Below are 115,343 nucleotides of genomic sequence, written 5' to 3' on the forward strand. Positions count from 1 at the left end.
GCGGCGCCGTCGCCGAAGCGCACCGTCTCGCGCAGCTGGCGGGCCCAGTAGGCGGGATCCGTCGCCTGCGCCTCGGTCAGGTGCGCGCCGGTGAGGTTGGACCAGACCGGCAGCCGGGGCGCGCGCAACGCGACCTGCGCAAGGTGGCGGGCGAAGCCCTCGGCCGCCGGCGCCATGGCCTGCGAGTGGAACGCGTGCGAGGTCTTCAGCCGGCGATGCCCGACGCCGGCGGCGTCGAGCCGCGCCTCCAGTTCGGCGATCGCCTCGACGGGGCCGGAGAGCGCGGTCAGACCGGGGCCGTTGCGCGCGGCGATCTCGACCTCCGCCGGCAGCAGGTCCTCGAGCGCCCGGTCGGGGTGGATCGCCGCGACCATCGCCCCGGGCGCGCAGGCCTGCATCAGGCGGCCGCGCTCGGCGACCAGGTCCAGCCCGGTCTCGAAGTCGAAGACCCCGGCGAGGCAGGCGGCGCTCAGCTCGCCCAGCGAGTGGCCGAGCAGCCCCGCGGGCGCGACGCCCAGCGCCGTCCAGACCTGCGCCAGCGCCACCTCCATGGCGAAGAGCGCAGGCTGGGCCTGGGCGGTGTCTTGCACCGACGCGTCGTCCTCGAACAGGATGCGGCGCAGCTCGGGGCCGGCATGGGCGACGGCGCGGTCGATCCAGGCGGCGAAGGTGGGGTCCGCGGCGTGCAGCGCGCGGGCCATGGCCGGGCGCTGGGCGCCCTGGCCGGGGAACAAAAACACCGCCTGCGGAGGGGCGCCGGGGGTGCGGGCGGCCTCCGGGTCCGCGGCGCGCAGGCGGGCGGCGGCCTCGGCCGGGGTCCGGGCGACCACCGTGCGCCGCCAGCGGAAGGCCGTGCGGCCGGCGGCGAGCGTGTGGGCCGCGTCCGCCAGCGGCGGGGGATCGCGCTCCAGCCGCTCGGCGAGCGCCCGGGCGCTTGCCTCCAGCGCGGCCCGGGTCTTCGTGGAGAGGGTCAGCAGGCGGGGGGCGTCGGCGGGCTCGGCCCGGGGCGGGAGAGCCGGCGCCTCCTCCAGCACCACATGGGCGTTGGAGCCGCCGATCCCGAAGGAGCTGACGCCCGCCCGCCGCGGCCCGGCGCAGGTCCAGTCGCGCCGCGCCGCGACGACCTCGAACAGCCCGGCCGGGGCGTCGATGCGCGGGTTCAGCCGCTGGAAATGCAGGGTGGGGACCAGGGTGCGGTGGCGCAGCATCAGCGCGGCCTTGATCAGCCCCGCCACCCCGGCCGCCACGTCGAGATGGCCGATCCCGGTCTTGACCGAGCCCAGCGCGCAGGGCGCCTCGCGCGCGTCGCTCCCGAAGGCGCGGGCCAGGGCCGCGATCTCCACCGGGTCGCCCAGCGCGGTGCCGGTGCCATGGGCCTCGATGCAGGAGATCGAGGTCGAGGCGACGCCGGCCGCGGCCTGGGCGGCGGCGATCACCGCGGCCTGGGCGGCGACGTCGGGGGCGGTGAAGCTGGCCTTGCCGGCGCCGTCGTTGTTGACCGCCGACCCCAGGATCACCGCCGCGATGTCGTCCCCGTCGGCCAGCGCATCCTCGAGCCGCTTCAGCACCACCACGCCGACGCCGTTCCCCGCCACGGTCCCGTCGGCGTCCGCGTCGAAGGCCCGGCAGCGGCCGGTGGGGGACAGGATCCCCCCCGCCAGCGCCCGGTAGCCGTCCTGGCGCGACAGCGCGGCGCCGCCCGCCAGCGCCCGGTCGCACTCCCCCGCCAGCAGCGCCTGCACCGCCATGTGCACCGCCACCAGCGAGGACGAGCACGCCGTCTGCACGCTCATCGCCGGCCCCCGCAGGTCCAGCTTGAAGGCCGCGCGGGTGGCGAGGAAGTCCTTGTCGTTGGCCGTGAACACCTCGTAGGGCGTGACCGAGCGGCGGACCTCGGCGTTCCCGTGCAGGTTCGCCAGATAGCCGTTCATCCCGGCCGAGCCGTAGACGCCCGTCGCCTGCCCGGGCCCGTCGCCGGGGGCGTGGCCGGCGTTCTCCAGCGCGTGCCAGGCGCATTCCAGGAACAGGCGCTGCTGGGGGTCGAGGATCTCGGCCTCGGCCGGCGAATAGCCGAAGAAGCTCGCGTCGAAGCGGTCGTGGCCCTCGACCTGGGCGGCGACGGGCACGAAGTCGGGGGCGGCGAGGGTCGCCTCGTCCACCCCGCGGGCGCGCAGTTCGGCGGGGTCGAGGGCCTGGAGGCCGTCGACCCCCTCCACCAGGTTGCGCCAGAAGGTGTCGAGGTCCGGGGCGCCGGGAAAGCGGCAGGCCATGCCGACGACGGCGATCTCGAAACCGGTGCGCTCGGCTTGGGTGAGCTCGGGGGGGAGGTCAGGCATGTCGGGCTCCGTTCGGGGCGGTCTGCGCGCGGCGGCGGCGGAGGCGCGCGGCCCCCTGCAGGCGGGCCTGTGCGCGGCCGTCGGGGCGGTCGGGCGTCTCGGCGGCGACCCGCAGGGCGGCGAGATGGCGGCTCTGCGCGGCGAGGGTGGCGAAGCGGAACAGGTCGGGGACCGCGACCTCGATCCCGAGGTCCGCGCGGATCCGCTCCTGCAGCCGCAGGGTCAGCAGGGAGTGGCCGCCGAGCGCGAAGAAATTGTCCTCGGCCTCCGGCGTCTCCCCCTCCAGCAGCTCGGCCCAGAGGGCGGCGAGCCGGGGGAGAAGGCGCGCGACGGCGGCCTGCGGCGCCTCGCCCAAGGGCTTGGAAAGCGGCGGCGCGGGGGCCCGCGGGGCGGCGAGGGGGGCGGCCTCGAGCGCGATCTCGCCCAGCCGCGTGCGCGGCGCCTCGGCCAGGGTCGCCAGCACGCGGGCGGCGTCGGAGAGGGCGAGGCGCGCGACGGCCTCGTCCACAAGGGCGGCGTCGAAGAGGAGCCGCAGGCGCAGCCGCTGGCCGTCGGCGGAGGCGTGGGGGGCGGCGAAGAGGGTCAGGGGCAGGCTGGTCTGCTCGCGCACCTCCGCCGCCTCGATGGCGAAACCCTCGACCTCGCCCAGCAGGGCGGGGTCGGTGGGGTAGTTCTCGAACACCACCGCCGAGGTCAGCAGCGGCCCGCCGTCGGGGCGCCCGACCGCGGCCTGGACCTCGCCCAGCGGCAGATGCTCGTGCGGGCCCTGGGCGGAGAGGCGGGCCTGGATCTCGCCCAGCCAGTCGGCCAGCGGGCGGTCCGGATCGGCCTGCGCACGCATCGGCAGGGTGGTGAGGAACATGCCCGCCCGGCTCTCGACCCCCGCCAGCGCGGCGCTGCGGCCGGAGCGGGCGAGCCCCCAGACCACGTCGCGCGACCCCGAGAGCCGCGAGAGCGTCAGCGCCCAGGCCCCCTGCGCCGCGACCGCGAGCGTCACGCCGGCCCGCCGCGCCGCCGCCCTCAGCGCCTGCGTCTGGGCGGCGTCGAGATCGAGCGACAGGTCCCCGCGGCGCGCTGCGGGCGGTGCGGCAGGCGGCGGCGGGGTCCAGACGGCGGCGGGCGCGCGGTCGGCGAGCTCCGCCCGCCAGAAGGCCAGCGCCGCCGCGCGGTCCTGCGACAGGGCCCAGGCGACGTGCTCGCGGAACGGTCGCGCGGGAGGGAGGGGGCGGCCGGCGTAGAGGGCCAGCCACTCGCGCAGCAGCACCGGCGCCGACCAGCCGTCGAGGACCGCATGGTGGAAGCTCGCCACCAGCCGCCCCTCGCCCCCGCCGAGGCGGAACCGCGCGAGGCGCAGCAGCGGCGCGCGGCTGAGGTCGAAGCCGCGGGCGCGGTCCTCGGCGAGGAAGGCGGCGACGCGGGGGGCGCGCTCGGCCTGCGGCAGGTCGGTCAGGTCGTGAAGGGCGAAGGGCGCCCGGGCGCGGCGGCCGACCACCTGCAGGGGCCGAGCGCGGCCGCGCCAGACCAGCGCGGTGCGCAGGGCGTCGTGGCGGGCGACCAGCGCGTCCCAGGCGGCGCGCTCGCGCACGCGGTCGGGCTCGCCGCGCAGGTGCAGGACCACCTGCACCACATAGGCGCCGGAGCCCTCTGCGCCCTCGCCGAGGCTCTGGAACAGGATCCCGCCCTGGCCGGGGGCCAGCGGATAGACGTCCTGGATCGCGTCGCTCATCGCGCGGGCTCCCCGGTGGAGGCGTCCGCGGAGGCGTCGTCAGCGGCGGGGCGGGCGGTCCCTGCGGGGTCGATCAGGGACAGGCGGCCGGCGGCGAAACGGCGCAGGGTGGGGATGGCGGCGCGGTCGTCGTAGCGCAGGCTCTGCGCCTCCTCGCCCACGAAACGGGCGCAGACCTGGACATGGCCCTCGGCCATGCGGCCGTAGGCGGCGACGAAGCGGGCGTGGGCGGGGGCCAGCGCCTCGGGCAGGGCGGCGAAGCGGGGGCGCAGGCCGCGCCACAGGTTGATCAGCGCCCCATGCTCCCACGACATCAGCCCGCTGAACCCGTCCGAGCGCACGTGGGGCGGCGCCATCGAGGGGCGGACCTCGGCCTCGTAATCCGCGCGCGGGAAGGCCCCGGCGAGGCGCATGGCGGCGGCGGAGGCGTCCATCAGCTCGGCGGCGGCGTCCAGTTCGACCTCGGCCGCGGCGATCTCGCCCCGATCGAGCGTCAGGGCGAAGCGGCGCAACGCCAGGATCAGGCCCTGAACGTCGATGAAGAAGGCCCAGTGGAACTCGCGCCAGATCTCGCGCGGGGCGGGGGGCGTGCGGGTCATGGCAGGGTCTCCAGCCCGCAGACCCGGCCCAGCGCGCGGGCATGGGCGGCGAAGCCCGCGACCTGCGCCGCCAGCGCCTCGGGGGGCAGGTCGGGGCCGCGCAGGGCCAGCGACGAGACGGCGGCGGCGACGTGGACGAGGCCGCGCAGCATCTCCTCGGCCGGGGCCTCGCTCTCGATCCGGCGGACGCGGAAGTAGCGGTCGAAGTCCTCGACGTCCTCGGGGCCGGCGGGGATCGCGGTGCGGCGGGCGGGGGCGGTGGGGGCGCCGCCCTCGCCCAGCTCGGCGCGCAAGGCCGTCAGGCGGTCGAGGCGCGCCGCGGGGTCGGGATCGGCCAAGGCCGCGAGCGCCTCGCCCAGCCGCGCGCGCATCCGCGCGGCGGCGTCGGGGGGCAGCGCGATCTCCGCCGGCAGGTCGAGCGGCGAGGGCAGCTCCAGCGGCGCCGGGAGGGCGGCGGCCTCGGCCGTGGCGGGGGTCCAGGGGCGGGTCATGCGTCGGGCGCGCGCGATACGGGGCGCATGTCGGTCCAGACCCGGTCGATATGGGCGAGGCACGCCTCGCGCCCGCCGCGGAACCCCTCGGGCGCCCAGCCCCAGGGCAGGGGGCGCCAGGCGGGCCAGATCGAGTGGCGGCCGTCCTCGCTGATCGCCACGGCGTAGTCGTCCTCGTCGTCGGTCATCGGGGATCCTTCGGTCAGGCGCGGGGGAGGAGGCCGGCCTCGGCCATCGTCTCGAGGGCTTCGAGGAAGCGCTCGGCGACGACGGCGCGCTCGGCCTCGCCATGGGCGGTGGAGAGGAACCCGCCGCGGTCCCCCGGGCGCAGGTGCACGCCGCGGGCCAGCAGCAGCAGCGACAGCACCGGCGAGGCCGCCGCCGGCATCCGGCTGCGCGCGCCGTCGACGGCGAAGAACGAGCCGAAGCGGGCGAAGCGCACCGGGATCCCGCGCGCCTCCAGCCCCGTATCCAGTTGCGAGACCAGCTCGGCGGTGGCGGCGTTCAGCCCCTCCTGCAGGGCGGGGCCCCGGTCGAGCAGGATCTTCGCGGTCGCGTGGGCGGCGGTCAGGGACAGCGGGTGGCGGGCGAAGGTGCCGGCGAAGAAGCTCTGCGGAACCTGCGGGGCGGAGGCGTCGCCGAAGCGCCAGGCGCCGCCGTCGACCCGGTCCATGAACCGCCGCTCGCCCGCGATCAGCGCCAGCGGCAGGCCGCCGCCGGCGATCTTGCCGTAGGTGGCGAGGTCGGCGCGGATCCCGAAATGCGCCTGCGCCCCGCCCTGCGCCACGCGGAAGCCGGAGATCATCTCGTCGAAGATCAGCGCCGCGCCGGTCGCGGCGGTCGCCTCGCGCAGGCCATGGAGGAAATCTCGCGGCTGCAGCTCGGGGACCCGGCTCTGCACCGGCTCGACCAGCACCGCGGCGAGGGACCCGCCCAGCCTGCGCACCACCTCCAGCGACCGGGGATCGCCGTAATCCAGCACCACCAGGTCGCGCCCCAGCCGCCGCTGCACGCCCGGGAAACCGGGGGCGGCGGAGGTCAGCATGATCCGCTCCAGCAGCGGCTTCAGCGCGCGCAGCGGCCCCGAGCCGGCCCGCGCCAGCGCCCCGCGGCGCAGGTATTCCAGCCGGTGCGCCTTGAACAGCGCGAGGTCGGCGTGGCCGTGGTAGGCGTTGGTGAACACCGCCACCCTGCGCCGGCCGGTGGCGGCGCGGGCGAGGCGGAGGGCGGTCATCACCGCCTCGGTGCCGGTGTTGGTGAAGGTGACCCGCTCGTGGCCGGTGAGGCGGGCGAACATCTCCGCCGTCTCGCCGGCCAGCGGGGATTGCGGGCCGATGGGAAACCCCTGCGCCAGCCGCGCCTCCAGCGCCTGCCGGATCGGTTCGGGGTTGTGGCCCAGCAGGTTGCAGCCCAGCCCCATCAGGATGTCGACGTAGCGGTTGCCGTCGACGTCCCACAGATGTGCGCCCTCGGCCCGCTCGGCGACGACGGGGTAGAAGGCTTCCTTCAGCGCAGGCGTGAAGGGCATGGCGAGCGGGGTCTTGTCGGCGAGCCGGTCCCGGCTCGCCTCCGCCATCGCCTTCGAGCCCGGGGTGCGCGCGGCGAAGGCCGCGGCGGCGGCGGCGGGGAGGTCCTCGGCGGTCGAGGCTTTCGGGATCACGGGGGCGTGGCGGTTCATTCGGCGGCCATCCGGCGCGGGAGGGCGGGGCGAGCGCGGCACACGAAGCAAGCGGCGTCGTCGGCGCCGACCTCGCCGCGGCCTGCGAGCGTCTCGAGCGACACGTCGAAGCCCACCGCCTCGAGCCGGGCTGCGACGCCGTCGAGCGGGTGGCCGTGCACCGGGAAATCCATCGCGCGGTGCGCCCAGTCGGGATGGCGGGCGGCGAACGCCTCCAGCCGGCGCAGGCGGAGGCGGCGGGCGAGGGGGCGGCGCAGCAGGGCGCGGGTCAGCCCCCCGGCTGGGGCGGGCGCGCCCTGGGGCCGGCGGAACAGGTCGACGCGGAAGGCGCCCTCGGCCCGCTCGGGGGCGTAGCGGGGCGTGATGCTCCAGGCATGGTCGGCGGCGATCTCGCCGGCGGCCGTGCGGCCTTGCCAGTGCTTCGCCATCTGCGCGGGGTGGTTGATGTCGAAGACGAAGAGCCCGCCGTCCTCCAGCGCGGCATGGACCGCGCGGAACACCCGCTCCAGTTCGTCGAGATCGCGGATGTGGTTGAGGGAGGCGCTGGCGCAGACGGCCCCGGCGAAGGGGCTTTCATAATGAAAGTCGCGGGCGTCTCCGTGGCGCAGCTCCGCCCCCGGCGCGTTGCGGGCCGCCAGCCGCAGCATGTCGGCCGAGAGGTCCAGGCCCGAGACCGCGAACCCCCGCGCCAGCATCGGCGCCATCATCCGCCCGCTGCCGCAGCACAGGTCCAGCACCCGCGCCCCCGCCGGCAGGCGGTCGAGCAGCCGACGCTCCAGGAACCCCATCTTGAGGGCGCTGTAGGCGGGCCCCAGCGTGCGGTCGTAGAGCTCCGCCCAGGCGTCGTAGTCGCTAAGCGCTCGGGTCATCGCGCGGCCTCCTGAAGGTCGGGGACGCCGTTCGCCGCGAGGCAGGCGCGCACGTAGCGGCGCAGCAGGGCCTGGTCCAGGGGCGGCTCGGGCAGGTGGGGATCGAGGGCGGCGCGGGTCCGCGCGCAGGCCGGCGAGGGGCCGTTCCCGAAGCCCTCGCCGGGGCCCAGGGCCGCCAGCCGGTGCAGCGGGTGGTCCGGCTCGGCCCGCGCGATGCGGGCCATGTGGGCGCGCCACTCGGCCGGCGCGAGGCGGCGGATCGGGCGGCCCTCGGCGGCGCAGGCCTCGAACAGGCGCTCGGTGGAGACGGGGGTGGAATGGGCCAGGTGGAAGACCCGGCCCCGGTTCTCCGGATCGGCCGCCAGATGCAGGATGGCGCGGGCCGCGTGGTCCACCGGCAGCAGGCTCATCCGCGCCTCCCCCGCAGGGGCCAGGCCCGAGGCGAGGTAGCCCCGCAGCCGCAGCCCCAGGATGTCGGCCGGGTTGAAGGCGCCGGTGCGCGAGTGGCCCGAGATCGCCCCCAGCCGGTAAATGGCGACCGCGAGCCCCCGCGCGCCCGCCTCCGCCGCCAGCCGCTCGGCGACCCATTTCGTCAGGTTGTAGCCGCCGCCCGGCGGGGGCCGGCCGGCGGCCGCCTCGATCTCCGCCGCCGCGCCGACGGCGCTGAGCGTGGAGACGTGGTGGAAGGCGGCCCCCGTCTCCGCCGCCAGGCGCAGGAGGGCGCGGGTGCCCTCGACATTGGGGCCCCGCAGGGCGCGGTAGGGGCGGATGTGGTGGACCTCCGCCCCGCAATGCAGGATCGCGGCGCAGGCGGCGGCGCGGGCGAGATCCGGGGTCGAAAGGCCCAGGCTCGGCGCCCCGAGATCGCCCGTGACCGTGGCGACCCGCGCCTCCATCCCGGGGCGCAGCAGCCCGTGAGCCTGAAGCGCTGCGAGGATCGGCCCGGCCCCGCCGCGGCGCGTGAGGCACAGGACCTCGCGCACAGGGTCCTCCAGCAGCTCCGCCAGCAGGTGCACGCCCACGAAGCCGGTGGCGCCGGTCAGCAGCACCGGGCCCGGCAGGCCGGCGCGCAGCGGCGCCCCGGCGGCAGGGCGGATAGCAGGGTCGAGGGCGAGATCCTCGCGCCAGGGCTCGGCGCCGGGGCCTGGGGCGGTCTCGCCTTCGATGCGGCGGGCGATGGCGGCGACGGTGGAACTCTCGAACAGGTCGCGCAGCCGGGGGGCGGCGCCGCCGGAGGCCTCGATCGCCGCGACCAGGCGGGTGGCGAGCAGCGAGTCGCCGCCCAGGTCGAAGAAGTCGTCCTCCGCCCCCGGGTCCGCCACGCCGAGCAGGTCGGAGAAGAGCGCGGCCACCGTCCGTTCCGCCTCGCCCCGGGGCGGGCGGCCGCGGCGGGCGCGGGGCTCGGGCGCGGGCAGGGCGCGCAGGTCCAGCTTGCCGGTCGGCGACAGCGGCAGGCGGTCGAGGCGCACCAGCGCGTCGGGGATCATGTGGCGCGGCAGGCGGGCGAGGAGGTGGGCGCGCAGCGACTCCTCCGGCCTGCCCTCTGCGACCAGGTAGGCGACCAGCCGGGTGCGCCCGTCGACCTCGCGCGGGACCACGGCGGCGGCCTCGACGGCGGGGTGGCTTTCGCAGGCGCGGGCGATCTCCGCGGGCTCGATGCGGTGGCCGCGCAGCTTGATCTGGTCGTCGAGCCGCCCCAGCAGCCGGATCGAGCCGTCGCGCAGCCGCACCGCCCGGTCGCCGGTGCGATAGAGCCGCGCCCCCGGGGCCCCCCAGGGATCGGGCACGAACACCGCCGCCGTGGCCCCCGGCCGCCCGCGGTAGCCGCGCGCGAGGCCCAGCCCCGCCACGCACAGCTCCCCCGGCGCGCCCGGCGGCAGCAGCCCCTGCTGCGCGTCCAGCACATGCAGCCGCTTGTTCGCCGGCGCCTGCAGCACCGGGTCAGGCGCCTCGGCCGTCAGCGGGACCATCGAGGCGTTCACCGTGCACTCGGTCGGGCCGTAGGCGTTGATGAAGCGCCGCCCGGCGCTCCAGCGTTCGACCAGCTCGCGCGAGGGCGCCTCGCCGCCGACCAGCACCAGGCGAAGGTCGGGCAGGTCCGTCTCCGGCAGGCTGGCCAGCGCCGAGGGGGTGATGGTCAGATGCGTCGCCCGCCGCTCGCGCAGGGTGCGGGCGAAGGCGGGGCCCGCGGGCAGGTCGCGCGCCGGCGCCAGCAGCAACGTGGCGCCCGCGCCGAGGCTCATCACCAGGTCGGGGATCGAGGCGTCGAAGGAGAAGCTGAAGAAGCTCATCACCCGGTCGCCCGGCCCCGTCCCGCACATCGCGATCTTGTCGCGCGCGAGGTTCACCAGCCCCGCATGCGGAACCTCGACCCCCTTCGGCCGCCCGGTCGAGCCGGAGGTGTAGATCAGGTAGGCGAGGTCCTGCGGGTCGGCCCCCGCGGCGGGCGGCGTCTCCGCCCCCTCCGGCCAGCCGAGATCGAGGTCGATGCGCTCGGCCGCCCCCGGCAGGGCGATGTCGGAGGCGGTCAGCACCAGGCGCGCGCCGGAATCCGACAGCATCCACGCCAGCCGCTCCGCCGGATAGGCGGGGTCGAGCGGCAGGTAGGCCGCCCCCGCCTTCAGCACCGCGAGCCACGCCGCGACCATGTCCGCGCCGCGATCCAGCGCGATGCCCACCACCGCGTCCGGCCCGATCCCCAGCGCCCGCAGCCGATGCGCCAGGCGGTTGGCGCGGGCGTCGAGGGCGGCGTAGCTCTCGGCGCGCGTCTCGCCCCCGGCCTGCACCTCCACGGCGGGGGCGTCGGGGGTCTTCGCGGCCCAGGCCTCGAACAGGGCGGGGAAGCGCTCGGCGGGGTCGATCTCGCGCGCGGCGTCGTTCCACTCCACCAGCTCGCGGTGGATCTCCTCTGGCGAGAGCATGTCGAGCAGCGCCACAGGGCGGTCGGGCGCCTCGGCGGCGGAGGTCAGCAGGCGCTGGAGGTGGTCGGCGAAGGCGGCCACGGTCTCGGGCCGGAACAGGTCGCGGCAATAGTCGATATGGCCGGTCACGCCCCCGGGCCCGTCCACGAGGTCGAGCGAGAGGTCGTGGCGCGCGGGCCCCGGCGGCAGGGGCCGGCGGCGCAGGGTCAGACCGGGCAGGGTCCAGGCCTCGCGCGGGGCGCGGTCGAGCTGGAATTTCAGCTGGAACAGGGGGCTGGCGCCGGGATCGCGGGGGCGCTGGAAGGCCTCGGCCAGGCGCTCGAAGGGGACGTGGCGATGCTCGGTCGCGTCGAGCAGGTCGTCGCGCACCCGGGCGAGATTGGCGGCGAAGCCCTGCGCCGGAGAGACCTGGCTGCGCAGCGGCAGCGGGTTGACGAAGAGGCCGATCAGCCGCTCCAGCTCCGGCCGGCCGCGGGTCGAGGCGGGGGCGCCCACGATCAGGTCCCGCTCCCCGGTCCAGCGATGGGTCAGCGCCAGCACCCCCGTCAGCAGCACGGCGAACAGCGAGGCGCCCTGCGCCGCCCCCAGCGCGCGCAGCCGCTCGACCAGCGGCGCGGGCAGGGCCAGCGGCAGGCGCGCGGCCGCGAGGCTCTGCACCGGCGGGCGCGGCAAGTCGGCGGGCAGGCGGGTGACGGGGAGATCGGCGAGCCGCTCTTGCCAGAACGCCATGTCCGCGGCCTCGGCGGCCCGGCGCGCCTGCGACAGGGACCAGGCGGCGTGATCGCCGTATTGCACCGGCAGGGGGGGCAGGTCCGGGGCCTCGGCCGCCCCGATCTCGGCGGCGTAGAAGCGCGAGACCTCGTCCATCAGGATCTCGATCGAGCCGCCGTCGGCGGCGATGTGGTGCAGCGTGACCAGGATCAGCGTGCGACCCTCGCCCAGGGGGGCGAGGCAGAGGCGGATCGGGGGATCGGCTGCCAGGTCGAAGGGGCGCGCGGCCTCCTCGCGGATCAGCGCCTCGGGGTCGGCGGGCGTGGCTCGGCGCAGGGGGATGCGCGGCTCGGGGTCGATGCGCTGGCGGGGGACGCCGCCGGCGTCCTCGATGCGCAGGCGCAGGGTCTCGTGGCGGGCGGCGACGCGGGACAGGGCGGCCAGCAGCGCGGCCTCGTCCAGCGCGCCCTCGGCCTCGATGGCGAAGGGGATGTGGTGGGCGGCCTCGGGCTGCATCCGCTCCAGCGCCCACAGCCTCGCCTGCGCCGCGGTCAGGGGCGGGGCGGCGGCGCCGAGCGCGGGGATCGGCGAATCGGGCCGCGGCGCGGAGGCGGCGCGGTCGAGAAAGGCCAGGATCTCGGGCTTGCGGGCCCGGATCTCGGCGCCCAGGGGGCCGGCCAGCAGCTCCGACGGGCCGGTGCAGCGCAGGCGGCCGTCGACGACCGCAACGCGGATGCCGTGCTGGAAAAGGCGGGCGAGGAAGCCCTCCGCATCGGGCGCTCCGCGGAAGGCGGATTCGGCCTGCGAAGGGGCGAATGACGTCCAGGGGCTCGGCATGGATCTCGACGCGACGAAGGGGGGACGAGAGCGCCTGGGAAGCCGGGGCCTGGGTCAAGCTCGAATACCCGACTAAAACAGTTTGGATCTGCGGGCAAGCCGTGTAGAGGTGAAACCATCGAGGAGCGAGCCTCGCCGCCGCCCGCCAGCCCCTCCGCGAAATCCACCGATCCGAGGAGTGCCGCGCGCGATGCCTGCGTCCGCCGTCCCCGCTGTTGCGTCCAACCCAAGTCCCTGCGCCGCCGACCCTTTCCGGAGCATCCTGGCGCATCTCGACGACCGCGCCGCGGGCATGGGCGCGGTGGAGGCCTTCCGCTTCCACGGCGACGAATCGCGCGACGAGCCCGAGGCGTTCACGAGCTGGACCTGGGCCGGGCTGCACGCCCGCGTCGCCGGCGTGGCGGCGGAGCTGCGCGCCTGCGGCGCCATCGCGCGGGGCGACCGGGTGCTGGTGGCCTTCCCGGCGGGGCTCGCCTTCATCGCGGCCTTCCTGGGCTGCCTCGCCGCCGGCGCCGTGCCCACCCCCGTGCCCCCGCCGCGCCGGCGCGAGCGCCTCAGCCGCTGGGCCCATATCGCCCGCGATTCGGGCGCCGCGGCCCTGCTCTGCGCGCCGGAGCTGCGCGACCGTCTCGGCGAGGCGGTGGCCGAGGCGGGCGTCGCGCACATCCTGCTGTCGGAAGCGGCCGATCCCGCCCGGCCGGCCCCTGAGCCGGGCGCGGCCTGGGACCAGCCGGGGCCCGGGGACCTCGCCTTCCTGCAATACACCTCCGGCTCCACCGGGGCGCCGAAGGGGGTGATGATCACCCACGGGATGCTCTCGGCGAACCTCGAGCAGATCCGCCACGCCTTCCGCTTCCGTCCCTCGGACCGGATCGCGGGCTGGCTGCCGCATTACCACGACATGGGCCTGATCGGCGGCATCCTCACGCCGGTGCGCCTGGGCGTGCCCAACGCGATGATGAGCCCGGCGGCCTTCCTGCGCGACCCGATCCGCTACCTGGAGCTCGCCTCCCGCTCCGGCGCCACCCTGATCGGCGGCCCGAACTTCGGCTACGAGCACTGCCTGCGCCATGCCTCGCCCGAGGCGCTGGCGCGGGTGGACCTATCGGGCCTGCGCCTCGCCTTCTCCGGCGCCGAGGCGATCCGCGCCGAGACCCTGCGCCGGTTCGCGCAGACCTTCGCCCCGCGGGGCTTCAGGCCCGAGCTGTGGGTCGGCTGCTACGGGCTGGCCGAGGCGACGCTCTGCGTCTCCGTCACCCCGCCCGACGGCGCGGGCGCGCGGGCGCTGGCGCTGGACGCCGAGGCGCTCGCCGCCCACCGCATCGCCCCCGGCCACGGCGCCGAACTGGTCGAGAGCGGGGCGGTCGCGCCGGGCATCGAGCTCGCCATCGTCGACCCTGCGTCGCGGACCCGCCTCCCCCCCGATGCGGTCGGCGAAATCTGGCTGCGGGGCGCTTCGGTGGCGCGGGGCTGCTGGGGGCGCGAGGATGCCGAGGGGACCTTCGACCAGCGCCTCGACGGACAGGGCGGCTGGCTGCGCACCGGGGACCTGGGCGCGCGGGTCGACGGCCGGCTCTATGTCGCCGGGCGGCTGAAGGAGCTGATCGTGGTCCGCGGCCGCAACCTCCACCCCCAGGACCTGGAGGCGACGGCGACCGCCGCCCACCCCGACCTGCTGCCCGGCCGCGCCGCCGCCTTCGCGCTGGACGCCGGCGGCGACGGCGACTTCGCGCTGGCCTGCGAGCTGCACCGCAGCGCCTGCCGCGCGCCCCGCTCGGCCGAGATCTTCGCCGCCCTGCGCCGGGCGCTGGCCGATCGCCACGGGGTGCTGCCCGCGCGGCTCGTGCTGCTGCGCCCAGGCGCGCTGCCGGCGACCCCCAGCGGCAAGATCCAGCGCTTCGCGGTGCGCGACGGCCTCGCCCCCGGCGGCTGGCTGACCCCGCTCGCCGAGCACGCCCGCGCGGCGCCGCAGGACCCGCAGGCGGCCCCTCCGGGCGCCCTCGCCCAGGCCCTGCGCGCGGCCCCGCCCGCGGTGCGCCGGGCCCGCCTGCTGGCGCATCTGCGCGCCGCGCTGGCCCGGGCGACGGGCGACGACGCGGCGATCGCCGAGGACGTGGGCCTGTTCGATCTCGGCCTCGATTCCGCCGGCGGCGTGGCGCTGGTGGCGGGGCTGGAGCGGGACCTCGACCTTGCGCTCGACGCGACCCTGATCTACGAGCACGCCACGCTCGCCACGCTGGGCGACCACCTGTTGGGCCGCCTGTTTCCGCCCGACGCGCCCCCCTCCGGCGCCGGTCCCGGCCAGTCAGCCCACGCCCCCCTTGCCAGCGAAAACCGGGCCCCCCAGGGCGCCCGAGACGTTCCCGCCAGCGATGACGACGACGAGGCCATGCGCGCGCTCGAGGCGCTGCTGGCTTCCGATCCCTGACCGGGAGAGGGTTCCGATGACCTCCACCAGCCAGCCCCACGGGGAGGGCGAGGCGCGGATGCGCGATCTGCTCGATCGCGCCGCCGCCCGCCTCGCCCGCCACCAGGCCGACCGCCACGAGGGGATCGCCGTCGTCGGCCTCGCCGCCCGCTTCCCCGGCGCCCCGGACCTCGACGCGTTCTGGGACCTGCTGGACCGCGGCGAGAGCGGGCTGCAGCGCGTGGACGCCGCCGATCTCGCCGCCGCGGGGCTTCCGGCCGCGCTGCTCGACGATCCCGACTACGTGCCCGTCTGGGGCGGCCCGCCCGAGGCGGACGGCTTCGACGCCGATCTCTTCGGCTACGCCCCGCGCGAGGCGGAGCTGCTGGACCCCCAGCAGCGGATGGTCCTGGAATGCGCCTGGCACGCGCTGGAGGACGCCGGCCGCGATCCGGCCCGCGAGCCCGGCCGCGTCGGCGTCTGGGCCGGCGCGTCGCTGTCGAGCCACCTGCTGCGCGCCGCCGGCCGGGCCGGCCGGATGGAGGCGGGGCTCGCCAACATCGCCGGCATGGTCGCGGCCCGCGTCTCCTGGCGCTTCGGCCTGACGGGGCCGAGCGTGGGGGTGCAGACCACCTGCTCGACCGCGCTCACCGCGATCCACATGGCCGTGCAGGCCCTTCGCCGGCGCGAGTGCGACCTGGCGCTGGCCGCCGCCGCCGCCGTCGACGCCCCCCGCCCCGAGGGCTACGCCCACCAGGCCGGGGGCGTCGCCGCCCCCGACGGCGTCTGCCGGCCCTTCGACGCCGCCGCCGCCGGCACGGTCTTCGCCAACGGCTGCGGCGTGGTGGTGCTGCGCCGGCTGAGCGACGCGCTCGCTGACGGGGACCCGATCCGCGGCGTGATCCTGGGCTCGGCCATCGGCAGCGACGGGGCCGACAAGGTGGGGCTGACGGCGCCCAGCGTCTCGGGCCAGGCGGCGGTGCTGTCGGCGGCGCTGGCCGACGCGCGGCTGGGGGCCGAGGCCCTCGACTGCATCGAGGCCCACGGCGCCGGCACCGCCCTGGGCGACCCGATCGAGGTCGCCGCCCTCACCCGCGCCCATGGCGAGGCGCTGGAGACGGCCGGGCGCCGCTGCACCCTGGGCTCGGTGAAGGGCAACGTCGGCCATCTCGACGCCGCCGCCGGCATGGCGGGGCTCGCGAAACTGCTGCTGGCTTTCAGCCACGACCGCTTCCCCAGCACGGCGAACTACGCGCAGCCCAACCCGAAATGCGCCTTCGGCCCCTTCGAGGTCTCGGCCGAGGCCCGCCCCTGGCCCCGCGACCCCCACCGCCCGCGGCGCGCCGGCCTGTCGTCGTTCGGCATGGGCGGCGCCAACGCCCACCTGGTGATCGAGGAGCCGCCGCGCCTCCCCGCCGCCCCGCAGACGGAGGGCGCCCAGCTCCTCCCCCTCTCCGCCCGCACGCCCGAGGCGCTGGCGCGGCTGGGCGAGGATCTGGCCGCGGCGCTGGAGGCGGGCGAGGCCCCGCTCGCCGACGTGGCCTTCACCCTCCAGGTCGGCCGCCGCCCGCTGCCCGAGCGGCGCGCCGTCGTCGCCGCCACCCGCGAGGCCGCCATCGCCGCCCTGCGCGCGCCGGCCGAGCCGCTGCGCCCCCTCTCCGGCGCCCCCGAGCCAGTCTTCGTCTTCGCCGGCCAGGGCGCCCAGCGCGCCGGCATGGCCCGCGACCTGCGCGCCGCCGAGCCGGCGTTCCGCGAGACGCTGGACGCCTGCCTCGACCTCGCCCCCGCCGAGCTGGTCCTCCCGGCCCTCATGCTGGACCCCGCCGAGCCCCGGCGGATCCACGAGACCCGGGCCGCCCAGCCCGCGCTCTTCGCCCTCGAGCTGGCGCTGGCGCGGATGTGGATCGCCCGCGGCGTCGTCCCCACGGCGCTGATCGGGCACAGCGTGGGCGAGCTCGCCGCCGCCTGCCTTGCGGGCGTGATGGACCTGGAAGGCGGGATGCGCCTCGCCGTCGCCCGGGGCGCGCTGATGCAGGCCTGCCCGCGGGGCGCGATGCTGTCGGCGATGATCTCGGAGGCGGAGGCGGAGGGCGCCTTGCCCGAGGGCGTGGAGCTCGCCGCCGTCAACGGCCCGCGCAGCGTGACCCTCGCCGGGCCCGAGGCGGCCATCGCCGAGCTCGCCGCGCGGCTCGAGCGCAGCGGAGTCGGTTGTCGGCCCCTGCAGACCTCCCACGCCTTCCACAGCGCCGCGATGGAGCCAGCCATGGCGCCCTTCCGCGAGGCGGTGGCGGGCGTGGCGCTGCGCCCTCCCGAAATCCCCATCGTCTCGACCCTCACCGGCGACTGGCTGACGGCGGCCGAGGCGACGGACCCCGACCGCTGGTCCCGCCAGCTCCGCCGCCCGGTGCGCTACGGCGAGGCCGTGGCCCGCCTGCGCGAATATTCGCGCCCTCTGCTGCTGGAGATCGGGCCGGGCGCGGGGCTGATCCGCCTCGCCCGCCAGGCGCTGGCCGGCGACGACGGGCCCGAGAGCCGCGGCGTCGCCTCGCTGCCCGAGGCCGGCGCCCGCGACGGCGCGGCCGAGGTCCTGCGCGCGACCGGCGAGCTCTGGGCCGCAGGGGCGCCCATCGACTGGCCCGCCCTGCACCCCGCCCCCCGCCGCCGCGTGCCGCTGCCCGGCTACCCGTTCCAGCGGCGCCCCTTCTGGCTGCCCCCCGCCTCCGCCGCGCCCGAGGATCCGCGGGCCGCGACCGACCCCGCCCGCTGGACCCACCAGCCCAGCTGGCGGCGCCTGCCCGCCGCCGCCCCCGCCGCCCCGCCCCGCCGTCTGCTGCTGGGCGCCGCGGCGCTGGACCCGCGCCTCGACCGACCGCTGGCGGCCGAGCGGCTGGACCTCCCCCCCGAGGCCGACTCCACAACCCTGCGCGAGGCGCTGGAGGCGGCCGCCCCCGAAGAAATCCTCTGCGCCTGGGGCCTGGACGAGACCGCGGGCGAGGCGCCGGGCGCGCTGCTCCGCGGGGCCGTGGCGCTGGGCCGGGCGCTGGCGGGCTCGACCCTGCGCCCGCGCCTGACCCTGGTCGGCGCCGGCATGCAGGACGTCGCCGGGCGCGAGCCGCTGGACCCCGGCGCGGCCATGGCCGCGGGCCTGGTGCCGGCGCTGGCGCAGGAGCTGCCGGGCCTCGTCTGCCGCAGCCTCGACCTGGACCTCTCCGAGCCGGCGGGCCCGATCCGCGGCCTCGCCGACGCGCTGAACGCCCCCTTCGCGCCCGCCGACGCGCTGGCCCTGCGCGGCGGCCGGCTGTGGCGGCGGGAGTGGGAGGCCGCGCCCTCGCCCGAGCCCGAGACGCTGCCCGCCCTTCATGGCCGCGCCGCGGTGATCGTGGGCGACCTCGCCTCCGGCCTGACCCTGGCCTTCGCCCGCGCGGCCCGCGAGGCCGGGGCCTGCGGCGTCGCGCTGCTGGGCGCGGGCGCGCAGACCGGGCAGGGGGAGGGCCGCCTCGCCGACGGTCTGCGCGCCCTGGCCGCGCCCGGCTTCACGCTCCATGCCGAGGCGGGCGACCCGACCGACGCCGCCTGGCTGGGCCGGGCGCTGGATGCGGCCGAGGCGCGGCTGGGCCCGCTCGCCGGCGTCTTCCACACCGGCGCCATGGGCGACGCCAGCCTCATGGCGCTGGCCGAGGCCGAGCCCGCGGCGCTGACCCGCCTGGTCGAGCCGCGCCTGCGCGGCGTGGCGGCCCTGCGCCGGGCTCTGGCGGGCCGCGACCTCGCCTTCTGCCTGGTGCAGTCGTCGCTGTCGGTGCTGGCGGGGGGCGCCGGCCTCGGCCCCTACGCCGCCGCCAACGCGGGGATCGAGGCGATCGCCGCGCTGGCGGGGCGCGAGGGCCCGACCGCCTGGCAGGCCGTGCAATGGGACGCGGCCGAGACCGGCTCGCTGGCCGGCCACGCCGGCCTCTCGACCCTGCGGATCCTCTCCGAGGCCGAGGTCGCACGGCTGACCCGCGCCATCCTCGCCCGGCCGGGCGCGAGCCTGGTCGCGGTCACCCCCGGCCCCCTCGCGCGCCGGCTCTCCGAAGCCGACCGCCCGCCGGCCGAGCCCCCGGCGCCCCGCCGCCGGACCCGCCCCCTCGTCCCCCCGCGCGACGATACGGAGCGGGCGGTGGTGGCGGTGATGTCGCAGATGCTCGGCGTGCCGGAGATCGGGGTCGAGGACGATTTCTTCGAGCTCGGCGGCCACTCGCTCCTCGCCATCCAGATCGTCGACCGTCTGCGCCGCGACTTCGGCGTCGAGCTGCCGGTGCGCGCCCTGCTGCAGGAGCAGCCCTCCGCCGCCGGCATCGCCGCCGCCCTGCGCGAGGCTCGCGCCAAGGCCGACGAGGACGGCCGCGCGCTGGCGCGGATGCTCGACGAGATCGAGACCAGCCCCGCCGACGGCGCGGCCTGACCAACCCCCCGGGAGGATCCATGCAGTTCAGCCTGTTCTACTTCGACGGCGACGGCTCTCGCCGGAACCCCGACGCCTATCGCCTGCTGCTCGACAGCGCCCGCTTCGCCGACGAGAACGGCTTCCAGGCGCTGTGGGTGCCCGAGCGGCATTTCCACGCCTTCGGCGGCCTCTACCCCAACCCTGCGGTGATCCACGCCGCCCTGGCGATGGCGACGAAGAACGTCCAGCTCCGCTCCGGCAGCGTGGTCGCGCCGCTGCATCACCCGGTCAGGGTGGCCGAGGACTGGGCGGTGGTCGACAACCTCTCCGGCGGGCGCGCCGGCGTCGCCATCGCCTCGGGCTGGACGATGGAGGAGTTCGTCCTCTCGCGCGAGCCGCACGGCTTCCGCCGCACCCTGATGTGGCGCAGCTACGACGAGATCACCCGCCTGCTCGCCGGCGAGGCGGTGGTCTTCGAGGACGCCGACGGCAACGAGGTCGAGGCGAAGACCCTGCCGCGCCCCCTGCAGCCGCGCATCCCCTTCTGGGTCGCCGGCCAGTCCACCGAGACCTTCGTCGAGGCCGGCCGGCGCGGGATCAACGTGCTGTGCTCGCTGCTGGGCGAGACGCTCGACGACGTGGCCCCCAAGATCCGCGCCTACCGCGAGGCGCTGGACCGCGCCGGCCACGATCCCGACGCCGGGCGCGTGGCGATGATGGTGCACACGTTCCTCGCCGAGGACCCCGAGACCGCGCGGGCCAGGGTGATCGGGCCGTTCTCCGACTACCTGCGCACCCACTACCACCTGCTCGAGAGCCTGGCGAAGAGCATGAAGCTGGACGTGCGGCTGTCGGATTTCTCGCAGGACGACCTCGACAGCCTGCTCCGCTTCGGGGTCGAGGGCTTCATGAACGGCCGCGCCCTGATCGGCTCCCCCGAGAGCTGCCGCCCGATGGTCGAGGCGCTGGCCGAGGCGGGCGTGGACGAGATCGCCAGCCTGATCGACTTCGTGCAGGACCGCGAGCTGGTGATGGGGGGCCTGCCGCATCTCGCGGAACTGGCGAAGGCCACCGCCGGCGTGCGGCGGCTGGAGGCGGTCTGAGCATGGAGGCTCCAGGCAGGGCCGGGCCCGACCTCGCCGCGCTGCGCGCCCGGGTGGCGGGGCTGTCGGCGGCGCAGCGCGAGGCGTTGCGCGCGAAGGTGGAGGCGGCGGGCATCGCCTGGTCGCAGGTGGCCCCCGAGCCGCCCGCGCGGCCTGCGCGCCTGCCGCTCTCGCCCGCGCAGATGCAGTTCTGGCTGATGCAGACGCTGCGCCCGCACGACGCCTCCTTCGCCATCGCCTTCGCCTGGGAGATCGAGGGGCCGCTGGATGCGCCGGCCTTGCGCGGCGCGCTGACCCGCCTCGTCGCCCGGCACGAGGCCCTGCGCACCCTCCACCCCCAGGACGACGACGGCCCGCGGCAGGAGATCCCGCCCCCCGCCCCCTTCGCGCCGGAGGAGGCCGCGCCCGCCGACCCCGACGCCGCCGAGCGCGCCTTCGTCGCCCGCCCCTTCGACCTCGCCAACGATCTCCCGATCCGGGCGACCCTGCTGCGGCTGGGCGAGGGGCGCGCGCGCCTGATGGTCTCGATCCACCACATCGCCGCCGACGGCTGGTCGCGCGGCATCCTCCTGCGGGAGCTGGCCGCGGACTACGCCGCCCTGCGCGACGGCGAGCCCGGGGCGGCGGCCCCTCCGGCGCAATTCGCCGACCTCGCCCTCGCCCAGGCCGACTGGCTGCAGGGGCCCGAGGCCCGCGCCCAGGAGGCGTTCTGGCGCGAGCAGCTGGCCGGCCTCTCCCCCCCGCGCCTGCCCGAGGCGCCGGGGGCCGAGGGCTCTGCGGACCGTCGCGCGGAGACCTCCTTCCACCGCCTGCCGCCCGACCTCGCCGCCCGCGTGGCGCCGGCGGCGGCGGCGCTGGGGGCGACGCCCTTCACGCTGCTGCTGGCGGTGTTCCAGCTGCTGCAGCACCGGCTGACGGGGGCGGACGACCTTTCGGTCGGCGTGCCCTCCGCCGGCCGGGACGGGGCGGCGGCCGGGACGGTGGGGCTTTTCGTCAACACGCTGGTGCATCGCGCCCGGCCCCGCGCGGGGCTGAGCTTCCGCGACTGGACGGCCGCGGTCCATGCCGGCTTCCTGCGCGCCTTCGACCGCCAGGCGCTGCCCTTCGCCCGGGTGGTCGAGGCGACCGGCGCCCCTCGCCGCCCCGACCGCACGCCGCTGTTCCAGACCCTGTTCCAGGTGCAGTGGGACGGCTACGCCCGCCAGAACGCCGACGCCGTGGACCTCGGCGACCCCCGCCTGCGCATCCGCCAGCGCCCGATCCCGCTGGCCGAGACCAAGTTCGACCTGACCTGGACGATGATGTCGCGCGAAGACGGCCTCGTCCTGATCGTGGAGCGTCGCGCCGCCCTCTACGACGCCGGCTTCGTCGCCCGCATGGCCGCCCAGTTCGAGACCCTGCTCGCCGCCGCCCTCGACCGCCCCGAGGCGGCGATCGAGACGCTGGAATGGCGCCCCCCCGCCCAACGCGCCGCAGCCGTCCTGACCGGGCCGAGCCGCCCCATCCCCGACCTCGCCGACCTGCTCGCGCCGCCAGCCGGCGCCGAGCCGGCCCTGATCGACGCCGGCGCCGCGCCGGCCCTGATCGACCTCTCGACCGGCGAGACGCTGGACGCCGCCGCCCTTCATGCGGCCGCCGACCATCTCGCCCGCGCCCTCCGCGCCCGGCCGGAGCTGGCGGGCCCCGGCGCCTGCCTCGGCCTGTGCCTGCCGCGGCGCCCCTCGCTGGTGGTGGCGATGCTGGCGGCGCTGAAGGCGGGCATCCCCTACGTGCCGCTCGACCCCGCCCACCCGGCTGCGCGGCGCGACGCGGCACTGATCGACGCCGGCGTCGGCCTGCTGCTGGCGGAGGAGGAGATGTCGGCCCCCTGTCCGGTGGTCGACCCCACGACGCTGGAGGCCCCCGAGGCCCCGCCGCTCCCGCGCCCCTCTCCGGACGCCCTCGCCTACCTGATCTTCACCTCCGGCTCGACCGGGCGGCCCAAGGGCGTGCCGATCTCCCGCCGGGCGCTGGCGAACCTGCTGGCCGCCACGCTGGAGGGCCCCGGCCCGCGCGCCGGAGACCGGATGCTGGCGCTGACCACCGTCGCCTTCGACATCGCGGCGCTGGAGATCCTGGCCCCGCTCGCCGCCGGCGCCACGGTGGCGCTGGCCGACCGCGACCATGCGCTGGATCCCGACCGGCTTTCGGCTGCGCTCGACCGCCACGCGGTCACCCACATGCAGGCCACCCCCGCCGCCTGGCGGCTGTTGGTCGAGGCCGGCTGGCCCGGCCGCCCCGGCCTGACCGCGCTCTGCGGGGGCGAGGCGCTGCCCGCCGATCTCGCCCGCGCCCTGGCCCCCCGCGTCGGCGCCCTGTGGAACATGTACGGCCCGACCGAGACCACGATCTGGTCCGCCGCCCTGAAGCTGGAGGCGGTCGAGGGCGACGCCCCCGTCCCCATCGGGGGCCCGCTCGCCAACACCACGCTGCGGATCCTCGACCGCCACGGCCAGGCCCTGCCGGAGGGCGTGCCCGGAGAACTCGTCATCGGCGGCGCCGGCCTCAGCGCCGGCTATCACCGCCGGCCCGACCTGACCGCCGAGCGCTTCGTCGAGATCGGGGGCGAGCGGGTCTACCGCACCGGCGACCTCGCGCGGCTGGAGGCGGGGGGGCGGATCGCCTTCCTCGGGCGGCTCGACCACCAGATCAAGCTCGACGGCCACCGCATCGAGCCCGGCGAGATCGAGGCCGCCCTGACCGCCCGCGCCGACGTGGCCGAGGCGCTGGTCATGGTCCGCGACGGCCGGCTGACCGCCTGGCTGCGCCCCCAGGGCGCGCGCGCGCCGTCGCCCGCCGAGCTGCGCGCCGACCTCGCCGCCCGGCTGCCCGCCTACATGGTCCCCGGGGCCTTCGTGGCGCTCGAGGCCTTCCCTCTGAACGCCAACGGCAAGATCGACCGCGCCCGGCTGCCCGACCCCGAGGCCGCCGCCCCCCGCGACCCCGGCCGCCCCCCCGCCACGCCCGAGGAGACCGCCCTGCAGGCGATCTGGGCCGAGGTGCTGGGCCGCGAGACCGTGGGGGTCGAAGAGAACTTCTTCGACCTCGGCGGCGCCTCGATCAGCGCCATGCGCATCGCCGCGCGGGCCCGGGCGCAGGGGCTGATGCTGGCCCCGGCCCAGATGTTCGCCCACCAGACCGTCGCCGCCCAGGCCGCCGCCGCCCGCGCCGCGGCCTCCGAGCGCCTCCCCTTCACCCCCGCGCAACACGCCCAGCCCCCCGAGCCCCGCCGCCGCCTGCGCGTCCCCACCCCCGGCGCGACGCCCTCGGCGCTCGCCGCCGCCGTCGCGGCCCTGCGCGAGGCCCATGCCGTCCTGCGCCTGACCGCCGAGGACGACGCCTGGCGCCCCGATCCGGCGGCGGAGGCGCCGGCCTGGCAGGCGCATCTCGACGACGAGAGGCTGGAGCTGACCGTCGACCCGCGCCTGCTCGACGCCCCCTCGACCGAACGGCTGGCCCTGGCGCTCGCCGCCCATCTGCGGGGCGAGGCGCTGGACCTGCCGGCGGAGGCGCCCGCCGCGCGCCCTGCGCAGGCCGCGCCCCGGCTGGACCCGCTGCCCCATCGCGGCGGGGCAGGGACCTCGGCGCCGGTTTTCCAGACGCTGGCGGAGGCCGATCTCGCCGCCTTCCGGGCGGAGGTCCGCCGGTCCGGCGCCCCCGAAAGCCGGCTTGCGGCCGCGGCGCTGGCCCGCACGCTCTCGGCCTGGCAGGGCGGCGGGGCGGTGTCGCTGGCGCTGCTGGCGACGGCGCCCCTCTCCGGCCTCGGCCATGCCCTCCGCCTGCTGCCCCTGCGCCTGACCGAGGTTCCCACCGACCCCGCCGCCGCCCTGCGCGCCGTGCAGGCCGCCGCGGAGACCGGGGACGTGGACCCGCGCGCGCTGCCCGAGGGCCTGGCGGTTCTCGAATGGACGCAGGCCCCCGCCGCTGGCGTGGAGTGGATCGAGGCCCCCGCCCCCCCGCTCCCGCCCTCGCCCGCCCTGCACCTGGCCGTCGAGGCCGGGCCCGCCGCTTTGCGCCTGACCTGGCGGGGGGCGGGTTTCGAGCCGGCGGGGCTGGCGCGGCTCGCCGCCCGCGGGCGGGCCGAGCTCCTCGCCCGTCCCGCCCCGACGGCCCCGCCCGCACGGGGGCCCGCGAAACTCGACCGCCTGCGCGCGCGGCTCGTCCAACCCGGAGGATAAGGCCCATGGACCCGATCCTGGACGTCTACGAGATGACCCCGATGCAGGCGGGGATGCTGTTCCAGTCGCTGCTCGACCCGCAGACGGGCGCCTATGTGCAGCAATACTGGGGCCGGCTCTCGGGCCCGCTGGACGAGGCCGCCTTCCGCGACGCCTGGGCCGCGGTGATCGCCCGCCACGACCTGCTGCGCGCCGCCTGCCACTGGGAGGATCTCGACCGCCCCGCCTTCGCCATCCACGCCGAGGCGGAACCGGAGTGGACCTCGATCGACCAACTCGACATGCCGCTCGAGGACTGGCTGGCGCAGGACCGGGCGCGGGGCTTCGACCTCTCGGCCGCGCCGCTGATGCGCTTCGCCCTGATCCGCACGGGCGAGGCCGAGCGGACCTTCGTGTGGACCTTCCACCACCTGCTGCTCGACGGCTGGTCGGGGGCGCTGCTGGTGCGCGAGATGCTGGCGATCCTCGCCGGAGAGGACCCCGGCCCCGCCCCCACCCCGTTCCGCGCCTTCGCCGACTGGCGCGCGGCCCAGGACCCGAACGCCGCCCGCGAGACCTGGACCGAGGCCCTGGCGGGGGCCGAACTGCCCACGCCGCTCGGCCTCGACCGATCCGGCGGCGCGCCGGGGCTTGCCGAGCATCGTTTCCGCCTGGGCCGCGAAACCACCGCCGCGCTGGCTCGGACGGCGCGGGCGCAGCGACTGACGCTCGCCACGCTGATGCAGGGGGCCTGGGCGCTGCTGCTCTCGCGCCAGGCGGGGCAGGGGGACGTGACCTTCGGCTGCGTGCTCGGCGGCCGCCCGCCGGAGCTGCCGGGGGCCGAGCGCATGGTGGGCCTGTTCCTCGAGACCCTGCCGCTGCGTGTGCAGGTGGAGGACGAGCGCCCGCTCGCCGACTGGCTACGCGCCCTGCAGGAGACCCAGCGCGCGCAGGAGGTCGCCCCCCGCGCGGCCCCGGGCGAGATCCAGGGCTGGCTCGGCCTCGGCGCCACGCCGCTGTTCGAAAGCCTGCTGATCGTCGAGACCTATCCCGAGAGCATCGAGGCCGTCGCCCGCCGCGACGGCGCCGAGATCCGCCTCTCCGACACCGGCCTGCATGAGCGCACGGGCCTGCCCCTGACCCTCAAGGTCCTGCCGGGAGAGGACCTGGAGATCGTGCTCTGCGCCGAGACCTCGCGGATCCCCGCCGCCGTCCTGCCGGCGCTGGAGGCGCGCCTGCGCCGCACGCTGGAGGCTTTCGCCGAAGCTCCCTCCCGCCCCCTGGGCGAGATCGACGTGATCCCCCCCGCGGAGCACGCCCGCCTGGCCGCGCTGGGCCGGGGCCCGACGCCCCCCGCCCCGCCGCTGGCGCCCGAGGCCATCGCCGCCTCCGCCCGCGCCCGCGGCGCCGCGCCGGCGGTGGAGACGGCGGAGGGCGAGGTCCTGAGCCACGAAGCCCTCGACTCCCGCGCCGCCGTCCTCGCCGGCGGCCTTCGCGCCCGCGGCGTCGGGCCGGGCGACGTGGTGGCGGTCTGCATGGACCGAACCCCGGACCTGGTCGCCACGCTGCTCGCCGTCTGGCGTTGCGGGGCGGCCTACCTGCCGCTGGACCCGGTCTACCCGGCCGAGCGCATCGCCTGGGCGCTGGAGGACGCCGGCGCCCGCCTCGTGGTGGTCGACGCGACCGGCGAGGCGGCGCTGGGCCCGGCGACCGCCGCGCGTGCCGCGCGGATCGAGACGCTGGACGGCCCCGCCGCCCCTCCGGTCCCGGTCGGACCCGGGGACCTCGCCTACATCCTCTTCACCTCCGGAAGCACCGGGCGGCCCAAGGGCGTGCCGATCCCGCACGGGGCGCTGGCGAACTTCCTGGCCTCGATGCAGGTCGCGCCGGGTCTCGCGGCCTCCGACCGGCTGCTGGCGCTGACCACGGTCGCCTTCGACATCGCGGCGCTGGAGATCTTCGGCCCGCTCTGCGCCGGGGGGACGGCGGTGCTGGCGCCGGCGGGCGCGGGCATGGACGGGCGCCTGGTCGCCCGGCTGATCGAGGAGCGCGCCATAACCGCCGTTCAGGCCACCCCCGCCGGCTGGCGGGTGTTGCGCGACTCCGGCTGGCGGGGCTGCGCGGGGCTCAGGATCTTCTCGGGCGGCGAGGCGCTGGACGCGGGCCTCGCCCGCGACCTGCTGGGTCTGGGGGCGGAGCTCTGGAATCTCTACGGCCCCACCGAGACCACGATCTGGTCCGCCGCCCTGCGGCTGACCCCCGCCTTCCTCGCCGGCCCCAGGGCGCCCATCGGCGGCCCGCTGGCGCACACCACGCTCAGCGTGCGCGACAACGCCGGCCGGCCGGTTCCCGAGGGCGCGACCGGAGAGCTGTGGATCGGCGGCGCCGGCCTCAGCCCCGGCTACCTCGGCCGGCCCGAGCTGACCGCCGAGCGCTTCGTGACGATCGACGGCGCCCGCCTCTACCGCACCGGCGACCGCGCCCGGACCACCCCCGAGGGGACGATCGAGCTCTCCGGCCGGCTCGACGACCAGGTGAAGCTGCGCGGCTTCCGCATCGAGCTCGGCGAGATCGAGGCGGCGCTGGAGGCGCGCCCGGAGATTCTTCAGGCGGTGGCGATGGTCCAGGGCGAGGGCGCCGCGGCCCGCCTCGTCGCCTGGATCAGGACCGAGGGTCCTGCGCCCGCCCCCCGCACCCTGCGCGCGGCGCTCGCCGAACGCCTGCCGGCCTACATGATCCCCGCCGCCTTCGTGACGGTGGAGCGCTTCCCCCTGACCCCCAACGGCAAGGTCGACCGCAAGGCCCTGCCGGCGCCCGGGACGCAGCCGAAGGCGCCCGGGGCGACCGAGCCCCGCTCCCCCCGCGACGAGATCGTCGCCGGCATCTGGGCCGAGGCGCTGGAGGTCGCCCACGTCGCCCCCGAGGACGACTTCTTCGCGCTGGGCGGCCATTCGCTGCCGGCCCTGCGGGTGATCGGGGAGGTGCGGGCGCGCCTCGGCCTAGAGGTCTCGCTGCGCGACCTGTTCGAGGCGCCCGGCCTCGCCCGCTTCTGCGCCCGGCTCGACGCGCTCGACGGCGCGCAGGCCCTGCCGCCGATCCGCTCCGGGGCCGCGCCGGTCCTCTCGGCCGCGCAGCATCGCCTGTGGCTTCTGGCGCAGCTCGATCCCGGCCGGGCGGACTATCACCTGCCGCTCGCCGCGCGCCTGTCGGGGCCGCTGGACCCGGAGGCCGTCCGCAACGCCCTGGCGGCGCTCGCCGCCCGCCACGAGGTCCTGCGCGCCCGCTTCCCCGCGCGGCGCGGCGAGGCGACGGTCGAGATCCTGCCCACGGCCGAGCCGGTCTTCGCCTTCGACGACCTCTCCCCCCTCCCGACCCCGGAGCGGGAGGCGGCGCTGGACCGCCTTCGCGCCGCGGACGCGACCGCCCCCTTCGACCTGCAGGCCGCGCCCCCGTGGCGGACGCGCCTGGTGCGGATGGGGGCGCAGGATCACGTGCTGCTGCTTTGCCTGCACCACATCCTCGCCGACGAAGCCTCCTTCGCGGTGATCCTCGCCGACCTGCGCGCGGCGCTGTCGGGGCCGCAATCGGGGCCGCAGTCGGGGCCGCTCCCGGACCTGCCGCTGCGCTACGCCGACTTCGCCGCCTGGCAGCGGGGACTGGAGCTGGAGGGGCAGCGGGACTTCTGGCGCCGCCGGCTCGACGGCGCGCCGGCCGAGACCCCGCTCCCCGCCGACCTCCCCCGGCCCGCGCGGCGCAGCGGCGAGGCGGGGCGCGTGGACCTGCGCCTCGACCCGCCGACCGCGCAGGCGCTGGAGGCCCGCGCACGCGCCGCGGGAGCCACGCCCTTCATGCTGCTGCTGACCGCCTGGGCCGTGCTGCTCCACCGCCACGGCGGCGCCCGCGACCTGCTGATCGCAACCCCCGTCAGCCACCGTCGCCAGCCGGAGCTGCAGGGGCTGGTCGGCCTTTTCGTCAACACCCTGGCGATCCGGGCCGAGCCGTCGCCGGACGAGCCCTTCGACGCGACGCTGGAGCGGATCCGCGACGCCGTGCTCGCCGCCCACGCCCACCAGGACCTGCCGTTCGAGGAGGTGATCGACCTCCTCTCCCCACCGCGGCGCGACGACCTCGCGGCCCTGGTGCAGACCCTGTTCTCGATGCGCGCCCTGCCGGCGGAGGGGGAGCTGGCGCCGGGCCTGAGCTGGCGGGCGCTGCCCTCCGCCCGCCCGCGCGCGCGCTTCGACCTGTCGCTGGAGTTCGCCCGCACCGGGCAGGGGCTGGAGGGCTGGATCGACTACGCCGCCGACCTCTTCTCCCCCGAGATCGCCGAGCGGCTGGCCCGGCGGCTGGAGACGCTGCTCCGGGCGCTCGCCGAGGGCGCGGCCGCCCCGCTGCGCGACCTGCCGATGCTGACGGCGGAGGACCTGGCGTTCCCTCCCCCGCCCCCGGCGGCGGAGGGAACGCCCACGGCCTGGCTCGCAGAGGCGCCCGGGCTCCCGGACCTCCTGGCCCGGGTCCACGCCGGCGCCGCCGCGCTGCGCGCGGCCGGTCTGCGGCGCGGCGAGGTCGTGGCGACGCCTGCGCACGGAGACGCGGCGGCGGCGGCCCTGCTGGCCGTGCTCGGCGCCGGCGGCGCCCCCGCTCCGATCCCTGACGCGGGCCCGGCCCGCCGCCGGCTGGCGACGCAGGCCGGCGCCCGCCTCTGCCTTGGCCTTCCCGGCGGCGAGGGCCTGGCCGAGGCGCCGGCCGCGACCGGACCCCACGCCCCGCTGGAAACCGGCGGCGGCCTGGTCCTGCCCGATGCCGAGGGGGCGCCGGTGCTGCACGACGTCGCCCTCCTCGCCCATCTCGCTTGCTGCCTCGGCCCGATCGCGCCCGGCGCCCGGATCGCGAGCGGCGCGGGGCTCGACGCGCCCGCCGGTCTGGCGGCGCTGGCCGCGGCCCTGCGCGGCGGCGGGCTGCCGGAGACCGACGGCCCGCCCGACGCGGTGCGGATCGCGGAGGGCGCAGCCCCCCGCCTGATCCGCTTCGCCGGCCTGCAGGACGCGGCCGAGGCCCGCGGCCCGGCCGAGCTTCCCGGCGCCCTGCTGGCCGAGGGCGGCGCGCTGCGCCCCGCCCCTGGCGTCCGGGTCCGCCTGCTGGACGCGGACGGCGGGCTGGCGCCGCCGGGCACGGTCGGAGAGCTTGCGCTCTCCGGCGCCGCCCTGGCGCGCGGGCGGCTGGGCGATCCTGCGGGGACGGCGGCGCGCTTCCTGCCCGACCCGCACGCTCCGCCCGGCGCGCCGGTCGCCGAGACCTGCCTGCTGCGCACCGGCCTTCATGCCCGCCTCGACCTCGCCGGCCGACTGCGCCCGGCCGAGCCGCCGGCAGAGCCGCAGCGCCTCGGCGGCCCGCCCTTCGATCCGCAGGCCATCGAGGCCGCCTTCGCCGCCCAGCCCGGCGTCGCCGCGGCGACCCTGGCGCTGCCCGCCGGCCGAGGGGCGCCCGAACGGCTGGAGCTGTTCCTGGAGCCCGACCCCGCAGCGACGCGCCCGGCGGAGGCCGCGCTCCTCGACGCCGCCCGCGCGCTGCTGCCGCCCGGCCGCCTGCCGGACCGGCTGCGCTGGATCGAGACCACTCCCCGCCGCCCCGACGGCGCCCCCGACCGCGCCGCGCTCGCCGCCCGCCTGCGGGACCCCGACGCGGCGCCGCAGGGCGCGCGGGAACGCCTCCTCGCCGCGATCTGGGCCGAGGTGCTGGAGATCCCCACCCCCGGCCGCCACGACGACTTCTTCGAACTGGGCGGCGACTCGGTGCGCGCCCTGCAGGTGGCGGCGCGGGCGGCGGAGGCGGGGCTGGCGCTGGATCCGCGGGAGGCGTTCCGCGCCCGCAGCCTCGCCGCCCTCGCGGCGCTGGCGACCGAGGCCGCCCCGAGCGCGACGGCGTCCGCGCCCCCCGCCCGGATCGAGGCGCTGAGCGCCGACGAGTTCGACCCCGGCGCGCTGGCCGACCTCGTCTCCTTCGAGCAGGACTGAGCTTGCGCCCCTTGCCCGAGCCGCGCGAGCGCACGCTGTTCCAGCTCAGCTATCCGCTGTTCCTGCAGTCGCTGGTGATGTTCGCGGTGATGGCGCTGGACATGATGATCTGGAGCCGCCACGGCCCCGGAACCGCGGCGGCGCTGAGCGTGGCGGGGCAGGTGATGCGCATCGCGGTCGAGGTCTCGGCGCTGATGGGGATCGGGGCGGTGATCCTGATCTCCCAGCAGCTCGGAGCCGGCGCCCGCCGGGCGGCGGAGCGCACGGCCGAGGTCGCCTGCCTGGCCAACGGCGCCCTGGGCCTGGCGCTCGGCGCCGCGCTGGCGCTGGTCGGACCGCTGGTGCTGCGGCTGATGACGCTGGAGGCGGGGATCGAGGCCGACGCCGGGCTGTTCCTGCGCTGGGCGGGCGGGGCGATCGTGTTCCTGTGCTTCGGCAACGCCGCGGTGGCGGTGCTGCGCGCCTTCGGGCGCAGCCGGCTGGTGATGGCGCTGGGGGTGATCGGGGCGGCGGCCTATCTCGGTCTCGAAGTCCTGCTGGTGCTGGGCGCGGGGCCGGTTCCCGCGCTGGGGTCCGAGGGCGCGGGCATCGCCAATCTCGTCCTGCGGGCCGGAGTGGCCATGGCGCTGGCGGCGATCCTCGTGCGCGGCATGGGGCTGCGCCTGCGCCCGCGCGTCCTGCTGCGCCGGGCGGCGCTGGCGCGGCGGATGGCGGGGCTGGCGGCGCCCAGCGTCTCGGACTTCATCGCCTACGGGGTCTACCAGATGGTCCTGCTGGCGGTGATCGCGACCCAGGGCGAGGTCGCGGTGCTGGCGCGCGCCTACGTGATGATCGCGATGTCCTTCCTGACGCTGGTCATCATGGCCATCGTCCAGGGCTGCGAGGTGCTGATCGGCTATCGCCTCGGCGCGGGGGACCGCGAGGCCGCGCAGCGCCAGGCGCTTCGCGCGGCCGGCATCGCCGCGGGCCTGTCGATGGGCTGCGCCATCGCGATCCGGCTCGCGGCCGAGCCGTTCCTGGGCCTGTTCTCCGACGACCCGCAGGTGCACGCGCTGGGCCGCAGCCTGCTGACGCTGACGATCCTCCTGCAGCCCTGCTTTGCGGTGAACATGGTGCTGTTCCACGCCCTGCGCGCGGTCGAGGACGTGCGCTGGCCGGTGATCGTCAGCCAGTCGCTGAGCTGGGGCTTCGGCCTGCCGCTAGCCTGGGCCTTGTGCATCCCGGCGGGCTGGGGCGTCGAGGGCGTCTGGCTCGCCTTCCTCGCCGAGGAGCTCGCCAAGGCGCTGGCCATGCTGCGCCGCTGGACCGTCCGGACGCGGGGGCCGGCATGACGGCGATCTCGATCGCCGACGTCGGCGACCGCCCCCTGATCCCCGCCCCCGGCGTGGTCTGGCGGGCCTGCCGCTTCCGCGCCGCCCCCGCCACGGGGCTCGTCCACGACGGGCCGCAGGGCGCCGTCTCCCTGACGCTCCCCCCGGACCTCTTGCGCGCGGTCGACCGGCGGCGGAGCGAGTTCCTCGCCGGCCGCCTCTGCGCCGCGCTGGCCCTGCGGGCGCTGGGCGCGCCGGAGGCGGTGGGCCGCGACGGCCGCGCCCCGGTCTGGCCCGAGGGCGTCCGCGGCTCGATCAGCCATGCCGGCGACCTCGCCCTCGCCGTCGCGGCGCGGGGCGCGGCGGGGCTCGGCGTGGATTGCGAGGCGCGCTTCTCCCCCGATCTCGCGGCCGAGGTGGGGCCCGGCGTCCTGACCGCCGCCGACCGCGCCGCCCGCCCGCCCGACTGGGACGAGGCGTGGCTCTGCACGCTGGCCTTCTCGGCGAAGGAGGCGCTCTACAAGGCGCTGTCGCCGCGGCTCGACGACGTGCCCGACTTCGCCGAGGCGCGGATCGAGCGCATCGACGCCGCCGCCCTGACGCTGGTCTTCCGGGGCGCCCGCACGCGGGTCGCCTACCGGCTGGACGCGGCGCATTGCGTGACGCTGGCGCATCTCCCCTGACCCTGCGAGGGGCCGCGCGGGGCCGGCGGGCATTCCCCCCTCCGTGCGGTCATGGACCGTCCCGCCGGCGATCGGACGCCCCGTTGGGCCAGACATCCGTCGCGCCTGCAATCCCTTGCGAGGGGGGGACGAACGGCGAAAGCGTACGGTCGTCCCGTAGAGCACGCCGTCGCCCTTGCGGAGGACAGGGAGCGCCTGGGCGACGGCATCCTCGACGGCGTGGCGGAGCCCGTCGGTTCGACCCGTCCGCTCTCGGCAGGCGGGCGGCGGCGCCCCGTCGGCTAGGCCCCCGCGCCGGTGGGGATCGCCATCGGGGCGCCGTCGACCGGGCTGGGCGCGACGATCACCGGCAGGTCGAACACCTCGGCGATGCGCGCGGGCGTGACCACCTCCTGCGCGGAGCCCTCGGCGACCACGGCGCCGGCCTTCATCATCACCATGCGGTCGGCGAAGCGCGCGGCCTGGTTGAGGTCGTGGAGCACCGCGACCACCGTCGCGCCCCGCTCGTCGACGAGCCGGCGCAGCAGGGCCATCACCTCCTCCTGGTGGGCGATGTCGAGATAGGTCGTCGGCTCGTCCAGCAGCAGCGCCTCTCCGCCCTGGGCGAGCGTCATCGCGATCCAGGCGCGCTGCCGCTGCCCGCCGGAAAGGGCGTCGAGCGGACGCTCGGCCAGGTCCTCGAGCTTCGTCAGCCGCAGCGCCTCGGCCACGGCGTCCGCGTCCTGCGTCGACCAGCCGCCCAGCAGCGGGCGGTGCGGATAGCGGCCCTGGCGGACGAGGTCGCGCACGCTCAGGCCCTCGGGCGCGATGGGGCCCTGGGGCAGCATCGCCACCCGGCGGGCGAGGCGTTTGGGCGCGATCCGGGCGATGTCGGCTCCGTCCAGCAGCACCTGCCCGGCGCGCGGCGCGGCCAGCCCCGCCAGCGCGCGCAGCAGGGTGGACTTGCCGCAGCCGTTCGGCCCGACCAGCGCGGTCAGCGAGCGGGCGGGCAGGGCGAGGTCCAGCCCCTCGATCACCGCGCGGCCGGGATAGGCGACATGCAGGCCGCGGGCCTCGATCAAGGGCTTGGGCATGGGCTTGGGCATCGGCTCAGGCATGGCGCCCCCTCCACAGCAGCCAGGCGAAGAAGGGCGCGCCGATCAGCGTGGTCAGCAGGCCCGCGGGGATCTGGGTGGGGGCGATGGCGGTGCGCCCCACCAGGTCCGCGGCCATCAGCAGCAGCGCCCCCGACGCCGCCGCCGCCGGCAGCCGCGCGAGATGCGAGGGCCCCGCCAGCCGCCGCGCCAGATGCGGCGCGATCAGCCCCACGAAGGCGACCGGCCCCACCGCCGCCACCGCCGCCGCCGCCAGCAGCGCGCAGAGCGCCACCGCCAGCCCCGCCGCCAGCTGCGCCCGCTGCCCCAGCGCCCGCGCGGTCTGCGCGCCGAAGGCCAGCAGGTCGAGCTCCCGGCTCGCCGCCAGCGCCAGCGCCAGCCCCGGCAGGGTCCAGGCGGCCAGCGGCCAGACCGTCTCCCACCGCGCCTGCGCGACGGAGCCGGCGAGCCAGGCCTGCATCCGCTGCAGCGCGGTGATCTCGGCGAAGAGCGAGATGAAGGCCGCCGCCGCCCCGGCCATGGCGTTCAGCCCGATCCCCACCAGGATGATCCGGATCGAGGAGGTCCCGCCCCGCCACGACAGCCCCCAGATCGCCGCCGCCATGCCCAGCGCGCCGGCGAAGGCGAACCAGGGCGTCAGGGTCGCGGGCAGACCGTGCAGCCACAGGCCCCCGGCGAGCGCCGCGACGGCGGCGCCGGCGTTGATGCCCAGCAGCCCCGGCTCGGCCAGCGGATTGCGCATCACCGTCTGCGCCACCGCCCCCGCCGCCCCCAGCGCCGCGCCCGCCAGCGCCGCCAGCGCCACCCGCGGCAGCCGCAGGTCCAGCACGATCATCGCCGAGGCGGGGGCCGAGGCGCGGTCGCCGGCCAGCGCCCCCAGCAGCTCCGCCGCCGGGATCGCCCGGTCGCCGATCGCCAGGGACGCCAGCGCGAGCCCGACCAGCGCCAGCGCCAGAGCGGGGCCGAGGGCCGCGCGGCTCATGCCCGCGCCTCGGCCCGCCCGACCGCGCGGCCGCGGGCGAGCGCGATGAAGACGGGCGCGCCGAGCATCGCCAGCCCCACGCCCACCGGCACGTCCCGCCCCGGCAGGCCCGCGCGCAGGGCCGCGTCGGCCGCGACCACCAGAGCCGCGCCGCCGAGCGCCGAGACCGGCAGGATCCGCCCATAGTCGACCCCCACGCTCAGCCGGGCGGCATGCGGGACCATCAGCCCCACGAAGGCCACCGGCCCCGCCAGCGCCACCGCCGAGCCCGCCAGCGCCACCACGCAGACCGCGCAGAGCGCCCGCCACAGCCCGACCCGCTGACCGACCTGGCGGGCGACCTCCGGCCCGAGGCTCAGCGTGGTGACCTGGCGCGAGAACGCCAGCGCCGCCGCCAGTCCCAGCCCCGCGTAAGGCGCGACCGCCGCGACCGAGGCCATCGTCCGCCCCTCGACCGAGCCCACCGTCCAGGCGCGCACCGCGTCCAGCGAGCCGGTGTCGAAGATCAGCGCCGCGGCGGTCAAGGAGCCGATGAAGGCCGACAGGATCGCGCCGGCCAGCGCCAGCTTCACCGGCGTCGCCCCGCCGCGCCCGGCCGAGGCCGCGCCGTAGACCGCGACCGCCGCAATCCCCGCGCCCGCGAAGGCCCACCAGACCAGCGTCCCCATCGCCGCCCCCGGCGCGACCAGCGTCGCCGTCACCACCGCGAAGGCCGCGCCCGCGTTCACGCCCAGGATGCCGGGAGACGCCAGCGGGTTGTTCGTCGCCGCCTGCATGATCGCCCCGGCCGCGGCCAGCGCCGCCCCGGCGATCAGCCCGGTCAGCAGCCGTGGCAGACGCACCGAGCGGACCACCACGTCGGCATGGCTCCCCTCGGGCGCGAAGATCGCGCCGACGAGCTCCCCCGGCGGGATCGGCATCGCGCCCGTGCGCAGCGACCAGAGGCAGGCGAGCGCCAGCCCCAGGCCCAGCGCGGCCAGCAGGGCCGCGAACCGCGCCGCGGAGGCGGAGGGTCCGATCATGCGGCGGGGCCGATCATGCGCAGGGTCCGGTCATGCGCGGGCTCACGGGGCCTCGAGCAGGTATCGCTCGACGTCGTCCAGCACCCGGTGGGCGGAGGCGGCGCCCGAGAACTCCATCCAGGTGGCGGCGTCCACCCGGTGCACCCGGCCGGCCTGCACCGCGGGCAGGGCCTGCCAGAGGGGGTGGGCCAGCACTTCCTCATGGCGGCCGTTCTGGTCGGACTCGTTGGCGCCGCCGACGATGTAGAGCAGGACCTCGCCGCTCAGTCCCGCCAGCTCCTCCCAGTCGGGGCGGCGCATCGTCTCCTCGCCCTGCGCCGTCTCGAAGGCCGGCCGGCGCACGCCGAGGTCGCGCAGCACCAGGAACGGGCCGTAGGCGCGCGGCGAATCCAGATAGACCTGGAAGTCCCAGGAGGTGATCCGCAGGATTGACACCGGATCCTCCGTCACCCGCGGGCGCAGCTCGGCCACGCGGGTCTCGTAGTCGGCCAGGATCGCCTCGGCCCGCGCCTCCCGTCCCGTGGCGGCGGCGAGGACGCGAAAGTAGTCCTTCCAGTTCTCGGCCCCGATCAGCACCGTCGGCGCGATCTGCGAGGCCATGGCCAGCACGCTCTCGCCCAGCATCCCGGCGCCGAGGATCAGGTCGGGCTGCAGCGCCACGACGGTCTCGAGGCTCGGCTCGACGAAATTCCCGATGCTCTCGACTCCGGCGGCATCGGCCTTCGCCTTCAGGCTCGCGTCGGACATGCCGAAGAGAGGCGCGCCGACCACCGGCAGCCCCAGCTCCAGCGCCATGCCGAGCGAGAAGGTCGGGTCCAGCGCCAGGATCCGCTGCGGATCGGCCGGCGCGCAGACCGGACCGCCGAGGATCGTCGGCCCCTCGACCAGCCTCCCCTCGCAGGACTGCGCGAGGGCGGGCGCTGCGGCGAGGGACAGCGTCAGGGCGAGGGCGGTGCGGAGGGGGCGGCGCATGGCGGCGCTCCTGTGCGTGATGGGGATCATGGGGCGGGGTCCGGGGCGGGCAGGCCCAGGCGGCGGCGCAGGCCGGCCTCGACCCGGGCGCGCATCTCGGCCTCGGGGCGCAGCACGCAGGTGGTGCAGAGCGAGGCGCCGGGCAGGTCCTTCCACAGGCAGCAGCCGCCGCGGGCGCGGAAGCTGCGGCGCAGGAGGGGGCGATCGGGGCGCTGCGGGTCGGGGATCTCGACCTCCAGATAGCGCAGCTGCGGGTTGGTCATCGGGGCGCCGGGCACCTTGAGGATCGCCAGAGCGTCGTCCCGGGCCAGGTCCTCGCGCCCCAGGAAGCGGCCGACGTCGAGGAACTCCCCCGCCACCGCGTCCCCGGCGAGCCGCCACAGGGCCGCGCGCGACAGCCGCGTCTCCCGGTGGAGGGCGGCGACCAGGGGGGCGAGGAAGCCCTCCAGCTCCTCGCGCATCCGCGTGCGCAGGGCGTCGCGGTCCGGCAGGGGGCGGGCCTGGGGATGGGCCGCGAAGGGGCCGGGCGCGGCGTCGAAGCCGGGGTCGAGCAGGTCGAGGTGGATCGGGTCCCGCTCCTGCGCCGACGCCGCCGTCCCCACGGCGAAGGCCACCCGCTCCGCCCCCAGGCGGGGGACGATGCCGGCGCCCAGCAGGCAGGCCGCCGCCAGCGTCGAGACCGGGCCCGAGGCCAGGATGATCAGCGAGGCGGCGAGGATCTTGTCGGTCAGCCGCGGATCGTGGCGACGCGGCCGCTCGAGCAGCGCGCGCAGGGCCGGGGCGTCGGCGCAGAGCGCGGCCAGCGCCGGGCGGCCTTCGGGCGCCGCCCCGCCGGGCGCGTCGGCGCGCCCAGGGCGCAGATGGGGGCGCGGCCGGGCGAGGGCCGCGAAGACCGCGTCCAGCGGATGGCCGGAGGCCCCGCCGCCCCCGCCGTCCGGCCCGCCCGCGGCGGGGCCCGCCGCCGCGGCGGCGGCGGCGGCTTCGCTTTCGGTGGGGGGCGCCGTCGCGCCGTTCCTGCCCTGGCCGCTCATGCCCCTGCCTTCAGAAGGTCGCGCGCAGGCGCAGGCCGACGCTGCGGCCCTCGCCGACGGTGGCGTTGGCGCCGGTGGAGTCGATCGAGGTCACGTACTGCTGGTCGAAGAGGTTGCGCACATAGAGCGCCACCGTCGCCGGCCCCAGGTCGTAGCCGACCTGGGCGTTGACCACCGTGTAGGCCCCGACCTCGCGGGCGCGGGAGTTGGCGACGTCGCCGAAGCTGTAGTAGCTGCCGGTGTAGGTCGCGTCCGCCGCCGCGAAGGCGCCGCTGGCATGCCGCCAGGCGCCGCCGATGCTGATCGTGGCCGCCGGGCTCTCGGGGAAGGACTTGCCCCTGAGGTCGCCTGCGGTGGTCTGGCCCTCGTCGAACTCGGTCTTCAGCAGGCCCACGGCGCCGAAGATCTCCAGCCCCTCCTGCACCTGCCAGCGGGCGTCGACCTCGAGGCCGTAGGCATGGGACTCGGCGCTGTTCTGGGTGACGGTCTGGCCGGGGAAGGCGGGGTTGAAGGTCAGGATCTGCTGGTTCTCGTAGTCGTACCAGAAGGTGTTGGCGTTGACCTCCAGCCGGTCCCCCATCCAGCGCGAGCGCCAGGCGAGCTCGTAGGACCACAGGAACTCCGGCTCCACCTCGTTGATCGCCGTGGACCCCGCCACCGCCTCCGAGAAGCCGGCCCGGTAGCCGCGCGCCGCGGTCAGCGCCAGGGTGTGGTCCGGGGTCACGTCATAGGCCACGCCCACCTTGGGCAGGAACACGGTGTTGGTGGTGGAGCTCTTCTCGTCCAGCGAGCCGTAGACCGCCTGCGGGACGCAGCCGGCGACGGCGCATTCCGCGATCGCGGCCTGGGTCGCCCCAACGTCCAGCGCCCGGCCGCGGAAGTCCGACGACACCTCCTCCTGCAGCAGACGCCCGCCGGCCATCAGCGTCCACCTGCTGGTCAGCGCATAGCGCGCGTCGGCGTAGATCGCGAAGGTCTCGGTCTCGTTGGTGGCGTCGAGCTGCTGGAAGAAGGCCGTCGGGATGCCGAAGGGGGCGAGCTGGTTCGTGGCGATGGTCGAATCCAGATCCGTCTGGAAATGCCCGTAGAACAGGCCCACCAGGCCCGACAGCGCCGAGTCGTCGGACTCGAAGGTCAGCTGCAGGTCCTGGGAGATGTCGCGCGCATCCCGCGTGTCGGCGCGGTCGAAGGCCGAGCCCGCCGGCGACCAGATCTCCACGTCCGTGTCCGACATCGCGGTGATCGACTTCAGCGCGAACCCGCCCGAGAGGTCGTAGTCCAGATCCGCCACGTAGCGGTTCACGTAGGTGTCGCGGAACTCGGCCGCCGTGCCGGTGGGGTCGTCGAACACCCGGTCGAAGAAGTCGGGCCCCGAGACCACGTTCCACCCCGGCTTGTCGTGGGTGTGGCTGACGGTGAACAGCGCCCGCAGGTCGGGGATCGCGTTCGGCTCGATCAGCAGCTTGCCGCGGATCTCCTCGAACTCGTCCTCCTTCAGCGAGGCGGCGGCGGGGTTGGTGTAGCGGATGTCCTTCTCCTCGCGCGCCACCTGGCCGGCGATGCGGAAGGCGACCTGGTCCTCGATCAGGGGGGCCGAGAGCGCGAGCGCGCCGGACTTGCGCTCCTCGGTTCCCAGCTCGCCCTCGACGATCATCTCGGGCTCCCAGGTGGGGTCCTTGGTCTCGACGATCACCGCGCCGCCCAGCGCGTTGCGGCCCTGCAGGGTGGACTGGGGGCCGCGCAGCACCTCCACCTGCTCGACGTCGAACAGGCCGCGGCTGCCGCGGCGGGTGGCCTCGACCCCCTGCTGGGCGCCGTCGACGATCACCGAGATGATCGGCGCCGCCCGGCTGGGCTGGGTCACGCCCTCGGCGTTCAGGCCGCGGATCACGATGTTGGCGTCGCCGCTGCCGTCGGGCTTGGAGGTGACGTTGGGCATCCGCTGCAACGCCTGGTCGAGCGACTCGAGGGCGTAGGTCTCGATGTCGTCCGCGGTCGCGACCCCGACGCTCGTGTAAGTGCGGAACCGCTCGCGCGAGAGCTTCTCGCCCTCCACCACCACCGGCGCCAGCATCACCGGCTCGGCCGGGTCGGCGACCGTGGCCTGGGCGAGCTGCGCCGCCGTCGCCTGCGCCGGCATCAGCACCGCCGTGCCGTCCGCGGCGATGCGCGAGGTCAGCCCCGAGCCCGCCAGCAGCGCCTCCAGCGCCGCCGCCGGCGTCCAGGGTCCGCTGAGCGCCGGGGAGACCCGCCCCTCGGCCAGGCCGCCCCGGTCGCGGATGGTCAGCCCGGTCTGGCGGGCGAGCCGGGCCAGCGCGAGGTCCAGCGCCCCGGCCGGCAGGTCGACCTGCACGGCCGCCTGCGCGCCCCCCGGGCCCGCCGCGTCGGCGGTCGCGGCGAGGGGGAGGGCGGCGAACATCACGGCGGCGGTGGCGACGGGCAGGGCGCGGCGCCGCTCGGCGGTCGCCGCGCCGCGCGCGGTCTTGCAGTCGGTGGGGGCCATATCAAGGCGTCCTTCTCGCAACAATCGATTGGGAGCGTCTTGCGTGCGATGGAGCTGGCCCCGGCGGACGGGATGGCGAGCGGCTGGACGCGGCCCGCCCTGTATCTGAGCAAAATGATCGGAAATCAATGGCGCCTGTCGTCCGATCGGACGCGCCGTCGCCCGAAGCGGCCGCGCCGGGCGATAAACCCCCCGCGAAACGCCTCTCGGGAAGCGGGGCGGCGCCGCCCGGACCGGACGGCGTCCGGAACCGCCGGGACGACCCGGCCCGTCGATGGGCCGCCGCGTCGCGAAGCCGGCGCGCGCGGCGGGCGACGGGGCGCGCCGCTTGGCCCGCCCCGTCCCGGTCGCGACGGCGGAGGATCAGTCCCTCGCGGCGCAGCTCGGCTGGCCGGCGGCGAAGAACTCGTGCGGGATCTTGCGCGCCTCGGTCACGATCACGTTGCGCTCGGCGTCCCACATCGCCTCCTGCTCCCAGATCAGCGAGGCGTCGGCGGCCGTCTCGAAGATGCGGCCGTGCTCGGCCTCCGCCACCAGCACGCCGCCGCCGGGCAGCATCTGATGCTTGCCGCGCTGGAAGCTGTAGAAGGGCGCGCCCTCGTCGCCCTGGTAGACGGTGGAGACCGCGTCGGTCGCCGGATCCACCCGCAGGATGCGCGAGGCGCCCGAGCCGGTGGCGTTGTCGAAGAGCGTGATGGTCCCGTCCGGCTGGAAGTCCGGGTCGTGCTGCTTGTGCCAGGGGCCGTGCTTCGCCCAGCGCAGGGCGCCGTCGTCGGGGTCGATCACCGCCACCAGGTTGATCTCGCGCAGCGAGATCAGCAGGTCCCCCGCCTCGAACATCGGGAAGGCCGAGGCCATCGCCGAGGACAGCGGCTCCACGTCGTTGGGGTGGAGCGGATCGTTGTCGTAGGCCCGGCCCTCCCGCAGCGCATGGGCGCGGATCGAGAAGACGCCGTGCTGGCCGTGCACCGGGTCGCCGGCCGCGGCCACCTGGGTCATCAGGTCGAGGCTGTGCAGGGTCTCGCCCGTCTCCGGGTCGATCTTCTCGATGGCGAGCTCGCGCCAGGTCCACAGCGCGCCGTCCTCGCCCTTCGCGATCGAATGATGGTAGGCCCCGCGGCGCACCCACATCGGATCGCCGCAGGCGTCGATCCGCGCGAGCGCGTCGCCCCCGTCGAAGGCGACGACGAGGGAGCCGTCGGCGAACGCCTCCATCCCGTGCAGCATGGTGTTCTGCGGGCGCGTCCCGTCGGGAACCAGACGCTCGTAGCGCACCGGCCAGACATGGCGGGGGACGCCCTCCTCGTCCTGCAGGGTCACCGCGTGGTGGGCGCGGTCCTGGTCGACGTCGAGGCCCGCCACCAGCACCATGCCCGGCGCGCCGCCGCCCGGCTGGTGGTCGACCCGCGCCTCGTCGGGGCCGGCGCGCCCGGTGCGGCGCGCCTCGACCAGATGGCGCGTGGGCTCGATCCCGAAGTCGTTGCGCCAGTTGGCCGACAGCTCATGTGCCGTCTCGATGGCGCCCACGATCTGCGGGGCGGGGAACAGCCCGTATCGCTCGGCGACCACGCCGTAGCCGGTCGCCAGCAGGGCCGCCGAGGCGATGAAGGCGGCGAAGGGGAGAGGCTCCTTCATGACGCGCTCCTGATCGAGGTGGGCGCCTCGCCGGCGAAGGCCGGCTCGGGCTGGGGGGTGGGATGCGGACGCAATGCGCGCGCGACGAGGGCGCGGTGCAGCGCCTCGGCGCGGGCAAGAAGCTCCGCCGGCGCGTCGGGGGCCGGGACGGTCCGCCCGGGACGCAGCCGACCCGCCTGGGCGACCAGGGCGGCGGGATCGTCGAGCGCCAGCGCCTCCGCCAGCGCCGCGAGATGCGGCGCGGGATCGGCCGAGAGCGCCTCGTGATCGACGAGGATCGTGCGCGGCCCCGCCTGGGCGAGCAGCGTCTCGAAGGCCGCGCACCAGATCTCCAGCCAGAAGGCCGGCTCGTGGGCGCGGGCGCGGTCGGGCCGCGCGGTCCCGAAGGCGAGCGGGCGCAGCGCCTGACCGAACTCGAAATGCCCCAGCCCCTCCATGTAGCGCCGGCCGAACGGGTCCTTGCGGTGCAGCCGCTCGAACCGCGCGTGCTGGCGCATGAGGGAGGCGACCTGCGCCCAGGGATGGCGCACCGGCACGACGACCGAGGCGTCCGGGAAGGTCGCGTGCAGCAGGCCGATCCGCGCGATGCCGGCGTTGTTCTTGGCGACGTAGCGGCGGGCCTCCGGCCGGGTCCCGTGCCGGCGTTCCGCCGCCACCACCCGCGCCATGTGGGAGCGCATGAACCGCTCGAACCCCTCCCGCCGCTCGTCGGGGGCCCAGGCGCGGACCACGCCGCCGCGGTAGTGCTCGGGCCACCAGGCCATCCACGCCGGCTCCTCGAAGGCCTCGGGGCTGTCGAAGCCGACCGAGAGCCCGTCGCCATGCGCCCGCTCCGCCTCGCTCGCCTCCCGGCGGAAGCGGCGGGAGGTCTCGCCCCAGGTCAGGGGGAACAGCGGGAAGGGCATGTGCCGGTAGGTGGCGGAGGCGAGCTCCGGCAGGGAGGCCAGCGCCTGCAGCGTCACCGTGGTCCCGGCGCGGGGCAGCGAGGCGATGAAGATCGGCCGGCGGGCGTGGGCGAGGTCGATGGCCGCGGCATGGCGCTCGGCCTCGGTCTGCGCCATGCGGCGCTGAACGCCCAGCGTCGCGAAGCCGATCCGGTGCAGGGCCCGGTCGGCGGCGCCGTAGGGAACCTCGGGGTCCGCGTCCGCGGCGTCGTCGGCCGCCGCGTCGCGACGCGGGAGGCGGGAGACGGCGATCCAGGCGAGGATCGCGAAGACGGTGGAGCCGGCGAGGAACGGCCAGCCCGTCGCCACGGCCTCGGCCCCCGCCAGAGTGTAGAGCCCCGCCTGCGCCCCCGCCCAGACCACCGCGCCGGCCGCGGCCAGCGCCGCCGCGCCCGCCAGCGCCAGATGGGCGAAAGCCCCGAGCATCCGGCCCGCCGCGCGGCGGGCCAGGGCCTCCTTGGCGTCGTCGTCGAGCGTCGGGTCGCGCATCGCGGCCGACGCCTCCCGCGCGGTCGCCAGCGTCCGCCTCGCGGCGGGCTCGACCCGCGTCAGCCGCAGCGCCGCGACGAAGACGAGGACCGAGAGAAGCAGCGCGGCGAGGATCACCGGTCGCGGGCCCCGGCGGTCTCCGGCGCGCCGGGCTCGGGCCGCTCGCGGGAGACGGGGGCCGCCGGCGAGGGCGGCGCGGCGGGCTCGATCGACGCGGCGGGCGGCGTCTCGGCGACGGTCGTCCCGGCGCGACGGCCGCGCAGCAGGCGCTTGAGCGGGTACCACACGAAGCCCGCGATCGCGAGCAGCACCGCGGCGACGAGGGCGAGCATGCCGCCGATGGCGGTCAGCCCCGCGCCCGGCCCCACGTAGGCCGAAGCCGCCTGCGGCGCGAGCAGGGCGGGCGCGAGCAGCGCGGCGGAGAGCAGGGCCGCGCGCAGCCGCGCGGCGGAGAGCAGGGCCGCGCGCAGCCGCGCGCGGGCCCGCGGCGCGGGGCGGAGGGAAAGGGGGCTGGCCATGGCGGAACGCCTTTCGACAGAGCGACGCGAAGGTCGCGGGGAACGGGACGGCGCGCCTCCCCTCCCGGTTCGCCGTGGGCCGCAGACCGGAACCGCTGCGGGTTCCGGTCTGCGGGAGGATCGAGACATCGGTATCGAGAATGACCCTCGAAGGGCTTCAAGCGGTTGTTCCCGCGGCGATTTCGGGGCGTGCGCGCCGCAAAGATGAGCGGCCGGTCACCCCGCTCTGCCGCCTGTGGCCGGCGCCTCGGCCGGCGGGCCGACTTCCGGCGCCAGCCAACCGCCGAGGGTCAGGCGGCCGACGGCGCCGGCGGCGGTCGGCGCGCGGAGGAGGACTCCGGTCGACGGCCTGCAGACGAAGACCGGGCGGAGCGCCGGCCGCCTCGCCCCCGCAGGCTCGCGGCCCCGCCTCGGCCTCGCGCATCTCCGGGCCGGGGCCCCCGTTTCCCGGAGCAGCGGCCGGACCCGCCCGGCCCCCGGGGCGGTGGACCCGGCCTCGAGCGAAGGGCGGCGACGGCGGGCGTGCGCTCGCCTCCGGCGCGGCGGTGCGGTCGTGCGCGCGCCTCCGGCGCGACGGCGGGTCGTGCGTGCGCCTAGGGCGCGACGCCGTCGCGGAGGCGCACGCGACGGCGACGGCACGAAGCCTTGCGCGACCACCGCGGCGGACACGGGGCGGCTTCATCGCCGTGGCTCGAATCGAAAAGGCCGAAGGGCGGCGTCGCGCCGCCCGAAGGTCCGGCGCGCCTACATGCCCTTGGCGATCTCGCCGCCGGCGATCGTGCCGATGACCGCGCCGGCGCCGGTGGCGACGATCTTGCCGCTGCCGCCTCCGAACAGCGACCCGACGGCGGCGCCGGTGACGCCGCCGATGACCTGGCCCTGCGTCTCCTTGCTGACCGGCACGCCGGAACAGCCCGCCAGGGCGACAAGGGCCGCGGCCGCGACGGCCGCGCGACGAAGAGACGATCCCGTCATCACTTCAGCTCCTCGATGAACATGCGCACTTCGCCCAGGGTCAGCACCCCGTCGTGATCGGCGTCGGAGGCGAAGAACCGGATCACCCGGTCGCCCACCGCCTCGCCCAGCGACAGCATCCCGTCGTCGTCGCGGTCGGCCATGGCGAATGCCGCGGGCGTTTCCTTCGGCGTCTCGTCCGCCGACAGCAGCCGGTCCGCGTCGACGTCGAGCTCGCCGAACCGGTGCACCACCGCGGCGATGTACTCGTCCACGTTCACGGCGCCGTCGCGATTGACGTCGACGCGGGCGAACGCCTCCTCGACCGTTTCCGCTGCGGCCAGGCCCTGCGGGCCGGCGATGCCGACGACCGCGACGGCCACCGTCCAGATGGAGCGCATTGACCTTCTCCCAAGATCACGTCGTCGCCGCCCCGACCGTCGGACGGCGCGAGACGCGGTTCCGGGTTCGCTTCAACGCCCGAGAACCGCTCCGGAAATCGAGCCTAGGCTCGCTTCGGCGATTGCGCAAAGGTTTCCGGAAACAACCTGGGGTCATCCTCGCGCCACGCCGCGCCACGTGGCTCTCCGGTCCTGCGCCCGGCTTGTTTCCAGGCCAGGGCGACGGCTGCGGCCGGACGCGCTGACGCGCGCCGTCCCGCCCCGCGCGCCTGCGCGCGGGGCGGGCTTCGGGCGCGCGACGCTCAGGCGGCCTTGCGCAGGGCGTCCAGCATGCGGCCGTCGCGGGCGATCAGACGGCCGTTCTTCCAGACCTCGCGCGCGGCGGGGGCGGAGACGACGGCCTCGGGCACGGACCCGACCGGCAGGACCGCGAAATCCGCCGCCGCGCCGGGGCGAAGGCCGTGATCGGCCAGGCCGAGCGCCGCGGCCCCGCCGTCGGTGATCACGTCGAAGGCGAGCGCGAGCTGCGCGTCGGTGTTGAAGCCCGAGCGGTAGCCGATCATCTGCGCGCGCCCCAGCATGTCGCCGTCGCCGTAGGGCCACCAGGAATCGCGGATGTTGTCGCAGCCCGACCAGACCGTCGCCCCCGCCGCGCGCAGGATCGCCACCGGGGGGAAGGGGTGGGCGCCGGGCGCGTTGGTCATGATCGCGACCCCCGCCGCGGCGATGACGTCGGCCGCCTTCTTCTGCTGGTCCGGGGTCACGTCCCCCAGCCCGTAGGCGTGCGAGACGCCGACCCGCCCCTGCATCCCCGCCGCGACCGTGCGCTCGCAGATCCGCTCGATCTCGAAGACGCCCAGCGTGCCGTGGTCGTGCAGGTGGATGTCGATCGGCTTGCCGTGCTTCTGCGCCAGCGCGAAGACCACGTTCAGCTGCCCCTCGACGTCGCGGTCGAAGGCGGCGGGGTCGAGGCCGCCGACCACGTCGCAGCCCATCGCCATCGCCTCGTCCATCAGCGCGTCGACGCCGGGGCTCTTCAGCACCCCCGACTGGGGGAAGGCGCAGAGCTGCAGGTCGATCAGCCCCGCATATTCCTCGCGCACCGCGAGCAGCGTCTCGACATGGGAAAGCCCCACGTTCAGGTCGATCATCACGTGGCTGCGCATCCGGGTGGAGCCCTGCGCCAGGCACAGCTCCAGCTGGCGGCGCGCGCGGATGTCGAGCGGGTCGGCCTCGGCCAGGTTCTCGTTCTGGAAACGCACCCGCTCATGCACGTCGAAGCCGGCGGTGCAGGGCTTGTGGGGCTTCCACGCCTCGCCCCAGAAGGAGGTGTCGAGGTGGATGTGCCCCTCGACGAAGCCCGGCGCGACCAGGCGGCCGCCGAAGTCCACGACCGAGGCGGCGCCGGGGCGCGGCTCGCCCTCGGCCAGCACGGCCTCGATGCGCCCCGCGGTCACGGCGAAGGCGGCGCGGGTTCCGTCGGGGAGAAGGGCGTTGTCGAACAGCGTGTCGGTCACGGGGGCAGGCTCCGGCAGGGGGAAGGGGGCGGGGACCGGCGCGCCGGTCCCCGCGGGAGTGGGCTCGGCTCAGCCCTTGGGCAGGGAGCCCTCGACCCCCTCGACCAGCCAGGTCATGCCCTTGACGTCCTCGGGGGCCATCGTCTCGCCCTCGGCCACGCGCATCTCGCCGGCGTTGTCCCTGATCGGGCCCGAGAAGATCTGGAACGAGCCGTCGACGATGGCGGCCTCGGCCTTGGCCATCTCGTCGGCGACCGAGGCGGGCAGCTCCGGCGAGGCGGTGGTCATCTTCACGAAGCCGTCCGGCCCGAGGCCGCGCCAGCGCGCCGTCGGCTCCCAGGTCCCGGCCATCACGCCCTTCGCGGCCTCGATATGGGCCGCCGACCAGTCGAGCTCGAAGCTCACCAGCTGCTTCTGCTTCACGTAGGCCGAGAAGTCGCCGGTGGAACCGATGGACCACACGCCCTTCTCCTCCGCCGCCAGCCCCTGCACGGGGGTGTTGGGGGAGCCGGAGATCACGTCGGCGCCCTGCGCGACCAGGGTCGCCACCGCGTCCTTCTCCTTGCCCGGGTTCACCCAGTCGTTGACCCAGACGATCTTCAGCGTGGCCTCGGGGTTCACCGAGCGCGCGCCCAGCAGGAAGGCGTTGAGCGAATAGATCACCTGCGGCACCGGGAAGGCGCCGACCCAGCCGAGCACGTTCGACTTGGTCATCCGGCCGGCGGCGATGCCGGTCAGGTAGGTGCCTTCGTAGTGCCTGGCCTCGAAGACGCCGAGGTTGGGGCCCGCGTCGATGCCCGCGCAGCACTCGAAATGCGACTTGGGCAGGGTGGGCGCCAGCTTCCGCAGCGAGGCGTACTGGGAGAAGGTGGTGCCGAACAGCAGCTGGTGGCCCTGGATCGAGAGCTGGCGGAACAGCCGCTCGCAGTCCTGGATCTGGGTGATGTTCTCCAGCACCGTGACCTCGACCTGGTCGGGGAACTCTTCCTGCAGGGCGCGCCAGGCCTCGGCCTGGAAATACTCCCAGCCGGTGTCGGAGATGGCGCCCATGTGGATCACGCCCACCTTGAGTTTCTCGCCGGCGGCGAGGACCGGCCGGGCGGCCAACGGCGAGAGCCCGGCGGCGAGGCCGGCGGCGGCGGCGCCCTGAAGCAGGCGGCGGCGGGTGAGGTCGGTCATCTCAGGCGTCCTTTCAGGAGAGGAGAGGGTCGGGGGCTCAGGCCGAGAACGGCTTGCCCAGCGAGGCGGGGACGTGCAGGCGCAGGCGCGCCTCGTCGCGGGAGATCACGACCAGCACGACGACGGTGGCGAGGTAGGGCAGGGCCGACATCAGCTCGGACGGCACGGCGGCGAGCGCGGTCTGCCCGAAGAGCTGGGCGATGGTGGCCCCGCCGAAGAGATAGGCGCCCGCGAAGCAGCGCCCCGGCCGCCAGGTGGCGAAGACCACCAGCGCCACCGCGATCCAGCCGCGCCCGGCGATCAGCCCCTCGGTCCAGAGCGCGGTGTAGACGACCGAGACGAAGGCTCCGGCGAGGCCCGCCATGGCCCCTCCGAACAGCACCGCCGCGTAGCGGATGCGCCCCACCGGGTGGCCGATGGCCCAGGCCGAGGCGGGGGACTCGCCCACCGCGCGCAGCACCAGCCCGGCGCGGGCGCGGTAGAGAAACCACCACACGCCCCCGAAGACCGCCCAGGAGAGCCACACCAGCGGATGCAGCTGGCCCAGCACGACGCCGAGGCCGGGGATCTGGCCGGCCGCCTGCTGGAGCGCGCTCGGCGCCGGCGCCAGCGCCATGCCGACGTAGGGCTTGCCGATGTAGGAGCCGAGGCTGGTCCCGAAGATGGTCAGCGCGAGGCCCGCGGCGATCTGGTTGGCGCCGAGGCTGACGGCCAGAGCCGCGAAGGGCAGGGCCAGCGCCGCCCCCGCCGCCGCGGCCGCCAGCGCCGCCGCCGGCCAGCCCGCGCCGCCCATCATCGCGGCGAAGCCCACCACCGCGCCCACCACCATCATTCCCTCGACCCCGAGGTTGATGACGCCCGCGCGCTCGGCCACCAGCTCGCCCAGGGCCGCGTAGACCAGCGGCGTGCCGGCCACGAGGGCGGCGACCAGGATGGGGAGAAGATCGGGCATCACGCGGCCTCCGTCGCGGGCAGGGGGGCGTCCTCCACCCGGCGGATGCGCCAGGTGGTCAGCACGTCGGCGGCGAGCAGGAAGAACAGCAGCGTCCCCTGGAACAGCCCGCCGATGGAGGAGGGCATCCCCAGCATCATCTGCGCGTAGTCCCCCGCGATCGCGAGCAGCGCCAGCAGCAGCCCCGCCGGCACGATCCCCGCCGGGTGCAGCCGCCCGAGGAAGGCCACGATGATCGCCGCATAGCCGTAGCCGGCGGACGCGGTGGGGAAGATCTGGCCCAGCGGCCCCGCGATCTCGCCCACCCCCGCGACCCCCGCGGCGAAGCCCCCGGTCAGCATCCCGATCCACACCGCCCGCCGGACGGGGAACCCCGCGTAGCGCGCAGCCCCCGGCGCCGCCCCGGTGACGCGAAGCTGAAAGCCCAGGTGCGTGCGCTCGATGAAGATCCAGGCGACGAGGGCGGCGGCGACGGCGATCACGATCTCGATGTTCGCGCGCGTATTCTCGATCACGATGGGCAGCAGCGCGTCGGGGTGCAGGGGCGCCGACTGGGGGAAGTTGAACCCCGCCGGATCCCGCCACGGCCCGAACACCAGGTAGGCGAGCCACAGCTGCGCGCAGTAGTTCAGCATCAGCGAGGTCAGGATCTCGGAGGCGTTGAACCGCGTGCGCAGCAGCGCGGGAACCGCCGCCCACAGCGCCCCTCCGATCCCGCCCGCCAGCAGCATGGCGGGCATCACCCAGGGACCCGCGCCCCCGAACTCCAGCGCCAGCCAGCCGCCGAAGATCACGCCCAGCACCAGCTGCCCCTCGGCCCCGATGTTCCACACGCCCGCCCGGAAGCCGATGGCGAGCCCCACCCCGATCAGGATCAGCGGCGCCGCCTTCAGCAGCAGCTCGCCGAAGCCGTAGAGGTCCGCGAGCGGGGTCGTCAGGAAGATCCACAGCGTCGAGACCGGCTCCCGCCCGTCCAGCGCGAAGAGGATCATCGCCACCGCCGCGGTCAGCGCCGCCGCGATCAGCGGCGAGGCCCAGCTCATCGCCCGCGAGGGGCGGGGGCGGCGTTCAATGCGCAGCGGCATCGGCGGTCTCCTGCTCGGCGGCGGGGGTGTCGAGGCGGCCGCTCATCGCCAGCCCGATGGCGTCCCGGTCGCACTGGGCGCGGGGGATGGCGGGGGTCAGCCGGCCGCCGGCGATCACCGCGATGCGGTCCGAGATCTCCATCAGCTCGTCGAGCTCCTCAGAGATCACCACCACCGCCGCGCCCCGGTCGCGCAGCTCCGCCAGCGCCTGGCGGATGGTCAGCGCCGCGCCCACGTCCACGCCCCAGGTGGGCTGGGTCACGACCAGCGCGCGCGGCGCGTTGAGGATCTCGCGCCCGATGACGAACTTCTGCAGGTTCCCGCCCGAGAGGCTGCCCGCCGGCGCGTCCAGCCCGCCCGCGCGCACGCCGAACTCCTCGACGATGCGGCGCGCCGCGGCGCGGATCTTCGCCCGGCGCAGGAAGCCCCAGGCGGTGGTCTGCGCGGCCCGCGCGGTCAGCAGCGCATTCTCGTGCAGCGGCAGATCCGGAGCGGCGGAGCGGCCGAGCCGGTCCTCGGGGGCCGAGCTCAGCCCCAGCCGCCGGCGCGCCCGCGGCCCCATCCGCGCGAGGTCCCGCCCGTCGAGGCGGATCGTCCCCGGCGGGCTCGTCCGCTCGCCCGAGAGCGCGTCCATCAGCTCGGCCTGGCCGTTGCCCGAGACGCCGGCGACGCCCACGATCTCGCCCGCGCGCACCGTCAGCGAGACCTCGTGCAGCGCGGTCCCGAACGGGTCGGGCGAGGGCGCCGAGAGCCGGTCGATCACCAGCAGCGGCGCGCCCGGCGCCTGGCGCGCCGCGGGCCGCAGGGCCTTCAGGTCCGCCCCGATCATCATCCGCGCCATCGAGGCCGCGGTCTCGGCCCGCGGATCGCAGACCCCGGTCACCCGGCCCGCCCGCAGGATCGTCGCCTTCGAGCAGAGAGCGCGCACCTCCTCGAGCTTGTGGGAGATGTAGAGGATCGAGCAGCCGTCCGCCGCCAGCCGCCGCAGGGTGACGAACAGGCTCTCCACCGCCTGCGGGGTCAGCACCGAGGTCGGCTCGTCCATGATCAAGAGGCCCGGGTCCTGGAGGAGCGCGCGGATGATCTCGACCCGCTGGCGCTCGCCCACCGACATGGACCCGATGCGGCGGCGCGGGTCGACGGGCAGGCCGTAGCGCCCCGCGACCTCGGCGATGCGGCGCGACAGCGGCTCCAGCTTCGGGCGGCCGGGCAGGGCGAGGGCGATGTTCTCGGCGACCGTCAGCGTGTCGAAGAGGGCGAAGTGCTGGAACACCATGCCCACGCCCATGCGCTGCGCCTCGGCGGGGGTGCGGGGGCGGACCTCGCGCCCGTTCCACAGCATCTCGCCCGCGTCGGGGCGCGCCATGCCGTAGATCACCTTCATCAGGGTCGACTTGCCGGCGCCGTTCTCGCCGACGATGGCGTGGATCTCGCCCGGCGCCACGGCCAGGTCGACGCCGTCGTTGGCCACCACCGCCGGGTAGACCTTGCGGATCCCGCGCAGCTCCAGCCGCAGGGGCGGCGGCAGGATCGGGCCATCGTCGCGGGTCGTGCGCGCGCCTGCCTCCGGTCCGGCCATGGGGGTCTCCCTCGCTCGCGGCGCCGATCCGGCGCTCGCTTCGTCGCTATTATGGACGGTATATTGAATACAATTTCAAGCCGGATTTGTCCTCCCTGCGACAGGCTCATCTTGTTCCAACGATTCCAGCGCCTTGCAGCGGAGGCGGCGCGGGAAACGCGGCGGAGGGGACGGGAAGGCAGGCGGGACGGGCCCGATTCGAGCGGGTTCAGGGCGGCATCCGGCCCCGGATCGGCTGCCTGGAGGGCTCCGGAAGGGGGCTTCCGCAACTGGAGATGGACAAATCCGCCGACGGATCGTATCCATCACTCCCCGACGGCCCGCCGCCGGACGCACAGACGAACGAGGCCGCCCCGGACCGCGGCCGGGAAGGAGCCCTCCGATGTCCACCCATCAGAGCCGCAGCGACGCGATCTACGCGACCCTGCGCCGGGCGATCCTGGAGCAGGCGCTGGCCCCCGGCGCCAAGCTGCCCGAGGATTCGATCGGCGAGACCTTCGGCGTCTCGCGCACCTCGGTGCGCAACGCCCTGGTGCGGCTGAACGTCGAGGGGCTGGTGGACATGGTGCCCAACAAGGGCGCCTCGGTGGCCATGCCGACGCTGGCCCAGGCCCACGACGTCTTCGACATGCGCCGGGTGCTGGAGCGCGAGGTGGTCCGCCGCCTGTGCGAGCGGATGTCCAAGGACGCCATCGACGCGCTGGAGGCCCATATCGCCGAGGAGGAGCGCGCCCTGCGTTCCGCCGGCCCGCTCTCGATCCGGCTGGCCGGCGAGTTCCACATCCTGCTGGCGGAGCTCACCGGCTCGCAGACGCTGAGCGACTACGTCAGCCAGATCGTATCCCGTTGCTCGCTGATCCTGGCGCGGTTCGGCCGGCCGCATTCCGCCGAATGCGGGGTCGAGGAGCATGTCCGCCTGGTCGCCGCCCTGCGCGAGCAGGACGCGAAGACCGCCTGCGCGGTGATGGACGCCCATCTCGACGCGGTCGAGACCCGCGCGCGCATCGACGAGCCCGAGACCGAGCCCGACGTCGCCTCGATCCTCGCCCGCTACGCGATGGTCGCGGACTGAGGCGGGAACCGGCGCAGGTCCGGGGGGGTCGAACGGCGAGGGGCGGGCGTCGCCGCCCGCCCCGCCCCGATCCCCCGGCTCACTTGCCCTGCACGCCCGCCGCGACGATCAGGGGCTTCCAGACGCCGATCTGGGTCTCGACGAAGGCGGCGTAATCGTCCGAGGACATCTCGCGCGGGGTCACGCCCAGGCCGGTCAGCTGCGCCTGGACCTCGGGCAGGGCGATGACGGCGGCCACCGTCTCGTGGATCTTCGCGGCCGTCTCGGGGGGGATGCCGGCGGGGCCGGTCAGGCCCACCCAGTTCTCGATCACGATGTCGAAGCCCTGCTCCTTGAAGGTCGGCACGTCCGGCACGCCGGGGAAGCGGGTCTCGGCGGCGATGGCGATTGCGACCGCCTCCTTGTCCTCGATCATCGGGCGGTTCTGGGCGACCATGTCGTAGAACGTGTCCAGCACGCCTGCGCGGAAGTCCTGGATGGCGGGCGCCGAGCCCTGGTAGGGCACGTGCAGCGTCTCGACCCCCAGCGCCCCGTCCACCGCCTTGCCCAGGATGTGGGAGATCGAGCCGACCCCCGAGGAGCCGTAGGAGATCGAGCCCTCCTTCGCCGCCGCCTGGAACTCGGCGACGGTCGCGATGCCGCTGTCGGGCTTCACGAACAGGCCGGGGGCCGAGGCGCCGATGTAGGCGACATGGGCGAAATCGCCCATCGGGTCGTAGGGCAGGCTCTCGAACTGGGTCGGCGCGATGGTGAAGGGCGCGTTGTTGGCGATCATCAGCACGGTCCCGTCGGCCGGCTGCCTGGCCACGTAGTCCGCCGCCACCGTGCCCGCCGCGCCGGGCCGGTTGTCGACCACCGCCTTCTGCCCGAAGTCGGCGTCGAGGTGCTTCGCCAGCAGCCGCGCCACCAGGTCCGAGGTCCCGCCCGGCGGGAAGGTCACCACGATGCGCACCGGCTCGGAGGTCCAGGCGCCGGGCTCGGCGAGCGCAAGCCCGGGCGCGAGGACCAGGGCGGCGAGGCCCGCGCCCATCACGGCGCGGCGGGAGAGGATCGGGGTCATGTCGGTCCCTTTCTGGATCGAGCGAGGCGCGGGAGGAGGGGTCATTCGTCGGCCGGCAGCGCCGCCAGCCGCAGCCGCCGCCGGGCGCGCAGCCCCGCCAGCAGGCCGAAGACGAGAATGCCGAGGGTGGCGGCGATCAGCGCCGCCGAGATCGGCCGGTCGAGGAACACCATCGGGTCGCCCCTCGACAGCAGCATGGCGCGGCGCAGCTGCTCCTCCATCATCGGGCCCAGCACGAAGCCGATCAGGAGGGGCGCCGGCTCGAACCGGAACAGGCGCATCAGGTAGCCCGCGATCCCGAAGACCAGCGTCAGCCAGATGTCGAAGACGTTGTTGTTCAGCGAATAGACGCCGATGCAGATCAGCACGATGATCGTGGGATACATGAACCGGTAGGGGATCTGCAGCAGCTTCACCCACATCCCGATCAGCGGCACGTTGAGGATCAGCAGGATCACGTTGCCGACCAGAAAGCTCGCCACCAGCCCCCAGAACAGGTCCGGGTGGTCGGTCAGGATCCGCGGCCCCGGCGTGATCCCGTGGATCATCAGCGCCCCGATCACCAGCGCCATCGAGGCCGAGCCCGGCACGCCCAGCGTCAGCGTCGGGATGAAGGCCGTCTGCGTGGCGGCGTTGTTGGCGCTCTCCGGGACCGTCACGCCCTCGATCGCGCCCTTCCCGAACATCCCCCGGTTGGGCGACAGCTTCTTCTCCACCGCGTAGCCCACCGCCGAGGCCACCGTCTGCCCGGTGCCGGGCAGGGCGCCGAAGAAGCTGCCGATGGCGCCGCCCCGCCAGATCGGCCCCCAGGTGCGCCGCCACTCGTCCCGCGTGGGCCAGGTGTTCGAGCGATAGTCGACCGAGGTGGCCCGCCCCCCCGCATTGGCCCGGATCGAGGCGATCAGCTCGCCGACCCCGAACAGGCCCATCGCCACGATCACCAGGTTCACCCCGTCGCGCAGCTCCGGCACGCCCATGGTGAAGCGCAGGTCGCCGGTGGTCAGGTCGACCCCCACCGTGCCCAGCATCAGGCCCAGCGTCACCATCGCCACGCCCTTCACCGCGCCGCCGTTGGAGACCGCCGAGGCCGCCACCAGCCCCAGCAGGATCACCGAGAAATACTCCGCCGGCCCGAAGCTCAGCGCCATCCGCGCCAGCGCCGGCGACAGCGCCGCCATGACGACCATCCCGATCATCCCGCCCCCGAAGGACGCGATGGAGGTCACGAACAGCGCCAGCCCCGCCCGCCCCTCGCGCGCCATCGGATAGCCGTCGATGCAGGTGATCGAGGAGGACGGCGTGCCCGGGATGTTCATCAGGATCGAGGCGATCGACCCCCCGTACTCGGCCCCGTAGTAGACCCCCGCGATCATCACCAGCGCCGTCGTCGGCTCGAGGTGGAAGCTCAGCGGCAGGATCATCGCGATCGCCGCCATCGAGCCGATGCCCGGCAGCACCCCGATGAAGGTCCCCAGGAAGCAGCCGATGAAGCAGTAGAGCAGCGTCTGGGGCTGCATCACCGTGGCGAGCCCGCCGGCGAAGGCGGAAATAAGCTCCATGGCTCAGGCCCCCCCGAACAGGTCGAAGGCCAGCGCCCGGAAGGGCAGGCCCAGAAGCTGGATGAACAGGACCCAGGCCCCCGCCGCCACCACCGCCCCCAGCGCCGCCTTGCCGGGGAAGGAGAGCGAGCGGTCCGGGACCGAGGCGACCACCGTGGTCAGGAACGCCGCCGGCACCAGCCCCAGCCGGTCGGCTGAGACCGCGAACACCGCCAGCGCCGCCGCGATGGCCGCGAAGGACACCCAGTCCGGCCGCTCGGCGAGGCCGGGGTCCGCCAGGTCCTGCACCACGGTCACGGCCGCCAGCGCCGCCAGGATCGCCCCGGTGAAGAACGGGAACGCCCCGGTGCCGGGGCGGAACAGCACGCCCAGCCCCAGCTCCAGCCCCCCCGCCATGAACACGGCGGCGAGCGCGATCAGGAACACGGCCCCCGCCGCGCCCCAGCGGGCGTGGGGCCGGGCGGCCGCGTCGGTCGAGGTCTCGGTCGCGTCGCCGGGCATGGTCACAGGCCTCCGCGGAACAGGGAATAGCCCCAGGCGGTGAACTTGAAGGGCAGGTGGTAGTGCTGGGCGGGCTCGGGCACGGCGAAGTCGTAGCGCACCGTCTCGAGGAACCCCGCGTCCGCCGCCTCGCCGCCGCGGGCGCGGCAATAGGCGCCGACCTCGAACTCGGCGGCGTAGCGGCCGGCCTCGATCCCCTCGCCCGTCACGGTGGGGTGGTCGAACAGCCCGCTCCGCCCGCAGGTCCCCTCGGCCAGCACCGCCGGACCGCCGGGGGCGAGGCGGATCAGGCGCACCGCCAGCCCCTCGGCCGGGCGGCCCGAGGCCACGTCCACCGCGTGGATCGAGACGCCGCCCGCCTGCGCCGGCGCGCCCGGCGCGAAGGCCGACAGCACCCGCGCCCGGCAGACCGAGGCGATCTCCTCGCGCGCCGTCGCGATCTCGTCGGCGCGGGGGGCGGCGAGGCGGCGCTCGAAATCCGCCAGCACGCCGGCAAGCTCGGCGTGGCGGTGCAGGGCGACGATGTAGGGGAAGCCGAAGCGCTCGACATAGCGCCGGTTCAGCTCCGCCAGCCGCGCGGCGGCGGGCGCCTGCGGATCGGTCAGGCCCAGCCGCCCCTGCTCGGACTGCGAGGCTTCGGTCATCGCGCCGGGCTCGGGCGGGGCGAGCTCGGGGTGGCCGCGGTAGAGCGCCAGCAGCGCGGGCTCGTCGAGCTCCATCAGCGCGGCGCGCAGGGCGGCGGCGAAGGCGGCGGCGTCGGCGAAGGGGCGGCGTCGCGCGGCGCGGGCGGCCACCTCGGGCGAGCGCTCGATGAAGGGCAGGATCCGCGCCGCGGCCTCGTCCGCGTCGCCCGCGTTGATCGCCTCCAGTGCCTCGGTCGCCGTCATCGTCCCTCGCCCGTCGTCGGTGTCGTCGCGAAAGACGGTAGCCGCGGGCTGGATTGCCATCCATGTCAAAATGGACAAGGCTGCGTTCTCATTCTGCGAACGGAGCGGCGATGTCCCTGCACCTCCTCCCCCGCCCCCTGCGCTATGTCGAGGCGGTGGCCGAGCATGGCTCGGTCCAGGCCGCCTCCCGCGCGCTGGGGATCGCCGCCTCGGCCATCGATCGCCAGATCCACGCGCTGGAGGAGGCGAGCCAGACGCCGCTGTTCGAGCGTCTGCCCCGCGGCATGCGCCCCACCGCCGCCGGCGAGGCGGTGATCGTGATGGCGCGGCGCTGGCGCGCCGACGCCGAGCGGCTGGACGACGGCCTGCGCGAGATGCGCGGGCAGGAGCGGGGCGTGGTGCGGCTGGCCGCCATGGACAGCCTCGCCAACGGCCTGCTGCCCGAGCTCGCGGAATGGCTCCAGGCCGAGCATCCGCGCATCCAGCTCGCCTGCGACGTGCTGACCCCGCCCGACGCGGCCCGCGCGCTGGACGAGGGGACGGCCGACCTCGCGCTGGCCTTCAACCTCTCCCCCAGCCGCAACCACCATGCGGCCTGGTCGACGGACCTGCCCTTCGGCTGCGTCGTGGCGCCCGCGCACCCGCTGGCGGCGCTCGACGCGGTGACGGTCGCCGACCTCGCCCGCCACCCCACCGTCTCGCAAAGCGCGGTGCTACCCAGCCGGCGCTACCTCGAGACGCGCTACGGCTGGCTTTTCGCCGACAACCCGCCGGCGCTGCTGTCGAACTCGCTGCAGCTTCTGAAGGGGGCGCTGGCGGGGGGGCGGATGGCGATGCTGACCTCCGAGCTCGACGTGCTCCCGGAGCTGGAGCGGGGGACGCTGGTCTGGAAACCCTTGCGCGAGCCGGGCCTGAGGCCGCAGACCATCGCCCTGGCGGTGGACGCGCGCCGGCCGCTGACGCGCGCGGGACGCATCGTGCTGGAGCGGCTGGCCGCCCGCGCGCCCGAGCGGCTGGCCGCCCTGCGCGCGGCGCGCGAGGAGGGCGGGCGATGACGAGCGACGCGGACTGGATCGCGCAGGCGGTGGCCCTCTCCGCCACGGCGCTGGAGCGGCCGGGGACCGAGCCCTTCGGCGCCCTGGTGGTGCGCGACGGGCAGGTGGTGGGGCGCGGGCTGAACCATTCGCTCGCCCGTCTCGACCCGACCTCCCACGGCGAGACCGAGGCGATCCGCGACGCCTGCCGCAGGCTGGGCACGCTCGACCTCTCCGACTGCGCGATCTATTCGAGCTGCGAGCCCTGTCCCCTGTGCCTCGCCGCCATCGAGATCGCGGGCATCCGCCGGGTCGGCTGGGCGCTGGGCCTCGCGGAGGCGAACGCGGCGCTGGCCGCGGTGCCGCCCTCGGTGCGCCGCGCGGGCGAGGTGGCGGAGCTGCGCCGCGTCGCGGCCGCGCCCGCCGCCGCCCGTCCCGGCGCCGTGCAGGCCGAGGTCGAGGGCGCCCTCGCGATCCTCGCGCGCTGGGCCGCGGCGCGCGCGGGGCGCTGACGCCCCTCCTCCGGCGCCGCGCGATTGCGGGGCAGGGGCCGCGACGCCCCCACGCTGGCATTCGCGGGCGGGTCGTGCTCCGCTCGCTCCGCAAGCCGAAGGGAGAGGGCGCATGAGCCGGGACGACGCCATCGCGACAGCGCAGGCCTATTTCGACGCGGGCGGGTTCGAGGCGGACCTCGCCCGCCTCGTCGCCATCCCCTCCGAGAGCCAGACGCCGCAGGGCCTGCCCCACTGCCGGCGCTACCTCGACGAGGCGATGGCCCCGGCCTTCGCGGCGCTGGGCTTCGAGACCCGGATCTTCGAGAACCCCGTCCCCGGCTGCGGCCCGGTGCTGCTGGCGACCCGCATCGAGGATCCCGCGCGGCCCACCGTGCTCGGCTACGGCCACGGCGACGTGGTGCGGGGGATGGAGGACCGCTGGACCCGCGGCGCCGGCCCCTGGCGCACGGCGCGGGAGGGCGATCGCCTCTACGGCCGCGGGACCGCCGACAACAAGTCCCAGCACTGGATCAACCTCAAGGCGCTGGAGGCGACCGCGGCGGCGCGCGGCGGCCGGCTCGGCTTCAACGTCAAGTGGATCGTGGAGACGGGGGAGGAGAACGGCTCCAAGGGCCTGGGCGAGGTGATCGCCTCCGACCCCGAGGCGTTCCGCGCCGACGTCTTCATCGCCTCCGACGGCCCGCGCACCACCGCGGCGCGCCCGACGGTGTCGCTGGGGGCGCGGGGCGGGCTGAATTTCGACCTCGTCTGCCGCCTGCGCGAGGGGGCGCACCACTCCGGCAACTGGGGGGGCGCGCTGGCCGATCCGGCGGCGATCCTCAGCCACGCCATCGCCTGCATCGTCTCGCCGACCGGGCGCATCGAGGTCGAGGCCTGGCGGCCCGAGCCGCCCTCCAACCTCGTGCGCGCCCTGCTGGCGGACGTGGAGATCGAGCCCGGCCCCGACGGCCCCCGCCCCGACCCCGACTGGGGCGAGCCCGGCTTCTCGCCCGCCGAGAACGTCTACGCCTGGAACAGCTTCGCCGTCCTCGCGATGCTCGCCGGCGCCCCCGAAAGCCCGGTGAACGCGATCCAGCCCGAGGCGCGGGCGCATTGCCAGCTGCGCTACATCGCCGGCACGGATACGGACGACATCCTCCCCGGCCTGCGCCGCCACCTCGACGCCCACGGCTTCGCCGCCGTCGCCGTCGAGCAGGCCCCCGAGGAGAACCGCGGCGGCTTCGAGGCCTCCCGCACCGATCCCGACCACCCCTGGGCGATCTTCGTGCGCCGCTCGCTGGAGCGCACGGCCGGCGCCGCCCCGGCGGTGATCCCGCAGATGGGCGGCTCGATCTGCAACGAGCTGTTCACCGACCTGCTGGGCCTGCCGGCGATCTGGATCCCGCATTCCTACACCGCCTGCTCCCAGCACGCGCCCGACGAGCATGTCCTGCTGCTGCTCTGCCGCGAGGCGCTTGGCCTGATGGCGGGGCTGTGGTGGGACCTGGGCGAGGAGGGCCCGCCGACCGCCGACGGCTGAGGCGCGGCCCCTCTTTCTCCCTGCCGGGGCGAAGCCTGTTGACGGCGCACACGCGCCGGGCGAGGCTGACGCTCGTCAGGACGCGGCCCCGGCCGCCCCCGACGGGGCCAGCGAAACATCGCGGCCCGCACGACCGAAAAGACGGCGGCCCTCGACGGTCGCCAAGGGAGGAGAGAACCATGCCCAGCCTTGCACCCCGTGCAGGCGCCGTCGCCCTGTGGGCGACAGTCGCCGCGCTCGCCCTCGGCGCATCCGCCTCGGCCCAGGACTACGAATGGCCCCGCCTGCTGGTGATCGGCACGCCCGGCACCTCCAGCGGCAGCTTCGCCTCGACCAACGGCTGGGCCCCGATCCTGCAGAAGGAGACGGGCGCCGTGGTGCGCGTGGTGCCCGAGGACAACGAGCCGATGCGCTACCGCCGGCTGACCGACCGCAAGGACATCGCCATCTCCTCGGTCTCGGCCGCCGAGATGCGCTTCCAGATCCAGGGCATCGGCGGCTACGCGGCCGCGCCGCCCGCCGCCCAGCGGATGCTGTGGCACCACAACGACACCCCCTGGGGCTACGTCGTGGCCGGGGACTCGGAGGTCCAGAGCCTCGAGGACCTCAAGAAGGGCGGCGTGCGGGTGACCGAGGGCATGTTCTCGCCCCCGATGTCGCTGACCGTGACCAAGGCGCTGCCGGCCTTCCTCGGCATCAGCGAGGCGGAAGCGGCCGAGAAGATCACCTTCGTCCCCGCCTCCAGCTACGCCGAGAACTGCCGCTCGGTGGTCGAGGGCAAGTCGGACGTGGCCTATTGCGCGCCGATCTCCTCGGTGCTCTCGGAGATGGAGGGGGCGCCCGGCTCTATCCGCTGGCTGCCGATGCCGCTCGACGACAAGGAGGGCTGGGACGGCTACCTCGCCCATCGCCCGATGCTGGTGCCCTCCAAGATCACCATGGGGGTGAAGACCGCCCACGGGATCGACGGCGTGACCTCGAACTTCATCTACGCGGTGCCGGCGGATGCGGACGCGGAGTTCGTCTACAACATCGTCAAGTGGCTCGACGAGTCCTACGACGCCTACAAGGACACCCATCCGCTCGCCGCGCGCATGTCGCTGGAGCTGACCCGCGGCTACCTCGACCGCTCGCCGCTTCCGGTGCACGAGGGGACCGTGCGCTACCTGCGCGAGATCGGGCAGTGGACCGAGGCCGACGACGCCTGGAACCAGGCCGCGATCGAGAAGATGGACGCCTGGATCTCGGCGCGGAAGGCCGCCATGGCCGAGGCGCAGGAGCAGGGCGTGCGCCCCGATTTCCAGGACGAGGCCTTCCTCGCCATCATCGAGAAGCACACCGAGGGGCTGGAAGGCTTCCGCTCGCGGCTCTGAGGCCGGGCGGCCGGGCGCGGAGCCGCCCGCGCCCGGCCGCGCGTTCCGACTTCGACGCCTCGCCCCGCGGCGCGCCGCGCGCCGGGGGGCCGCCTGATGTCTCCTGGACCCGGATCGCCTCCCCATGACCGACCCCGTCGCCGCTCCCAAGCCGGAGGAGGCGCTGCCGCCCTCCGAGATCACCCGGCTGGGCGAGCTGTTCTCGCCCGTCAGCCTGGTCTTCGTCGCGCTGTGCGTGACGGGGCTGGGGATCGGGCTGTGCTACGCCTTCGGCATCCCCATCGCCGGGCAGAGGCTGCTGGAGGGCCAGTATTACTGGATCTTCATCGGCCTGTTCACCGCCGCCGCCTTCGTGGCGCTGCCCGCGGCGCCCAGCCAGCGCCATCTGCCGCTCTACGACATCGCGGCGGCGCTGGCGGCGCTGGGCATCAGCCTGTGGTTCGCCTGGCACGCCTGGGACATCCTGCAGATGGGCTGGACCAACATCCCCGCGGGCGTGGCGATGTGGCTGCTGATGCTCGAGGTCGCGCGCCGCTCGGGCGGTCTGCCGTTCCTGCTGGTGGTGCTGCTGCTGGGGACCTACCCGCTGCTCGCTGACCGCTTCCCGGGCCTGCTGATGGGCATCCCCTACAGCTTCGACCGGATGATCGAGGCGCATGTCTTCCGCGCCGAGGGCATGATGGGCATCACCACCAAGATCGTGGCCGAGATCGTGCTGGGCTTCCTGGTCTTCGCCGGCGTGCTGCTCGCCACCGGCGCGGGGCAGTTCTTCATCGACCTCGCCAACGCGGGTTTCGGGAAATATCGCGGCGGGCCCGCCAAGGTCTCGATCGTGGCGTCGGGGTTCTTCGGCTCGCTGTCGGGCTCGATCTTCTCGAACATCGCGGGGACCGGGTCGATCACCATCCCCACGATGAAGAAGGTGGGCTATCCCGCCCACTACGCCGCCGCCATCGAGGCCTGCGCCTCGACCGGGGGCGTGGTGATGCCGCCGGTGATGGGGGCCATCGCCTTCGTCATGGCGATCACCATCGGGGTGGACTACGCCACCGTGATGGTGGCCGCGATCCTGCCCTCGCTGCTGTTCTACTTCGGGCTGATGCTGCAGGTGGACGCCTACGCCGCGCGCACCGGCATGAAGGGCGAGGCGGTCAACACCGGCCCCAGCCTGCGCCAGGTGCTGGTGCGGGGCTGGCCCTATCTCTCGGTGCTGTGCTTCCTGATCTGGGGCCTGCTCTACATGCGCTGGGAGTATTACGCCCCCTGGTACGCCTGCGTGCTGATGATCGCGCTGTCGTTCCTCAACCGCGAGACGATGATGACCCCGCGCCGCCTGCTGGAGACGGCGCGCCAGGTGGGGATCCTGGTCACCCAGACCTCGGCGATCATCCTGCCCATCGCCTTCGTGGTCTCGGCGCTGACCATCACCGGGGTGACGGGGGCGCTGACCTCCGGTCTCGTGGCGATGGGGGGCGGCAACATCTACATGATCGTCTTCTTCGGGGTGCTGGCCTGCTTCGTGATGGGCATGGCGGGCCTCGCCATCGTGGCCTACATCTTCCTCGCCGTGACGCTGGCGCCCGCGATCATCGAGGTCGGCGGGCTGAACCAGATCGCGGTGCATTTCTTCATCGTCTACTACGCCATGCTCTCGGTGATCACGCCGCCCGTGGGCGCGGCCGCGTTCCTGGCCGCCACCATCGCCGGGGCGAAGCCGATGAAGACCTCCTTCACCGCGATGCGGCTCGGCGTGGTGATTTACTTCGTGCCGCTGTTCTTCCTGTTCCAGCCGGCGCTGGTCCTGCAGGGAGACCTGACGCCCCTGATCTGGGTTCTGCCCTCCATCGTCGTGGGCATCATCGTGCTCTCGGGCGGGCTCGAGGGCTGGCTGCTGGGCGTGGGCCGGGTGCGCCCGGCGCTGCGCCTGCCGCTGGCGGCGGCGGGCTTCGCCTTCTGCTTCCCCGGCCTCGCGACCACGCTGGCGGGGGGGCTCGCCTCCCTCGCGCTGGCGGCCTGGATCTGGCGCGACAACCGTCGGCCGGGTCTCGCCCCGACCCGGGCGCCGTCCTGAGGTCCGGGCCCAGGCCCGACCCGACCCCCGCCGCGCCGGGCCCCTTTCGGGGCGCCCGGCGCGGCGACCGCGCCCGGCCGGCCGCCGCGGCGCCGCGTCCCGACCCCCTCCCGCACGCCCTTCGCGGCCCCGCGGCCCCCTTGCGGGGCGCATGCGGCTTGATCCCGCGGCGGGAGGAAGGCTAGAGACGCCTTTCGGGCCGGGCCTCGCAGCGCGCGCAGGCCGGCCCGACGGGTGGAACCGCACGTACGGGTGGAAGGAGAACCGCATGGCCGCGAGCGACGATCGGCTGCTGGTGAGCACGGAGTGGCTGGCCGAGCATCTCGATGCGCCCGACGTACGCGTGCTGGACGCCTCGTGGTGGCTGCCCGCCGCGGGCCGCGACGCGAAGGCCGAGTACGCGCAGGCCCATATCCCCGGCGCCCAGTTCTTCGACATCGACGAGATCTCCGACAGCCGCTCCGAGCTGCCGCACATGGCCCCCCCGCAGGAGAAGTTCGTCTCCCGCGTGCGGGCCATGGGCATCGGCGACGCGCATCGGGTGGTGGTCTACGACGCGGCCGGCCTGTTCTCGGCCGCGCGGGTCTGGTGGCTGTTCCGGCTGTTCGGGCACCATGACGTGGCGGTGCTGGACGGGGGCCTGCCCAAGTGGCTGGCCGAGGGCCGCCCGACCGAGGACATGGCCCCCCTGCCGCGCGACCGTCACTTCGTCGCCCGGCGCAACGCCATGCTGGTCAAGGATGTCACCCAGGTCGCCGCCGCCCTGAAGCTGGGCCGCGAGCAGATCGTGGACGCCCGCTCGGCCCCCCGCTTCGCGGGCGAACAGCCCGAGCCGCGCCCCGGTCTGCGCGCCGGCCACATTCCGGGCGCGCGCAACGTCCCCTACGACACGCTGCTGAACGCCGACGGCACGATGAAGGACCCGGACGCGCTGCGCGCCGTGTTCGAGGGCGCGGGCGTGGATCTCTCGCGCCCGGTGATCTCGTCCTGCGGCTCGGGCGTCACCGCCTGCGTGCTGGACCTGGCGCTGGAGCGGCTGGGCCACAAGCAGCACGCGGTCTACGACGGGTCCTGGGCCGAGTGGGGCGCCTATCCCGACCTCGCCATCGAGACCGGGCCGGCGCGGTGACCAACGCCGGCGGCATCACCGGGCGCGCCGGCGACCGGGTCTCGGTCGCGATCACCTGGCTGGAGATGGGGCGCCGCCCCGACGGCGCCCATCCGCCGCTGCCGATGAACGCCCCCGTCGCGCTGGTGCGCGCCAAGGCGCCGCCGGCGGCCTATTTTCTCTACCTCTACCGCCTCGTGGGCGAGGCCTGGGAGTGGACGGACCGGCTCGACGACGACCCCGCCACGCTGGCCGCCGAGCTCGCGCGCGAGGACATGGCGCTCCACACCCTGATGTGGGAGGGCTGGCCCGCGGGCTTCTTCCTGCTCGACTGGCGCCAGGCGGGGGTCTGCGACCTCGGCTATTTCGGCCTGTGCGAGGCGACCCGGGGCAGGGGGCTGGCGCGCTGGCTCTTGTCCGAGGCGATCCATGCCGGCTGGTCGCGGCCCGGCGTCGAGAAGATGACGGTCAACACCTGCGCGCTCGACCACCCCTCGGCGCTGCCGCTCTACCAGCGGGCCGGCTTCTCGCCGGTGCGCCGGACGGAGGTGGAGCGGGTGCTGACGCGCGACATCGGCTGAGCCTGTCGCCCGCCGCGGCGGCTGCGCCGCGGCGGGCGTCGCGCTCAGGCGCGGCTCAGCCCCGCCGGCGGCGGCGCAGGAGGCCGAAAGCCGCGACCCCGCCCGTCAGCAGCGCCGCGCCCGCCGGCAGCGGCACGGGGGCGGCCGAGGCGAAGGACAGGTCGGTCACGCTGTAGGCCTTGTTGGCGTCGAGGTCGTTCGGCCTTGCGACGAGGCCGACGACGGTGAACGCCGCCTCGCCCAGGATCCCGACGAAGCCGTCGGACTCCGGCCCCAGCACGGTGAAGATGTCGACGATCTCGAGCCCGGCGCCGTCGTAGTCGCCCTGGAGCTGCACGCCCGAGCCGGTCCCTTCGGCCCCCGCCCCGCCCTGGATGTCGATGCCGAAGCCGATGATCGCCGTCGGGAACAGCCAGCTCAGGTCGATGGTCCCGCCCGAGCCGTCGGGGTCGACGTTGGACGAGAAGGCGCCGCCGGAGATCTGGTTGATCGTCGAGAATTCGGCCCCGAGCGTGTAGGACGACACCACCCCGCTGTCGAAGACGATCGACTTGGCCGAGGCCACGTCGGCGTCGAACGAATCGTCGGTGACGGCGTAGGCCGCGACGGCGGCCTCCCAGGCGCTGCGGTCGGTGTAGACCGTGAAGGCCGAGGCGGGCGCGGCCGCCGCGGCGGCCAGCGCGGCGGCGAGGGCGACGGGCGCGGCGCGGCCGGCCGCGCCGCGGAATGCGGACGTAGTCACGAGAGATCTCCCCACGAGTTCTGGATGAGAGAAGCCGCCGCCGGACGCCCCCCCCCGGGACGCGACGACCGGCTCGATCAACGGTTGATCGCCGCAACGTAACCCGGGCGCGCCTCCGCGCCAAGCGGTCTCGCGACTCGCCGGCGCCGCCCGGGCGCCGTCGCGGGGCGCGACGTCGTCGGGCGGGCGCCGTGGGGTCGGGGTTGCGACTCGTAGATTAATGTTCCTGTTTCGTGCCGTATCGCTCCGGACCCCACCCATGGGGCCTCGGCGCAGGTCAACGACTAAATCTAGCGAGATCGCAGAAAAACAGGGTTGTCGAGTCGGCCGGATTCCATAATCTAGGGCTCAGCAGGACGGAGCCGCCTACATCTGGTGGTCGCCGCCACCCCGGGGGCCTCGGCCACCCTACCGAACATCAAGATCCTGGCGCCTCTGGCGCCCCTGCCGCGCGGAGGGGTTCGCGCGGCCTCGTCACAAGCGTCTTAAGCGCCTGGAAAACCAGGCCGAAGAGGGACAGACCAAATGCAGATCGACCGCCGTTTCACCGAAGCCGGCGCCTCCCCCTACGAGGCTTTCGAGTTCCGCAAAGCGGTCTCGGAGATCCGCAATCCCAACGGCTCGATCGTCTTCCAGCTCAAGGACATCGACGTCCCCGCCGCCTGGTCGCAGGTTGCCGCCGACGTGCTGGCCCAGAAGTATTTCCGCAAGGCCGGCGTCCCCGCGCGCCTGAAGAAGGTCGCCGAAGAGGGCGTGCCGGAGTTCCTGTGGCGCTCGGTCCCCGACGAGGACGCGCTGAAGAAGCTGTCGCGCGACAAGCGCTTCGGCGGCGAGACCAAGGCCCAGCAGGTGTTCGACCGGCTCGCCGGCGCCTGGGCCTACTGGGGCTGGAAGGGCGGCTACTTCACCTCCGAGGCCGACGCCCAGGCCTATTACGACGAGATGCGCCACATGCTCTGCGCGCAGATGGCCGCGCCGAACTCCCCGCAGTGGTTCAACACCGGCCTGCACTGGGCCTATGGCATCGACGGCCCCTCGCAGGGCCACTTCTACGTGGACTACCTCACCGGCGAGCTGGTGAAGTCCGCCTCGGCCTACGAGCACCCGCAGCCCCACGCCTGCTTCATCCAGTCCGTCTCCGACGACCTGGTGAACGAGGGCGGGATCATGGACCTTTGGACCCGCGAGGCGCGGCTGTTCAAATACGGCTCCGGCACCGGCACCAACTTCTCCTCCGTCCGCGCGGAGAACGAGTCCCTCGGCGGCGGCGGCCGCTCCTCGGGCCTGATGTCCTTCCTCAAGATCGGCGACCGCGCCGCGGGCGCCATCAAGTCGGGCGGCACCACGCGGCGCGCCGCCAAGATGGTGATCTGCGACATGGATCACCCCGACGTGGAGGCCTTCATCAACTGGAAGGTCCGCGAGGAGCAGAAGGTCGCCTCCCTCGTCGCCGGCTCCAAGGCGCATGAGCGCCGCCTCAACGAGATCTTCGAGGGCATCCGCGCCTGGGACGGCGCCGAAGAGGACGCCACCGACCCCAAGAAGAACCCGTCGCTGAAGAAGGCCCTCAAGGCCGCCCGCCGCGACATGATCCCCGAGACCTACGTCAAGCGCGTCCTGCAGTACGCCGCCCAGGGCTACAGCTCGATCGAGTTCTCGACCTACGACACCGACTGGGACGGCGAGGCCTACCTGACGGTCTCCGGCCAGAACTCCAACAACTCGGTGCGCGTGACCGACGCCTTCCTCGAGGCGGTGCGCGAGGACAAGCCGTGGGAGCTGATCCGCCGGACCGACGGCAAGGTCGCCAAGACCGTCTCCGCGCGTGAGCTCTGGGACCAGATCGGCCATGCCGCCTGGGCCTGCGCCGACCCGGGCATCCAGTTCCACGACACGATCAACGCCTGGCACACCTGCCCGGCGGACGGGCCGATCCGGGCGTCCAATCCGTGCTCGGAGTACATGTTCCTCGACGACACGGCCTGCAACCTGGCCTCGATGAACCTGCTCGCCTTCCTCAACGCCGGCGAGTTCGACGTCGAGGGCTATGAGCACGCCACCCGCCTGTGGACCGTGACGCTCGAGATCTCGGTGCTGATGGCGCAGTTCCCCTCGAAGGAGATCGCGCAGCGCTCCTACGACTACCGCACGCTCGGCCTCGGCTACGCCAACATCGGCGGCCTGCTGATGAACATGGGCCTGGCCTATGACTCGGAGGAGGGCCGCGCCCTCGGCGGCGCCCTGACCGCGATCCTGACCGGCGTCGCCTACGCCACCTCCGCCCAGATGGCCGCCGAAGTGGGGCCGTTCCCCCGCTACGAGGCGAACGCCTCGGACATGCTGCGCGTGATCCGCAACCACCGCCGCGCCGCCTACGGCGAGACCCAGGGCTACGAGGGCCTGGCCGTGAACCCGGTGGCGCTGGACATCGAGAGCTGCCCCGACCAGCTGCTGGTCGAGCGCGCCCAGCGCGCCTGGGACGAGGCGCTGGCGCTGGGCGAGGCCCACGGTTTCCGGAATGCCCAGTCCTCGGTGATCGCCCCCACCGGCACCATCGGCCTGGTGATGGACTGCGACACGACGGGCATCGAGCCCGACTTCGCCCTGGTGAAATTCAAGAAGCTGGCCGGCGGCGGCTACTTCAAGATCATCAACCAGTCGGTCCCCGCCGCGCTGGAGGCCCTGGGCTACGACGAGGTCGCCATCGACCGGATCGTGCGCTACGCCGTCGGCCACGGCACGCTGTCGAACGCGCCGGGCGTGAACCTCGCCGCCCTCTCGGCCAAGGGCTTCGGCCCCGAGCAGCTCGAGAAGATCGAGGCCGCGACCGAGAGCGCCTTCGACATCTCCTTCGTCTTCAACCAGTTCACCCTGGGCCTGGAGTTCTGCCGCGACACGCTCGGCATTCCCGAGGCGAAGCTCAACGACCCGGCCTTCTCGCTGCTCAAGCACCTGGGCTTCTCGAAGGCCGACATCGAGGCCGCCAACCTCCATGTCTGCGGCACGATGACGGTCGAGGGCGCGCCGGGGCTCGACCCCGAGCATCTGCCGGTCTTCGACTGCGCCAACCCCTGCGGCAAGATCGGGGTGCGCTACCTCTCGGTCGAGAGCCACATCCGCATGATGGCGGCCGCCCAGTCCTTCATCTCGGGCGCGATCTCCAAGACCGTGAACATGCCCAACGAGGCCACGATCGAGGATTGCCTCGACGCCTATGAGCTGAGCTGGTCGCTGGGCGTGAAGGCCAACGCCCTCTACCGCGACGGCTCCAAGCTGTCGCAGCCCCTCTCGGCCTCGCTGATCGAGGACGCCGACGAGGAGGAGGAGCTGATCGAGGCGCCGATGGCCGCCCGCGCGGAGATCATCGCCGAGAAGATCGTCGAGAAGGTGATCATCAAGGAGATCCGCCGCCAGGCCGCCGACCGCCAGAAGCTGCCCGAGCGTCGCAAGGGCTACACCCAGAAGGCCATCGTCGGCGGGCACAAGGTCTACCTGCGCACCGGCGAGTACCAGGACGGGCGCCTGGGCGAGATCTTCATCGACATGCACAAGGAAGGCGCCGCCTTCCGCGCGATGATGAACAACTTCGCCATCGCGATCTCGGTCGGCCTCCAGTACGGCGTGCCGCTCGAGGAGTTCGTCGAGGCCTTCACCTTCACGCGCTTCGAGCCGGCCGGGCTGGTGCAGGGCAACGACTCGATCAAGAACGCGACCTCGATCCTCGACTACATCTTCCGCGAGCTGGCGGTGAGCTACCTCGACCGCACCGATCTCGCCCATGTGCAGCCCGAGGGCGTGCGCTTCGACGAGATGGGCCGCGGCGACGAGGAGGGGAAGCGCAACTTCGAGGAAGCGCCCGAGAGCGTGGCCGAGCAGGCGGTGGCGATGCTGCGCGAGATGACCTCGCCCGGCTACACCCGCCAGCGGATGCCGCAGAACCTGCTGGTGCTGCGCGGCGGCCAGGACCGGTCCGAGACCTCGGTCGCCGCGGTCTCGACCACGGTCGAGGCGCAGCCGGTGGGCTCGGCGCTGGCCGACACGCTGGTGGCCCCCGCGCTCGCCCCGATGGACGACCGCGCCAAGGCCCGCATGCAGGGCTACGAGGGCGACCCCTGCGGCGAGTGCGGAAACTTCACGCTGGTGCGCAACGGCACCTGCCTGAAGTGCAACACCTGCGGCGGCACGTCGGGCTGCAGCTGATCACGAGGGACGACGGGAAGCGGCGGCGACCGCCGCTTCCGCACCGGAACAGGCCGCAGGCGAAAAAACCTACGAGCAGAAAGCGAGAGAAGCCTGATCCGACCCGACTGGGGGAGGCGCCCGCCGCGCCTCCCCGTTTTCTTTGCGAAGGCTTGGGCCCCGTTTCCCGTCGCTTAAGCCGGGGGCCGCGACTGTGGGCGGGCCAAGTCGCGGCGCGACGAGGACCTCTTGCGCGGGGTCCGGCCGGCGCGCGCGACAGTCGCGGGGCGGCGCGACTTGCGCCGGCGGGGGTCGGGGACAAGTCCCGGGGACGGCTTTAACGGTTCCTCAACGTTTCCTTGCGAAAACCGGAGTTCCGGCGGAACCGCCGGGGCCGGCCGCGAAGGCCGGCGGCGACCGCGGCGGACCCTCCGCCCGGTCGCGGAGGCGCCGAACGGCGCCCTCGGGTCGACGAACGGTCGACGGGCGCGGCGAAGGCCGCGTGCAATGCGTCTGAATCTCGCGCCGGAGGGCTGCGGTTCGACCCGCGGCGATCGTGCGGCGGTCTCAGGAATGAACTCCGGGTCGCCCGAAACCTGGCGACGCGCCCTGGCGGGCGCGGCGGATGCGGGGAGGTCTCCCCGCTCCCTGCGCGGCCGCCAGCGGACGTCTCGCCCGATGCGAGCCGGAGTTCGCTGGACCGAAGACCATGCTCGGGACCCTCTCGACCCATACGGCCCCGCCGGCCGCCCGTCGCGTCGACCCGATGGTCGCGCTGCGCGGCGCGTCCGGCCCGCCCGAGGCCGGAGCGCCGCCGCGTCAGGCGGCGCCCGACACCGCCATGCCCGAACAGGTGGCCGGCGCGCTCGCCGCCGTCGCGCGCAGCCGCGCCGAACCGGGCTCGGTCTTCGCCGCCCTCGCCCGCGGCGAGACCGGCGCGCCCCCGCGCAAGGGCCGCGCCCCGACGCCCGCAGGCGCCTCCGCCCCGACGCCCGCAGGCGCGCCCGCCCCGGCCTCCGCAGGCGCCGCCGCCCCCGCGTCCGCAGGCGCGCCCGCCCCGGCGTCCGGCGTGGGCGCCGTCGTCGCGACGCCCGCCCTCGCGGCATCGGCCGCCGCCGCCGCCGCGGGGCCGTCCGCCGCGGCCGTTCCCGGCGCCGCGCTCCTCGCCCTGCGCCGGGGGGGCCTTCCCTCGACCGCGGGGGAGGCGACGGTGGCCGCCGCCGCGGTGCAGGCCGGCGCGCCGCCCACGCCCGAGGCGCCCGCCCGCGCCGCCGACCCGCTGCAGTCGGGCCTGAGCGAGGAGGAGCTCGCCGCGGTCGCCGAGCTCGCCCAGCGCGACAGGGAAGTGCGCGAGCACGAGATGGCCCATGTCACCGCCGGCCGCCCCTGGGCGGGGCCGGCGGTCTATCTCTACCAGACGGGGCCGGACGGGCGGCGCTACGCCGTCGGCGGCTTCGCGCCCATCGACGTCTCGCCGATCGAGGGCAACCCCGAGGCCACCGCGGCCAAGATGCGCATCGTGATCGAGAGCGCGCTGGCCGCGCAGCCGCCCTCGCCGGCCGATCGCCACGTGGCGGCCCTGGCCCAGGCGCGGCTGCAGGCGGCGCTGGCCGCGATCTCGGAGGCGAGCCGCATGGCGCGCCAGGGCGACGTCGTCGGCGCCGAGGAGGCCCGCGCCGCGGTCTCCGCCCGGGTCTGAGCCGCCCGTGGCCCCCCCCGTGGCCCCCGCAGGCGCGCCGCGTCCCGCGCCCGTCCGCCCTCGCGGTTCCGCCCGCGGCGCGGGCCCGGCGCGGCGCCCGGTCCGACCGGCGCACGACGGCCCGCCTCGCGACCGAGGAGAGACCGGACCGCCAGGCCCGCCCGTCGCGACGCGCCGACCTCGCCCCGATCGCCTCCCGGTCGACCGCGCGCCCGGGCCCGCCCCGCGCGCCCTCGGCCTGCGACCCGCGCGCGCCCGGGCCTGGCGACCGACATCCGCCCCTGGCGACCGTCGCCCCATGCGCCCCCGCCGGGCCCGCGCCGCGGGCGGGGCGCGGGCCCCGGGCGGACGCGGGGCGCGGCGCCTCCGGCGCGGACGCCGGCGCCGCGCTCAGTCGCCGGGCGCCTCCGGCCCCGCCGGGCGGGCGCCCATGCCGAGCTGCATCACCCCCCGCCGCAGGGGCGCGAGGTCGTGGATCGCCTTCAGCCCCATCCGGCGCAGGTCGCGCAGCGGCGGGGCGCCCAGCATCGCCGCGCGGTTCAGCGCGTCGATCCCCGCCACCCGCGCCGCCATTTCCGGCCAGCGCGCGCGGTGGTAGGCGGCCAGCACCGTCGCCGCGCCCGGATCGCCCCCGGCCCGCGCCGCGTCCCCCGCCAGCCGCGCCAGCACGGCGGCGTCGGCGATCGACATGTTCAGCCCCTGCGCCCCGATCGGCGGCACCACATGCGCCGCCTCGCCCATCAGCGCCACCCGCGCCCCGTCGAGCCGCGGCGCCAGCTGCGCCACGATCGGCCAGACCGCCACCGGCGACACCGGCCGCAGCCAGCCCAGCACCCCGCAGGAGCGGGCGTTGAGCGCCTGCGCGAAACCCTCGGGATCCTCGCTCGCCATGCGGTGCAGGGCGGCGGCCCTGGGCCCCGCCTCCATCCACACGATCGAGGAGCGGTGGCGCCCCTCGGCGTCGTCGGGCAGGGGCACCAGGGTGAAGGGGCCGCCGGTGCGGTGGATCTCGGTCGAGACGTCGCGGTGCGGCTCGGGATGCGCCGCCGCCAGCACCAGCGCCTTCTGGGAATAGCTCCACCGCGGCGCCTCCAGCCCGGCCATGCGGCGGGTGGGGCTGTCGCGCCCGTCGGCGGCGACCACCAGCCGCGCGCGCACCTGGGTCCCGTCGGAGAGGGCGGCCAGCGCCTCGCGATCCCGCGTCACCAGGCGCGAGAGGGCGGCGGGCGCGCGCAGCGCGGCGCCGGGCAGGGCGGCCAGCCGTTCGGTCAGGGCGGCGCGGATGGCGAGGTTGGGCAGGTTCCAGCCGAAGGGCGCGTCCTGCATCTCGGCGGAATCGAAATCCGCCGTCTCGCGGGGGGCCTCGGCCCGCCCGCCGGCGTCGACGAGGCGCATGATCTTCAGGGGCGCCGCGCGGGGCGCCATCAGCGCCCAGGCCCCGCAGCGCTCCAGCGCCTCGACCGAGGGGGTCAGCAGGGCCGCGGTGCGGATGTCCGCGCCGGGCGCGTCGGGTCCCGCCGGCGGCGGGGCCGCGTCGACGCAGAGCGTCGTCAGCCCCTCGGCGGCGAAGAGGCAGGCGGCCGAGAGGCCCGCCGCCCCGCCGCCCACGACCAGGATGTCGACATCGATCCGTTCCATGCCCAGGAGATAGCGCGCCCGGGCCCCGCGCGCCACGCGGCAAGGCGGCCGGCGCCTGACCGGCGGCGGGGCGACGCCCTGCGCCGCCCCCCTCGCCTCCGGCCGCCTCGCCGGCTCAGGGCTGGCGCGACAGCCGCGCCTGGATCGCCAGCCCCACGGCCAGCACCAGCCCGCCGGCCACCACGCTCAGGAAGCCCAGCGCCGGCACCATCGGCGTGTAGCCGCCGATCATCTTGCCGTAGAGCCACTCCGGCACGGTCACGTCGGCGCCCGAGGTGAAATAGCTCAGCGGGAAGTTCCCCCAGCTCAGCAGCACCGCGAACAGGAGCCCCGAGAACACCCCCGGCCACAGCAGCGGGAAGGTGACGTCCTTGAACACCATCCACCGGGTCGCGCCGAGATCGCGCGCCGCCTCCTCGACCGAGGCGTCGTAGCCATAGGCCTGGATCGCCACCACCATGGTCACGATCGGCGCGATCCACACCAGGTGCGCGAAGACCGAGGCGTGCCAGGTCATGTCCAGCCCCAGCGTGTTGAACCACAGCTGCAACGCCAGCCCCAGCACCGACTGCGGGAAGAAGATCGGGGCCAGCACGATCTGCTGGTACCAGCCCTTCCCCGTCCAGTCGTGGCGCGCATAGGCCAGCGCCCCGAACACTGCCAGCACCGTGGCGATCACCCCCACCACCGCCGCCAGCGCCACCGAGGTCCACAGCGCATCCCGGATCTGCAGCGAGGCGAAGCTCTCCTCATACCATTTCAGCGAGTACTTGCGGATCGGGAACAGGAAGAACCGGCTCTCGGACAGGGAGGCCAGCCCCACCGCCACCAGCGGCAGGTACAGCACGACCACCACGATCCACAGCCAGGCGGAGCGGAGGCGGTCGGCGAGCGAACGACGCTCCATCACTTCCTCCCCAGCATGGAATCGAGGTCCAGCCGGCGCAGCCCGAAGAAGGCCGCCGCCCCCGCCAGCACGATCACCAGCACCGACAGCGCCGAGCCGCGCGGCCAGTTCTGCCCGAAGGTGAAGGCGCTCTCGATGTCCTCGGAGACGGTGACGATCACGCCCTTGCCGAGGAACTTCGACTCCGAGAACGCGCCCAGCGAGATCACGAAGACCAGCAGCGCGCCGATGACCAGCCCGGGCGCGGCGAGCGGCAGTTCGATGTCGCGGAACTGCTGCCAGCGGCTGGCCCCGAGGTCCTGGGCCGCCTCCAGCGCCGCGGGGGGCACGTTGGCCAGCCCCAGCATCATCGGGAACAGCATGAAGGGCAGGTAGATGTAGACCATGCCGAACACCACCACCGGCACGTTGGCGGTCAGCGAGCCGGTGGAGAGCCCGACCGTCGCCTTCAGCCCCCCGTCCAGCAGCCCCGCCCGGTCGAGGAACAGCGACCAGCCCTGCAGGCGGATGTTCTCGGCCACGAACAGCGGCGCCACGATCAGCACCGTCAGCAGCAGCGCGCGCGAGGGCGAGAGCTTCTTGATCGAGACCGCCAGCGGCCAGCACACGGCCATCAGGATCACGGTGGTCAGCAGCGCCAGCCAGATCGACCACAGGAACGAGATGTGGAAGTTCTGCGCGACGATGTCGACGTAGTTCTCGAAGGTCGGCGCCGAGGTCAGGGAGAACGTCCCCCGCGGCATGAAGCTGTAGACCGCCACGATCAGCAGGGGCGCCAGGAACCCCAACCCCAGCAGAAGCAGCATCGGCAGGGCGCAGAGCAGCCCGGTCGAGGGCCGCCAGGCCGGGCGCGCCGGGGCCTCGGACGGGCGGGCGGAGGCGGCGGAGGCGGGCAGGGTCTCGGAGAGGTCGGTCATGCCGGGCTCACTCCGCGAACAGCAGGCTGTCGGCGGGCGAGAAGCTGAGCGCCACCTCGCGGGTTGCCGGGGGCTGCCCGCCCATGCCCTCGACCAGCAGGGTCGTTCCGCCGGCGCGCACCTGGTACTGCACGCGGCTGCCGAGAAGGTATTCGTTGAACACCTCGCCCCGGATCGGCTCGGCCGCGGCGGGGTCGAAATGCAAGTGCTCGGGCCGCACGATCAGGGCGCCGGACTTGAAGCCGGCCGGCGCGTCCGGTGGCGGGTCGAAGGCCATGGCGAGGGGTTCGCACCACAGCCGGCCGTCCTTGGCCGTCACGGGGAAGGCGTTCACCTCGCCGAAGAACTCCGAGACGAAGCGGGTCCTGGGCCGGTCGTAGACCTCGCGCGGGGAGCCGACCTGCGCCAGGCGCCCGTCGCGCATCACCCCGATGCGGTCGGACATCACCATCGCCTCCTCGAGGGAATGGGTGATGTAGATGAAGGTCTTGCCGGTTTCCCGCTGGATGTCCTTCAGCTCCTTCTCCAGCGTCTTGCGCAGCCGGTAGTCGAGCGCGGAGAGCGGCTCGTCGAAGAACAGCACCTCGGGGTCGTAGGCGAGCGCGCGCGCCAGCGCCACGCGCTGCTTCTCGCCGCCGGAGCACTTGGTGACCGCGCGGTCGTAGTAGGAGGCGGGGAGGTGGGCGAGCGCCAGGCACTCCGTCGCCCGCTCGCGCCGTTCCTTCTTGCCGATGCCGCGGCATTTCAGGGAATAGGCCACGTTCTCGCCCACGGTCATGTGGGGGAACAGGGCCAGCGACTGGAACACCATGCAGAACGGGCGCTTGTTGGCGGGGGTCTCGTTGATGCGCTGGCCGCGCAGCAGGATCTCGCCGCGGGTGGGGGCGTCCATGCCCACCAGCATCCGGATCAGCGTCGTCTTGCCCGAGCCCGAGGGCCCGACGATGGTGAAGAACTCGCCCTCGGCGATCGAGAGATCGACCCGCTCGACCGCGGCGAAGTCGCCGAAGATCTTGTCGACGCCCCTCAGTTCCAGGATGGGGCTGCGCTCAAGGATGGGCTGCGGCATGCGCCGGTCTCCCGTCTCGTGATGGGCGCGCCTTGCGCGAGGATCATCGCGCGGAAGGGCGCGGAAAGGGGGAGGGCGGGGGCGGCCCGAGTTGACAGCTGTCAACTCTGCAACCGCCCCCGCCCCTGGATCAGAACCCGCGCGAGCGCTTGGCCTCGGTGTACATGTCGTGCATCGCGTCGTAGTCGGGGTTGATGTCGAAATCGATGCAGCGGTCGACGAGCGTCTTCAGCTCGGCCCCGTCGGCGCCCCACATCACCGCGTCGAGCTCGTCCTGCGAGAACAGCTCCAGCACCGTCGGGTCGCCCATCTGCACCACCGGGTTCAGCGTGCCGGGCGCCATGGCGGCGACGCGGTGGCAGGCCTCGGGGGTGTGGCAGTAGATCAGGAAGGCCTCGGCCAGCGGCGTCGGGTCGGGGTGGTTCACCAGGCTGGTGACCTCGATCCAGATGATGCCGGACTTGCCGTCGGGGGTCTCGGCGGTCTTCGTCTCCTCGATGCCCATCTTGGGCAGGACGCAGGTGATCTCCGACATCCCCTCCATCCGCGCGGCGGAGACGGAGTAGAGCGAGCCGGGGAAGCAGCCCACGATCTCGCCGGTGATCATGTCGCGCGCGAGCGCCGCGGCGTCGGCCGAGATCTTCTTGGCGTTCTTCATCACCTTGAAGATCATCTCCTCGTAGGCGGCCATCTCGTCGGCGGTATGCTCGCGGAACGGCGAGAAGCCGGCGGCCATGCAGGCGTGCATGATCACCCAGTTTTCGTAGTCGAGGATGCCGTACTCGCCCGCGTGCCCGTCGATCAGGGCCGCGTAGCCGCCGTCCTCGATCTCGGCCGCGTCGATCAGCGAGGAGTTGATCGCAACCCCCGAGGGCCCGTAGCGCTGGATCATGCCCAGCAGGGCGCCGTCGTCGGCCATCGCCCATTTGTAGGGCCAGGCGAACTCGGGGACGTTCATGGCGTAGAGCGGCTCGAACTTCGCCTTGTCCAGCGGCACGATCAGGTCGTTGGGATAGAGGATCTTCCGCTGCCAGGCGTTGTTGAGGTTGATGATGTCCCAGGTATTGGTCCCGCCCGAGCGCAGGTTGTTCACCGCCGACGGGTCCGAGATCAGCATCTGCGGGTTCACGTTGGCCCCGGTCTGGGTCGAGAACGGGTCGAGCACGGGCTCCTCAGTGTAGCCCTCCCAGGAGTGCAGGTTGAGGTCCATGCGGAAGGAGCCGGACTTCAGCTCCTCGACGGTCTTGGCCCAGAGGTCGTCGGCATAGGTCGCGCCCGGACCCGCCTTCACCCGGCCCCCGGTCAGCGAGGCGGCGAAGCCGGCCCCCAGGCCGGCGAGGACGGTGCGGCGCGACGGGCCCCGGTGCGGGGGCAGGAACTGGTTCTTGTTCATGCGGCGGTCTTTCCCTGTCGGTTGGCTCTCCGGCCGGGGTGTCTCCCCCGGTCCGCTCCTGATCGCGCCGCCGACCGCCCCTCGGCCGCCGGCGCTGTTCTCCTGGCGGCTCCCACCCCCTGGTTCCCGGGGGACCGCCTCACCCGCGGCGCAGCGGCCGCATCGCCCCCGGCTCGCGCCGGATCACTCGGCCGCCACGGAGCAGCAGCCCGCGTGGGTCGAGGCCTCGTTCTTCTCCGGCGGCATGTTCAGCGCCGGGTTCATGTCGAAGAAGCCGTTGGGCATCAGCGTGAAGCCGGTCCTGACCACCGGCTGCACGGGGAAATCCTCGAGCCGCGGCATGTGGTGCAGGCCGAAGACGTGCCAGGCGACGATGTCGGCGCCTTCCACCGGGCGCTGGCGGGCGACGTATTTCGGCAGCCCGTCGGTCCCGTCGGAGTGGTTCATGAACTCGCCGGCGGGGAAGCGCTCCTCCGGGTCGTAGGCGGTCACCCACAGGTCGTTGTAGATGAAGGGCATGCGCGAGCCGGACGGGCCCTCGGGCTTGTTGAAGGGCGTGATCGAGTGCACCGGCTCCAGCTTGAAGGCGGTGGGGCGGCCCATGCGGTTGCGCCCTTCGGCGGAGACGAATTTCCAGTAGCGCTCCTTTTCGGGGGCGCGCTTGCGGCCGCCCTCGGCCGTGATCGGCGTCTCCTGGATGTAGAAGGCGTTGCCGTAAGGATTCTCGGGGCCCATCGGGGGCGCGAGCGTGTCGCATTCGACGACCGAGCACTTGTCGCCGTCGACCGCCAGGTCGATGCGCGCGCAGAATGTGTGCTGGTGGATCTGGCCGAGCACGCCGGGGGCGACCTCGGTCCCGTATTTGCCGGGGTTCCCGGGCTCGCAGCCGACGGTGTTGATGATGCCGGTGGCCTTCATCTCGAACTGGATCGTGCCGTCGAGCATGAAGTACCAGTAGGAGGCGTATTCGTAGTTCCCCACGGTGGAGATGGAAGAGATCACCAGTTTCCGGGCGCGGCGCACTTCGGTGCGGTCGGTGCGGAAGTCCCAGTGCTTCCACAGGACGCCGTCGTCTTCCTCGTGGATGCAGATGGCGTTCTTGATCTTCTCGGGGCTGCCGTCGATGCCGGAGACGAAGCCGTCGAGATACTGGATCGCGCCGAGGCAGTCGCAGCCGAGCTCCAGCGAGTTCGCGAGCTTCCCGAGCCCATATTCGCCGATGTCGAAGACGTTCTTGCGCGCGTGCTGCCGGGCGGGGGAGCCGTAGGGGACCACCATCTCGGCGATCGAGAGGCGGTAGAAGGCGGGGCGGCCGTCGAGCTTCACGTCGTGGAGCGTCAGGCCCTCGCGGCCGTTGAAGCCGATGACCATGTCCCAGTCGGCCCAGGTGATGCGCCGGCCGTCCATGTCGAAGCTGACGCCCTCGGGCTGGACCACGTCGATGGGCTTGAGGTCCTTGCGGAACCCGTCCTGGAACTGGGCCTCGTAGTTGACGTCTTCCTTGGGGACCTCGCGGACGCCGTAGTCGTCGATGCGGATCACTTCCATCTTCTTGATGTCGACGACGGGGTTCAGGCCCTCGATCGGGTGGGCGTAGAGGTTGTCGTAGGGGCCGGACTTCACCCAGCAGAAGGTGTGGGCGACGTGTTTCCCTTCCTCGCCCTCGACGCCGAAGTTGCCGGCGGACCAGGGGTCGACGCAGACCAGGGAGACGTCCTCGATGCCGCGCTTGGCGCAGGCGGCCTGGAATTCGGGGTTCGCCTTCACCGTGGCTTCGATCTGGAGGAACTCCTCGGCCATGATCATCGGGCGGGCGCTCTCGACGAAGGTCTCCGACAGGATCTTTCCGGCGGAGAGGGAGACGACGTATTTCCACACGCCGATCCGGCCCATCTCGAAGACGTTGACGCGGGCCTCGCGGGGGAAGTCGTCGCCGGGGGAGAAGGCGCGGACGCGCTTCTTGGAGGGCTCCTTCAGCTCGATCATCTCGAAGCGCAGGGCCTCGGTCCTGCGGGCCGCGCGCACCAGCTGGGCGGCGTAGGCGATCTCGCTCTCGGTCAGGGGCTCCAGAGGATGGGTCGGCGCGTGGTCGGCGGCGATGGGCGTCTCGGGCTTGTTCATGTCCGTCCTCGGGGGCTGGCGCCGGCCTTGGCGGCGCGAGGGTCTCCATAAGGCTGATGCGGGGCGCGAGGCCCCGGCATGTTGCGCTCGCGAAGGCTGCGCCCGGGATCGACTTGATGTCGACAAAAAACGGGCACCTGCTCGGATCGTGCTGCAAATTTGCGCAGAAATGTCCAGACATGCCCGCGTTGAGGGCGCCCGCTTTCGCGGGGTGCGAAATCCCGATACGGGTCTCTTCCGCCGGGGCGCCCCGGCCCCCGGCGGAGGGCCTGCGGGGGCCTAGTCGAGCGCCTCCAGCGATTCGGGCAGGATCTGGCCGCCGTCGACCACCAGCGTCTGGCCGGTGATGTAGCCGGCCTCCTCGGAGGCGAAGAACAGCGCCGCATGCCCGATGTCGGCGACCGAGCCGATCTTCTTGAGCGGGATCGAGGCGGCCATGGTGGCGAGATAGTCCTCGCCCAGCCCGTCGAGCCCCTCGGTCATCACGTTGCCCGGCATCACCGCGTTGATCGTGGCGCCGAGCTTCGCGAGCTCGATGGCGGCGGTGCGCAGGAAGCCCAGCTGCCCCGCCTTGGAGGCGCCGTAGTGCGCCCAGCCGGGGAAGCCGGTCACCGGGCCGGTGATCGAGGAGGTCAGCACCACCCTGCCGCCGGGTTTCTTCGCGAACTCCGGCAGCACCGCCTTGGTGCACAGGAAGGCGCTGCGCAGGTTGGCGGCCATGACGGCGTCCCAGTCCTCGGGGCTCATTTCGGCGAGGCTCACCTGCGGGAAGACGCCGGCGTTGGCGCACATGACGTCGAGGCTTCCGAAGGTCTCGACGGTCGCCGCGACCAGGCCCTGCACCGCGTCCCAGTCGGAGACGTCGCAGACATGGGTCGCGACCGTCGCTCCGCCCGCCGCCAGCTCGGCCGCCGTCGCCTCCAGCGCCTCGGCCCCGCGGGCGGCGAGCATCACCTTCGCGCCGCGGTCGGCGAAGACCTTGGCGATGCCCTTGCCGATGCCCTTCGACGCCCCGGTCACCACCACGCCGCGTCCCTCGATCGATGTCAGCACGATCCCGTCTCCTTCGCTGCATTGCCGTCAGGACCGCGGCAATTCTTGTGCCATGCAGCAGGGCTCGCTAGCGTCCGGGCCTGTGGCGCCGGACTTGCAGGTCCGGACAAGCCTGCGGAACGGACGAGGGGAAGACGGCGGATGACAGGGCTCTACACGGAGGCGTTCCTGGAGGACCTGCGCGCGCATGCGGGCGGGCTGGCGTCGCAGTGGGGCCTGTCGCCCGAGACGCAGGCGACCCTTCTGAACATCTCCGAGAACGCCACCTTCCGCCTCGACGACCCGCAGGCCGGGGCGCCGGTGGTGGTGCGCGTCCACCGCCCCGCCTATCACACCCCCGCCGAGATCGCCTCGGAGATCGCCTGGCTGGAGGCGCTGCGCGCCGAGCAGGTGGTCGCCACCCCCGCCATCCTGCCGGTCGCCGGCGGCGGCAAGGTCGCGACCTTCGTCCACGACGGCGAGACCCGCCACGCGGTCGCCTTCGAGTGGATGGAGGGCGCCGAGCCCCAGGCCGGCGCCGGCCTCGTCCCCGGTTTTCGGGATCTGGGCGCGATCTCGGCCCGCCTGCATGCGCATGTCCGGCGGTGGGCGAAGCCCACGGGGTTCATTCGAAAAACCTGGAACTGGGAGACGACGGTCGGCCCTGTGATGCACTGGGGCGACTGGCGCGACGCCGACGGGCTGGACGCGGAGGGCCGCGCGATCCTGGAGCGGACCGCGCAGGCGCTGCGCGCGCGGCTCGGGGCCTATGGCGAGGGGGCGGACCGTTTCGGGCTAATCCACGCCGACCTCAGGCTCGCGAACCTGCTGGAGGGGGACGGGCGGCTGGGGGTGATCGACTTCGACGACTGCGGCTTCGGCTGGTTCGCCTACGACTTCGCCGCCGCGATCTCGTTCCTGGAGACCGAGCCCTACATCCCCGACCTCGCGGCCGCCTGGCTGGAGGGCTACGCCGCCGTCGCCCCCCTGCCGCCGGAGGCCGAGGCGATGCTGCCCCACATGATCATGCTGCGCCGGATGCTGCTGACCGCCTGGATCGCCAGCCACGCCGAGACGCCCACCGCGCAGGAGCTGGTGGCCGACGGCTACACGTCGGGCACGGTGGCGCTCGCTGAGCGCCATCTCGCCACCGTCTGAGGGAGATCCCATGACCGCCGAGCCCCGCGCCATCCTGTCGATGAACGCCTTCTCGGGCGAGGCGGGGGACGACCCGCTGCTGGCCCGCAGGCTGGCGAACATGGGGGCGGCGGCGGTCCTGTTCTACGACAAGCCGGTGGAGATGGTTTCGGGGCAGGGCGCCTGGATGACGGACCGCTCGGGCGCGACGTATCTGGATTTCTACAACAACGTCCCCTCGCTGGGGCATTGCCACGGGGCGGTGGTCGAGGCGGTGCGCGACCAGATCGGCCGGCTGAACATCAACAGCCGCTACATGGTCGAGATCGTGGACCGCTACATGGAGGCGCTGAAGGCCACCCTGCCTTCCGACCTGTCCAACGTGGTGCTGAGCTGCACCGGGTCCGAGGCCAACGACCTCGCCCTGCGGCTGGCCGAGGTCTGGACCGGCAGGCGCGGCTTCGTGGTCACGCAGACCGCCTATCACGGCAACACCGCCGCCACGACCGAGATCTCGCCGAGCGCCTACAAGAAGGGCGGCGGCTCGCCGCGCATCCGCACCGTCCCGGCGCCGGACCCGGCCGTCTACGGGGAGGATCTGGCGGGAGGCTTCGCGAAGGCGGTGGCCGAGGCGGCCGCCGACCTGGAAGCCTCGGGGCATGGTTTCGCGGGGATGATCTGGGACTCGATCTTCTCCTCGGACGGCGTGCATGCCGATCCGCAGGGGTTCCTGAAGGCGGCCGAGGGCGCGGTCCACGCCGCCGGCGGCCTGCTGATCGCCGACGAGGTGCAGCCGGGTTTCGGGCGCACCGGGGTGATGTGGGGGTTCGAGCGGCACGGCCTCGCGCCCGATATCGTCACCACCGGCAAGCCGATGGGCAACGGGTTCCCCATGGCCGGGACCATGACCCGGCCCGAGATCCTGTCGCGCTTCGTCGAGGAGTTCGGCTATTTCAACACCTTCGGCGCCAACCCCGTGGCGGCCGCCGCGGGGCTGGCGGTGGTCGAGACCCTGCGCTCCGAGGGGCTGATCGCCCGCTGCGCCGCCGCGGGCGCGACGCTGAAGGCGGAGCTCGAGGCGCTGGCCGCGCGCGATCCCCGCATCGCGGCGGTGCGCGGGGCGGGGCTGTTCCTGGGCGTCTCGCTGGGGCGCGAGGACGCGCCGGACGGGGCGCTGGTGCGCGCGGTGCTGGCGGGGCTCGGGCGGCGGCGGGTGCTGATCGGCGCCGCCGGGCGCTATGGCGAGACGCTGAAGCTGCGCCCGCCGCTGATCCTCTCGGACGCCGAGATCGACCATTTCGTCCAGGCGCTGGCCGACACGCTGGCCGAAACCCCCTGATCCCGCGAAGGAGCCTCCCGATGCCCCAGTTCGCCGCCCCCGACGAGACCACGCGCATCCCGCTCGACACCGGGCACGAGGTGGTCGCCTATTCCTGGGGGGAGGGCGAGCCGGTGATGCTGCTCTCGGGCGGGCCGGGCCTGCCGTGCCGCTACCTCGCCGAGCCGCATCTGCGGCTGGTCGACGAGGGGTTCCGGGTGGTGAGCTACGACCAGCTCGGCACCGGCGCCTCGGACCGGCCGGACGATCCGAAGCTGTGGCACGTGGCGCGGTTCGCGACCGAGGTCGACCAGGTGCTGCGGGCGCTCTCGCTCGAACGCCCGCACCTGCTGGGCCATTCCTGGGGCGGCTGGCTCGGGATGGAGTTCGCCGTCGCGTATCCCGGCAGGCTGAAGAGCCTGACGCTCGCCGACACCGCCGGCGACATCCCGCATCTGGTCTCGGAGCTCGATCGCCTGCGCGAGGGGCTGGGGATCGAGACGGTGCGCATGATGCAGCGGCGCGAGGCGCTGGGGCAGTACGAGCACCCCGAGTATCTCGCCGCCATCACGCTCCTGAACTACCGCCACATGTGCCGGCTGGACGAATGGCCCGAGCCGATGACCGCCTCGGTCGCCGACTGGAACATGGCCCCCTATTTCGAGGTGCAGGGGCCCAACGAGTTCCACTACATCGGCAATCTCAGCGACTGGACCCGGCTGGAGGAGCTGGGGGCCTTCGACGCCCCGGCCCTGGTCCTCTGCGGCGCCCATGACGAGATGACCCCGGCCTGCGCCCGGCGTCTCGCCGCGGCGATCCCGGGGGCGGAGATCGAGGTCTTTCCCAACAGCGCCCACTGCCCCTTCTACGAGGAGCCGGAGGCCTATTTCGCCCGCGTCGCGGGCTTCCTGAAGGCGGCCGGCTGACCGCGCCCCCCCGCGCCCCGGGCGATCCGGGACGCGGGGGGGGCGTCAGGGCAGGTCGATCGGGCGCTCGATGGGCGGGGCGGCGGGAGGCTCCTCGCCGTCCTCCTCGTCTTCGGGCGCCGCGATCTCGTAGTCGCCCAGGTCGCCGTCCGCGGCGGGGGCGAGCGGGGCGAGCGCCTCGGGCCGGGGGGTGGCTTCGGCCGCGAAGGGCAGAGGGGCCGCGGCGGGCAGGTCGAAGGCGTCGAGGTCGAAGTCCAGCCGCAGCGACAGCCTGTCCAGCGCCCAGGCCTTCAGCGTCGCCAGGAACTCGGGCGCGTTGCGCGGGATGCGGCGGTGCTGGACCCCGCCGGGGAAGTCGGTCGAGGGCTCCTTCACCGCGAGGTCCTCGGCGGCGTTCAGCGGGTCGATCAGGCCGGCGAGATAGTCGGCCATCCCGGGCCGGGCGGTCACGACCGCGATCCGGCCGAGCGCGTCGATCCGCCCTTCGCCCAGCGGCGTGGCGCCGCCCTGGGGGTCGATCCAGGCGATCGAGACGGGCGTCGAGGGGGCGTCGTCGCGGGCGGCGTCCGTGTCCGGGGTCGACATCTGCGGGCTCTCCTGGGCCGAGGTCTGCTGGGCGGGGCTTTCGGGGACGGGGCCCTCGGCGACGGGACTCTCGGGGACGGGGCTCTCATGGGCAGGGGGCGGCATGGTCGCGTCCTCCTCAGACCGTGGCGGGGGCGGCCTGGGAGGCGCGCGCGTCGGCGTCGTCCGGGTCGCCCGTCATCGGCGGCGGCGGCGGGCCCTGCACCAGCCTGCGCACGCCCTTGCCGACGGCCCAGGCCTCGGCCTCGATGGGCTGGGCCTTGTAGGCGTGGTGGTCGTCCTGGGGGACCACATAGCCGCCGGCCCCCTTGTTCGCCGCGAAGATCCGGGCCTGATCGTACTCCGGATCGCCGGGCTCGAGCAGGCCTTCGTCGAGCTGGCGCACCAGCGCCTCCTGGTAGTTGTGCACGTTCTCGTGGACGACGGTGTCGAGCATCTCGAGGAAGTCGTCCATCATCGCGGTCGGGTGGCCGTTCACGCGGATCACGCGCATCGAGGCGTTGTAGTAGCCCGAGGAGGCGGGCATCGCCGCCTCGAAGATCTCCACCGCCACCGGGTCCATGCCGTAGATCTCGCACTCCACCGCCACGGTGCGCTGCAGGGCCTTCAGCCGGTCGGCCAGGGACAGGGTCGCCCATTCGGCGCGCGCGGCCTGCAGGTCGTCGTCCTCGGCGATGCGGTCGGCGAGCTCCTGCTGGCGCTCCGCCTCCAGCGCCTGGAATTCGGGGCTGGGGGTCATCGCCTGGTAGAGCTTGTTCTGCAGCGCCCGCTCGTCGGGCTCGAGCGCGTTTCGCCCGGCGCGCAGGGCGTCGAGCAGGTCGAGCTTGCGGTCCGCGCTCAGCGCCTGCAGGTCGGCGGGCGAGATCGCGTCGAGCTCGGCCTTCGCCTCGGCGCGCGCGGTCTCGGCCTTCGCCGCCTCGACCTCGTAGAGCTCGGCGTCCGCGTCGGCGGCCAGCACCGAGCCGTCGCGGGGGTCGACCGAGCCGGCGGGCAGGGTCACCCGGGCGCGGGCGGCGGCGAGCTGGGCCTGCACCGCGGTCTCGAGCGCGGGGACCGCGGCGACCGCGGCGGGGAAGTCGAGCTCGTAGCGCAGCCGATCGACCGTGCCGTAGGCCTCTTCGCGCGCACGGGCCAGCCGCCTGAGCTCGGGCGTCAGCGGGCGCAGCGCCTCGGCGGCCTTGCGGTCGGCCCGCCCGGGGGCGAGCGCGGCCGTCACGGCGTCGTAGCCGGCGCGGGCGGCGTCATGCTCGGCCTTGCGGGCGAGCAGGGCGTCGACCGCGACCACGACTTCGGGCCAGGCGGCGTTGGCCTCGGCGTAGCGCTTTGCGTTCGCCGCGATGCTGAAGACCTGGTAGCGGCGGCTCAGCACCGCCAGGTCGCGCGCCACCTCCGGCGTGCAGGCCTTCATGTCCAGCGCCGCGCGGACGTCGGCCTCGCGGGCGGCCCAGGCGGATTCGAACGTCTGCATCTCCGGCAGGGCCGCGTTGTAGGTCGGCGCGAAGGCGGCGGCGTCGGTCAGGGTGCGGTCGATCTCGTCGAGCTTCTGCTCCGCCTCGTGCCAGCGGCTCGCGCCGGTCAGCGCGTTCAGCTCCTGCGCCTGCGCGACGACCTGGTCCTGCAGCTCGCCGATCCGGGGATGGACCCGGCGGAGCAGCTGGGTGACCGTCACGATGTCGGCCTTGAGCAGGGGCGTGAGCCGCGCCCTCACCCGGGCCGCGACGCCGTTGGTCTTGGTCACCGCCTGCTTGCGCACCGACTTGATCCAGTCGGCGACCTTGCGGGCTTCCGCGCGCAGGGCGATCGCCTCCATCCAGCGCAGGTCGGAGGCCGCGGCGTCGGCGGCGGCGAGCTTGCGCTCCAGGTCCGCCAGGGCCTTGTCGAGCGCGGGGCGGTTGGCCTCGGCGATGGCGCGGGCGGCGGCGCAGACCGGGTCGGTCTTGCGGATCGCGGTCTGCAGCGCCTCGTAGGTCTTGGTCGAGGCCCTGGTCTCGGCCTCCGCGCGGGCGAGCAGGTCGCGGGCGGCGGCCTTCAGCGCCTCGAGGCGCTGGGGCCAGTCGAGGGCGCCGCCGACGTTGGCGGCCTGGAAGGCGTCGAAGGCGCGGCGCAGCGCGCGCTGCAGCTCCAGCCCCTTGGGCGTGGCGACGCGCATGTCGAGCGCGCGCTGGATGCCCGGGGCCACCCGGCGATAGGCGGCGTAGGAGTCGGACTGGCGCCGGACCGCCTGGGCCTCGGCGTCCGCGATCGCGTCCACGTCGGCGATCGCGGCCTCCATCCGCCGGACCACGTCCTCGGCCGCGTCGACGTCGGCGGCGCGCTCGGCGGCCTCGAAGTCGCGCCCGAGGCCGCGGACCCTTTCCTTCCAGGCCTCGACGCCCGGATCGACGCTGACGCCGCGCGGGACGCGCACCAGCGCGCCGACCGCGGCGTTCCAGCGCTGGAGGGCGTCGCGGAACCGCGGCACGGCGGCGTCGGCGTCGGCCTGGACGCGCAGGAGCTCGGGCATCGAGGCGATCCAGAGGTCCGCGCTGCGGATGCAGGCGGCCCAGTCGTGCCTGGCCTGCGCCTCGGCCAGCGCCTTCCAGTGCTTGCGGTATTCCGCGAGCGCGGCCTTCGCCTCGGGCGTGGACTCGGGGATGCGGGGGAGCGCGGCGGCCTGCCGTTTGGCCTCGCGGATGCGGTCCAGGGCCGTGGTCTCGGCGGCCTTCAGCGTGTCGAACTCGGGCTTGCGCGCCACCAGCCGCCGGGCGTCGTCCACGGCGAAGGCCAACGCCTGGCGGGCGGCGGCGTATTCGTGGCGGGCGAGCTTCTGGTGGAACAGGGCGTCGGCGTTCTCGAAGACGCGGATGTCCTCGCCGAGCGCGCCGCCGATGTCGTAGATCGCGCGCGCCTCGTCGAACAGGGCGGCGTGGCGGGCGGCCTCGGTCATGAGCTGTTCGCGCTCGATCTCGGCCTGGCGCACCAGGGCCGCCTCGACGTCGATCAGGTCCGCCACGGTCTTCATCTGCGCGACCACGTCGGCGGGGGCGGCGGCGGGATCGCGGGAGGCGACCATCTTGTCGAAGCGCAGCTTCAGGCGTTCGAGCCTGCGGTGCAGCTTCTCGGCCTCGCGGGTGCCGCGGGGCACGGCGGCGGCGCGCTCGACGTCCTCGCGGATGCCGTCGAAATCGGCCAGGGCGCCGGCGATGCGCGCCTCGGCGGCCTGCGCGTCCTGCAGCGGCTCGGCGGCGGCGTCGGGCTGCGCGTTGGGGAGCGGGTTCTCCCTGACCAGCTTCGCGACCGTCAGCAGCGCCCGGTTCGCCTTGGCGTGATCGCCCCCGGCGGCGGCGAATTCGGCGAAGGCGAGCGCCTCGCGGATCATCGCCTTGCCGGGCACGTCGGCCTGCATCGCCGCCTGCGCCTTGGGCTCGAGCTCGGCATGGGCGCGGGCGTAGCGGGCGGCGTGCTCCTGGCCGCGGCGGGCGGCGTCGATCTCGGTCAGGCGGGGCTCGAGCCGGCCGGCGATGCGCATCGCGCGCACGAAGTCGCCCCGGCCGGCGGCATCCTGGGCCATCGCCAGCATGTCGCGCACCGTCTGCGGGTTGCCGGCGCGCCCGGCGAAGGTCTTCTCGAGCAGGGTCTTCAGGCGGCCGGGCGCGGAGGCCCACTGCGCCTTCGCCTCGGCCTGGGCCTTCGCCTCGGCCTCCAGGCGCAGGCGGGCCTCGAGCGCGTCGGCGTCGGCCTCGGGGTCGCCGCCGTCGTCGGTTCCGGCGAGGGTTTCGGCGTCGTCGTCCTCGCCCTGCTCCAGCACCGCGCCAGCGTCGTCGCAGACCTCGACCTTGCGCGAGACGCCGACGACCTTCCTCAGGAACGCCTGGATCTTGCCCGCGAGGCCGGTGGGGGGGCGTTCGGCGCAGAACAGGCGCAGCACGCCGCCGTCGAGCGTCATCTCGCCGCGCGCGGTTTCGGTGCGGCCGGTGCGCTGCTTGGCGGTGCGCTCCATCTCGGTGGGGCGCAGGCCGCGGCCGCCGAAGAACACGGTCTCGGCCGGGTTCGCGCCGATGCACAGGCCGAAGGGGCGGCGCGCGCCGGCGCTGTCGCCGATCGCGCGCTTGAGGTCCTTGGCCTCCTGTTCGGACATCGGCTGGGGCATCGCCTGCTCCTTCTCCAGCGGGGTCTGTCCGTTGGTGCCCGCGGGGGCGGAGAAGGTTCACGGGGAAGGGGCGCGCGTCGGGCCTCGGGGGCGGGGCGCCGCGTCGGGCGTCGCGCGGGCCGCGCCCGCCCGCCCGCGGCGCGGCGGCGGCGTCGCGCCCGGGGCGGGCGGGCGGCGCAGGGCGCGCCGGATCGGGGAGGGGCGGGGCCCGCGGCGGAGGGGCCGCGGCGCGCGCGCTCAGTCGGCGATGCGGGTGGCGAGGCGGTAGCGGGTCAGCTCCTCCTCGACCAGCAGGTACATGTCCTCGGGCGGGGTCTGGAGCGAGTGCACCAGCATCACCGGGTCCACCCCCATCTCGGACAGATAGGCGAGGGTCTCGCCCTGGCCGCGCTGGATGTTCTCGACCGCCAGGAAGGCGGGGAGGATCGTGGACTCGTCGTAGTAGTGCTGGTGCAGGCCGACCCAGGCGGTGCGCGAGACCACGCGCTCGACCCCGCCCGCCAGCGCGTAGGGGCAGGCCGACAGGCACGCCGCGTCGGGCAGGGCGAGGGTGGTCAGCTCCAGCTCCCGCAGCCGCCGGCCGATGGCGAGCGCCTGGTCCACCGAGCCGCCGGGGGAGTGCAGGGCCACCGCGTCGGGCGGCTCGGGCAGGCTCTCGACATAGCCGCGCAGGCGGGCGGCGGCGCCCTCGTCGATGCCGCCCGTCGCCAGCATCACCCGGCCGAACGCCTCGGTCTCGTGCATCGAGAACTCGAGCCGCGGGGGCAGGGTGGCGGGCAGGGGGACGGGACCGGTGGAGGGCTGCTCGGGCCCCAGGCGCGAGGGCACGCGGCCTGGCGAGAACGGCCGGCGCTGGTCGCCGGGCGAGACCGGGGTCTCGGGCGCCGTGCGGATGCCCTCGCGCCCGGGCAGGCGCAGCTCCCCCCAGCCGGTCTCGACCGCCAGCAGAACCGCCACCAGCACCTGGGCCGCGAGGCAGAGCCGCAGCACCAGCCGCGCCGAGGGCAGGCGGGAGAAGGGCGGGCGCGGCGTTGGGGCCTCGGCGTCCGCGGCGGGGGCCTGGGCGCTCACCCTACTCGGCCGCGTCGATCTTCAGGCGGGAGGGGCCGCGGGGGCCGGGGGCGGGCTCCGCCTCGGGCTCGGTCTCGGGCCGGAGATCGGGGCGCGGGTCGGGTCGGGCGTCGGGGCGGGGCTCCGGGCCATGGGGGGCGGCGCGCCCGGGGGCGTCCCCGCGTGCGTGGCGGGCGTGTTCGGCGGCGCCCATGGCGCCCTCGATGTCCTTCATCGCGCGCATGGCGGCGCGCAGGTCCGCGAGCGTCAGGGTCGCCTCGGCGCCCGCCCCCTCCTTGCCGCGCCGGATCGCGGCCTGGGTGACGGCGAGGATGAAGACCAGCACCCCGGGCAGCAGGTCGATGGCGATGGCGCCGGCCCAGGAGGGGGCGAAGTTGCCGGCATAGCGGATCACCGCGTCGGCCGAGGAGATCGGGGTGTAGGTCGTCTCCTGCGGCGGCGGCATCGCCAGCACTTCCTCGGCCGCCGTGCGCAGCGTCGCCGCGCGCCCGTCCAGCGCCTCGAGCACCGAGCCGATGGTGGCGGCCTGGTCCTGGCGCACGCCGGCGGAGGCGCCGTCGAGCTCCGGCAGCACCACCGAGGCGCGCAGGTCCTCGGCGGCGCGGGCCACGAGCTGGGCGACCTGGAGCTGGCGCAGGGTGGTGATGACGCCGGCGAGGCGGACGGATTCCTCGGAGAAGGTGACCGAGCGCTGGTCGACCGGCCCCTGCGCCACGATCAGCGCGCGCATCCGGGAGAGGATGTCGTTGCCCTCCTCGAAGGCCGCCTGGATGGGCTGGTTCTGGGCGGCGATCTGCGCCTCCAGCGCGCGCAGCTCGTCGGCCTTCTGGTTCAGGAGGCGGAACACGGCGCCCCGGCCGGCGGCGCCGGAGAGCTCTCCCGCCCGCTCCTGCTCGGAGAGGTCCTCGAAGGAGGTGCGGGCGCGGGCCACGTCGCGCTCCAGCCCCTGGGCGGAGACGGCGATCAGGTGGGCGCGCTCGAGGCTCGCCTGGTAGTCCTGCACGGTGCGGGCGAGGTGCTGTTCCACCGCGGCGCCCCCGGCGAGGGCGGCCGCGTTCAGCCAGCTCGACATCGCCACGATGGCGACGGAGCCCACCAGCGTGGCGATGGAGAGCCCCACGAAGCCGCCGGCGGTGCGCATGGCGGGCAGCAGGCGGAGCAGGTAGCTCCAGAACACGAAGATGCCGACGGAGACGGCGATGGAATAGGCGACGGCGGCGAGGAAGCTCATCGCGCCGGTGTCCTTCAGCAGGGAGGAGACGCCCAGATAGGTGTAGATGCCCGAGGCGACGGCCAGCACCCCCAGCGCCGCGGGGGTGAAGGCGTCGAGCCAGGTGAGGTGGCCCTCGAGCTCGCGGGCGGAGCGAAGTCCGTTGACCTCGTCCCGCGTCAGATCCTGTTCGCTCAATCGTCGCTCCCACTCGCCCCCAGGGGAGATATGGGGGCGACGCGCGCGTCATCAACGCGCGGGGCGTTCACCGATTTGCCAACGCGGCGCGGCCGGGGGGCTGCGCGCCGTCCGCGACACGGGCGCCCCGGGCTTGACCCGGGGCCTCTCGGCGCCTGCAGCGGGCGCGCCGCCGGGGCATGGCGCGGCGGCGCCGCCTGCCTCCCGCCATGGCGCCGGCCGCGCGCTCGGGCGGAGGCCCCGGGTCGAGCCCGGGGCGCCCCCGGGGCGGGCCGGGGCGCTCAGAAGCCGACGGCGCAGCCGTCCTTGCGGGGGTCGGAGCCCGCCGAATACCCGCCGCCGGGCAGGCGGCGGATCAGCTGGGCGCCGCCGAAGCCGAAGGAGACGTCGGGGGTCTCGAGCGTGATCTGGTGGCCCAGCGCGCGCAGGGCCTCGACCAGGCCCGGGTCCATCGCCTGCTCGCAGGCGACGCCGAGGCCATGGGTGATGCGCCAGCGCGGCGCGTCGGCGGCGCTCTGGACGTCCTGGTCCCAGAGCTGGGTGCGCAGGACCATCTGCACGTGCCCCTGCGCCTGCATCGGGCCGCCCATCACGCCGAAGGACATCTCGGGGGCGCCGTTCTTCATCACGAAGCCGGGGATGATGGTGTGGAAGGGGCGCTTGCGGGGGCCGACCCGGTTCTGCGAGCCGGGGGCGAGCGAGAAGCCGCAGCCGCGGTTCTGCAGGCTGACGCCGGTGCCCTCGGGCACCACGCCGGAGCCGAAGCCCATGTAGTTCGACTGGATGAAGGAGATCATCATTCCCGAGGCGTCGGCGGCGGTCAGGTAGACCGTGCCGCCCGCCTTCGGCGCCCCCGCGCCGAAGTCCTGCGCCCGGCCCGGGTCGACCATCGCCGCGCGCGTCGCGAGATAGCCCGGCGCCAGCAGGTCCTCGACCCCGACCGAGGTCATGTGGCCGAGGTCGGCCACGTATTCCTCGGCGTCGCGGAGCGCGAGCTTCATCGCCTCGATCATCAGGTGGACGGCCTCGGGCTCGTCGGGGCCGAAGCAGCGCACGGGCAGGTGCTCGAGGATCCCCAGCGCCATGCAGGCCGCGATGCCCTGGCCGTTGGGGGGGATCTCGTGCAGCTCGGCGGCGTCGAAGGATCCGCGGACGGTGCCGCACCAGTCGGGCGCCTCGGCGGCGAGGTCGTCCAGCGTCATCGCGCCGCCATGGCGGGCGGCGTCGGCGACGATGCGCTCGGCGATCTCGCCGCGGTAGAAGGCCTCGCCCTTCGTGGCCGCGATCAGGCGGAGGTCGGCGGCGGCGGCGGGATTGGAAAAACGCTCGCCGGGGGCGGGGGCGCGGCCGCCCGGCAGGAAGGTGCGGGCGAAGCCGGGCTGGTCCTTGAGGGTGGCGACGCTGCGGGCCCAGGTGGCGGCGACCATCGGGGTGACGGGGTAGCCGCCTTCCGCGAGGCGGATGGCGGGGGCGAGCAGCGTCTCGAACGGGAGGGTTCCGAAGCGGGCGTTCAGCGCCATCCAGGCGCCGACGGCGCCGGGGACGGTGACGGCCTCCCAGCCGCGCTCGGGCATGGCGGAGCGGCCGGCGAAGCGCTCAGGCGTCCAGGCGGCGGGGGAGCGGCCCGAGGCGTTGAGGCCGTGCAGGGCCGACCCGTCCCAGAGGATCGCGAAGGCGTCGGAGCCCAGGCCGTTGCCGGTCGGCTCGACCACCGTCAGGGCGGCGGCGGCGGCGAGCGCCGCGTCGACCGCGTTGCCGCCCAGCCGCAGCATCTCCAGCCCCGCCTGGGCGGCCAGCGGCTGCGAGGTCGCCACCACGTTGTCGGCCATCACCGGCGAGCGGCGGGAGGGGTAGGGGGCGACGATGGGGAAGGTCATGGAAAGCTCCGGGAAGGGCCTAGAGGCTCTGGCGCACGTCGAGCGCGTCGCGCAGCCAGTCGCCGATGAAATTGATCGCCAGCACCACCAGCATGATCGCGAGCCCCGGGAACACCCCCAGCCACCAGGCCTGGCTGACGAAGCCCCGCCCGTCGGCCAGGATCAGGCCCCAGGTGGGCGTGGTCGCCTCGACGCCGAGGCCGAGGAACGACAGCGTCGCCTCGCCCAGGATCGCGTAGCTGACCGAGACGGTCGCCTGCACGATGATCGGGGCCATGGCGCTGGGCAGGATGTGGCGCACGAGGATGCGCGCGTCGGAAAAGCCCATGGTGCGGGCGGCGTCGACGAACTGCTCCTCGCGGATGGTCAGGGTCATGGAGCGCGCGATCCGGGCGAAGTCGTCGAGGAAGGCGAGCGACACCGCCACGATCACGTTGACCAGACCGGTGCCGAAGACGGCGACCAGGTAGACCGCGATGATGAAGTTCGGGAACGCCCACTGCAGGTCGATGTAGCGCATGATCACGAGGTCGAGCCAGCCCCCGTACCAGCCCGCCGCCATGCCCAGCGCGACCCCCAGAACCAGCGCGATCAGCACCGTCGAGACGCCGATCAGCAGCGACACCCGCGTCCCGTGCAGGATGCGCGAGAGCAGGTCGCGCCCGAGGTCGTCGGTGCCCAGCGGGTGGATCCAGCTCGGCCCGCTCATCATCTCGAGCGTCATCTCGTTGGGATCGTAGGGCGAGATCAGCGAGGCGAAGGCCATGCCGATCACGAAGACCGCCAGCACCGCCAGCCCCACCTGCGCCTTGCGGTCCTTCTTCAGGGCCTGCCAGAGGCGGCCGCGGCGGCGGGGGGGCAGGGCCTCGGTCTCGGCCTCGGTCGCGACATAGGCTGCGTCGGTCATCAGTCGTACCGGATGCGCGGGTCGAGGGCGCCGTAGAGCATGTCGACCAGCAGGTTGGAGAACACGAAGAAGGCCGAGATCACCAGGATCGCGCCCTGCACGACGGGGTAGTCGCGGGCCTGGATGCCGCCGATCAGCACCCGGCCCAGGCCCTTGATGGCGAAGACGTTCTCGACCACCACCGCGCCCGAGATCAGCAGCGCGAAGGCGATGCCCACCACCGTGACCACCGGGATCATCGCGTTGGGCATGGCGTGGCCCCAGAGCATCGCGCGCTCCTTCAGCCCCTTGGCCTTGGCGGTGCGCATGTAGTCGGCCTTCAGCACCTCCAGCAGGGAGGAGCGGATCATCCGCGCGATGATCGCCGAGAAGGCGGTGCCGACCGCGATGGAGGGCAGGATCAGATGCTCGAGCCAGCCCCAGAAGCTCTCGGACAGGGGCACGTAGCCGATGGCGGGCAGCCATTGCAGGTTGGCCGCGAAGACGATGATCAGCAGGATCGCCAGCCAGAAGTCGGGCATCGAGAGGCCGAGGAAGGCGCCGAGGCTCACGGCCGCGTCGGCGGGCGTGTTGCGCCGCGTGGCCGAGATGATGCCCGCCGGCACCGCGATCACCACCGCCACCAGGAAGGAGAGCAGCGCCAGCGACATGGTGCGGGGCAGCGCCTCGGCCAGGATGGTGCGCACCGGCTGGTTGGAGCCGTAGATGGAGGCGCCGAGGTCGCCCTGCAGCGCGTTCCACATCCACAGCCCGTATTGCACCACCAGCGGCTGGTCGAGACCGAGCTTGGCGCGCAGGGCGGCCTCGGCCTCGGGGCCGGCGGCGTCGGCGAGCATCGCGGCGATCGGATCGCCCGGCACCAGCCGCAGCATGAAGAACACCAGCGTCGCCACCGCCCACATCACGGCGATCGCGCCCAGCGTTCGGCGGATCAGGAAGGCGGTCATCGCCCGGCCTCCGGTTGCGGTCCCTCGACCGACGCTCTGGACTGGGCCCGGCCCCGGATCGAGGCCGCGCCGGGGGTTCGTCGCCCCCGCGTCGGGCGGGAGGCGCCCCGGGCTCGCCCCGGGGCCTCGCGCGGCCTGCCGCGGGCGGGCGGCTGGCGGCGCCGCTTCGCCCCCGGCCCAGCGCCGGTCGCGGGCGGCGAGAGGCCCCGGGGCGAGCCCGGGGCGCCCGTGGGGCGGGCGGCGCGCGGAAGGTCGCCGGGACGCGCGGTCTGTCCTGCCCGCGCGTCCCGGCCCCGCGCTGACGACCCCTCGGCGGAGCGGACCCCTCGCCCGGCCTCCGCCCGTCGTCGCGGCGGGACGCCGACGGCCGCCCCCTCCCGGGCGGCCGCCGCACGTGGCGCGCGCGTCAGCCCAGGGTGACGCGGTCCAGGTCCACGAGGCCGGGGATCCGGCTTTCGGCGGGGTAGTCGACGGTGCTGGCGCGGACCAGCACGTCGACGGGGTGATAGAGGAAGCCGCAGGTCACCTTGTCGGAGGTGATCTTGTTGGCCTCCATCACCAGGCCCTTGCGGGCCTCGGGGTCCGGGGTCACCGACTGCTTCGCCGACAGCTCGTCCACCTTGGGGTCGGAGAAGTAGCCGAAGGGCATCGTCTCCTTGTCGCGGGTGCGGCCGTTGAACTTGCAGGTGGTGGTCATCCAGTCCTCGAGCGCGTCGTCGGGGTCGTAGTCGCCGCCCGAGCCGGTCAGGGTCATCTGGAAGTCCATCGCCTGGAAGCGCTCGAGCTGGACGGTGAACTCCATCACCTCCACCTTCACGGTGATCCCCAGCACCTGCTTGAGGATGTTGGCCACCACCAGCCCGTCGCGCTTGTGGGACGAGCGCACGTGCAGGCTGATCTCGGGGAAGCCCTCGCCGTTCGGATAGCCCGCGGCGGCCAGCAGCTCCTTGGCGCCGTCGGGGTCGTAGGCCTGCTCGGAGGTCTGCGCGATGGCGTCGTCGTAGTAGTAGGCCATGGCGGCGTTGACCGAGCCGTAGGCGGGCAGGCCGTAGCCGAAGCGGGCCTGCTTGACGAAGAGATCGCGGTCCAGCGCCTTGGCGAGCGCGAGGCGCACCATGAAGCCGGGCTCCTTCTTCAGCTCCTCCAGCGGCTTGTCGAAGCTCTCGACCCGCATCGGCTCGACCCAGGGGTTCAGCCAGACCGACTGGAAGCCCGGCCCGGGCTTGATGTCGGTGATCAGGTCGGGGTTGGACTTGAAGCGGTCGATGAGCTGGGCGGCGATGGGGTTGCCGCCGACGAGATGGATGTCGCCCGCCTCGACGGCGGCGGCCAGCGGCTCGACCCCGTCGACGGGCTGGATGACGACCTTGTCGAGCTTCGGCCGCTCGGGGTCGAAATAGCCCGCGTGCTTCTCCAGCACCACGCCCTGGCCGAGCACGTGGGAGGCGATTTTGAACGGCCCGGTGCCGACGGGGGCGAGGCCGTAGGCGGCGTCGCCCATCTCCTCCAGCGCGCGCTTGGAGACGATGGAGAGCACCCGGCCAGAGGCGCGCTCGGTGGTCTTGGTCAGGAAGGACGCCTGCGGGGCCTTGAGGGTGAACTTCACCTCGTAGTCCGACAGCTTCTCCAGCGAGGCGACGTTGGCGAGGTTGGCCGAGTGGATCGACTTCGAGGGGTCCGAGGAGCGCTCGAACGTATAGAGCACGTCGTCGGCGGTGAAGGCGTCGCCGTTGTGGAAGGTGGCGTTCTCGCGCAGCTTGAAGGTGTAGACGAGGCCGTCCTCGGAGATCTCCCAGCTTTCGGCGAGGTCGCCCTCGGCGATCAGGTCCGGCTTGATATGGGTCAGGCCCGAGAGGACGTTGGAGGTGATCTGGAACTGCAGCACCTGGGTCATCTGGCCGGGATCCAGCGTCACGATCTCGGCCACGCCCGCCCAGGCGCAGTTCAGCGTGCCGCCGGTCTTGCCCTGCGCCAGCGCCTTCGTCAGGCCGCCGGGCGCGAGGCTCGCGGCCGTCAGCGCGCCGCCCGCGGCCAGCAGGCGCAGCGTGGCGCGGCGCGAGAGGCGGGGGCCCGAGAGCTCGTCCCGGCGCAGGCCGAAGAGGGGGTCGCGGGGGTCGAAGTCATGGGCCTCGGCCAGCTGGGCCTTCAGCTCGGCGTCGGTGGGGGGCTTGTCGATCATCGGTGCATCTCCTGTCGGACTTGGGCCGGGTTCGGCGAAAGGTCGACGGGTTTCCCGTCATGTTGGCCGGTCCCGCCGGTCGAGGACCGGGCGAGCCAGCAGGCGGCGCCGTGCCCGGCGCCGACCGGCGCAAGCGCCGGGATTTCCTGGGAACAGCGCGCGACCGCGATCGGGCAGCGCGGGTGGAAGGCGCAGCCGGGCGGGGGCGCGGCGGGGCTGGGCGCCTCGCCCTGCAGGGGGATCACCTCGTGAGCGCGGGCGAGCTCGGGGTCGGGCTCGGGCGCCGCGTCGATCAGGGCGCGGGTGTAGGGGTGCTGCGGATCGGCGAAGAGCGCGTCGGAGGGCCCCTGTTCCACCACCCGGCCCAGATACATCACCGCCACCCGGTCGCAGAGGTAGCGCACCACCGAGAGGTCGTGGCCGATGAAGAGGTAGGTGAGGCCGAGTTCGCGCCGCAGCTCCGCCAGCAGGTTGATGACCTGCGCCTGCACCGAGACGTCGAGGGCCGAGACCGCCTCGTCGCACACGATCAGCTCGGGCTCCATGGCGAGCGCGCGGGCGATGCCGATGCGCTGGCGCTGGCCGCCGGACATCTCGTGGGGATAGAGCTCCATGAACCGGGCGGGGAGACCGCAGAGGTCCATCAGCTCCGCCACCCGCTTCTTCACCTCCCGGCGGGGGCGCAGGCGGTGGACGCGGATCGGCTCGCCCACGATGTCGCCGGCGGTCATGCGCGGGTTCAGGGAGGAGAACGGGTCCTGGAAGATCGCCTGCACCCGCCTGCGGAAGGCGGAGCGGTCGTGCCGGGTCTTGATGTGGCGGCCGTCGAAGAGGATCTCGCCCTCGCTCGCGGGCTGAAGCTGAAGGGCGGCGCGGGCGAGGGTGGTCTTGCCGCAGCCGCTTTCGCCCACCAGCCCCAGCGCCTCGCCCCGCGCGATCTTGAGGGAGACGCCGGAGACGGCGCGGACCTGGCCCGTCTCGCGCCGCAGGATGCCCGAGCGGATCGGGAAGCGGACGTGGAGGTCGGCGATCTCCAGCAGCGGCAGGCTCATTCCGCGGGCTCCGAGACCGGGGCGGGAAGGGGGCGCCAGCAGGCGAAGAGGCGGCCGTCCTGCACCTCGGCGGGCGGTTCCTCGGCCCGGCAGCGGGCCTCGGCGCGGGCGCAGCGGGGGTGGAAGCGGCAGCCGGGTACGGGGCGCATCGGGTCGGGGGGCGAGCCGGGGATCGGGTGCAGCCCGTGGCTGCGGTCGAGGTCGAGCCGCGGCACGCTGTCGAGCAGCCCGCGGGTGTAGGGATGGCGCGGCGCGCGGTAGAGGGCGCGGGCCTCGCCGGCCTCGACCACGCCGCCGGCATACATCACGCAGACGCGGTCGGCGTAGCGCGCGACGATGCCGAGGTTGTGGGTGATCAGCACCAGCCCCACCCCGTTCTCGCGGCACAGCTTCGCGGTCAGCGCCAGGATCTGCGCCTGGATGGTGACGTCGAGCGCGGTGGTCGGCTCGTCGGCCAGGATCAGCTTCGGCCGGCAGGCGAGCGCCATGGCGATCACCACCCGCTGGCGCATGCCGCCCGAGAACTCGTGCGGATACTGGGTCAGCCGGCGGGCGGGGTCGGTGACGCCGACCTGGGTCAGCAGCTCGACGGCGCGGGCGTTGGCCTCGGATTTCGAGATGCCCAGCTTGGCGCGCATGCCCTCGGTCAGCTGCCGGCCGATGGAGAGCACCGGGTTCAGGGCCGTCATCGGCTCCTGGAAGATCATCGCCATGTCGCCGCCGCGCAGGATGCGGCGGTCTTCCTCCGTCAGCTCCGCGAGGTCCCGGCCCTCGAAGCGGATGCGCCCGGCGCCGATGCTCAGCTCCTCGGGCAGCAGGCCCATGGCGGCGAGCGCGGTCAGGGACTTGCCCGAGCCGGATTCGCCCACCACCGCCACGGTTTCGCCCTCCTCGACGCTCAGGGAGGCGCCGTGCACCAGGCGGCGGCGCGCGCCGTCGCGCGCCAGGTCGATGGCCAGGTCCTCGATCTCAAGCAGCGGCAAGGCCTTGGGTCTCCGCGCAGTCAAGGGTCAGGACCCCCGGAAGGGGCTGGAACGGAAGGCGGCGCAGGGCGCGCGCCCGACTCGACAGGCCCCTTCGGAGCGATTATCGATATCGATAATACGGGACCAGTTTCGGGGGGGAGTCAATGCAGTCGTCACCGGGGGCCGCGCCGAGGGCGGCCGAGGCGCAGTCCAGGACCCCCGCCGCCGGCCGCCGCGCCGATCAGGTGCACCTCGCGCTGCGCCGCGCGGTCCTGTTCCGAAACCTGCTGCCCGGCGACCACCTGCTGGAGCAGACGCTGGCCGCCGAGCATGGCTGCAGCCAGGGCACCGTGCGCGAGGCGCTGCTGCGCCTGGCCGAGGAGGGGCTGGTCGAGCGGCGCGGCTATCGCGGCACGGTGGTCACCGACACCTCGCTGCCCGAGGCCGCCGGCATGGTGCGTGTGCGCCTGTCGATCGAGCGGGGCGTCGCCCATCGCCTCGCGGCGGGGGAGGGGGACCTTTCCGACCCGCGCCTCGCCAGGATCCTCGACGCCATGGACGCGGCCCATGCGGCGGGGGACCTTTACCTCTGCTCGGAGCTCGACCGCGAATTCCACGCGGCGCTGGCCGAGGTGGCGGGCATGGGCCTGCTGCGCCCGATGCTGTGGCGCTGCGCCCTGCACATCCACCGCTACACCCTGGGCGGGCTCGAGGTGCCGCGGCCCTTCTTCCAGGAGGCCGGGGTGGGCGACGAGCATCGCGCGCTGCTCGCGCAGCTTTCGTCCGGCGACGCCGCGGCGGCGGCGCACGCGATGGCCGACCACCTCGCCCAGGTGCTGCGGCGCTGGGCGCCCTCGCTGCTCGCCGCCGCGGGGGGCGAGGCGGCCTTCGGCCCCGCCTGACAGGAGACCGGCCATGACCTATTCCATCGTCGCCCGAAACCCGGCCACCGGCGAATTCGGCGTCGGCGTCGCCAGCCGCTTCTTCGCGGTCGGCGCGCTGGTCCCCCATATCCGTCCCGGCGCCGCGGTCGCGACCCAGGCCTTCGTGAACCCGCTGTGGGGGGCCGAGGGCGCGGACCGCATCGCGGCGGGCGAGGCGCCGGACGCGGTGCTCGCCGATTTCATCGCCCGCGACGCCGGCGCCCCGCAGCGCCAGTGGCACGCGATCGACGCGCAGGGCCACGTGGCCGCCCATACCGGCGCCGCCTGCGTGGACTGGGCGGGGCAGGCGGCGGGCGAGGACGTCTCGGTCGCCGGCAACATGCTTGCAGGGCCCGCGGTGATCGCGGCGGCGCTGGAGGCCTGGACCGCGGCGCCGGAGCTGCCGATGCCCGACCGGCTGCTGGCGGCGATGGTCGCCGCCGAGGCCGCGGGCGGCGACAAGCGCGGCCGCCAGTCGGCCGCGATCCGGGTGCATGACGGCGAGGTCTATCCCCGGCTCGACCTGCGGGTGGACGACCACGCCGCCCCGCTCGACGAGCTCGCCCGCCTGCTGGCGGTGGCCCGCGAGCGGTTCACGCTGTTCTCCGCCAACATGGGCCGGGCGGCGGCTTTCTCGGGCCAGACCGACCGCGGGCCGCTGGACGCGGCGCTGGCGACGCTGGAGGCCGAGCGCGCGGCGCGCGGCGAGGCCAGCCGCTCCTTCGCCTCCGACCCCGGCTGAGCGGCGCGGCTCAGTCCGGCGTCCAGGCCGCGCCGCCGCCGTCCTCCGGGCCCGCGGCCTTGCGCGCGGCGAAGACGTAGCCGGCGGCGGTCATCGCCTCGACCGCCGGCAGGGCCTGGCGCTGGGCCAGCGCGGCCTGCACCGCGGGGCCGAGCGCGTAGTCGCCGCGCGATCCGAAGCAGCGGGCGACGACGCCGACGAGATCGGGCCGCACCTCCAGCGCCGCGCCCAGCGTCTCGACGATACGGGCGCGCAGCGCGGGGGAGGCGGCCTCGGCCTGCACGGCCAGCGCCTCGACGACGGGCAGCAGGTCGAGCGGGGCCAGGGTCCGCGGGTCCGCGCGCAGAAAGCGGTCGGCCAGCGTCTCGACCCCCGCCTCGCCCTGCAGCTCCACCAGCGCCACCGCCCAGGCGCCCGTGGCGGGCGAGATCGCCTCGCCGGGGACGAGGGCGCTCAGCCGGCCCTCGACCAGCGCCTCGGCCCGCGGGCCGCCGGCGAGGCCCAGCAGCAGGGCGTGGATCGGCTCCATCTGCCCGGCGGCGGGGTCCTTGAGGCTCTCGGCCAGGGCGTCGGCGTCGAGCGGCAGGGGCAGGCCGCGCAGCACCGGGTAGGGCGCGCGGTCGAGCTCGCGCAGCGCCAGGCGGCGCAGGCGGCCGTCGCGCTCGCCCAGCATCGCGGCCGCCATCTCGAAGCGGGCGGGGTCGAGCGGGTCCTGCCAGCCGTGGGCGGCGGCGAGGATGCGCTCCACCGCCGGGCGGGTGACGCGGTCCACCACCTCCAGCCGCCGCCAGACGTCGTCGAGCGGATCGTGGGCGAAGAGCACCGCCTCGTCGGCATCCAGCGCCGGAGGCCGGGCGTCGGCCCCCGCGGCGAGGAAGGCGGCGGGGTCGGGCGCGTAGGGCGTGGCCGAGACCGCGGGCGGCGCCGCGACGAGGATCCAGCGGGCCGGGTCCGCGGGGTCGGCCACGGCCAGCGCCACGGCGTCGGCGTCGAACAGCCGGTCGACCAGGGTCAGCGGCGGCAGCCAGGCGTCGAAGGCGCAGGACAGCGCCGGCTGCCCGACCGCCAGCCCCAGCGCGAACGCCAGCGCCGCGGCCCGGCGTCTCAACTGTAGGGCTCCACCCGCTCGGCCGAGAGGGAATAGCCCACGTCGGCGAGCTGGGTCTCGGCCGCCGCGGCGCCGAACATGCCGGTGACGATCACCGGCTCGAACATGTCCTTCAGCTCGTAGGGCGTCTGCGTGGTGACGAAGACGATCTGGTTGGGCGGCGGCGGCGGCACGTGGATGCAGGCGCCCACGAAGGGGACCAGCAGGAAGGCGGTGGTGCCCGTGCCATCGTAGTCGAGCGGCACCACGAAGCCCGGCAGGCGCACCCGCTTGCCGTCGTACTCGCGGGTGACGGCGGCGGCGGTCTCCTGCTCGAAGGGGGAGGACATCTCGCCGTGCTGGACCACGCCCAGCTCGCTCAGGCGCTTGTAGGTCTCGCCCTGGCCGAGGGCAGGCACCAGGTCGCCCCAGTTCAGGTCGAGGGTCTCCTCGGCCCGCAGGCGGCCCGCCAGCAGCGCCAGCGCCAGCGCGCCGAGGCCGGCCAGGACCCCGCGGCGGGCGGGCGTGAAGGGGGAGCGTCGAAGCATCTCTCTCGGGCCTCCGGCCGGGGTCAGGTTCGGATGGTCATGCCGTCGGCCAGCGACATGCGCCATGCGCGGATCGCGGGCGGCAGGCCGGCCAGCGCGCCCGCCGCGGCCACCGCGGCCAGCAGCGCCAGCTCCCGCGCCCCCGGCGCGGAGACAGGCAACCACAAGCCCCAGGCGGAGTCGATCCACGGACGCGCGATCAGCAGCAGCGCGTAGAGCAGCCCCAGCCCCGCGAGCGCGCCGGCGAGCGAGAGCATCGTCGCCTCCAGCACCAGAAGACCGAGGATGGTCGAGGGCCGCGCGCCCACCGCGCGCAGGATCGCCATCTCGCGCCGCCGGGCGTCGAGGCCCGCGAAGACCATGGCGGCGAGCCCGATCAGCGCCGTCGCCACCACCATGCCCGAGACCGCGACCAGCGCCGTCTCGGCCACGCCGACGATGGCCCACAGCTCCTGCAAAGCGACGCCGGGCAGGACGGCCAGCAGCGGCTCCTGGGGGTATTCGTTGATCCAGCGCTGCAGGCCGAAGATCTGCAGGCGCGACTTCACCCCGACCAGGGCCGCGGTGATCGCCTGGGGCCGGAGGTCCATCGCCCGCACCTCGTCGGCCGAGACGCGCGCGCCTTCGGGGGCCTGCGCCCCGCGGGTCCAGTCGACGTGGATCGCCTCGATGGCGCGCAGGGAGACGTGCACGGTGCGGTCCACCGGCGTGCCCGTGCGCTCCAGGATCCCCGCGACGCGGAAGGGCTTGTCCCCGTGCTCGGAGAAGGAGGCGAGGCCGTGGGCCACCACGATCTCGTCGCCGAGGACGTAGCCCAGCGTCTCGGCGACCTCGGCCCCGATGACGGCGTCGAAGAGGTCGTCGAAAGGGGCGCCCGCTGCGAAGCCCAGCGGGCGGCCGCCGCGGTAGCGGTAGCGCTCGAAATACTCGCCCGTCGTCCCCAGCACCCGGAAGCCGCGGTGGCTGTCGCCGAGCGACAGGGGGACGATCCAGTCGACCTCGGGCCGCGCCGCGATCTCCTCGTAGCTCTCCCAGGTCAAGTTGGCGGTGGCGTCGCCGATGCGGAACACCGAGTAGAGCAGAAGCTGCACCGAGCCCGAGCGCGCCCCCACGATCAGGTCGGTCCCCGATACGGTGTCGGCGAAGGAGGCTTTCGCCCCGGTCCTCACCGTCTCCACCCCCAGCAGCAGGCAGGTCGAGAGCGCGATCGCCGCCGCCGTCAGCAGCGCCGTGACGCGCCGGTTGAGGAGCGAGAGGAACGCCAGCCGCATCAGGCTCATGCCGCGGCCTCCCGCGAGGTCCGCGCGATCTGCGTCAGCGCCACCGAGCGGTCGAAGCGGGCGGCCAGCGCGGGGTCGTGGCTGACCATCAGCACCGTCGCCCCCGCCGACTCGGCCTGCGCGAACATCAGCTCGAGGAAGGCGCCCTGGGCGGCGACGTCGAGGGCCGAGGTCGGCTCGTCCGCCACGATCAGTCCCGGCCCCCCGATCAGGGCGCGCGCCACCGCCACCCGCTGCTGCTGGCCGACCGAGAGCTCGGCCGCCGGCGCGCGCAGGACCAGCGCCTCCGGCAGGCCCAGGGCCTGCGCCAGGCGCAGCGCCTCGGCCCGCGCGCCGCGGCCGACGCGGGCGCGGCGGGCGGGGGCGAAGCGCAGGGGCAGCAGGATGTTGTCGAGCGCGCTGGCGTAGGGCAGCAGGTTGAACATCTGGAAGACCACGCCGATCCGCTCTGCCCGGAAGCGGTCGCGGCGGGCGGGGGAGAGGGCCGAGAGCGCCTCGCCTTCCACCTCCACCCGGCCGGCCTGGGGCGCGGCCACCCCGCAGATCAGGGCGAGCAGCGTCGACTTGCCCGAGCCGGACGGCCCGTGCAGGAACACCCGCTCGCCCCGCGCGATCTCCAGCGCGTCGACCTCCAGCGCGAAGCCGCCCCGGGCGCGGCTCTTCGCGCCCGAGACGGATCCGGGGGCGCGGTTCCCCGCGCCCGAGACGGATTCGGGGGCGCGGTTCCCCGCGCCCCAGGCGTATCGCACCCCCTCCAGCCGCAGCGCCGGCGCCATCGCTCAGAGCGCGCCGTCGAGGTCGAGCTCCGGCGCCGCGCGCTCGACCTCGAAGACCCGGGCGCCGGCCTCGGAGACGACCTGCACGGCCAGGTTCTGCGCGCCCTCGAACCGCTCGAAATAGGGGAAGGCGAGGGCGTCGACGGCGTCCGCGTCGGCGCAGCTCAGCTCCCACAGCGCGCGGAACTCGGCGTGGCCGCCCCCAGCGTCGTCGTGATCGTCGTGGGCGTGCGCCGCGTCGTCATGGGCGTGATCGTCGTCATGGGCATGATCCTCGTCATGCGCGTGCGCCTCGTCGTGGTCGTCGTCGCCGTGATCGTCGCCCACCAGCTCCGCGGCGACCTCGAGCACCTCGCAGCCGGCGGCCTCGGGGAAGGCGACCAGCTCCAGCGGGCGGGAGAGCAGGTCGAGCGCGCGCTCGACCGCGGCGCGGTCGGCCGCGCTTTCGGGGGCGTGCTCGAAGCCCACCACGTCGGCGCCGGGCGCCTCGAGCGCGAGCGCGATGCGGTCGCCCTCGCGCGCGATGTCGAGCCGGCCGTGGCCGTGGACATGGGCGCCGAGCTCGCGACGCTCCTGCGCGAGCGCGGGCTGGGCGGCGAGACCGAGGGCGAGAAGGGCGAGGGGCGCGAGGCGGCGGGTCATGGGGGTCCTTTCCGGATCTGGGGGCGGAATCGCCGACGGCGGCGACGGTAGTGGATCGGGATGCAATGTTATAGCATAACTTTCGCGACGCCCTCGCGACGCCCCGGCCCGGCGCCGGCGGCTCCGCGATCACGTCCTGCCGGAGGCCCGGGGTCAAGCCCGGGGCGCCCTCGGGGGTGGGCATGGCGACCGGCGTCGCAGGGGTCGCGGCGGTGGCGCGCGGCGGCGCGGCGCCCCCGGGTCGTCCCTGGAGGGCGGACGGGGCGCGTCAGGTCAGGCCGAGGCGGCGGGCCTGCAGGGCGTCGAGCGCGGCGAGCGCCGCGGCCTCGTCCCCGCCGCTGGCGCGCCGGGCGCGGGCCCAGGCGCGGGCGGCGGAGCGGGGGCTCCAGGGCAGGGCGGCCTCGGCCAGCCAGCGGCGCAGGGCGGGGGGCAGGCGGTCGAACTCGGCCATCGGGTCGCCCGCGCGGCGCCGCGCCCTGAGCGGGACGGCGCCGCGGTTGCCGGGCGCGGCCGGGCGCGGGGGACCGGCCGCCGCCTCGCCGCGCATGGCGCCGCCCCCGCCGCGGGGGGCGGGAGGCGGGAGCGCGGGGCCCGCGCCGGCCGGGGCCGTGGGCGCACTCATGCCGCCTGCCGGCCCCAGGCGGGGAACGGGTCGGGAAGGGCGCGCCAGGCCTCGGGCGTGAAGGCGGGGGCCTCGGCCTCGGTCAGGAGGGCCGCGTCGAGCGTCCCGGTGATCCGCGCGCGGTCGAGGCCGACGCCGATGAACACCAGCTCCTGGCGGCGGTCGCCCCAGGGGTCCTGCCAGCGCTCCAGGGTGCGGGCGACGGACTCGGGGTGCTCGGGCCAGCGGTCGCGGGGGACCGAGGCCCACCAGCCGCCCAGCGGGCGCACGGAGGAGATCGCGCCGGCGAGGCTGAACTCGGCGACCCACTGGGGACGCGTGGCGATCCAGAAGTGGCCCTTGGCCCGGATCGCGCCGGGCAGCGGGCCGTTGAGGGCGGCGTGGATGCGCTCGGGGTGGAACGGGCGCCGGGCGCGGTAGACGAAGGAGGTCACGCCGTATTCCTCCGTCTCGGGCACGTGGTCGGCGAAGCCGTGCAGCTCCTTGGCCCAGAGGGGGTGCAGGTGGGCGCGTTCGAAGTCGAAGAGGCCGGTTTCGAAGACGTCGGCAAGGGGCGCCTGGGCCCAGTCGGCCTCGACCAGGCGGGCCTCGGCGTTGAGGCTGCGCACGATGGCGCGGGCGGCGGCGGCGCGATCCGGGCCGGCGAGGCCGATCTTGTTGAGGACCACCACGTCGGCGAACTCGATCTGGTCGGTCAGCAGGTCGACGAGGGTGCGCTGGTCGGCTTCCCCCAGGGATTCGCCCCGGTCGCCGATGAAGTCGTGGCTGGCGAAGTCGGCGGCGAGCGCGGCGGCGTCCACCACCGTCACCATCGCGTCCAGCCGGGCGACGTCGGCGAGGCTGCGGCCCTCCTCGTCGCGGAACTCGAAGGTGGCGGCGACGGGGAGGGGCTCGGCGATGCCGGTCGATTCGATCAGCAGGTGGTCGAAGCGACCCTCGGCGGCGAGGCGCGAGACCTCGGTCAGCAGGTCTTCGCGCAGCGTGCAGCAGATGCAGCCGTTGGTCATCTCCACCAGCGTCTCGTCGGCGCGGGAGAGCTCGGCGCCGCCCTCGCGCACGAGGTCCGCGTCGATGTTCACCTCGGACATGTCGTTGACCAGCACCGCGACCCGCCGCCCCTCGCGGTTGGCGAGGACGTGGTTGAGCAGCGTGGTCTTGCCGGCGCCGAGGAAGCCGGAGAGCACGGTCACCGGCAGGCGGGGGTCGCGGGACATGGGGGCCTCCTTCAGAAGCTCAGTTCGAGGTTGAGGGAGAGGGCGGCGTCGGCCGCCCCGTCGGTCAGGCCGAACAGCACCGCCGCGCGGGGCGTCAGGCTGCGGCCGTCGAGGTCGAAGGTCGCGGCGAGCGCGGGGCCCGCGTAATGCGCCTGGTCGCCGAAGGCGGGGGTGTCGCCGAAGGCGTCCTCGACGCCGCCATGAGCCTCGAAGCCGGCCTGCACCCCGCCGCCGATCCCGGCCATGGCCGAGACGGCGTAGGCGAGGCCGGGGTCCTCGTCGCCGAAGGGGGTTTCGAGGAACAGGTTGCCGATCAGCGTGACGCCGTGGGCCGAGACCTCGGCGACCGGGCCGAAGACCAGGGCGCCGTCGCCGATGCCGCCCTCGAAGGGCGCCTCCAGCCTGGCGTAGACGCCGGCGGACCAGGCGAAGGCCGCGTCATGGGCATGGGCATGGGAATGGCCGTGGGCGTGGGCGCCGGGGCCCTCGCCGACGGGGAGCATGAACAGGTTCTCCCACTCCAGCGCCTCGGCCTCGACGCCGCCGCCCTGGAGGTTGGCGAGCTCCACCGCCAGGGTGGTCTTCCAGAACGAGGTCACGCCGTAGCCCAGCGCGAGCTCGTGGACCGAACGCTCCTCGCCCCCGGGGACCGGGCCGAGCGAGACGGCATTGAGCGATTCCAGCTCGAACGCCCCGCGGGAGACGCCGGGGTGGACGACGTGGAAGGCGCCCTCGGCCAGCGCCGGGGAGGAGAGGAGGAGCAGGGCGGAGGCGGGGGCGAGGCTGCGAAGCACGGCGAGGGATCTCCGGGGCGTGGTCGTCGAATCGTTACGTTATAACATAACGTCTCGCCTTCTCGCGGAAACGCCGGCGCGTCGCAACCCCGCCGCGGGGGCCTTTGCGCAGCGTCATGGGCGGGCGGTCTTCCCCTGCGGCCGGCGGATTGCGTCCCGCTTGCCCCTTGGAGCGGGCCCTGCGCTTCGCTATCCCCTGCGGTCCGAGACCCCGCAGGGAGACCCCGCCTTGGACACGTCCGCCGACAGCCCGACCCCCGCCGCTTCGGAAGCTCACGTCGCCCAGAAGATCGCCCGGCTGATCGCCGAGGAGATCGGCGCCCGCCCCCCCCAGGTCGCCGCCGCGGTGGATCTGCTGGACGGGGGGGCGACGGTTCCCTTCGTCGCCCGCTACCGCAAGGAGGTGACGGGCGGGCTCGACGACGCCCAGCTGCGCACGCTGGCCGACCGGCTGACCTACCTGCGCGAGCTGGAGGCGCGGCGCACGGCGATCCTCAAGTCGATCTCCGAGCAGGGGAAGCTGACCGACGACCTGGGCCGCGCCATCGCCGGGGCCGAGACGAAGGCGACGCTCGAGGACCTGTATCTCCCCTACAAGCCCAAGCGCCGCACCAAGGCGATGATCGCGCGGGAGAACGGGCTGGAGCCCCTGCTGCGCGCCATCCAGGAGCAGCGGGGCGCCGAGCCCGAGGCGCTGGCCGCGGCCTACGTGACCGAGGCGGTGAAGGACGTGAAGGCCGCGCTCGACGGCGCCCGCGACATCCTGGTGGAGGAGCTGGCGGAGAACGCCGACCTGCTGGGGCGGTTGCGCACGCTGATGCAGACGACGGGCGTGGTCTCGGCGACGGTGGTTCCGGGGAAGGAGGCGGAGGGGGCCAAGTTCTCGGACTACTTCGCGCATTCGGAGAAATGGGCGACGATGCCCTCGCACCGGGCGCTGGCGATCATGCGCGCCCAGAACGAGGAGATCGTGACCGTCGCCATCGCGCCGGAGCCCGAGACCGGCGAGGCGCAGGTGGAGGCCGCGGTCGCCGCCGCCGTGGGGATCCGGGGCGAGGGTCCCGGCGACCAGTGGCTGAAGAAGACCGCGGGCTGGGCCTGGCGGGTGAAGCTGAGCCTGACGATGTATCTCGACCTGATGGGCGAGCTGCGCCGGCGCGCGCATGAGGAAGCCATCGCGGTCTTCGCGCGCAATCTCAAGGACCTGCTGCTGGCGGCGCCGGCGGGGCCGCGGGCGACGCTGGGGCTCGACCCCGGCATCCGCACCGGGGTGAAGGCCGCGGTGGTGGATGCGACGGGCAAGCTGCTGGAGACGGCGACGCTCTACCCGTTCCAGCCCAGGAAGGACGTGCGCGGGGCCGAGGCGAAGATCGTCGAGATGGTGCGCAGACACGGCGTCGACCTGGTCGCCATCGGCAACGGCACCGCCTCGCGCGAGACCGAGCGGCTGGTGGCCGATGCGCTGAAGCTGCTGCCCGCGGGGGGGAAGACGCCCACCAAGGTGGTGGTGTCGGAGGCGGGGGCCTCGGTCTATTCGGCCTCCGAGCTCGCCTCGAAGGAGTTCCCGGATCTGGACGTGTCGCTGCGCGGCGCGGTCTCGATCGCGCGGCGGCTGCAGGACCCGCTGGCGGAGCTGGTGAAAATCGAGCCGAAGTCGATCGGCGTCGGCCAGTACCAGCACGACGTCGACCAGCACCGGCTGGCGAAGGCGCTGGACGGGGTGGTCGAGGATGCGGTGAACGCGGTGGGCGTGGATCTGAACACCGCCTCGGCGCCGCTGCTGGCGCGGGTGGCGGGCGTGGGGCCCTCGCTGGCGCAGAACATCGTGGGGCATCGCGACGCCAACGGCGCGTTCCCGTCCCGCAAGGCGCTGAAGAAAGTCTCGGGCCTGGGGCCCAAGGCCTTCGAGCAGTGCGCGGGCTTCCTGCGGGTGCAGGGGGGCGAGGAGCCGCTCGACGCCTCCGCCGTGCACCCCGAGGCCTACGATCTGGCGCGGGCCATCGTGAAGGCCTGCGGGCGCGACATCCGGGCGATCCAGGCCGACGGCTCGGCGCTGAAGCGGCTGGACCCCGAGGACTTCGTGACCGAGGCCTTCGGCCTGCCCACCGTGCGCGACATCCTGGGCGAGCTGGAAAAACCCGGCCGCGACCCCCGGCCGGAGTTCAGGACGGCGTCCTTCGCCGATGGCGTGGAAGAGATCTCGGACCTGCGCGAGGGCATGCTGCTGGAGGGCACGGTGACCAACGTGGCCGCCTTCGGCGCCTTCGTGGACATCGGCGTGCACCAGGACGGGCTGGTGCATATCAGCCAGCTCGCGGACCGGTTCGTGAAGGACCCGCACGAGGTGGTGAAGGCCGGCGACGTCGTGAAGGTCCGGGTGATGGAGGTCGACGCGCCGCGCAAGCGCATCGCGCTCTCGATGCGCAAGCAGGCCTCGGCCGAGGACGGCGCACGGGGCGAGGCGCGCCGCGGCGGCGGTCCGCGCGACGACCGGCAGGGCCGCGGCCGCGGCCCGGGCGGGCCCGGCGGCAAGGGGCCGGACGGGCGCGGCCCGCAGGGCGGCGGCCGCGGCCCCGGCAAGGGCCCGGGCGGCGGCGGCGGCAAGCCCGCGGGCCCCGGCGAGGGCGCGCTGAGCGCGGCGCTCCTCGACGCCATGCGCAAGCGCGGCTGAGGGCGCCTCCGCCGCCGGTCCTCAGGCGCGCCCCGCCTCGCGGGATCGCGCCGAACGCCCGCCCCCGGGCTCGCCCCGGGCTCGACCCGGGGCCTCTCCCCGGCCGGCGTCCTGCGTGGGCGCTGCGCGATATGGCCGACGCCGGCCCCGGGCCGGCCCGCCGGATGCGCCGCGTCGGCCGTCCCGCCCGCGGCTGGCGTTGGGCCCGCGGCGCAGGGCGGAGGCGGCGCCGGGGGGCGACCGCCGCGGGCGGCGGATGGCGCGCCGGGTCGGCGGTCGGGCGCGCGGGCGGCGACCGGGGACGCCCGCCGCGAGCGCTCCGCCCGCCCCGCGCCGCGGGCCCGCGGCCAGCCCCGGGGCGCGGCCGCCGACGCGGCGCCCCGCGGGAGGCTGGCGCGCGGTGGGCGGGGCGTGGCAGGCTCGCCGCCAGGCCCGCGCACAGGGAGACCGCGCATGACCGACATCGAGGGCGGCTGCCTCTGCGGCGACGTCCGCATCGCCGCCTCCGGCGCGCCGTTGCGGGTGGGGCTGTGCCACTGCCTCGACTGCCGCAAGCACCACGGGGCGGCCTTCTTCGCCGCCGCGATCTTCCCCGCCGCGGCCGTCGCGGTCTCGGGCGAGACCAACGCCTTCCGGGGCCGGCGGTTCTGCCCGCGCTGCGGCTCCTCGGTGTTCTCCGTCTCGGGCGACGAGGTCGAGCTGCATCTGGGCGCGCTGGACGAACCCAGCCGCTTCGCCCCGACCTACGAGCTCTGGACCTGCCGGCGCGAGGGCTGGCTGCCCGAGTTCCCCGGGCTGGCCAGGTTCGAGCGGGACGAGGCCCCGCCCGGGACCTGACCCAGGGTCAGCCCGCCTCGATCGGCAGGCTCTCGTCCATCGCCCATTCGGACATCGAGGCGTCGTAGACCGCCACGTCCTCGAACCCGAGCTGGTGCTGGAGGAAGGCGTCGAGCGTCGCGGCGATGCCCCCGCCGCAGTAGTTCAGCACCCGCTTGCCGGGCGCCGCCCCCGCCGCCGCGAAGGCCGCCGCGGCGGCCTCGGGCGAGACCAGCCGCTTGGTCTGCGGATCCACCAGCGAGCCCGCCGGCACGTTGGCCGAGCCGGGGATGCGGCCCGGGCGGCCGTAGCGGGCGTTCTGGCCCGAATGCAGGTCCGGGCTCAGCGCGTTCAGCGAACAGACCGCGCCGTCGCCGATGGCGGCCAGCATCTCGGCCTTGCCCACGAAGAGGCCGGGGCGCTCGCGCGCGGTCAGGGACCCGGCGGGGTAGTCGACGGGTTCGGTCGCGACGGGCCGGCCCTCCGCCTCCCACAGGTCGAAGCCGCCGTCGAGGATGGCGGCGTCGTCGAAGCCGATCCAGCGCAGCAGCCACCACACCCGCGTCGCCCACTGCGGGGTGCCGCGGGAGTAGAGGACCACCTTCGTCCCCTCCGAGACGCCGGCGCGGGCGAAGGCGTCGGCCAGTTCCTGCGGCGGCAGGCGCATGAAGCGGGTGGGGGCGTCGTCCTGCGAGAGCTCGTCCTGCAGGTCGAGGAAGCGGGCGCCGGGGATGTGGCCGGTCTCGTAGTCGGCCCGGCCGCTCTCGACGCGGTAGGGGCGGCCGGTGTTCTCCTCGTAGCGCAGGTAGACGGTGCAGTCGTAGATCCGCAGGGACGGGTCGCCGAGACGGGCCTGCAGGCTCGCGCCGTCGACGATCGCCTCGGGGCGACGCCAGGAATGGGTCATGGTCTCTCCTCCGGGCCGGTCTGAGCGCCGGCGCTCCGCAGGCACCCTGCCGGGAGCGCGGCCGGGCCTCAAGAGCGACGGCCCCCCGGCCGGACGCGGGAAGGCCGCGCCGGGGCGTCCGGCGCGGCCTGCGGTTTCGTCCGGGGCCCCGGGGGGGCCGGGTCACTCGGCGGGCGTCGGGCGGCCCTGCGGGGGGACCTCGTCGACGGCGGCGCCGCTCCTCTCGGCGGCCTTGTCGCCCATCGCCAGCGGGTAGATCAGGAAGAAGGCCGCGGCCACCAGGTAGCCCCCCGTCGGCCCGCCCAGCGAGGGCCAGTGCAGCGCCGCGCCGTGGATGATCCCGACCGAGGACATCGCGGCGCCCGCCAGCGTGAAGCCGCCCGCCACCTTGAAGTTCCCGTCGATCAGCGAGGCGACGATCGCGCCCCACACCAGCCCCGTCAGGATCGCCCCCTGGCTGAGCGCCAGGTGGCCGGTGTAGTGCGCCCCCTGCTGGAGCAGGGCCGCGGTCAGCGCCGGATCGCCGAGCTGCGGCAGCCCCTCGACGCCGGACGCCCCCAGCGCCCCCATCAGCGAGCCCCACTTGGTGATCAGGAAATCCGAGACATGGGGCAGCATGGCGAAGCCGACGGCGGCCATGTGCTCGGGCCGGATCGACTGGGCGGTGTTGGCGATCAGCGACAGCGCCACGAAGACCAGCACCGGCGCGGCCGCGGCCACCGGCATCAGGTCGCCCAGGAAGGCGAGCAGGCCGAAGATCGCCGCCAGCGGGATCACCACGCCCACGCCCATGACATAGCCCGCGTGCGCCCCCATCCGCTTGTAGGCCGGGTGGCCGATGTAGGCGGTGGTGGGGAAGGGCGAGCCGAAGAGCGCGCCCACCATCGTGCCCGCGCCGTCGGTGAGCTGGCACAGGGCGACGGGGTAGGGGTCGCCCGCGGCCTCGGCGCTTTCGACGTTGTTCATGGTCTCGATGAAGTTGTAGATCTGCACCGGGATCAGGACGAGGAACAGCTCGGGGTTCGCCCACAGATGCTGCACGCCGGCGACGAGATCGCCGAACCAGGGCAGCGGCGGGTAGAAGCCCAGGCCCTCGACCGAGATCGTCGACTCGCCCAGGACCATCGCGATCAGCACGCCGACCACCAGCGCCAGGAGGCCGGCGGGCATGTCGAAGGGCAGCCTGAAGCGCCCCACCAGCCCCCACAGGATGATGGCGAGCGAGGCGAAGCCGACCAGCGGCTTCTCGAACACCTCCGCCAGGGGCACGGCGCCGATGTAGACCAGCGCGATGCCGCACAGCGTGCCGAGCATGCCCGCGCGCGGGGTGACGGCCTTCAGCATCGGGCCGACGACGGCGCCGAGCGCGGCGACGATGCCGCCGATGAAGCCCGCGCCGATGCCAACCTGCCAGGCCAGCAGCGGGTCCTGCGTCGCCCAGTAGATCGGGCCGATCACGCCGAAGAGGTAGACGAACATCACCGGGGTCGAGATGCCGTAGGGCAGGGCGGTGACGTCGCGCCCCGCCTTCGCCGCGGCGCGTTTCGCGAGCCAGGTGTAGACGACGACCCCGAAGACGATCGCCACCGCCGCGCCGGGCAGGATCCGCCCGAAGACGATCTCGCCCGGCATCCCGAACACGAAGCGGCAGATGCCCGAGAGCACCAGCAGGTTGATCAGGTTGTCGGTGAACAGGGCCCAGAAGGCGCTGTAGTCGCTCTTGTGGAACAGCTTGTAGCTGTAGCTAGCTCCCGGCGGGGTGGCGCTCACGATCGGTCTCCTCGGTCCTGAAGTCTGGCTGGGTGAAATCGGGCTCCGCCGCGCGGGCGCGCATCGCCGCGTGGATCCGGTCGGCGAGGAAGGGCGTGGCGGTCATCCGCAGGCCCGTCGCGTCGCGGATGGCCGAGGCGAGGGCGGCGGCGACGGGGTTGAAGGGGCTCTCGGACATCGACTTGGCGCCGAGCGGCCCGAGGCGGTCGTGGGTCCGGGCGAAATGCACCTCGGTCACGGGAAGGTCGCCCATCGCGGGCAGGCGGTAGCCGCGGAAGGCGGGCGTCTCGACCCGGCCCTCGCCGTCGAGACGCACCTCCTCCCACAGGGCGGCGCCGATCGCCTGGGCGACGCCGCCCTCGATCTGGCCGCGGCACTGGCGGGGGTTCACCACGAAGCCCGCGTCGGCGGCGTGGACCGAGCGCAGGATCTTCAGCGTGCCGTAGCGGCGGTGCACCGCCACCACGAAGCCCTGCACGTTGAAGGCGACCGAGCGCGGCGTGCCGTCCGCGCGGCCCTCGGCCGAGACGCCCGCCAGCGTCGAGAGGCGCACCGTGCGCCGGCCGTCGGTGACCCCGCCGGCGCCCAGCACGCATTCCTCGACCGCCGCCCCCAGCCGCTCGGCCGCCGCCCGGCGCAGGGCGTCGGCGAGCGCCTGCGCCGCGCGCAGCGTCGCCTGCCCCGCCACCACCGTGCCGGTCGAGCCGAAGGCGCCGGTGTCGTGCGCGCCGAGGTCCGTATCCGACTGCTGCAGCCGGATCCGGTCGGGCGAGACCCCCAGCGCCTGCGCCGCGATCTGCACGTGCACCGTCGAGGTCCCGGCGCCGAACTCCGCCGTGCCGACCGTGAGGAGATAATGCTCCCCGTCCAGCGCGATGCGGCTGTGGGCGACATGGCCGCGCGGGGGGATGGTGTCGATCATCCCCACCGCCATGCCCCGCCCCACCAGCCAGTCGCCGGCGGCGCCTTCCCCGGCGCCCCCGACGGCCGGCCGCTCGCCGGAGACCCCCTCCCCGGGGCCCCCGACGGCGGGAGGCGTCGCCCCAGCGGACGCCTCCCCGACCGGCGCCGCCCCAGACGGCGCCGGGCCCGGCCGCTCCCCAGCGGCGCGGGCGACGGGGGGCCGCCTCCCAGCGGGCGCCCCCCCGATGCGATGATCTTCGGCCAGGGCGCGCTCGACCCGGTCCAGGCACTGGTCGAGCCCGTAGCTGCCGAACTCGACGTCGTGGGGGCCCGCGTCGAGCGACACCATCGGGTCGCCCGGGACCACCACGTTGCGCCGGCGGAAGGCGAAGGGATCCATGCCCAGCCGGCGGGCGAGTTCGTCCATCGCGCTCTCGACCGCGAAACCGGTCTGGCTGAGGCCGTAGCCCCGGAACGCGCCCGACGGGACCTGGTTGGTGTAGACCGCCCAGCCGTCGATCTTCTTGTTGGGGCAGCGGTAGAGCGCCACGGCCTCGCCGGCCGCGTGGAACAGCACCCCCGGCGCGTGGTTGCCGTAGGCGCCGGTGTCTGCGACGATCCGCATCTCGATCGCGGTCAGCGCGCCGTCGGCCTTCGCCCCGACCTTCACCCGCACCTTCATCGGGTGGCGGGTGGTGGTCATGGTGAACTGCTCGGCGCGGGTCAGCTCCAGCTTCGCGGGCCGGCCGGTGCGCAGGACGGCGAGGGCCACCAGGTCCTCGACCAGCATCTCCTGCTTGCCGCCGAAGCCGCCGCCCACGCGCCCGCAGACCACCCGCACCCGTTCCGGGGGCAGGTCGTAGAGCCGGGCCAGCGCGTCGCGGGTCAGGAACGGGGTCTGGGAGGAGGTGCGGATCACCAGCCGCCCGTTGCGGATCCAGCCGACGGCGCCGTGGGTCTCGAGCTGGGCGTGGCTGACCCGCTGGCTTTCGTAGACGCCCTCGTGGAT

General features: G+C 74.8%; 81 protein-coding genes (2 of these 81 cut by a window edge). 24 read left to right on the top strand and 57 right to left on the bottom strand.

Going from position 1 to position 115,343, the window contains the following annotated elements:
• The 8 genes in view from BM064_RS05255 to BM064_RS05290 are tightly spaced (at most 14 nt apart) and all read right to left on the bottom strand, a layout consistent with a single transcriptional unit that may run on beyond the window.
• Positions 1–2,336: the 5' portion of a type I polyketide synthase gene (locus tag BM064_RS05255; protein WP_092858568.1), read on the bottom strand. 2,083 nt of this gene lie to the left of the window's left edge; 2,336 of the gene's 4,419 nt are visible here — the first part of the coding sequence; the start codon lies at positions 2,334–2,336; its stop codon lies off the left edge, out of view.
• Positions 2,329–4,062 (bottom strand): condensation domain-containing protein, encoded by a 1,734-nt coding sequence (locus BM064_RS05260; RefSeq protein ID WP_092858570.1) that lies wholly within the window; start codon positions 4,060–4,062, stop codon positions 2,329–2,331. Before BM064_RS05260 ends, BM064_RS05255 begins: the two co-directional genes overlap by 8 nt.
• Positions 4,059–4,661 carry a hypothetical protein gene (locus BM064_RS05265; protein WP_218160956.1) on the bottom strand — a complete coding sequence of 201 codons (603 nt, stop codon included), beginning with the start codon at positions 4,659–4,661 and terminating at the stop codon, positions 4,059–4,061. The genes BM064_RS05260 and BM064_RS05265 overlap by 4 nt, the downstream gene beginning before the upstream one ends.
• Positions 4,658–5,152, bottom strand: coding sequence for a hypothetical protein (locus BM064_RS05270; protein ID WP_092858572.1), 495 nt, complete (start codon positions 5,150–5,152; stop codon positions 4,658–4,660). Before BM064_RS05270 ends, BM064_RS05265 begins: the two co-directional genes overlap by 4 nt.
• Positions 5,149–5,340 carry an MbtH family protein gene (locus tag BM064_RS05275; RefSeq protein ID WP_092858574.1) on the bottom strand — a complete coding sequence of 64 codons (192 nt, stop codon included), beginning with the start codon at positions 5,338–5,340 and terminating at the stop codon, positions 5,149–5,151. Before BM064_RS05275 ends, BM064_RS05270 begins: the two co-directional genes overlap by 4 nt.
• Positions 5,341–5,354: 14 nt before the next feature.
• Positions 5,355–6,830, bottom strand: coding sequence for an aspartate aminotransferase family protein (locus BM064_RS05280; RefSeq protein WP_092858576.1), 1,476 nt, complete (start codon positions 6,828–6,830; stop codon positions 5,355–5,357).
• Complete coding sequence (locus BM064_RS05285; RefSeq protein ID WP_092858578.1) at positions 6,827–7,699, bottom strand: class I SAM-dependent DNA methyltransferase; 873 nt, start codon at positions 7,697–7,699, stop codon at positions 6,827–6,829. The genes BM064_RS05280 and BM064_RS05285 overlap by 4 nt, the downstream gene beginning before the upstream one ends.
• The gene (locus BM064_RS05290) at positions 7,696–12,168 is read right to left on the bottom strand and encodes a non-ribosomal peptide synthetase (RefSeq protein ID WP_092858580.1); all 4,473 of its coding nucleotides are present in this window, start codon (positions 12,166–12,168) and stop codon (positions 7,696–7,698) included. Before BM064_RS05290 ends, BM064_RS05285 begins: the two co-directional genes overlap by 4 nt.
• Before the next feature lie 190 nt (positions 12,169–12,358).
• Between BM064_RS05290 and BM064_RS05295 the strand changes: the two genes are divergently transcribed.
• The 7 genes from BM064_RS05295 to BM064_RS05325 are packed head-to-tail and all read left to right on the top strand — an operon-like array spanning position 12,359 to position 32,304.
• Positions 12,359–14,596, top strand: coding sequence for an AMP-binding protein (locus BM064_RS05295; protein WP_092858582.1), 2,238 nt, complete (start codon positions 12,359–12,361; stop codon positions 14,594–14,596).
• A 16-nt stretch (positions 14,597–14,612) separates the two neighbouring features.
• Positions 14,613–19,016, top strand: coding sequence for a type I polyketide synthase (locus BM064_RS05300; RefSeq protein WP_177236151.1), 4,404 nt, complete (start codon positions 14,613–14,615; stop codon positions 19,014–19,016).
• Positions 19,017–19,036: 20 nt separating this feature from the next.
• Positions 19,037–20,101 (top strand): LLM class flavin-dependent oxidoreductase, encoded by a 1,065-nt coding sequence (locus BM064_RS05305; RefSeq protein ID WP_092858586.1) that lies wholly within the window; start codon positions 19,037–19,039, stop codon positions 20,099–20,101.
• Positions 20,102–20,103: 2 nt separating this feature from the next.
• Complete coding sequence (locus BM064_RS05310) at positions 20,104–24,318, top strand: non-ribosomal peptide synthetase (RefSeq protein WP_092858588.1); 4,215 nt, start codon at positions 20,104–20,106, stop codon at positions 24,316–24,318.
• A gap of 5 nt (positions 24,319–24,323) precedes the next feature.
• Positions 24,324–30,311, top strand: coding sequence for a non-ribosomal peptide synthetase (locus BM064_RS05315; RefSeq protein ID WP_092858590.1), 5,988 nt, complete (start codon positions 24,324–24,326; stop codon positions 30,309–30,311).
• A gap of 11 nt (positions 30,312–30,322) precedes the next feature.
• Positions 30,323–31,642 carry an MATE family efflux transporter gene (locus BM064_RS05320; protein ID WP_092858592.1) on the top strand — a complete coding sequence of 440 codons (1,320 nt, stop codon included), beginning with the start codon at positions 30,323–30,325 and terminating at the stop codon, positions 31,640–31,642.
• Positions 31,639–32,304 carry a 4'-phosphopantetheinyl transferase family protein gene (locus BM064_RS05325; protein WP_092858594.1) on the top strand — a complete coding sequence of 222 codons (666 nt, stop codon included), beginning with the start codon at positions 31,639–31,641 and terminating at the stop codon, positions 32,302–32,304. Before BM064_RS05320 ends, BM064_RS05325 begins: the two co-directional genes overlap by 4 nt.
• 281 nt (positions 32,305–32,585) lie before the next feature.
• On the opposite strand, the gene BM064_RS05330 is transcribed toward BM064_RS05325, so the two are convergent.
• The 16 genes from BM064_RS05330 to BM064_RS05405 all read right to left on the bottom strand — a co-directional run bounded on the left by BM064_RS05330 (position 32,586) and on the right by BM064_RS05405 (position 51,161).
• Entirely contained in the window at positions 32,586–33,401 is an 816-nt protein-coding gene (locus tag BM064_RS05330) for an ABC transporter ATP-binding protein (protein WP_245779059.1), read from the bottom strand.
• Positions 33,394–34,380 (bottom strand): FecCD family ABC transporter permease, encoded by a 987-nt coding sequence (locus tag BM064_RS05335; RefSeq protein WP_092858596.1) that lies wholly within the window; start codon positions 34,378–34,380, stop codon positions 33,394–33,396. Before BM064_RS05335 ends, BM064_RS05330 begins: the two co-directional genes overlap by 8 nt.
• Positions 34,377–35,402 carry a FecCD family ABC transporter permease gene (locus BM064_RS05340; RefSeq protein ID WP_092858598.1) on the bottom strand — a complete coding sequence of 342 codons (1,026 nt, stop codon included), beginning with the start codon at positions 35,400–35,402 and terminating at the stop codon, positions 34,377–34,379. Before BM064_RS05340 ends, BM064_RS05335 begins: the two co-directional genes overlap by 4 nt.
• Before the next feature lie 42 nt (positions 35,403–35,444).
• A complete protein-coding gene (locus tag BM064_RS05345; RefSeq protein ID WP_092858600.1) occupies positions 35,445–36,374 on the bottom strand; it encodes an iron-siderophore ABC transporter substrate-binding protein in 930 nt (309 codons plus the stop codon).
• 26 nt (positions 36,375–36,400) lie between these two features.
• Positions 36,401–37,405 carry a (2Fe-2S)-binding protein gene (locus BM064_RS05350; protein WP_092858602.1) on the bottom strand — a complete coding sequence of 335 codons (1,005 nt, stop codon included), beginning with the start codon at positions 37,403–37,405 and terminating at the stop codon, positions 36,401–36,403.
• Positions 37,406–37,415: 10 nt separating this feature from the next.
• Positions 37,416–39,908: a TonB-dependent receptor gene (locus tag BM064_RS05355; protein WP_218160957.1), complete on the bottom strand. Its 2,493-nt coding sequence runs from the start codon at positions 39,906–39,908 to the stop codon at positions 37,416–37,418.
• A 363-nt stretch (positions 39,909–40,271) separates the two neighbouring features.
• Complete coding sequence (locus BM064_RS05360; RefSeq protein WP_092858604.1) at positions 40,272–41,543, bottom strand: arylsulfotransferase family protein; 1,272 nt, start codon at positions 41,541–41,543, stop codon at positions 40,272–40,274.
• Complete coding sequence (locus tag BM064_RS05365) at positions 41,540–43,093, bottom strand: sulfotransferase (protein ID WP_092858606.1); 1,554 nt, start codon at positions 43,091–43,093, stop codon at positions 41,540–41,542. Before BM064_RS05365 ends, BM064_RS05360 begins: the two co-directional genes overlap by 4 nt.
• Positions 43,090–43,494, bottom strand: a complete 405-nt coding sequence (locus tag BM064_RS05370; protein WP_092858609.1) for a hypothetical protein — start codon at positions 43,492–43,494, stop codon at positions 43,090–43,092. The genes BM064_RS05365 and BM064_RS05370 overlap by 4 nt, the downstream gene beginning before the upstream one ends.
• A gap of 744 nt (positions 43,495–44,238) precedes the next feature.
• Complete coding sequence (locus BM064_RS05375) at positions 44,239–44,469, bottom strand: glycine zipper 2TM domain-containing protein (protein ID WP_092858611.1); 231 nt, start codon at positions 44,467–44,469, stop codon at positions 44,239–44,241.
• Entirely contained in the window at positions 44,469–44,849 is a 381-nt protein-coding gene (locus tag BM064_RS05380) for a CREC-EF hand family protein (RefSeq protein WP_092858613.1), read from the bottom strand. Before BM064_RS05380 ends, BM064_RS05375 begins: the two co-directional genes overlap by 1 nt.
• 302 nt (positions 44,850–45,151) lie before the next feature.
• A complete protein-coding gene (locus BM064_RS05385; protein WP_177236152.1) occupies positions 45,152–46,366 on the bottom strand; it encodes an amidohydrolase family protein in 1,215 nt (404 codons plus the stop codon).
• A 69-nt stretch (positions 46,367–46,435) separates the two neighbouring features.
• On the bottom strand, positions 46,436–47,545 hold the full coding sequence (locus tag BM064_RS05390) for a BMP family ABC transporter substrate-binding protein (protein WP_092858617.1): 1,110 nt from the start codon (positions 47,543–47,545) through the stop codon (positions 46,436–46,438).
• A gap of 37 nt (positions 47,546–47,582) precedes the next feature.
• Positions 47,583–48,497, bottom strand: coding sequence for an ABC transporter permease (locus tag BM064_RS05395; RefSeq protein ID WP_092858619.1), 915 nt, complete (start codon positions 48,495–48,497; stop codon positions 47,583–47,585).
• The gene (locus tag BM064_RS05400) at positions 48,497–49,582 is read right to left on the bottom strand and encodes an ABC transporter permease (RefSeq protein ID WP_092858621.1); all 1,086 of its coding nucleotides are present in this window, start codon (positions 49,580–49,582) and stop codon (positions 48,497–48,499) included. The genes BM064_RS05395 and BM064_RS05400 overlap by 1 nt, the downstream gene beginning before the upstream one ends.
• A complete protein-coding gene (locus BM064_RS05405; protein WP_092858623.1) occupies positions 49,566–51,161 on the bottom strand; it encodes an ABC transporter ATP-binding protein in 1,596 nt (531 codons plus the stop codon). Before BM064_RS05405 ends, BM064_RS05400 begins: the two co-directional genes overlap by 17 nt.
• 382 nt (positions 51,162–51,543) lie before the next feature.
• On the opposite strand from BM064_RS05405, the gene BM064_RS05410 reads away from it, so the two are divergent.
• Positions 51,544–52,233, top strand: a complete 690-nt coding sequence (locus BM064_RS05410; RefSeq protein ID WP_092858625.1) for a GntR family transcriptional regulator — start codon at positions 51,544–51,546, stop codon at positions 52,231–52,233.
• Positions 52,234–52,312: 79 nt separating this feature from the next.
• On the opposite strand, the gene BM064_RS05415 is transcribed toward BM064_RS05410, so the two are convergent.
• The 4 genes from BM064_RS05415 to uraD are packed head-to-tail and all read right to left on the bottom strand — an operon-like array spanning position 52,313 to position 56,240.
• Positions 52,313–53,293: a Bug family tripartite tricarboxylate transporter substrate binding protein gene (locus BM064_RS05415; RefSeq protein ID WP_177236153.1), complete on the bottom strand. Its 981-nt coding sequence runs from the start codon at positions 53,291–53,293 to the stop codon at positions 52,313–52,315.
• 41 nt (positions 53,294–53,334) lie between these two features.
• A complete protein-coding gene (locus BM064_RS05420) occupies positions 53,335–54,852 on the bottom strand; it encodes a tripartite tricarboxylate transporter permease (RefSeq protein ID WP_092858629.1) in 1,518 nt (505 codons plus the stop codon).
• A gap of 3 nt (positions 54,853–54,855) precedes the next feature.
• On the bottom strand, positions 54,856–55,353 hold the full coding sequence (locus tag BM064_RS05425; RefSeq protein ID WP_092858631.1) for a tripartite tricarboxylate transporter TctB family protein: 498 nt from the start codon (positions 55,351–55,353) through the stop codon (positions 54,856–54,858).
• A 2-nt stretch (positions 55,354–55,355) separates the two neighbouring features.
• On the bottom strand, positions 55,356–56,240 hold the full coding sequence (uraD, locus tag BM064_RS05430; RefSeq protein WP_177236154.1) for a 2-oxo-4-hydroxy-4-carboxy-5-ureidoimidazoline decarboxylase: 885 nt from the start codon (positions 56,238–56,240) through the stop codon (positions 55,356–55,358).
• Between the two features lie 110 nt (positions 56,241–56,350).
• Between uraD and BM064_RS05435 the strand changes: the two genes are divergently transcribed.
• The 7 genes from BM064_RS05435 (at position 56,351) to BM064_RS05465 (ending at position 64,441) form a co-directional block, all read left to right on the top strand.
• Positions 56,351–57,295, top strand: a complete 945-nt coding sequence (locus BM064_RS05435) for a LysR family transcriptional regulator (RefSeq protein ID WP_092858635.1) — start codon at positions 56,351–56,353, stop codon at positions 57,293–57,295.
• Entirely contained in the window at positions 57,292–57,786 is a 495-nt protein-coding gene (locus BM064_RS05440) for a nucleoside deaminase (RefSeq protein WP_092858637.1), read from the top strand. The genes BM064_RS05435 and BM064_RS05440 overlap by 4 nt, the downstream gene beginning before the upstream one ends.
• Before the next feature lie 112 nt (positions 57,787–57,898).
• Positions 57,899–59,308 (top strand): M20 family metallopeptidase, encoded by a 1,410-nt coding sequence (locus BM064_RS05445; RefSeq protein ID WP_092858639.1) that lies wholly within the window; start codon positions 57,899–57,901, stop codon positions 59,306–59,308.
• A 179-nt stretch (positions 59,309–59,487) separates the two neighbouring features.
• Positions 59,488–60,681: a TAXI family TRAP transporter solute-binding subunit gene (locus BM064_RS05450; protein ID WP_092858641.1), complete on the top strand. Its 1,194-nt coding sequence runs from the start codon at positions 59,488–59,490 to the stop codon at positions 60,679–60,681.
• Between the two features lie 124 nt (positions 60,682–60,805).
• On the top strand, positions 60,806–62,752 hold the full coding sequence (locus BM064_RS05455) for a TRAP transporter permease (RefSeq protein ID WP_092858643.1): 1,947 nt from the start codon (positions 60,806–60,808) through the stop codon (positions 62,750–62,752).
• Positions 62,753–63,020: 268 nt separating this feature from the next.
• A complete protein-coding gene (gene sseA / locus BM064_RS05460; protein WP_092858645.1) occupies positions 63,021–63,881 on the top strand; it encodes a 3-mercaptopyruvate sulfurtransferase in 861 nt (286 codons plus the stop codon).
• The gene (locus BM064_RS05465) at positions 63,878–64,441 is read left to right on the top strand and encodes a GNAT family N-acetyltransferase (protein ID WP_092858647.1); all 564 of its coding nucleotides are present in this window, start codon (positions 63,878–63,880) and stop codon (positions 64,439–64,441) included. The genes sseA and BM064_RS05465 overlap by 4 nt, the downstream gene beginning before the upstream one ends.
• A gap of 55 nt (positions 64,442–64,496) precedes the next feature.
• Here the strand turns inward: BM064_RS05465 and BM064_RS05470 are convergent, their stop codons facing one another.
• On the bottom strand, positions 64,497–65,183 hold the full coding sequence (locus tag BM064_RS05470) for a VPLPA-CTERM sorting domain-containing protein (protein WP_092858649.1): 687 nt from the start codon (positions 65,181–65,183) through the stop codon (positions 64,497–64,499).
• A gap of 525 nt (positions 65,184–65,708) precedes the next feature.
• Between BM064_RS05470 and BM064_RS05475 the strand changes: the two genes are divergently transcribed.
• Entirely contained in the window at positions 65,709–69,383 is a 3,675-nt protein-coding gene (locus BM064_RS05475) for a vitamin B12-dependent ribonucleotide reductase (protein ID WP_092858651.1), read from the top strand.
• Positions 69,384–70,071: 688 nt separating this feature from the next.
• On the top strand, positions 70,072–71,061 hold the full coding sequence (locus tag BM064_RS05480; RefSeq protein WP_092858653.1) for a putative metalloprotease CJM1_0395 family protein: 990 nt from the start codon (positions 70,072–70,074) through the stop codon (positions 71,059–71,061).
• Positions 71,062–71,451: 390 nt separating this feature from the next.
• Here BM064_RS05480 and BM064_RS05485 read toward each other — a convergent pair whose 3' ends face one another.
• The 7 genes from BM064_RS05485 to fabG all read right to left on the bottom strand — a co-directional run bounded on the left by BM064_RS05485 (position 71,452) and on the right by fabG (position 80,159).
• Positions 71,452–72,699: an FAD-dependent monooxygenase gene (locus BM064_RS05485; protein ID WP_092858816.1), complete on the bottom strand. Its 1,248-nt coding sequence runs from the start codon at positions 72,697–72,699 to the stop codon at positions 71,452–71,454.
• A 115-nt stretch (positions 72,700–72,814) separates the two neighbouring features.
• A complete protein-coding gene (locus tag BM064_RS05490) occupies positions 72,815–73,606 on the bottom strand; it encodes an ABC transporter permease (RefSeq protein WP_092858655.1) in 792 nt (263 codons plus the stop codon).
• Complete coding sequence (locus BM064_RS05495) at positions 73,606–74,523, bottom strand: ABC transporter permease (protein WP_092858657.1); 918 nt, start codon at positions 74,521–74,523, stop codon at positions 73,606–73,608. Before BM064_RS05495 ends, BM064_RS05490 begins: the two co-directional genes overlap by 1 nt.
• A gap of 7 nt (positions 74,524–74,530) precedes the next feature.
• Positions 74,531–75,592: an ABC transporter ATP-binding protein gene (locus tag BM064_RS05500; RefSeq protein ID WP_092858658.1), complete on the bottom strand. Its 1,062-nt coding sequence runs from the start codon at positions 75,590–75,592 to the stop codon at positions 74,531–74,533.
• Between the two features lie 130 nt (positions 75,593–75,722).
• Positions 75,723–76,985 (bottom strand): ABC transporter substrate-binding protein, encoded by a 1,263-nt coding sequence (locus BM064_RS05505; protein ID WP_092858659.1) that lies wholly within the window; start codon positions 76,983–76,985, stop codon positions 75,723–75,725.
• Between the two features lie 183 nt (positions 76,986–77,168).
• On the bottom strand, positions 77,169–79,106 hold the full coding sequence (locus tag BM064_RS05510; protein WP_092858661.1) for a primary-amine oxidase: 1,938 nt from the start codon (positions 79,104–79,106) through the stop codon (positions 77,169–77,171).
• 279 nt (positions 79,107–79,385) lie between these two features.
• Positions 79,386–80,159, bottom strand: a complete 774-nt coding sequence (gene fabG, locus BM064_RS05515) for a 3-oxoacyl-ACP reductase FabG (protein WP_092858663.1) — start codon at positions 80,157–80,159, stop codon at positions 79,386–79,388.
• A gap of 141 nt (positions 80,160–80,300) precedes the next feature.
• On the opposite strand from fabG, the gene BM064_RS05520 reads away from it, so the two are divergent.
• The 3 genes from BM064_RS05520 to BM064_RS05530 are packed head-to-tail and all read left to right on the top strand — an operon-like array spanning position 80,301 to position 83,519.
• Positions 80,301–81,296, top strand: a complete 996-nt coding sequence (locus BM064_RS05520; protein WP_092858665.1) for a phosphotransferase enzyme family protein — start codon at positions 80,301–80,303, stop codon at positions 81,294–81,296.
• A gap of 10 nt (positions 81,297–81,306) precedes the next feature.
• Positions 81,307–82,614: an aspartate aminotransferase family protein gene (locus tag BM064_RS05525; RefSeq protein ID WP_092858667.1), complete on the top strand. Its 1,308-nt coding sequence runs from the start codon at positions 81,307–81,309 to the stop codon at positions 82,612–82,614.
• Between the two features lie 20 nt (positions 82,615–82,634).
• A complete protein-coding gene (locus tag BM064_RS05530) occupies positions 82,635–83,519 on the top strand; it encodes a proline iminopeptidase-family hydrolase (RefSeq protein ID WP_092858669.1) in 885 nt (294 codons plus the stop codon).
• A gap of 45 nt (positions 83,520–83,564) precedes the next feature.
• On the opposite strand, the gene BM064_RS05535 is transcribed toward BM064_RS05530, so the two are convergent.
• The 10 genes from BM064_RS05535 to BM064_RS05580 all read right to left on the bottom strand — a co-directional run bounded on the left by BM064_RS05535 (position 83,565) and on the right by BM064_RS05580 (position 98,657).
• Positions 83,565–84,209: a hypothetical protein gene (locus BM064_RS05535; RefSeq protein ID WP_092858671.1), complete on the bottom strand. Its 645-nt coding sequence runs from the start codon at positions 84,207–84,209 to the stop codon at positions 83,565–83,567.
• A 13-nt stretch (positions 84,210–84,222) separates the two neighbouring features.
• Positions 84,223–88,233 (bottom strand): hypothetical protein, encoded by a 4,011-nt coding sequence (locus BM064_RS05540; protein ID WP_092858673.1) that lies wholly within the window; start codon positions 88,231–88,233, stop codon positions 84,223–84,225.
• Positions 88,234–88,470: 237 nt separating this feature from the next.
• Complete coding sequence (locus BM064_RS05545) at positions 88,471–89,304, bottom strand: COG3904 family protein (protein ID WP_092858675.1); 834 nt, start codon at positions 89,302–89,304, stop codon at positions 88,471–88,473.
• Position 89,305: 1 nt separating this feature from the next.
• Entirely contained in the window at positions 89,306–90,712 is a 1,407-nt protein-coding gene (locus tag BM064_RS05550) for a hypothetical protein (RefSeq protein ID WP_245779060.1), read from the bottom strand.
• Positions 90,713–90,993: 281 nt separating this feature from the next.
• Positions 90,994–92,589, bottom strand: coding sequence for a gamma-glutamyltransferase family protein (locus BM064_RS05555; RefSeq protein ID WP_092858677.1), 1,596 nt, complete (start codon positions 92,587–92,589; stop codon positions 90,994–90,996).
• A gap of 19 nt (positions 92,590–92,608) precedes the next feature.
• Positions 92,609–93,496, bottom strand: a complete 888-nt coding sequence (locus BM064_RS05560) for an ABC transporter permease (protein ID WP_092858679.1) — start codon at positions 93,494–93,496, stop codon at positions 92,609–92,611.
• Positions 93,496–94,443, bottom strand: a complete 948-nt coding sequence (locus BM064_RS05565) for an ABC transporter permease (RefSeq protein WP_092858681.1) — start codon at positions 94,441–94,443, stop codon at positions 93,496–93,498. Before BM064_RS05565 ends, BM064_RS05560 begins: the two co-directional genes overlap by 1 nt.
• Before the next feature lie 406 nt (positions 94,444–94,849).
• A complete protein-coding gene (locus BM064_RS05570) occupies positions 94,850–96,622 on the bottom strand; it encodes an ABC transporter substrate-binding protein (protein WP_092858683.1) in 1,773 nt (590 codons plus the stop codon).
• A complete protein-coding gene (locus tag BM064_RS05575; RefSeq protein ID WP_092858685.1) occupies positions 96,619–97,674 on the bottom strand; it encodes an ABC transporter ATP-binding protein in 1,056 nt (351 codons plus the stop codon). The genes BM064_RS05570 and BM064_RS05575 overlap by 4 nt, the downstream gene beginning before the upstream one ends.
• Positions 97,671–98,657 carry an ABC transporter ATP-binding protein gene (locus BM064_RS05580; protein WP_092858687.1) on the bottom strand — a complete coding sequence of 329 codons (987 nt, stop codon included), beginning with the start codon at positions 98,655–98,657 and terminating at the stop codon, positions 97,671–97,673. Before BM064_RS05580 ends, BM064_RS05575 begins: the two co-directional genes overlap by 4 nt.
• 146 nt (positions 98,658–98,803) lie before the next feature.
• On the opposite strand from BM064_RS05580, the gene BM064_RS05585 reads away from it, so the two are divergent.
• Together BM064_RS05585 and BM064_RS05590 are read left to right on the top strand one after the other, a co-directional pair.
• Positions 98,804–99,541 (top strand): GntR family transcriptional regulator, encoded by a 738-nt coding sequence (locus BM064_RS05585; protein WP_092858689.1) that lies wholly within the window; start codon positions 98,804–98,806, stop codon positions 99,539–99,541.
• Positions 99,542–99,554: 13 nt separating this feature from the next.
• A complete protein-coding gene (locus tag BM064_RS05590) occupies positions 99,555–100,304 on the top strand; it encodes a DUF1028 domain-containing protein (protein WP_092858691.1) in 750 nt (249 codons plus the stop codon).
• A 10-nt stretch (positions 100,305–100,314) separates the two neighbouring features.
• On the opposite strand, the gene BM064_RS05595 is transcribed toward BM064_RS05590, so the two are convergent.
• From BM064_RS05595 to BM064_RS05630, 8 genes are all read right to left on the bottom strand, one after another.
• The gene (locus tag BM064_RS05595; RefSeq protein WP_092858693.1) at positions 100,315–101,412 is read right to left on the bottom strand and encodes a hypothetical protein; all 1,098 of its coding nucleotides are present in this window, start codon (positions 101,410–101,412) and stop codon (positions 100,315–100,317) included.
• The gene (locus tag BM064_RS05600) at positions 101,409–101,939 is read right to left on the bottom strand and encodes a DUF3299 domain-containing protein (RefSeq protein WP_092858695.1); all 531 of its coding nucleotides are present in this window, start codon (positions 101,937–101,939) and stop codon (positions 101,409–101,411) included. Before BM064_RS05600 ends, BM064_RS05595 begins: the two co-directional genes overlap by 4 nt.
• 23 nt (positions 101,940–101,962) lie before the next feature.
• On the bottom strand, positions 101,963–103,219 hold the full coding sequence (locus BM064_RS05605) for an ABC transporter permease (protein WP_092858697.1): 1,257 nt from the start codon (positions 103,217–103,219) through the stop codon (positions 101,963–101,965).
• Positions 103,216–103,995, bottom strand: a complete 780-nt coding sequence (locus BM064_RS05610; protein WP_092858699.1) for an ABC transporter ATP-binding protein — start codon at positions 103,993–103,995, stop codon at positions 103,216–103,218. The genes BM064_RS05605 and BM064_RS05610 overlap by 4 nt, the downstream gene beginning before the upstream one ends.
• Positions 103,996–103,998: 3 nt before the next feature.
• On the bottom strand, positions 103,999–104,637 hold the full coding sequence (gene zrgA / locus BM064_RS05615) for a zinc uptake protein ZrgA (RefSeq protein ID WP_092858701.1): 639 nt from the start codon (positions 104,635–104,637) through the stop codon (positions 103,999–104,001).
• A 268-nt stretch (positions 104,638–104,905) separates the two neighbouring features.
• Positions 104,906–105,088 (bottom strand): DUF6525 family protein, encoded by a 183-nt coding sequence (locus BM064_RS28495; RefSeq protein ID WP_092858817.1) that lies wholly within the window; start codon positions 105,086–105,088, stop codon positions 104,906–104,908.
• 167 nt (positions 105,089–105,255) lie between these two features.
• Positions 105,256–106,473, bottom strand: coding sequence for a GTP-binding protein (locus tag BM064_RS05625; protein ID WP_092858703.1), 1,218 nt, complete (start codon positions 106,471–106,473; stop codon positions 105,256–105,258).
• A gap of 11 nt (positions 106,474–106,484) precedes the next feature.
• Entirely contained in the window at positions 106,485–107,267 is a 783-nt protein-coding gene (locus BM064_RS05630; RefSeq protein ID WP_092858705.1) for a hypothetical protein, read from the bottom strand.
• Between the two features lie 229 nt (positions 107,268–107,496).
• Here BM064_RS05630 and BM064_RS05635 point away from each other — a divergent pair, with 229 nt between their 5' ends.
• Both BM064_RS05635 and BM064_RS05640 read left to right on the top strand, forming a co-directional pair.
• The gene (locus tag BM064_RS05635; protein ID WP_092858707.1) at positions 107,497–109,938 is read left to right on the top strand and encodes a Tex family protein; all 2,442 of its coding nucleotides are present in this window, start codon (positions 107,497–107,499) and stop codon (positions 109,936–109,938) included.
• 453 nt (positions 109,939–110,391) lie between these two features.
• Positions 110,392–110,775, top strand: coding sequence for a GFA family protein (locus tag BM064_RS05640; protein WP_092858709.1), 384 nt, complete (start codon positions 110,392–110,394; stop codon positions 110,773–110,775).
• Between the two features lie 7 nt (positions 110,776–110,782).
• On the opposite strand, the gene BM064_RS05645 is transcribed toward BM064_RS05640, so the two are convergent.
• The 3 genes from BM064_RS05645 to BM064_RS05655 all read right to left on the bottom strand — a co-directional run.
• Positions 110,783–111,661, bottom strand: a complete 879-nt coding sequence (locus tag BM064_RS05645; RefSeq protein ID WP_092858711.1) for a sulfurtransferase — start codon at positions 111,659–111,661, stop codon at positions 110,783–110,785.
• Between the two features lie 162 nt (positions 111,662–111,823).
• Entirely contained in the window at positions 111,824–113,431 is a 1,608-nt protein-coding gene (locus tag BM064_RS05650; RefSeq protein ID WP_092858713.1) for a xanthine/uracil/vitamin C permease, read from the bottom strand.
• Positions 113,406–115,343: the 3' portion of a molybdopterin-dependent oxidoreductase gene (locus BM064_RS05655; protein WP_092858715.1), read on the bottom strand. 1,005 nt of this gene lie beyond the right edge of the window; only the last 1,938 of its 2,943 coding nucleotides appear in the window; its start codon lies off the right edge, out of view — the gene reads right to left on this strand; it ends in the stop codon at positions 113,406–113,408. Before BM064_RS05655 ends, BM064_RS05650 begins: the two co-directional genes overlap by 26 nt.

The organism is Albimonas pacifica, assembly GCF_900113695.1.
GTDB classification, from domain to species: domain Bacteria; phylum Pseudomonadota; class Alphaproteobacteria; order Rhodobacterales; family Rhodobacteraceae; genus Albimonas; species Albimonas pacifica.

What these genes read in the sequence shown, in the direction of transcription:
- BM064_RS05325 (WP_092858594.1), top strand. Translation starts at nt 31,639, where the DNA reads ATGACGGCGATCTCGATCGCCGACGTCGGCGACCGCCCCCTGATCCCC.
- BM064_RS05270 (WP_092858572.1), bottom strand. Translation starts at nt 5,152, where the DNA reads ATGACCCGCCCCTGGACCCCCGCCACGGCCGAGGCCGCCGCCCTCCCG.
- BM064_RS05435 (WP_092858635.1), top strand. Translation starts at nt 56,351, where the DNA reads ATGTCCCTGCACCTCCTCCCCCGCCCCCTGCGCTATGTCGAGGCGGTG.
- BM064_RS05375 (WP_092858611.1), bottom strand. Translation starts at nt 44,469, where the DNA reads ATGACGGGATCGTCTCTTCGTCGCGCGGCCGTCGCGGCCGCGGCCCTT.
- BM064_RS05265 (WP_218160956.1), bottom strand. Translation starts at nt 4,661, where the DNA reads ATGACCCGCACGCCCCCCGCCCCGCGCGAGATCTGGCGCGAGTTCCAC.
- BM064_RS05530 (WP_092858669.1), top strand. Translation starts at nt 82,635, where the DNA reads ATGCCCCAGTTCGCCGCCCCCGACGAGACCACGCGCATCCCGCTCGAC.
- BM064_RS05505 (WP_092858659.1), bottom strand. Translation starts at nt 76,985, where the DNA reads ATGAACAAGAACCAGTTCCTGCCCCCGCACCGGGGCCCGTCGCGCCGC.
- BM064_RS05315 (WP_092858590.1), top strand. Translation starts at nt 24,324, where the DNA reads ATGGACCCGATCCTGGACGTCTACGAGATGACCCCGATGCAGGCGGGG.
- BM064_RS05425 (WP_092858631.1), bottom strand. Translation starts at nt 55,353, where the DNA reads ATGCCCGGCGACGCGACCGAGACCTCGACCGACGCGGCCGCCCGGCCC.
- BM064_RS05400 (WP_092858621.1), bottom strand. Translation starts at nt 49,582, where the DNA reads ATGCCGCTGCGCATTGAACGCCGCCCCCGCCCCTCGCGGGCGATGAGC.
- BM064_RS05490 (WP_092858655.1), bottom strand. Translation starts at nt 73,606, where the DNA reads ATGGAGCGTCGTTCGCTCGCCGACCGCCTCCGCTCCGCCTGGCTGTGG.
- BM064_RS28495 (WP_092858817.1), bottom strand. Translation starts at nt 105,088, where the DNA reads ATGGCCGAGTTCGACCGCCTGCCCCCCGCCCTGCGCCGCTGGCTGGCC.
- BM064_RS05450 (WP_092858641.1), top strand. Translation starts at nt 59,488, where the DNA reads ATGCCCAGCCTTGCACCCCGTGCAGGCGCCGTCGCCCTGTGGGCGACA.
- BM064_RS05565 (WP_092858681.1), bottom strand. Translation starts at nt 94,443, where the DNA reads ATGACCGCCTTCCTGATCCGCCGAACGCTGGGCGCGATCGCCGTGATG.
- BM064_RS05330 (WP_245779059.1), bottom strand. Translation starts at nt 33,401, where the DNA reads ATGCCTGAGCCGATGCCCAAGCCCATGCCCAAGCCCTTGATCGAGGCC.
- BM064_RS05420 (WP_092858629.1), bottom strand. Translation starts at nt 54,852, where the DNA reads ATGGAGCTTATTTCCGCCTTCGCCGGCGGGCTCGCCACGGTGATGCAG.
- BM064_RS05380 (WP_092858613.1), bottom strand. Translation starts at nt 44,849, where the DNA reads ATGCGCTCCATCTGGACGGTGGCCGTCGCGGTCGTCGGCATCGCCGGC.
- BM064_RS05510 (WP_092858661.1), bottom strand. Translation starts at nt 79,106, where the DNA reads ATGAACAAGCCCGAGACGCCCATCGCCGCCGACCACGCGCCGACCCAT.
- BM064_RS05485 (WP_092858816.1), bottom strand. Translation starts at nt 72,699, where the DNA reads ATGGAACGGATCGATGTCGACATCCTGGTCGTGGGCGGCGGGGCGGCG.
- BM064_RS05570 (WP_092858683.1), bottom strand. Translation starts at nt 96,622, where the DNA reads ATGATCGACAAGCCCCCCACCGACGCCGAGCTGAAGGCCCAGCTGGCC.
- BM064_RS05640 (WP_092858709.1), top strand. Translation starts at nt 110,392, where the DNA reads ATGACCGACATCGAGGGCGGCTGCCTCTGCGGCGACGTCCGCATCGCC.
- BM064_RS05370 (WP_092858609.1), bottom strand. Translation starts at nt 43,494, where the DNA reads ATGGCCAGCCCCCTTTCCCTCCGCCCCGCGCCGCGGGCCCGCGCGCGG.
- BM064_RS05590 (WP_092858691.1), top strand. Translation starts at nt 99,555, where the DNA reads ATGACCTATTCCATCGTCGCCCGAAACCCGGCCACCGGCGAATTCGGC.
- BM064_RS05475 (WP_092858651.1), top strand. Translation starts at nt 65,709, where the DNA reads ATGCAGATCGACCGCCGTTTCACCGAAGCCGGCGCCTCCCCCTACGAG.
- uraD (WP_177236154.1), bottom strand. Translation starts at nt 56,240, where the DNA reads ATGACGGCGACCGAGGCACTGGAGGCGATCAACGCGGGCGACGCGGAC.
- BM064_RS05500 (WP_092858658.1), bottom strand. Translation starts at nt 75,592, where the DNA reads ATGCCGCAGCCCATCCTTGAGCGCAGCCCCATCCTGGAACTGAGGGGC.
- BM064_RS05410 (WP_092858625.1), top strand. Translation starts at nt 51,544, where the DNA reads ATGTCCACCCATCAGAGCCGCAGCGACGCGATCTACGCGACCCTGCGC.
- BM064_RS05285 (WP_092858578.1), bottom strand. Translation starts at nt 7,699, where the DNA reads ATGACCCGAGCGCTTAGCGACTACGACGCCTGGGCGGAGCTCTACGAC.
- zrgA (WP_092858701.1), bottom strand. Translation starts at nt 104,637, where the DNA reads ATGACCCGCCGCCTCGCGCCCCTCGCCCTTCTCGCCCTCGGTCTCGCC.
- BM064_RS05310 (WP_092858588.1), top strand. Translation starts at nt 20,104, where the DNA reads ATGGAGGCTCCAGGCAGGGCCGGGCCCGACCTCGCCGCGCTGCGCGCC.
- BM064_RS05405 (WP_092858623.1), bottom strand. Translation starts at nt 51,161, where the DNA reads ATGGCCGGACCGGAGGCAGGCGCGCGCACGACCCGCGACGATGGCCCG.
- BM064_RS05535 (WP_092858671.1), bottom strand. Translation starts at nt 84,209, where the DNA reads ATGCCGCCCCCTGCCCATGAGAGCCCCGTCCCCGAGAGTCCCGTCGCC.
- BM064_RS05585 (WP_092858689.1), top strand. Translation starts at nt 98,804, where the DNA reads ATGCAGTCGTCACCGGGGGCCGCGCCGAGGGCGGCCGAGGCGCAGTCC.
- BM064_RS05335 (WP_092858596.1), bottom strand. Translation starts at nt 34,380, where the DNA reads ATGAGCCGCGCGGCCCTCGGCCCCGCTCTGGCGCTGGCGCTGGTCGGG.
- BM064_RS05645 (WP_092858711.1), bottom strand. Translation starts at nt 111,661, where the DNA reads ATGACCCATTCCTGGCGTCGCCCCGAGGCGATCGTCGACGGCGCGAGC.
- BM064_RS05540 (WP_092858673.1), bottom strand. Translation starts at nt 88,233, where the DNA reads ATGCCCCAGCCGATGTCCGAACAGGAGGCCAAGGACCTCAAGCGCGCG.
- BM064_RS05305 (WP_092858586.1), top strand. Translation starts at nt 19,037, where the DNA reads ATGCAGTTCAGCCTGTTCTACTTCGACGGCGACGGCTCTCGCCGGAAC.
- BM064_RS05355 (WP_218160957.1), bottom strand. Translation starts at nt 39,908, where the DNA reads ATGGCCCCCACCGACTGCAAGACCGCGCGCGGCGCGGCGACCGCCGAG.
- BM064_RS05625 (WP_092858703.1), bottom strand. Translation starts at nt 106,473, where the DNA reads ATGTCCCGCGACCCCCGCCTGCCGGTGACCGTGCTCTCCGGCTTCCTC.
- BM064_RS05600 (WP_092858695.1), bottom strand. Translation starts at nt 101,939, where the DNA reads ATGCTTCGACGCTCCCCCTTCACGCCCGCCCGCCGCGGGGTCCTGGCC.
- BM064_RS05295 (WP_092858582.1), top strand. Translation starts at nt 12,359, where the DNA reads ATGCCTGCGTCCGCCGTCCCCGCTGTTGCGTCCAACCCAAGTCCCTGC.
- BM064_RS05280 (WP_092858576.1), bottom strand. Translation starts at nt 6,830, where the DNA reads ATGAACCGCCACGCCCCCGTGATCCCGAAAGCCTCGACCGCCGAGGAC.
- BM064_RS05290 (WP_092858580.1), bottom strand. Translation starts at nt 12,168, where the DNA reads ATGCCGAGCCCCTGGACGTCATTCGCCCCTTCGCAGGCCGAATCCGCC.
- BM064_RS05445 (WP_092858639.1), top strand. Translation starts at nt 57,899, where the DNA reads ATGAGCCGGGACGACGCCATCGCGACAGCGCAGGCCTATTTCGACGCG.
- BM064_RS05575 (WP_092858685.1), bottom strand. Translation starts at nt 97,674, where the DNA reads ATGAGCCTGCCGCTGCTGGAGATCGCCGACCTCCACGTCCGCTTCCCG.
- BM064_RS05275 (WP_092858574.1), bottom strand. Translation starts at nt 5,340, where the DNA reads ATGACCGACGACGAGGACGACTACGCCGTGGCGATCAGCGAGGACGGC.
- BM064_RS05415 (WP_177236153.1), bottom strand. Translation starts at nt 53,293, where the DNA reads ATGACCCCGATCCTCTCCCGCCGCGCCGTGATGGGCGCGGGCCTCGCC.
- BM064_RS05605 (WP_092858697.1), bottom strand. Translation starts at nt 103,219, where the DNA reads ATGAGCCTGATGCGGCTGGCGTTCCTCTCGCTCCTCAACCGGCGCGTC.
- BM064_RS05390 (WP_092858617.1), bottom strand. Translation starts at nt 47,545, where the DNA reads ATGACCGACCTCACCCGCCGCCGCCTGCTTCAGGGCGCCGCCGCCGCC.
- BM064_RS05260 (WP_092858570.1), bottom strand. Translation starts at nt 4,062, where the DNA reads ATGAGCGACGCGATCCAGGACGTCTATCCGCTGGCCCCCGGCCAGGGC.
- BM064_RS05440 (WP_092858637.1), top strand. Translation starts at nt 57,292, where the DNA reads ATGACGAGCGACGCGGACTGGATCGCGCAGGCGGTGGCCCTCTCCGCC.
- BM064_RS05610 (WP_092858699.1), bottom strand. Translation starts at nt 103,995, where the DNA reads ATGGCGCCGGCGCTGCGGCTGGAGGGGGTGCGATACGCCTGGGGCGCG.
- BM064_RS05345 (WP_092858600.1), bottom strand. Translation starts at nt 36,374, where the DNA reads ATGCGCCGCCCCCTCCGCACCGCCCTCGCCCTGACGCTGTCCCTCGCC.
- BM064_RS05350 (WP_092858602.1), bottom strand. Translation starts at nt 37,405, where the DNA reads ATGAGCGGCCAGGGCAGGAACGGCGCGACGGCGCCCCCCACCGAAAGC.
- BM064_RS05495 (WP_092858657.1), bottom strand. Translation starts at nt 74,523, where the DNA reads ATGACCGACCTCTCCGAGACCCTGCCCGCCTCCGCCGCCTCCGCCCGC.
- BM064_RS05300 (WP_177236151.1), top strand. Translation starts at nt 14,613, where the DNA reads ATGACCTCCACCAGCCAGCCCCACGGGGAGGGCGAGGCGCGGATGCGC.
- BM064_RS05560 (WP_092858679.1), bottom strand. Translation starts at nt 93,496, where the DNA reads ATGACCGACGCAGCCTATGTCGCGACCGAGGCCGAGACCGAGGCCCTG.
- BM064_RS05520 (WP_092858665.1), top strand. Translation starts at nt 80,301, where the DNA reads ATGACAGGGCTCTACACGGAGGCGTTCCTGGAGGACCTGCGCGCGCAT.
- sseA (WP_092858645.1), top strand. Translation starts at nt 63,021, where the DNA reads ATGGCCGCGAGCGACGATCGGCTGCTGGTGAGCACGGAGTGGCTGGCC.
- BM064_RS05395 (WP_092858619.1), bottom strand. Translation starts at nt 48,497, where the DNA reads ATGCCCGATCTTCTCCCCATCCTGGTCGCCGCCCTCGTGGCCGGCACG.
- BM064_RS05525 (WP_092858667.1), top strand. Translation starts at nt 81,307, where the DNA reads ATGACCGCCGAGCCCCGCGCCATCCTGTCGATGAACGCCTTCTCGGGC.
- BM064_RS05340 (WP_092858598.1), bottom strand. Translation starts at nt 35,402, where the DNA reads ATGATCGGACCCTCCGCCTCCGCGGCGCGGTTCGCGGCCCTGCTGGCC.
- BM064_RS05480 (WP_092858653.1), top strand. Translation starts at nt 70,072, where the DNA reads ATGCTCGGGACCCTCTCGACCCATACGGCCCCGCCGGCCGCCCGTCGC.
- BM064_RS05360 (WP_092858604.1), bottom strand. Translation starts at nt 41,543, where the DNA reads ATGAAGGAGCCTCTCCCCTTCGCCGCCTTCATCGCCTCGGCGGCCCTG.
- BM064_RS05455 (WP_092858643.1), top strand. Translation starts at nt 60,806, where the DNA reads ATGACCGACCCCGTCGCCGCTCCCAAGCCGGAGGAGGCGCTGCCGCCC.
- BM064_RS05555 (WP_092858677.1), bottom strand. Translation starts at nt 92,589, where the DNA reads ATGACCTTCCCCATCGTCGCCCCCTACCCCTCCCGCCGCTCGCCGGTG.